Origin of the sequence: Geminocystis sp. CENA526, assembly GCF_050753365.1 — a bacterium.
Classification (GTDB): Bacteria; Cyanobacteriota; Cyanobacteriia; order Cyanobacteriales; family Cyanobacteriaceae; genus Geminocystis.
Genome location: NZ_JBLZFY010000006.1, coordinates 1 through 95,604, shown reverse-complemented (window position 1 = coordinate 95,604; position 95,604 = coordinate 1). Strand labels below are relative to the sequence as shown.

The 95,604-nt window shown below is 35.9% G+C and carries 71 protein-coding genes and 3 pseudogenes; 34 read left to right on the top strand and 40 right to left on the bottom strand.

Annotated elements, in window-relative coordinates:
• The first annotated feature begins 55 nt into the window (after window positions 1-55).
• Window positions 56-1,045: a response regulator gene (locus ACN4EE_RS03560; protein WP_431705020.1), complete on the top strand. Its 990-nt coding sequence runs from the start codon at window positions 56-58 to the stop codon at window positions 1,043-1,045.
• 53 nt (window positions 1,046-1,098) lie between these two features.
• Here ACN4EE_RS03560 and ACN4EE_RS03555 read toward each other — a convergent pair whose 3' ends face one another.
• Window positions 1,099-2,844: a diflavin flavoprotein gene (locus ACN4EE_RS03555; protein WP_431705019.1), complete on the bottom strand. Its 1,746-nt coding sequence runs from the start codon at window positions 2,842-2,844 to the stop codon at window positions 1,099-1,101.
• A gap of 413 nt (window positions 2,845-3,257) precedes the next feature.
• On the opposite strand from ACN4EE_RS03555, the gene psaA reads away from it, so the two are divergent.
• Both psaA and psaB read left to right on the top strand, forming a co-directional pair.
• The gene (gene psaA, locus ACN4EE_RS03550; RefSeq protein WP_431705018.1) at window positions 3,258-5,510 is read left to right on the top strand and encodes a photosystem I core protein PsaA; all 2,253 of its coding nucleotides are present in this window, start codon (window positions 3,258-3,260) and stop codon (window positions 5,508-5,510) included.
• A gap of 260 nt (window positions 5,511-5,770) precedes the next feature.
• The gene (psaB, locus tag ACN4EE_RS03545) at window positions 5,771-7,984 is read left to right on the top strand and encodes a photosystem I core protein PsaB (protein ID WP_431705017.1); all 2,214 of its coding nucleotides are present in this window, start codon (window positions 5,771-5,773) and stop codon (window positions 7,982-7,984) included.
• Between the two features lie 121 nt (window positions 7,985-8,105).
• On the opposite strand, the gene ACN4EE_RS03540 is transcribed toward psaB, so the two are convergent.
• A complete protein-coding gene (locus tag ACN4EE_RS03540; RefSeq protein ID WP_431705016.1) occupies window positions 8,106-9,299 on the bottom strand; it encodes an HhoA/HhoB/HtrA family serine endopeptidase in 1,194 nt (397 codons plus the stop codon).
• Window positions 9,300-9,586: 287 nt separating this feature from the next.
• On the opposite strand from ACN4EE_RS03540, the gene panB reads away from it, so the two are divergent.
• The 4 genes from panB to ACN4EE_RS03520 all read left to right on the top strand — a co-directional run bounded on the left by panB (window position 9,587) and on the right by ACN4EE_RS03520 (window position 17,197).
• A complete protein-coding gene (gene panB, locus ACN4EE_RS03535) occupies window positions 9,587-10,360 on the top strand; it encodes a 3-methyl-2-oxobutanoate hydroxymethyltransferase (RefSeq protein ID WP_431705015.1) in 774 nt (257 codons plus the stop codon).
• 176 nt (window positions 10,361-10,536) lie between these two features.
• Window positions 10,537-12,579 (top strand): FAD-dependent oxidoreductase, encoded by a 2,043-nt coding sequence (locus ACN4EE_RS03530; protein ID WP_431705014.1) that lies wholly within the window; start codon window positions 10,537-10,539, stop codon window positions 12,577-12,579.
• 337 nt (window positions 12,580-12,916) lie between these two features.
• Window positions 12,917-14,053, top strand: coding sequence for an ACR3 family arsenite efflux transporter (gene arsB / locus ACN4EE_RS03525; RefSeq protein ID WP_431705013.1), 1,137 nt, complete (start codon window positions 12,917-12,919; stop codon window positions 14,051-14,053).
• 351 nt (window positions 14,054-14,404) lie between these two features.
• Window positions 14,405-17,197 (top strand): efflux RND transporter permease subunit, encoded by a 2,793-nt coding sequence (locus ACN4EE_RS03520; RefSeq protein ID WP_431705012.1) that lies wholly within the window; start codon window positions 14,405-14,407, stop codon window positions 17,195-17,197.
• Between the two features lie 1,008 nt (window positions 17,198-18,205).
• Here ACN4EE_RS03520 and ACN4EE_RS03515 read toward each other — a convergent pair.
• From ACN4EE_RS03515 to ACN4EE_RS03500, 4 genes are all read right to left on the bottom strand, one after another.
• Complete coding sequence (locus ACN4EE_RS03515) at window positions 18,206-22,339, bottom strand: PAS domain S-box protein (RefSeq protein WP_431705011.1); 4,134 nt, start codon at window positions 22,337-22,339, stop codon at window positions 18,206-18,208.
• 278 nt (window positions 22,340-22,617) lie between these two features.
• The gene (locus ACN4EE_RS03510; RefSeq protein WP_431705010.1) at window positions 22,618-22,992 is read right to left on the bottom strand and encodes a hypothetical protein; all 375 of its coding nucleotides are present in this window, start codon (window positions 22,990-22,992) and stop codon (window positions 22,618-22,620) included.
• A 233-nt stretch (window positions 22,993-23,225) separates the two neighbouring features.
• Window positions 23,226-23,741, bottom strand: coding sequence for a cofactor assembly of complex C subunit B (locus tag ACN4EE_RS03505; protein ID WP_431705009.1), 516 nt, complete (start codon window positions 23,739-23,741; stop codon window positions 23,226-23,228).
• Between the two features lie 58 nt (window positions 23,742-23,799).
• Window positions 23,800-24,252 (bottom strand): DUF29 domain-containing protein, encoded by a 453-nt coding sequence (locus ACN4EE_RS03500; protein ID WP_431705008.1) that lies wholly within the window; start codon window positions 24,250-24,252, stop codon window positions 23,800-23,802.
• A gap of 178 nt (window positions 24,253-24,430) precedes the next feature.
• Here ACN4EE_RS03500 and ACN4EE_RS03495 point away from each other — a divergent pair, with 178 nt between their 5' ends.
• The gene (locus ACN4EE_RS03495; protein ID WP_431705007.1) at window positions 24,431-26,821 is read left to right on the top strand and encodes an FHA domain-containing protein; all 2,391 of its coding nucleotides are present in this window, start codon (window positions 24,431-24,433) and stop codon (window positions 26,819-26,821) included.
• Between the two features lie 62 nt (window positions 26,822-26,883).
• On the opposite strand, the gene ACN4EE_RS03490 is transcribed toward ACN4EE_RS03495, so the two are convergent.
• Together ACN4EE_RS03490 and ACN4EE_RS03485 are read right to left on the bottom strand one after the other, a co-directional pair.
• Entirely contained in the window at window positions 26,884-29,073 is a 2,190-nt protein-coding gene (locus ACN4EE_RS03490) for a GumC family protein (RefSeq protein WP_431705006.1), read from the bottom strand.
• Between the two features lie 282 nt (window positions 29,074-29,355).
• Window positions 29,356-31,236, bottom strand: a complete 1,881-nt coding sequence (locus tag ACN4EE_RS03485; protein WP_431705005.1) for a polysaccharide biosynthesis protein — start codon at window positions 31,234-31,236, stop codon at window positions 29,356-29,358.
• A 209-nt stretch (window positions 31,237-31,445) separates the two neighbouring features.
• Here ACN4EE_RS03485 and hflX point away from each other — a divergent pair, with 209 nt between their 5' ends.
• The 4 genes from hflX (at window position 31,446) to ACN4EE_RS03465 (ending at window position 35,806) form a co-directional block, all read left to right on the top strand.
• A complete protein-coding gene (gene hflX, locus ACN4EE_RS03480; protein ID WP_431705004.1) occupies window positions 31,446-33,125 on the top strand; it encodes a GTPase HflX in 1,680 nt (559 codons plus the stop codon).
• Between the two features lie 234 nt (window positions 33,126-33,359).
• The gene (isiD, locus tag ACN4EE_RS03475) at window positions 33,360-33,572 is read left to right on the top strand and encodes a protein IsiD (RefSeq protein WP_431705003.1); all 213 of its coding nucleotides are present in this window, start codon (window positions 33,360-33,362) and stop codon (window positions 33,570-33,572) included.
• Window positions 33,559-34,791: a bifunctional phosphopantothenoylcysteine decarboxylase/phosphopantothenate--cysteine ligase CoaBC gene (gene coaBC, locus ACN4EE_RS03470; protein ID WP_431705002.1), complete on the top strand. Its 1,233-nt coding sequence runs from the start codon at window positions 33,559-33,561 to the stop codon at window positions 34,789-34,791. Before isiD ends, coaBC begins: the two co-directional genes overlap by 14 nt.
• A 166-nt stretch (window positions 34,792-34,957) precedes the next feature.
• The gene (locus tag ACN4EE_RS03465; RefSeq protein ID WP_431705001.1) at window positions 34,958-35,806 is read left to right on the top strand and encodes a carbohydrate ABC transporter permease; all 849 of its coding nucleotides are present in this window, start codon (window positions 34,958-34,960) and stop codon (window positions 35,804-35,806) included.
• Between the two features lie 192 nt (window positions 35,807-35,998).
• Here the strand turns inward: ACN4EE_RS03465 and purN are convergent, their stop codons facing one another.
• A complete protein-coding gene (purN, locus tag ACN4EE_RS03460) occupies window positions 35,999-36,637 on the bottom strand; it encodes a phosphoribosylglycinamide formyltransferase (RefSeq protein WP_431705000.1) in 639 nt (212 codons plus the stop codon).
• A gap of 210 nt (window positions 36,638-36,847) precedes the next feature.
• Between purN and hcp the strand changes: the two genes are divergently transcribed.
• Together hcp and ACN4EE_RS03450 are read left to right on the top strand one after the other, a co-directional pair.
• Window positions 36,848-38,494 carry a hydroxylamine reductase gene (hcp, locus tag ACN4EE_RS03455; protein ID WP_431704999.1) on the top strand — a complete coding sequence of 549 codons (1,647 nt, stop codon included), beginning with the start codon at window positions 36,848-36,850 and terminating at the stop codon, window positions 38,492-38,494.
• 469 nt (window positions 38,495-38,963) lie between these two features.
• The gene (locus ACN4EE_RS03450) at window positions 38,964-39,230 is read left to right on the top strand and encodes a YggT family protein (protein WP_431704998.1); all 267 of its coding nucleotides are present in this window, start codon (window positions 38,964-38,966) and stop codon (window positions 39,228-39,230) included.
• A gap of 5 nt (window positions 39,231-39,235) precedes the next feature.
• Here the strand turns inward: ACN4EE_RS03450 and ACN4EE_RS03445 are convergent, their stop codons facing one another.
• The 5 genes and pseudogenes from ACN4EE_RS03445 to ACN4EE_RS03425 form a co-directional block, all read right to left on the bottom strand.
• A complete protein-coding gene (locus ACN4EE_RS03445) occupies window positions 39,236-39,676 on the bottom strand; it encodes a hypothetical protein (protein ID WP_431704997.1) in 441 nt (146 codons plus the stop codon).
• Between the two features lie 176 nt (window positions 39,677-39,852).
• Complete coding sequence (gene recQ / locus ACN4EE_RS03440) at window positions 39,853-41,979, bottom strand: DNA helicase RecQ (protein WP_431704996.1); 2,127 nt, start codon at window positions 41,977-41,979, stop codon at window positions 39,853-39,855.
• A gap of 136 nt (window positions 41,980-42,115) precedes the next feature.
• Window positions 42,116-42,265 (bottom strand): annotated as a pseudogene (locus ACN4EE_RS03435) (sulfate ABC transporter ATP-binding protein); the annotation flags it as partial.
• Window positions 42,266-42,275: 10 nt separating this feature from the next.
• Window positions 42,276-42,692 carry a YidH family protein gene (locus ACN4EE_RS03430; protein WP_431704995.1) on the bottom strand — a complete coding sequence of 139 codons (417 nt, stop codon included), beginning with the start codon at window positions 42,690-42,692 and terminating at the stop codon, window positions 42,276-42,278.
• A 12-nt stretch (window positions 42,693-42,704) separates the two neighbouring features.
• Complete coding sequence (locus tag ACN4EE_RS03425) at window positions 42,705-43,394, bottom strand: cadmium resistance transporter (protein ID WP_431704994.1); 690 nt, start codon at window positions 43,392-43,394, stop codon at window positions 42,705-42,707.
• Between the two features lie 264 nt (window positions 43,395-43,658).
• Here ACN4EE_RS03425 and ACN4EE_RS03420 point away from each other — a divergent pair, with 264 nt between their 5' ends.
• From ACN4EE_RS03420 to ACN4EE_RS03410, 3 genes are all read left to right on the top strand, one after another.
• Window positions 43,659-44,231: a Crp/Fnr family transcriptional regulator gene (locus ACN4EE_RS03420; protein ID WP_431704993.1), complete on the top strand. Its 573-nt coding sequence runs from the start codon at window positions 43,659-43,661 to the stop codon at window positions 44,229-44,231.
• An 86-nt stretch (window positions 44,232-44,317) separates the two neighbouring features.
• Window positions 44,318-44,935, top strand: coding sequence for a hypothetical protein (locus ACN4EE_RS03415; protein ID WP_431704992.1), 618 nt, complete (start codon window positions 44,318-44,320; stop codon window positions 44,933-44,935).
• 210 nt (window positions 44,936-45,145) lie between these two features.
• Entirely contained in the window at window positions 45,146-46,075 is a 930-nt protein-coding gene (locus ACN4EE_RS03410) for a LysR substrate-binding domain-containing protein (protein ID WP_431704991.1), read from the top strand.
• Window positions 46,076-46,256: 181 nt separating this feature from the next.
• Here ACN4EE_RS03410 and ACN4EE_RS03405 read toward each other — a convergent pair whose 3' ends face one another.
• The 3 genes from ACN4EE_RS03405 to ACN4EE_RS03395 form a co-directional block, all read right to left on the bottom strand.
• Window positions 46,257-46,445, bottom strand: a complete 189-nt coding sequence (locus ACN4EE_RS03405; RefSeq protein WP_431704990.1) for a hypothetical protein — start codon at window positions 46,443-46,445, stop codon at window positions 46,257-46,259.
• Complete coding sequence (locus ACN4EE_RS03400; RefSeq protein ID WP_431704989.1) at window positions 46,420-46,560, bottom strand: hypothetical protein; 141 nt, start codon at window positions 46,558-46,560, stop codon at window positions 46,420-46,422. Before ACN4EE_RS03400 ends, ACN4EE_RS03405 begins: the two co-directional genes overlap by 26 nt.
• Before the next feature lie 93 nt (window positions 46,561-46,653).
• Window positions 46,654-47,625, bottom strand: a complete 972-nt coding sequence (locus ACN4EE_RS03395) for a sulfate ABC transporter substrate-binding protein (RefSeq protein WP_431705023.1) — start codon at window positions 47,623-47,625, stop codon at window positions 46,654-46,656.
• 253 nt (window positions 47,626-47,878) lie between these two features.
• Between ACN4EE_RS03395 and ACN4EE_RS03390 the strand changes: the two genes are divergently transcribed.
• The 5 genes from ACN4EE_RS03390 to ACN4EE_RS03370 all read left to right on the top strand — a co-directional run bounded on the left by ACN4EE_RS03390 (window position 47,879) and on the right by ACN4EE_RS03370 (window position 55,729).
• A complete protein-coding gene (locus ACN4EE_RS03390; RefSeq protein ID WP_431705022.1) occupies window positions 47,879-48,241 on the top strand; it encodes a response regulator transcription factor in 363 nt (120 codons plus the stop codon).
• A 29-nt stretch (window positions 48,242-48,270) separates the two neighbouring features.
• Window positions 48,271-48,813, top strand: coding sequence for a chemotaxis protein CheW (locus tag ACN4EE_RS03385; protein ID WP_431704988.1), 543 nt, complete (start codon window positions 48,271-48,273; stop codon window positions 48,811-48,813).
• A 155-nt stretch (window positions 48,814-48,968) separates the two neighbouring features.
• Window positions 48,969-51,338, top strand: coding sequence for a methyl-accepting chemotaxis protein (locus ACN4EE_RS03380; RefSeq protein ID WP_431704987.1), 2,370 nt, complete (start codon window positions 48,969-48,971; stop codon window positions 51,336-51,338).
• 155 nt (window positions 51,339-51,493) lie between these two features.
• A complete protein-coding gene (locus tag ACN4EE_RS03375; protein ID WP_431704986.1) occupies window positions 51,494-54,325 on the top strand; it encodes a response regulator in 2,832 nt (943 codons plus the stop codon).
• Between the two features lie 210 nt (window positions 54,326-54,535).
• On the top strand, window positions 54,536-55,729 hold the full coding sequence (locus ACN4EE_RS03370; protein WP_431704985.1) for a response regulator: 1,194 nt from the start codon (window positions 54,536-54,538) through the stop codon (window positions 55,727-55,729).
• Between the two features lie 78 nt (window positions 55,730-55,807).
• Here the strand turns inward: ACN4EE_RS03370 and ACN4EE_RS03365 are convergent, their stop codons facing one another.
• Window positions 55,808-56,575 (bottom strand): class II glutamine amidotransferase, encoded by a 768-nt coding sequence (locus ACN4EE_RS03365; protein WP_431704984.1) that lies wholly within the window; start codon window positions 56,573-56,575, stop codon window positions 55,808-55,810.
• A gap of 263 nt (window positions 56,576-56,838) precedes the next feature.
• On the opposite strand from ACN4EE_RS03365, the gene ACN4EE_RS03360 reads away from it, so the two are divergent.
• Window positions 56,839-57,819 carry a sulfurtransferase gene (locus tag ACN4EE_RS03360; protein WP_431704983.1) on the top strand — a complete coding sequence of 327 codons (981 nt, stop codon included), beginning with the start codon at window positions 56,839-56,841 and terminating at the stop codon, window positions 57,817-57,819.
• Window positions 57,820-58,227: 408 nt separating this feature from the next.
• Here ACN4EE_RS03360 and ACN4EE_RS03355 read toward each other — a convergent pair.
• The 5 genes and pseudogenes from ACN4EE_RS03355 to ACN4EE_RS03335 form a co-directional block, all read right to left on the bottom strand.
• Window positions 58,228-58,908: pseudogene (locus ACN4EE_RS03355) on the bottom strand (MBL fold metallo-hydrolase); the annotation flags it as partial.
• A 963-nt stretch (window positions 58,909-59,871) separates the two neighbouring features.
• Window positions 59,872-60,372 (bottom strand): annotated as a pseudogene (locus tag ACN4EE_RS03350) (FAD/NAD(P)-binding protein); the annotation flags it as partial.
• Between the two features lie 381 nt (window positions 60,373-60,753).
• The gene (locus ACN4EE_RS03345) at window positions 60,754-62,211 is read right to left on the bottom strand and encodes an FAD/NAD(P)-binding protein (RefSeq protein WP_431704982.1); all 1,458 of its coding nucleotides are present in this window, start codon (window positions 62,209-62,211) and stop codon (window positions 60,754-60,756) included.
• 14 nt (window positions 62,212-62,225) lie between these two features.
• Complete coding sequence (locus ACN4EE_RS03340; RefSeq protein WP_431704981.1) at window positions 62,226-62,621, bottom strand: rhodanese-like domain-containing protein; 396 nt, start codon at window positions 62,619-62,621, stop codon at window positions 62,226-62,228.
• 84 nt (window positions 62,622-62,705) lie between these two features.
• Window positions 62,706-63,407 carry an MgtC/SapB family protein gene (locus ACN4EE_RS03335; RefSeq protein ID WP_431704980.1) on the bottom strand — a complete coding sequence of 234 codons (702 nt, stop codon included), beginning with the start codon at window positions 63,405-63,407 and terminating at the stop codon, window positions 62,706-62,708.
• 363 nt (window positions 63,408-63,770) lie between these two features.
• On the opposite strand from ACN4EE_RS03335, the gene cysK reads away from it, so the two are divergent.
• The 9 genes from cysK to ACN4EE_RS03290 all read left to right on the top strand — a co-directional run bounded on the left by cysK (window position 63,771) and on the right by ACN4EE_RS03290 (window position 73,690).
• The gene (gene cysK / locus ACN4EE_RS03330) at window positions 63,771-64,748 is read left to right on the top strand and encodes a cysteine synthase A (RefSeq protein ID WP_431704979.1); all 978 of its coding nucleotides are present in this window, start codon (window positions 63,771-63,773) and stop codon (window positions 64,746-64,748) included.
• Window positions 64,745-65,701 (top strand): serine O-acetyltransferase EpsC, encoded by a 957-nt coding sequence (epsC, locus tag ACN4EE_RS03325; protein ID WP_431704978.1) that lies wholly within the window; start codon window positions 64,745-64,747, stop codon window positions 65,699-65,701. The genes cysK and epsC overlap by 4 nt, the downstream gene beginning before the upstream one ends.
• 116 nt (window positions 65,702-65,817) lie before the next feature.
• Window positions 65,818-66,753, top strand: a complete 936-nt coding sequence (locus ACN4EE_RS03320) for a family 2A encapsulin nanocompartment shell protein (RefSeq protein WP_431704977.1) — start codon at window positions 65,818-65,820, stop codon at window positions 66,751-66,753.
• A gap of 156 nt (window positions 66,754-66,909) precedes the next feature.
• On the top strand, window positions 66,910-68,538 hold the full coding sequence (locus ACN4EE_RS03315) for a family 2A encapsulin nanocompartment cargo protein cysteine desulfurase (RefSeq protein ID WP_431704976.1): 1,629 nt from the start codon (window positions 66,910-66,912) through the stop codon (window positions 68,536-68,538).
• Window positions 68,539-68,656: 118 nt separating this feature from the next.
• Window positions 68,657-69,190: an OsmC family protein gene (locus ACN4EE_RS03310; protein ID WP_431704975.1), complete on the top strand. Its 534-nt coding sequence runs from the start codon at window positions 68,657-68,659 to the stop codon at window positions 69,188-69,190.
• A gap of 99 nt (window positions 69,191-69,289) precedes the next feature.
• Complete coding sequence (locus tag ACN4EE_RS03305) at window positions 69,290-70,426, top strand: acyl-CoA dehydrogenase family protein (RefSeq protein WP_431704974.1); 1,137 nt, start codon at window positions 69,290-69,292, stop codon at window positions 70,424-70,426.
• Window positions 70,427-70,720: 294 nt separating this feature from the next.
• A complete protein-coding gene (locus ACN4EE_RS03300; protein ID WP_431704973.1) occupies window positions 70,721-71,536 on the top strand; it encodes an ABC transporter ATP-binding protein in 816 nt (271 codons plus the stop codon).
• 44 nt (window positions 71,537-71,580) lie between these two features.
• Window positions 71,581-72,831 carry an ABC transporter substrate-binding protein gene (locus ACN4EE_RS03295; protein WP_431704972.1) on the top strand — a complete coding sequence of 417 codons (1,251 nt, stop codon included), beginning with the start codon at window positions 71,581-71,583 and terminating at the stop codon, window positions 72,829-72,831.
• A gap of 61 nt (window positions 72,832-72,892) precedes the next feature.
• On the top strand, window positions 72,893-73,690 hold the full coding sequence (locus tag ACN4EE_RS03290; protein WP_431704971.1) for an ABC transporter permease: 798 nt from the start codon (window positions 72,893-72,895) through the stop codon (window positions 73,688-73,690).
• A gap of 143 nt (window positions 73,691-73,833) precedes the next feature.
• Here ACN4EE_RS03290 and cysW (ACN4EE_RS03285) read toward each other — a convergent pair whose 3' ends face one another.
• The 5 genes from cysW (ACN4EE_RS03285) to ACN4EE_RS03265 all read right to left on the bottom strand — a co-directional run bounded on the left by cysW (ACN4EE_RS03285) (window position 73,834) and on the right by ACN4EE_RS03265 (window position 79,336).
• Window positions 73,834-74,685 (bottom strand): sulfate ABC transporter permease subunit CysW, encoded by an 852-nt coding sequence (gene cysW / locus ACN4EE_RS03285; RefSeq protein ID WP_431704970.1) that lies wholly within the window; start codon window positions 74,683-74,685, stop codon window positions 73,834-73,836.
• A gap of 374 nt (window positions 74,686-75,059) precedes the next feature.
• Entirely contained in the window at window positions 75,060-75,953 is an 894-nt protein-coding gene (gene cysT / locus ACN4EE_RS03280) for a sulfate ABC transporter permease subunit CysT (RefSeq protein ID WP_431704969.1), read from the bottom strand.
• A gap of 6 nt (window positions 75,954-75,959) precedes the next feature.
• Window positions 75,960-76,973 carry a sulfate ABC transporter substrate-binding protein gene (locus ACN4EE_RS03275; protein ID WP_431704968.1) on the bottom strand — a complete coding sequence of 338 codons (1,014 nt, stop codon included), beginning with the start codon at window positions 76,971-76,973 and terminating at the stop codon, window positions 75,960-75,962.
• Between the two features lie 249 nt (window positions 76,974-77,222).
• Window positions 77,223-77,924: an MgtC/SapB family protein gene (locus tag ACN4EE_RS03270; protein WP_431704967.1), complete on the bottom strand. Its 702-nt coding sequence runs from the start codon at window positions 77,922-77,924 to the stop codon at window positions 77,223-77,225.
• A 185-nt stretch (window positions 77,925-78,109) separates the two neighbouring features.
• A complete protein-coding gene (locus tag ACN4EE_RS03265) occupies window positions 78,110-79,336 on the bottom strand; it encodes an ABC transporter substrate-binding protein (protein WP_431704966.1) in 1,227 nt (408 codons plus the stop codon).
• A gap of 153 nt (window positions 79,337-79,489) precedes the next feature.
• On the opposite strand from ACN4EE_RS03265, the gene ACN4EE_RS03260 reads away from it, so the two are divergent.
• Window positions 79,490-80,158 carry a cadmium resistance transporter gene (locus ACN4EE_RS03260; RefSeq protein WP_431704965.1) on the top strand — a complete coding sequence of 223 codons (669 nt, stop codon included), beginning with the start codon at window positions 79,490-79,492 and terminating at the stop codon, window positions 80,156-80,158.
• 77 nt (window positions 80,159-80,235) lie between these two features.
• The gene (locus tag ACN4EE_RS03255) at window positions 80,236-80,511 is read left to right on the top strand and encodes a hypothetical protein (RefSeq protein WP_431705021.1); all 276 of its coding nucleotides are present in this window, start codon (window positions 80,236-80,238) and stop codon (window positions 80,509-80,511) included.
• A gap of 167 nt (window positions 80,512-80,678) precedes the next feature.
• Here ACN4EE_RS03255 and ACN4EE_RS03250 read toward each other — a convergent pair whose 3' ends face one another.
• The 12 genes from ACN4EE_RS03250 to ACN4EE_RS03195 form a co-directional block, all read right to left on the bottom strand.
• Complete coding sequence (locus tag ACN4EE_RS03250; protein WP_431704964.1) at window positions 80,679-81,497, bottom strand: prohibitin family protein; 819 nt, start codon at window positions 81,495-81,497, stop codon at window positions 80,679-80,681.
• 5 nt (window positions 81,498-81,502) lie between these two features.
• Complete coding sequence (locus tag ACN4EE_RS03245; protein WP_431704963.1) at window positions 81,503-82,186, bottom strand: phosphatase PAP2 family protein; 684 nt, start codon at window positions 82,184-82,186, stop codon at window positions 81,503-81,505.
• A 4-nt stretch (window positions 82,187-82,190) separates the two neighbouring features.
• Window positions 82,191-82,589 carry a hypothetical protein gene (locus ACN4EE_RS03240; protein WP_431704962.1) on the bottom strand — a complete coding sequence of 133 codons (399 nt, stop codon included), beginning with the start codon at window positions 82,587-82,589 and terminating at the stop codon, window positions 82,191-82,193.
• Window positions 82,590-82,663: 74 nt separating this feature from the next.
• Entirely contained in the window at window positions 82,664-83,689 is a 1,026-nt protein-coding gene (locus tag ACN4EE_RS03235; protein WP_431704961.1) for a sulfate ABC transporter substrate-binding protein, read from the bottom strand.
• Between the two features lie 280 nt (window positions 83,690-83,969).
• The gene (locus ACN4EE_RS03230; RefSeq protein WP_431704960.1) at window positions 83,970-84,626 is read right to left on the bottom strand and encodes a cadmium resistance transporter; all 657 of its coding nucleotides are present in this window, start codon (window positions 84,624-84,626) and stop codon (window positions 83,970-83,972) included.
• A gap of 94 nt (window positions 84,627-84,720) precedes the next feature.
• Window positions 84,721-85,731: a sulfate/molybdate ABC transporter ATP-binding protein gene (locus ACN4EE_RS03225; protein ID WP_431704959.1), complete on the bottom strand. Its 1,011-nt coding sequence runs from the start codon at window positions 85,729-85,731 to the stop codon at window positions 84,721-84,723.
• Window positions 85,732-85,907: 176 nt separating this feature from the next.
• Window positions 85,908-86,720 carry a sulfate ABC transporter permease subunit CysW gene (gene cysW, locus ACN4EE_RS03220; protein ID WP_431704958.1) on the bottom strand — a complete coding sequence of 271 codons (813 nt, stop codon included), beginning with the start codon at window positions 86,718-86,720 and terminating at the stop codon, window positions 85,908-85,910.
• Complete coding sequence (gene cysT, locus ACN4EE_RS03215; protein ID WP_431704957.1) at window positions 86,707-87,570, bottom strand: sulfate ABC transporter permease subunit CysT; 864 nt, start codon at window positions 87,568-87,570, stop codon at window positions 86,707-86,709. Before cysT (ACN4EE_RS03215) ends, cysW (ACN4EE_RS03220) begins: the two co-directional genes overlap by 14 nt.
• Window positions 87,571-87,814: 244 nt before the next feature.
• Window positions 87,815-88,132: an NIL domain-containing protein gene (locus ACN4EE_RS03210; protein WP_431704956.1), complete on the bottom strand. Its 318-nt coding sequence runs from the start codon at window positions 88,130-88,132 to the stop codon at window positions 87,815-87,817.
• A gap of 24 nt (window positions 88,133-88,156) precedes the next feature.
• Window positions 88,157-89,218 (bottom strand): sulfate ABC transporter substrate-binding protein, encoded by a 1,062-nt coding sequence (locus ACN4EE_RS03205; protein WP_431704955.1) that lies wholly within the window; start codon window positions 89,216-89,218, stop codon window positions 88,157-88,159.
• 414 nt (window positions 89,219-89,632) lie between these two features.
• Complete coding sequence (locus ACN4EE_RS03200) at window positions 89,633-92,335, bottom strand: hybrid sensor histidine kinase/response regulator (protein WP_431704954.1); 2,703 nt, start codon at window positions 92,333-92,335, stop codon at window positions 89,633-89,635.
• Between the two features lie 230 nt (window positions 92,336-92,565).
• Window positions 92,566-95,130, bottom strand: a complete 2,565-nt coding sequence (locus ACN4EE_RS03195) for a methyl-accepting chemotaxis protein (RefSeq protein WP_431704953.1) — start codon at window positions 95,128-95,130, stop codon at window positions 92,566-92,568.
• Window positions 95,131-95,604: the final 474 nt, after the last annotated feature.

Genomic DNA, 95,604 nt, shown 5'->3' with positions numbered 1-95,604 from the left:
GTTTAAATATTAACCTTTCTATTATCCTCATTTTTGGTATATTGGCAAAATTGGGATGCTCCCATTAATGGGAGGAAAAATTAAGGTGGAAAGTGAAGTTAACCAAGGCACAATGTTTTCTTTTACTCTTAATTATATTCCCGTTTGTTCTTTAACTAAATCTAAAATTTTATCCCATCAAAAAATAGTGAGTTTAGGAAAAAATACTCCTGTTTATCGCATTTTAATTGTAGATGATAATGAGGATAATCGTTTACTTTTATCTAAATTATTAAAACCTTTAGGTTTTGCGATTCAAGAAGCGGTTAATGGTAAAGAAGCTGTGGAAATTACCAAAGTTTGGCATCCTGATTTGATTTGGATGGATATAGGCATGGTAGAAATGGATGGTTATGAAGCGACTAAGTTAATTCGAGAATATAGTCAAAAAATTTCTTATTGTCCTGTGATAATAGCATTAACTGCCCATGCTTTTATGGAACAAAAAGAGGATATTTTAAAAGCAGGATGTGATGATATTGTCAGTAAACCTTTCCTTACCAGTATCATTTTTGATAAATTGCAACAATTTTTAAATCTTGAATATGTTTATGAGTCAACATCCCAAAATCCTGTGTTAGACGAGAAAACTTTAACAGCAACAACATCTGATGAAATGATGTCACCTCAACAACTAAAACCATTAAAAATTTTAGTGGCGGAAGATAATCGAGTTAATCAAAAGTTAATTTTAAATTTCCTCAAAAAACTTGGTTATTCTGCGGATATGGTGACAAATGGGCTAGAAGTTTTAAGTTCGATCGAACTCCAGTCCTATGATATTATTTTCATGGATGTAGAAATGCCCGAAATGGACGGATTAACCGCTACAAAAAAAATTCACGAAATATTACCTCCTGATAAGCTACCCGTAATTATTGCCATGACGGCGCACGATGACGAAGAAAATAAACAAACATTTCGAGAAGCGGGAATGATAGATTTTCTACCTAAACCCATAAAATTACCTACTTTACAGTCTATTTTAAATAAAATTGTTTCCTAGTAGTTAAAAAATGAAGCATTTACAGGCAAGATGCCTGTTTTACGGGATTTTTTTTAATAATGAGTACCAGATTTGCGATGATGTACCGCCGTTAAGCCAGTATCTGACAACAGTTTACCATTTTTGGCGATCGAATATAACACCCAATGATCACCACATTCAAGACGTTTGTTGACTTCACATTCAACATAAGCTAAAGCTGAAGATAAAATCGGGCATCCATTTTCAGCAGATTCCCATTCAATGTTAGCAAAACGATCTTCCCCTGGGGCAAAGGGTTTCAAAAATTGTTTCATTAAGTCGATGTGTTTGCCTTCTTCTAAAATATTTAAGACAAATTTACTACCGATAGGCAACAAAGATTCGATCGCCCTCTCCTTCGCCACTGCAATAGTTAAACCGGGAGGGTTAAAGGTTGCTTGAGATACCCAAGAAGCCACCATTGCGCCTTTTAATTCTTCTGTTTGAGTGGTGACAATACATAGAGAACCTACGAGACGACCTAAAGCCTGTTCGGTGCGTGCGCTTAAGGAATTATCGGCAGATTCTTTAGGTTTTAGGGCTTTTTTACGCTTTTTCAAGGCTTGGGCAAAATCTGTACCCGCTTCTTCACAGGTTTTTAAGATAGCTTCCGTTGGCTTAAATTTGACTCGAATTGTCTCGAATCCGAAGCGATAACCTCCATCTTTGAATTTTGATTCTAACAGATCGATCGCCTCTCCGCTCCAACCATAAGAACCAAAAACCCCCGTTAATTTATTGGTATCAGCATTGGCTAAAGCAATTCCTAAGGCACTTTGAATTTGAGTGGGAGCGTGTCCTCCCAATGTAGGAGAACCGAAAATAAATCCATCACATTCTTGAATAGCGGTTTTAATCTCGTCACTGGAGGCAAATTCGGCGTTAATGGATTCTACCCTTACCCCTGCTTTAGTTATACCTCTGGCGATGGCATTGGCTAAAACGGCAGTGTTACCGTAGGCGGAGGCGTAAATTAGGGCAACGTTTAAGGTTTGATTTTGTTGAGTCTCTAACCATTGACGATACAACCCTGTTAATTCTGTTAAACCATATCTTACCAAAGGACCGTGAGATGTGGCGTAAATGTGGGGATTTTTGGGAGAGATTTTTTCTAAGGCTTTTATGACTTGAGTGGCATAGGGTGCAATAACACAATCAAAATAGTATCGTCTATCTTCTTGATAAATTTTCCAGCCTTCATCTAATATTTGATCACCGCAAACGTGAGCAGAAAATAACTTATCAGTATAGAATATTTGGGAGGCTCGATCGAAGGTTAAAAGCTGATCAGGATAACGGGGATTAGGAGTAGTAATAAACTCTAAAATATGATTTTTTCCTAAGTCTAATTCATAATCATTTTTAACCGATATAATATTTAATGATTTTTCTGCAATGGTTTCTGGATAGGTATTTTCAAAAATAGTTTGTAAAGATTTAGCTCCCGTATTAGAAGTGATAAAAGTAATATTTGGGGCTTTTTCTACTAATTTATTTATGGTGTTTGATCGATTTGGATTAACATGACCTAAAATAACATAATCAATCGAATTTAAAGGTATTCTTTGATTTAAAGCCGAAAGAAAAATGTCCGTAAAAGATTCCCCAGGTGGATCAATTAAAGCGATTTTATCCCCTTCAATAACAAAAGAATTAGCCGTAGTACCACGACTTAAACCATATTCTACCTCGAATTTTAATCGATCCCATGTGCGAGAACGAAAAACCCTTGTATCTAAACCAATACTACCGATTTGAACATCTTTAGCCTTACTCATATTTATTCCCCTATATCTATATTTTAGGACTTACACACCAATAATGATATTCTGTCATTCCGAGCGAAAGCGAAGGAATCTCAATTCCTTGATTTTTGCTACAAGTGCGTAACTTCCATATTTATCCTTAGTCTAACTTATCAAAATTTGCGTCAGATTTAATTTTCGATCGACAGCACCGAGTATAGAAATTTATGTAGTTTATAGATTTTAAAATAGTATTCATTAATGAATATAAATAAACGTAACAAAATTTTGATGAAAATGAGAAAATCTTAACTTAAAACGTTGCTGATGAGAGAATATTAAGCAAATTTTAAATATTGTTAAGCAAATCCCACAAGTGAGTCAAAATACCATTATCATCTTGGTTAATGTAGTAGTTAAAGTATTTTGTCGAGAGAGGATACCTCATGACAGTAAGCCCTCAAAAAGAGGCGAAAGCTAAAGTTATTGTAGATAAGAATCCCGTTCCTACCTCCTTTGAAAAATGGGGTAAGCCCGGACACTTCGATCGGACTTTAGCTAGAGGACCCAAAACCACAACTTGGATTTGGAATCTTCACGCCGATGCCCACGATTTCGATAGTCAAACCAGTGATTTAGAAGATATTTCTCGTAAAATCTTCAGTGCTCACTTCGGTCATTTAGCAGTAGTATTTGTTTGGTTGAGTGGAATGTACTTCCACGGAGCTAAGTTTTCCAACTACTCCGCATGGTTAGCAGACCCCTTAAACATTAAACCAAGCGCCCAAGTTGTTTGGCCCATCGTTGGTCAAGACATCCTTAACGCCGATGTAGGCGGTGGTTTCCACGGTATTCAAATCACATCCGGTTTCTTCCAATTATGGAGAGCCTCTGGAATCACCAATGAGTTTCAGCTTTACTGTACCGCCATCGGTGGCTTAGTAATGGCTGGATTAATGCTCTTTGCTGGTTGGTTTCACTATCATAAAGCCGCTCCTAAGTTGGAATGGTTCCAAAATGTGGAATCCATGATGAACCACCATTTAGCAGGTTTACTCGGTTTAGGCTCTTTAGGATGGGCAGGACACCAAATCCATGTATCTTTACCTATTAATAAGTTATTAGATGCTGGTGTCGCTCCTGCGGATATTCCTTTACCCCATGAGTTTATTCTCGAACCTTCTAAAATGGCTGAGTTATATCCCAGCTTTGCTCAAGGTTTAACACCATTCTTTACCTTAAATTGGGGTGCATACTCCGATTTCTTAACCTTCAAAGGTGGTTTAAATCCTGTAACTGGTGGCTTATGGCTCTCTGATACCGCTCACCATCACTTGGCGATCGCAGTATTATTCATCATCGCAGGTCATATGTACCGCACCAACTGGGGAATCGGTCACAGCATGAAAGAAATCCTAGAAGGTCATAAAGGACCCTTCACTGGAGAAGGTCATAAAGGACTCTATGAAATCTTAACCACATCATGGCACGCACAATTAGCCATTAACCTCGCTTTATTAGGTTCTTTGACTATTATTGTTGCTCAACATATGTATTCCATGCCTCCTTATCCCTACTTGGCAACTGACTATGGTACTCAGTTATCATTGTTCACACACCATATGTGGATCGGTGCATTCTTGATTGTTGGTGCAGGAGCTCACGCTTCTATCTTCATGGTTCGTGACTACGATCCTGCTAAGAACGTTAATAACCTCTTAGACAGAGTACTTCGTCACCGTGACGCAATTATTTCTCACCTCAACTGGGTATGTATCTGGTTAGGCTTCCACAGCTTCGGGTTGTACATTCACAATGACACCATGAGAGCTTTAGGTCGTCCTCAAGATATGTTCTCTGACTCTGCAATCCAATTACAGCCTATCTTTGCTCAATGGATTCAAGGTCTTCACACCGCAGCAGCAGGTGCAACCGCTCCTTGGGCAGGTGCAACCGCTAGTTATGCTTTCGGTGGAGATGTTGTAGCGGTAGGCGGTAAAGTAGCAATGATGCCTATTACTTTAGGTACTGCTGATTTCATGGTTCACCATATCCATGCTTTCACCATTCACGTTACTGTATTAATCCTTCTCAAAGGTGTACTTTATGCTCGTAGCTCTCGCTTAGTCCCCGACAAAGCTGAGTTAGGCTTCCGCTTCCCTTGTGATGGACCCGGTCGTGGTGGTACTTGTCAAGTATCTGGATGGGATCATGTCTTCTTAGGTTTATTCTGGATGTATAACTCCATCTCTGTGGTAATCTTCCACTTTAGTTGGAAAATGCAATCCGATGTTTGGGGTACAGTTTTACCTGATGGTACTGTTTCTCACATCACTGGTGGTAATTTTGCCCAAAGTGCAATTACTATCAACGGCTGGTTAAGAGACTTCTTATGGGCGCAAGCCGCTAACGTAATTAACTCTTACGGTTCAGCTTTATCTGCTTATGGCATCATGTTCTTAGCCGGTCACTTTATCTTCGCTTTTAGCTTAATGTTCCTTTTCAGTGGACGTGGTTACTGGCAAGAATTAATTGAGTCCATTGTTTGGGCGCATAACAAACTCAAATTAGCCCCCGCCATCCAACCTCGCGCTTTGAGCATCGTTCAAGGTCGTGCAGTAGGTGTAGCTCACTATCTCTTAGGTGGTATCGTGACTACATGGGCATTCTTCCTCTGTCGAATGCTGTCGGTAGGCTAGAAATGTAAACTTTCACTAACAAGTGGGAGCTAATTCGGCAAAATAAGTTATAAAATAACCAATAAAGCCGTTTTCACAAAAACGAAGAGTTGATAGAACAGTTTAAATACTTGACTATTAACTTCTTAAAAAACAACTTTAAATCACTTGCCCAAGGAGCAAATATTAGTTTCTTTGGGCAAGAGCAAAAAAACAAAATAGAGCAGCGTTTTTGAATCGTTGACCCTCATTGTGTAACAGGAGAATTCCTTTAAAAAGCTATGGCAACTAAATTTCCTAAATTTAGCCAAGATTTAGCCCAAGATCCAACTACACGCCGCATCTGGTACGGAATTGCAACCGCTCATGACTTTGAAACTCATGACGGAATGACTGAGGAGAATCTCTACCAAAAGATTTTTGCTTCTCACTTTGGTCATTTAGCAATCATCTTCCTATGGACTTCCGGAACAGTATTCCATGTAGCTTGGCAAGGCAATTTTGAGCAGTGGATCAAAGATCCTTTAAACGTCCGTCCCATCGCCCATGCAATTTGGGATCCCCATTTCGGTCAAGGTGCGATCGATGCTTTCACCCAAGCAGGAGCTTCTAGTCCTGTTAACGTAGCCTACTCTGGTGTTTACCACTGGTTCTACACCATCGGGATGACCAATAATCAAGATTTATACTCTGGCGCAGTTTTCCTTTTAATTCTGTCTGCTTTATTCTTGTTTGCTGGTTGGTTACACTTACAACCTAAGTTCCGTCCTAGCCTTTCTTGGTTCAAGAATGCTGAATCTCGTTTAAATCACCATTTAGGCGGTTTATTCGGTGTTAGTTCTTTGGCATGGGCTGGTCACTTAGTACACGTTGCTATTCCTGAATCTCGTGGTGTTCACGTTGGTTGGGATAACTTCTTAAGTGTTAAACCTCACCCCGCTGGATTAGCTCCTTTCTTTACTGGTAACTGGGGAGTTTATGCTGAAAACCCTGATACAGCTAGTCAAGTTTTCGGAACTTCCGATGGTGCAGGAACTGCAATCTTAACCTTCTTAGGTGGTTTCCATCCTCAAACCGAATCTTTATGGTTGACTGACATTGCTCATCACCACTTGGCGATCGCTGTTATCTTCATTATTGCTGGTCATATGTACCGCACTAACTGGGGAATCGGTCACAGTATTAAAGAAATTTTGAATAATCACAGACCTCCTTCTGGTAAGTTGGGTGCAGGACACAAAGGACTTTATGACACCGTTAATAACTCTTTACACTTCCAGTTAGGTTTAGCCCTAGCTTGTTTAGGGGTTGTTACCTCCTTGGTGGCTCAACATATGTACTCTTTACCTTCCTATGTGTTCATTGCTAAAGACTATACCACCCAAGCTGCTCTTTACACTCATCACCAGTACATCGCTGGTTTCTTGATGGTAGGTGCTTTTGCTCACGGTGCTATCTTCTTCGTGCGTGATTACGATCCTGAAGCGAACAAAGATAACGTTTTAGCTCGTATGCTCGAACATAAGGAAGCGATTATTTCTCACTTAAGCTGGGTATCTTTATTCTTAGGTTTCCACACCCTCGGACTCTATGTTCACAATGACGTTGTGGTTGCTTTCGGTACTCCTGAGAAACAAATCTTAATTGAACCTGTGTTTGCTCAATGGATTCAAGCGGCTCATGGTAAAGCTCTCTACGGTTTTGATACTTTATTATCTAATCCTGATAGTATTGCCGCTACCGCTTATCCTAACTACGGTAATGTTTGGTTGCCCGGTTGGTTAGATGCTATTAACAGTGGTACTAACTCCTTATTCCTCACCATTGGACCTGGAGACTTCTTAGTACACCATGCCATCGCACTAGGTTTACACACCACCACTTTAATTCTTGTTAAAGGTGCGTTAGATGCTCGTGGTTCTAAATTAATGCCCGACAAAAAAGACTTCGGTTTCTCCTTCCCTTGTGATGGACCCGGTCGTGGCGGTACTTGTGACATCTCTGCTTGGGATGCTTTCTACCTCGCTATGTTCTGGATGCTCAACACTTTAGGTTGGTTAACCTTCTACTGGCATTGGAAACACCTCGGTATCTGGACTGGTAACGTTGCTCAGTTCAACGAAAACTCCACCTATTTAATGGGTTGGTTCAGAGATTATTTATGGGCAAACTCTGCTCAGTTAATCAATGGTTATAATCCTTACGGTGTAAATAACCTCTCTGTCTGGGCTTGGATGTTCTTATTCGGACACCTTGTTTGGGCAACCGGTTTCATGTTCTTAATTTCTTGGCGTGGATACTGGCAAGAGTTAATCGAAACCATCGTTTGGGCTCACGAGCGCACTCCTTTAGCGAACTTAGTTCGTTGGAAAGATAAGCCCGTTGCTCTTTCGATCGTTCAAGCTCGTTTAGTTGGTTTAGCTCACTTCACTGTAGGCTATATCTTAACTTACGCAGCGTTCTTAATTGCTTCTACTGCTGGTAAGTTCGGTTGATAACGGATTTAACTTCATTAGTTAGTAATTAAAATTTAAGCCCTCTACCTTCTTGGTGGGGGGTTTTTCTTTAGATTTGCAAAATACAGGCAAGATGCCTGTTTTACGGTAAGCACTTTAGTTAGGGATTTTGGGGAAATTCTTGAGGACGAACTGTCATTATCTGTGTTGTGCCTTGTCGATCGATCTCTACTTCTAAAGGTTCTCCTATAATACTTAAATCAACTTGCTCTTGAACATCCACAGAAGTTAAAACAGGCACATCTCCCACTTTGAAAATAACATCACCTGCCATAAAACCTGCTTCTTGGGCGGGGGAATTGGGAACTACTTGGACGATTAACACCCCTTGAGTTAGATTGATTGGAAATCCCAAATTTTGGGGAATATTGCCGTTTTTAATCATATCCTGATTAAGAGTAATCATTTGAATACCGAGATAGGGATGACTCGCTTTTCCTGTTTTTTCCAGTTGTTGAGCGATTCTTTTAGCGGTTTCAATAGGAATAGCAAAGCCTAAACCTTGCGCGTTGGCACGAATAGCGGTATTAATACCAATAACCTCCCCTTGAGCGTTTAAAAGAGGACCTCCAGAGTTACCCGGATTAATCGCCGCATCGGTTTGAATGAATTTGACTCGTTTGTCTGGCACTCCTACTTCGGCACTCGATCGACCTAAAGCGCTTATAATACCTACAGTGACGGTATTATCCAAGCCTAAAGGATTACCAATGGCGATCGCCCATTGCCCTGTCGTTAAATTATCGCCATTAGCAAGAGGAATGATCGGTAAATTTTGCCCTTCTATTTTGACTACGGCTACATCTGTCATGGTGTCCACCCCTAACACTTTACCTTCTACAGATTGACCATTTTTCATGACTACTGAGACAACTTTTGCTCCTTCCACCACATGGGCATTGGTCATAATTAAGCCTTCTTGGGATACAATAAAACCTGAGCCTGTACCTTCTTCTATACGATCGAGAGGTATTTGATCAGCGAAAAAATGACGAAAAAGAGGATGATCTAAATTAGGGGGAAGATTGAGCGTCACTTGACGACTAGCATCGATTCTGACAACAGCATCCCCGACTTTTTCTACTGCTGAGGAGATAAAATTAATATTTCTTTCTGTAGGAATAGCTTTTTTGATGCTCGAACTATCAGTAACAGGTACGATCGTGGTATCATCAGGGGAAGATTTAAGGGATGATGGAGCAGTGGTAAACTCTCGACTCCCCCAAATTCCAAGAGCAATACCAATAATAAAAAAGCCTGTGGAGAAAATAAGTTTTATTAAAAATTTGTTCATTTATTTAATTTACTCAACAGCAGTTTAAGTCTAATAATTGTGTTTAAGATCACTCTTTTTTAATCTAACATAACCTTTGTAAAGGATTGAAAGATATTATTGATTACAAAAATACAGGTGGACAGGTGAACAGGGGGAGATTAAAGTTGATTAATTCTAGGATTTATCCATCGATAAAGAAAAACTGTCATTCTGAGGAATAGCAAAGAATTTTCAAGTATTTACTTTTGCTATAAGTGCATTAATTCTTCATTCTTCATTCTTCATTCTTCATTCTTAATTAATTTATGCGCATTTCGATCGAAAAATTACAACAATGGAAACAAGAAAAACGCCCTATAGTTAGTTTAACGGCGTGGGATTATGCCATAGCCCAAATATTAGATTTAGCAGGAATTGACATAATTTTAGTGGGAGATTCTTTAGGAATGGTGGCTTTAGGTCATTCTAGCACTTTACCCGTCACCCTTGATGAAATGATCCATCATACCAAAGCAGTTTGTAGGGGAGTAAATCGTGCCTTAGTGGTGTGCGATTTGCCCTTTTTAACCTATCAAAGCAATATTACCCAAGCTATTGAATCCGCAGGAAGAATTATCAAGGAAACTGAAGCAGGGGCAGTAAAATTAGAAGGTGGCTATCCCTCCATGATTGAAACTATTAGCCGTTTGACAGAAATTGGTATCCCTGTTATGGCGCATATTGGTTTAACTCCTCAATCGGTGAAAATGTTGGGTTATAAAAAACAGGGGATTACTCAAGAAGCTCAAGAAAAAATATTTAATCAAGCCATAGCCTTGGAAAAAGCAGGTGCATTTTCGATCGTGCTAGAACATATTACCGAAGAATTAGGAACAAATATCACCAAAACCCTATCTATTCCGACTATTGGTATTGGTGCAGGAAATGGTTGCGATGGACAAGTATTAGTAACGGCAGATTTATTAGGGTTATCGGCAAAATTACCGCCTTTTGCGAAGTCTTATGCTAATTTAAAGGAGATTATCTTTGATAGTGTTACTCATTTTGCCCAAGATGTGAGAGAACAAAATTTTCCTTAAATTAATCTTATATACTTCTGGCAGAAATCGGGCTAGAAGCCCGAACTACGGAGAAAAATATAGATTTCTCATGGTAAAACTGTAAAACAGGCATCTTGCCTGTATTTTCATAAAAATCGATCGACAATTAACAATGAATAATGAACAATTAACTATTTTGATGGATTGAAAGATTAATGTATAGATTTATTAGTAAAGATTTTTGGCGTAAATTAATTGCTATTCCCTTGAGCCTAGTATCCGTTACTCCTGTCATGGCAAGTATTCCCCGTAATGCAGATCGAACGGAAGAATGTGAGATATTAGTAGTAGGAGGAGGTTTAGCAGGGGCTGCCACTGCTTATGAAGCCTTATTAATGGGCAAAACCGTCTGTTTAACGGATATTACCGATTGGGTTGGAGGACAAATTTCTTCTCAAGGAACTTCTGCGTTAGATGAACGTAGTACTCAAAGACAGGAGTTATTTTTCCCTCGTGGTTATTTGGAGTTAAGAAGTAATCTGGAAAAATTCTATGGTCGATCGAACCCCGGAGAATGTTGGGTAAGTAGTTCTTGTTTTTTGCCTAGGGATGCCCATACAATTCTCGAAAAACAGTTACAAGATGCCGCTAGAAAAGGCAAGGGGACTTTAAAATGGTTTCCTAATACCGTGATTAAAGACTTAAAAATTGAAACCGTTGCCAATGCTGGTACTGGACAACAAATTGTCGAGGCGATCGCCATTCAACATCAACCTCAACCCAATACTCCTCCTCTCAACACCGAAACATTATCGCAAATCATTGAAGATGCTTACACCTACGAAGATTCAGCAAGATTCAAGAAAAATATTATTAGGTTTACTCCTCCTCAAAAACCACGCAAAGAAGGTAAAGCCAATTGGTTTATTGTGGAAGCCACAGAAACAGGGGAGTTAATCGGCTTAACGGATGTACCTCATCGCCTTGGGATTGATCCTCGATCGGAATTAGAACCATCATCTTCAAGTGCTACACCTGATCCTTATTGTACTCAAGGATTTACTTATACCTTTGCGATGGAAAAAACCGCCGAACCTCAACCACAACCTGAACCGCCCTTTTATCAACAATACGCCCCTTACTATAGCTATGAATTGCCTAGATTAGCGGATTTTGATCTCGTTTTCACCTATAGACGAATTTGGAAAGAGCAACCCAGTGAGATGGTAAGTTTTCAAGGTATTAGCTTTACAAAACCTACTCCGGGTGATATTTCCATGCAAAACTGGACATGGGGAAATGATTATCGCCCGGGTACATCAAGAGACAATTTAATTTATACCAAAGAACAATTACAACAAACAGGACAATTTAACCCCGGCGGATGGATGGGGGGATTGCGCACAGAAACCCTCCGCAAAGGAGAAGAAAACGCCATTGGTTTTTATCATTGGTTAGTCGCAGGTACAACGGATTCTCAATTAGGGGATGGTGTCAAAAAACCTAATCCCAATCACATATTCTTAAAAGGTTTAGATTCTCCTATGGGTACAGTACATGGTTTATCCAAATATCCTTATATGAGGGAAGGTAGAAGAATTATTGGTCGTCCTAATTATGCTCATCCTAACGGATTTGTGGTCAATGAAATTGATATTTCTCGCCGTAACTATAAAGATGACTATTATCGTCAAACCCTCACCCCCGAACAATATCGCCGTTTACAAGCCTTATTGTCTGGTTTGGAGGGATTTTCGGTTTTAAGTGGTCAAACTGACCCAGATGACGTAAAAAATCGCACTCGATCGACAATTTACCCTGATGCTGTGGGTATTGGACACTATGCCATCGATTTTCACCCTTGCATGACAGAGTATCCCCACGAAAAACCGGGTAATACCGAGAGAGAAGGAGAAAGACGAGGACAAGGACAGGCATATCCCTTCCAAATCCCCTTATCGGCTATGATTCCCCAAAAAATCGATAATATGTTAGTAGCAGGAAAAAGCATTGCCACCAGTCACATCGCCGCCGCCGCTTATCGAGTCCATTCCTTTGAGTGGTCATCAGGAGCAGCCGCAGGTATTACAGCATCAATGGCTTTACAAAGGGGAATTTTACCGTATGAATTTACAGAGGGTTTTGCTTTCCGTAACAAAAACCTACAGGATTTAAAAGCGACTTTAGAGAAAAGTGGTAATCCCACTCAATTCCCTAACACTTCCATTTTTAATTCCGATTGGGATGATTGGAGATAATCTTGAGAATGGGTAATAGGTAATGGGTAATGGGTAATACCTAGATTTTTGATTTATTAAAACTATTCACTATTTATTTGTTAAATCAAGTTTTATTGTTTTAATGAATCGTGTTAAAATGTATCAAGACGAAAAAATAAGTTATCAAAATTTTAATCACCTTAAATCTTTTATTTAATAAACATTTCCATAAATACAGGCAAGATGCCTGTTTCACAGTGATAAAATATTAATTTTTGGAGAAGTTTAATCAGATTTTTTGGTTTTAATTCTAGTCTCAATATTATTTTTTCTACAAATACAAAAAGATTAAAACAATTTTTCTTGGTTAGTGTATATGGATAATCAAATAAATATTTCGGCTGTGAAAGCTGGAAGTAACTTGAGTTTCTTTGAAAAATACTTAACGGTATGGGTAGCACTTTGTATCGTATTAGGGATTGGATTCGGTCGTATTTTTCCCTCGATCGCACAAAATCTTGATGCCATGAGTATATATAATGTTTCTATCCCGATCGCTATTTGTTTATTTTTCATGATGTACCCTATCATGGTGAAAATTGACTTTTCACAGGCAGTAAAAGCGATACAAACTCCTAAACCTGTCGTTTTAACTCTCGTGGTGAATTGGTTAATTAAGCCTTTCACTATGGTAGTTTTTGCTCAATTTTTTCTGGGTTGGTTATTCTCTCCCTTACTCACTGAAACAGAAATTATTAGGGGGGAAGTGGTAACAATAGCACAATCTTATATCGCAGGTTGTATTTTATTAGGCATTGCTCCTTGTACTGCGATGGTGTTGATGTGGGGTTATCTTTCCTATGGTAATCAAGCTCATACATTAGTCATGGTAGCGGTAAATTCTTTAGCAATGTTGTTTTTATACGCACCTTTAGGCAAGTTATTATTATCAGCAAATAATGTCATTGTGCCTTGGGAAACGATCGTATTTTCGGTGTTAATTTATGTGGGATTGCCCTTAATTTGTGCTGTCTTTAGTCGTTATTGGATTTTTAAATATAAAGGTAGAAAATGGTTTGAAACTCAATTTTTACATTATCTTTCCCCTATTGCGATTAGTGCTTTATTATTAACTTTAATTCTTTTATTTGCTTTTAAAGGAGAATTAATTATTAACAATCCTTTGCATATTTTCTTGATAGCAATTCCCCTATTTATTCAAACTAATTTTATTTTTTTTATCAGTTATGTTATCGCTTTAAAACTGAATTTATCCTATGAAGATTCTGCCCCAGCCGCTTTGATTGGTGCGAGTAATCATTTTGAAGTTGCGATCGCAACGGCGGTGATGTTATTTGGTTTAAATTCAGGGGCGGCATTAGCTACTGTAGTAGGAGTTTTGATCGAAGTCCCCGTTATGTTAATGTTAGTAGAGATATGTAAAAAAACTGCTCCTTGGTTTAAAAGAGAGCCTGATAAAGCAACATTATTTGATCCTCGATTAATTCATTAAACTTAAATTATGTCTAAAAAAAGGTGTCAGGTATCAGGTTGCAGGTATTAGGTTAAATTCAAACTGTTAATTTATAACAATTGCATTTTTAAAATAATCAAAGTTATAGATGATAAAGTTTATAATAATTATTTTCTATTAATTTTACATAATTACTGTAGAATAACCATTTTATAAGTAGCTAAAATCCTATCTAATAATAGTTTTGATTTCTATTTTAATTAGGGTTTGCTAAATAAATCAAAAGATTAAGCTAGTTTGCATTGAAGTTTACTGGTGATGATAGGGAAAAGGAAAGAGGGAAAAGGAAAGAGTTAAGAGTTTCAGTCATTTTTTTATTCTTCATTTTCTATGAATTTCTCTTTACGTCAACGGTTAAATATCTCTCGGTTTGCGATACATCACCCTTGGTTAACTATTAATTTTTGGATAGCGGTTAGTGTGGCAGGGTTATTGGCTTTTTCTTCCCTCAAATATGCCTTGTTTCCTGATGTGACTTTTCCCGTTATCATCATTCGCGCTTCGGGTAACTTCGAGACGGTGGTAGAAACAGAAACTAATTTGACAAGTCCGATCGAGCAGTCTATACTTAACCTTGATTCGATCGAAAGTGTCGCTTCTTCAACCTTTCCTAATCAAACTGTTATCACCTCCCTGTTTTTTGCAGGAGATAGCCTCGATAATGCCGAAAATAGCATCAAAAAAGTACTTGAAACTGTAAAGTTACCACCATACAGCGAGATCGAGATACTCCCCTATAACTTGAATGAGTCATCAGCTATTAGTTATGTCTTGACTAGCGAAAACTTAACTGTAGAAGAAATAACGACTATCGCCACAGAAAAAATTATTCCCCCCTTAGAATCGATCGAAGGTATCCTTAAGATAAATATTCTCGGCTTAGAATCTCCTGATAATGAAGATATATCTCCCTCTTTGATTCGCTTTAATGGTGAAGAAGGATTAGGTATTCAAGTGATTAAACGAGGAGATGGCAATACCTTAGAGGTGGTTAGAGATGTAGAAATTGCCATGACAAAATTAACTCCCTCTTTAACTGATAGTGATATTGAGGTAAATATTGCGCAAACGGAGGCGACTTATATTAAAGAAGCCACCCAAGCCACGATCGATACTTTAGTTTTAGCTATCATTTTAGCCATAGTCATAATATTTCCTTTTCTGGGTGACATAAAAGCCACCCTTATCACCGCCTTAGCTATTCCTATATCTTTATTGGGTACATTTATTGTCATGGCGATAGGGAATTTTAACCTAGAAAGTATCACATTATTGGCTCTTGCGTTAGTTATCGGTATCGTGGTAGATGATGCCATTGTGGATGTAGAAAATATTAGCCGTCTGATACAAGCAGGAGAAACTCCTAAACAGGCGGCGTTAAAAGGTAGTGACGAAATCGGTTTGACTACCTCCGCCTCAACTTTAACTATTGTGGCAGTATTTCTTCCCGTTGCCTTAACTACGGGTAATGTGGGACAATTTTTTAAACCTTTTGGCTTGACGGTATCCGCCGCCGTCATCATTTCCTTGTTAGTGGCGCGCACTCTTTCTCCCGTTTTGGCTATGTTATGGTTAGGGAAGTCTCAGAGAGGGGAAAGCCTGAGAGAGGGAGGAGAGGAGGAAGAAAAGGGGAGGGGGAAGACAGGAAGACAGGAATACAGGCAGACAGGAAGACAGGCAGATAGGAAGACAGGCAGACAAGGGAGATTCATTCTTAATTTTGAATCTTTAGGCGATCGAGTTTTAGAGAAATATCGTAATCTGTTGATATGGTCATTATCTCATCGTAAAATTGTTTTAGTGATTGCCTTAACTAGCTTCATTGTCGGTATTGGTTTAATTCCGTTGATTCCCCAAGGTTTTATTCCTCAATTAGACAGAGGAGAATTTAACGTTATCTATACTAGCCAGTTACCGAATATTCCCATAGGTGGGAATGTTAATCAAAATTCTGAGGAGGAAACCCCCGTTAATGATGATAATTCTTCTAGTTTTGGCTGGTTAGGGGAAATTCGTCAAAATCCCGATGGTTTTCTGTTACGAAGAAGTCGCCGTGTTGGAGATAACATCGAAGCCTCTATTTTAGAAATTCCTGAAGTGGAGTCAACTTTTAATATTGTCGGTTTTCGTGGGCAACCTAATAAGGGTAAAATTTATGTCAAGTTAAGAAAGGATAGACAATTTTCCACTGCCCAAGTACAAAATAAAATAAGAGAAAATCTACCAATTATTAAAGGGGTAAGTATCAGTGTTGAGGATATAAAATTTGTTGACACGGGAGACGGGAAACCTTTTTCTTTTGCTTTACAGGGTGAAAATTTGACATCTCTTTTTGAAACGGCGATAGAAGTAAAGCCTTCTTTAGAAAATTCATCTGGTTTAACGGATTTAACGGTGTCTCCTGATTTACCTGATAATATCGATAATATCATTACTATAGAACGTTTTAACGGGGTTCGATCGATCACTTTTTCGGCAAACATAGCACCGGGTTACGTCTTAGGTGATTTAACCACCGAAGTTGTTAATACCATCTCTCCTTTACTCCCTTCGGATGTCAATATCTTTTTAGGAGGAGACTACGGCAGAATGAAGGAAGTTGCCCGACAGTTTACTATTATCTTTGTCCTCTCGATCGTGTTTATGCTATCGTTACTATGGTTGTTATTCGGTAGTTTAATTGAACCTTTAGTCGTAGGTTTTACTTTACCCTTATCCATTGTCGGCGCTATGGTGGCTTTACTTATCACTCAAAGCGACTTCGGTATGATTTCTCTCATCGGAGTTATTTTCTTGTTAGGGTTACTCGACAAAAATGCCTTACTTTTAATAGATTATGCCAAGCAACAACGTCAAAAAGGAATGTCAAGGGAAGATGCCATCATTTTAACAGGCGTAACAAGACTGCGCCCGATTTTAATGACAACTTTTTCTACCATCTTAGGAATGTTACCCATTGCCTTGGGGTGGGGTGTCGGTGCAGAATTAAGGCAACCTATGGCGGTAGCTATCATTGGCGGTTTAATCACTTCTACCCTTCTTAGTCTGATTATTGTACCTGTTTTCTACTGCTCGATCGAAGATTTTTGGTTAAAAATCAACATCTTTGGTAAGAAAATTTAAAGATTAGGTACTCAAAAATTATTTATAATAGATTTCAAGTAAAAAAGACTTTTGTGCAACCCTTACACAAACTTATGAAACAAAATAAGATACTTTCCACGCAATCAATAATTTCTGATACTGATAACAATGTGTTGAAAAATAAACTAAAGAGGATAGAAATAAGAGAAAATGAAGCACAATAAACCCTACTTAGATTAGGGTATCATCCCGAACATATAAATGAAGGTAACATTATTTATACAGAATTATTAAATGATAATTTAATTACTTTAGAGCAGTTTTTAGAAGATTCTTAAAATTTTTTTTATTTATGCTATGATAAATTTAGCATTTTCCTATCTCGATCGAACATGAACGAAAAAATAATGCTATGAAAAGAGGAATAATATTGTGATTCGAGGAATAGCGAAGGAATCTCGAAACATTTTTAAGCAAAATATTGTCATTCCTATAAACTCAAATATTGTCATTGCGAGGCAACGAAGCAATCTCAATTAATTGAAATGTTATCTGTCATTGTGAAGGATAGCAAAGGAATAATCTGGTGACGCAATAAATCTTTTTCATCACCAATAACCATTCATTCTTCTGGGAGTAAAATCATGTCTAAATATCTCAAAAACATTACTCTACTTACTCTTTTTCTCGTTATGGCTTATCCTAGTTATGATTTCGTAAGAGATTTTACTAATAATAGAATGACGAGAGTTCAAAATACAACCTACAATTTTTCTCGTTATTTGCGCTCGTGAAGTACCTAATACTAACCTTCGGTATAGTGTAGGCTTCTCGTCTCATCTGCCAATGCTTTACAATACTCCGAACCTAATCTAAGATAGGTATTAAATCATCATGAGTTTCAAAAGACACTTTGAAGGCTTCTCCCTCCTCAATAAAGTTGTAACCAGTAGCTAAGATGCTTTCTCTTTCTTCCTCCCCTACATAGATATATGTACCAAAACCAGTACTAGAATATCACTAATTCAAGTTTATGATCCACATTTCTTATGGTGTAAAAGTGATAATAAAACAAGTACCCTCATCACTACCATTCACTTCTATTTCTGCGTCTAACTGTTGACTTAATAATCTCACAAGGCGCAACCCAAGGGAGTTATTTCTTTCCCAGTCTAAATCAGGAGGCAATCCAATACCATTATCTCTTACTTCTAATCTTATAGGTTCTTGGTCTTTAGTAATCAAATTGATGGTGACTTCTCCTTCTCTTTGGGGAAAGGCGTGTTTAAAGGCGTTGGTAACTAATTCATTGATTAATAATCCTGCGGGGATAGCGGTTTCAATACTTAAATAGCATTCTTGCAGATGAGTAACGGGTTTGATGCCTGTGTGATAATGGTTATAGGAAAGGAAAAGATTTGATACCAGACGGTTAATATATTCAGCAAAGTTGATCTCAGAAAGGTCATTGGATTGGTATAATAATTCGTGAATAACCGCCATACTTTGAATACGATTTTGACTATCTTCAAAGAGATTTTTCACTGCTTCGTCTTCGATATAACTAGATTGTAGGTTAAGCAATCCTGAGATAACATAAAGGTTGTTTTTGACTCGATGATGGACTTCTTTCAGTAGAATTTCCTTTTCTTGTAAGGATTTAAAGAGTTTTTCTTCCGCTTCATGTCTTTCGGTGACATCGGTAGAGATACCATCGATACTAATTGCTCTACCATATTGATCATACACTATGTGCGATCGTTCTCGAATCCAGCGAGTATGTCCTGTGGATAACTCAATTTTATATTCCAATTCCCAATTTTTACCGTATTCGTTTTGTAAAACTCCTAATTGGTAGTCTTCCATAATATCTGCCCATGTTTCTTCTACTAATTGACGATATTCGGGTACTACCATATCTAATAAAATACCACGATTCACTAATATATCCGCAGGAGAATAGCCGTATAATATCTGACAAGCAGGGTTAATGTATCGTAAATTTAAGTCAGGTAAAGACATTGACCAAACTACATCCTGTAAAGAACTTAGCACACTATTTAATCTCGCTTCGCTTTGTTGTAGAGACTCCTCTGCTTTTTTTCGATCGCTAATATCGTTAATTACAGCGATAAAGTAAGAAGGATCGACAGACACCCATACCACAGACATAGTAAGATTAACCCATAAAAGTTTGTCATTAGCACATATTAACCTGATTTCCCGTTCAAAAGTAGCATTATTTCCTCCTAATAAACTAGATAAATCTGTCAGGGTAGGAGAAACATCATCGAGATGAATGAGGGAATGAAAATCTATATCCACTAACTCATCACGGGAATAACCGATTAATTGACTAAACTTGTCATTGACTAAAGCTAGTTTACCGGGGAGACTTACTTGGAGAATACCAACGGCAGCTTGATGAAAAATACTGCGAAAACGTTGTTCACTTAATTTTAAACGAAGTTGGGCTAATCTTACTTCTTCGATGTCTTGCCCACAGGCAATAATACCAATGCCTTCTCCATGATTATCGGTAAAACGGTTAACATTCCATAATATTGTTCTTTCGTTACCATCGGCAGTTAATACTTTGTTCTCTAAATTACGATGAACTTGTCCTTGGTGTAAAGTGAGATTTAATGTATTTTTAAAAGACTCTCTTTCAGATGGAGGAATAAACAATAGGAAATAGTCTTCTCCTAAAACTGAATCTCTACGCCAACCAAACACTTTTTCTGCTTCTTCGTTCCACTCTACTATACGATAATCTTGATTGAGTACCACTAAAACTGTACCAGTAGTCTGGACAAATGTTCTTAATTGAGTGGTAGTGTGTTCGAGTTCTTCTGTCCTATCTTTGACTCGACTTTCTAATTCTTCATTGAGGATGCGCAGTTGCGATTCGGCTTGTTTGGCTAAGGTTATGTCTCTGGCGGTGGCGTAAATAATACCTTCTTCGTAGGGGAGGCTTTTCCATGCTAACCATCGATATTGCCCATCACTGGTTAACCAACGGTTTTCAAAGTTAACGCTAGGGAAACCATTACTGAGTTTTTCTAATTCTTCTTTGGTAATTTCCACATCGTCAGGATGAACAAAAGATAGCATATTTTGATTGATCATCTCACTGGAATTATATCCTAGGGTAGTTAAAAAACTAGAGTTGACTCGTTTAAATGAACCATCTACCCCTGTGATACAAAACATATCTAGGGATAAGTTAAAAAAGTAATCTAGTTGTCGTTGCGATCGAGTCCTATCAATAGCAGTAGCTAAAACATTGGCAACGGTTTGTAAGAAGTTAATTTCTTCGGGAGTGAATTTACGGGGGGTTTTACTGTAGATACCCATAACCCCAAAACAATCCCATTTTCCGCCAATATTAACGGTAGCAGCGCTGATAATACCAGTATTGTGTAGAATGGGGGAAGGGCTAAAACGGGTTTCTATCATCAAGTCTTCTGTGATGACTGGATTCATGACTTTTAATGTATAACCCGGCATCCAACGAGGTGACGAACCAATTTGAGCTAACCCTATCCATTCTTTTGTCCAACCTATCCCTGCTCTTAACACAAAAGAGGCTCTATTTGGTTGTAATTGTAACAAATCGCAATATTCGACTTTGAGAGTTTCCCCCACAATCTTAACGGTGGTTTCCATTAGGGTTTCTAAGTCATTATTGATTAAGGCAGTGTTGCCTAAACTAGCAATGGCGGTTTGATATTGTGCCACTTGGAGGGCTTTTTGGGCGTATTCTGATTGTTGTATTGCGATCGCAACTTGTGCCGCTAATTTTTGCAGTAATTCTAATTCATCTTCTAACCAGTGACGGGGTTGACGGCAATTTTGGGCTGCGAGTAATCCCCATAAACCATCATGGAATATAATCGGCACCACTAGGTTAGCTTGTATTTCTATACCCAATAATAAATCTAAATGACAAGGGGAAAGATTAGCCTCGAAAACGTTGTTAACGGCTTGAATCCTCCCGTTGAGATAAGGTTGGATAAAGTCTTTGACAAAACAATGATCTTGTACTACTCTACCAACGATCGACATTACTCCCTTGACGACAGATTCGGCGATAATAACTCCGTCACCATCGGGGTATAATTGATAAACGATGACTCGATCGCAATCTAAAAACTGTCTTACTTCATTAACAGTACTGTTTAAAATTTCTTCTAAATGTAAAGATTTGCGAATGCGTTGACTAAGTTGTGATAGTAATTTTTCTTGCTCAACCTGTTTTTTTTCTACTTTAAAAGCGGTTTTTATTCTGTTTAATTCTTTTTGTTGTTGTCTTAAATATTCCTGTTGCCAAGAAGGGGTTAATACTTTGATTAAATGATGAGCGCTGATGATATTTAATCGATCGTATATTTTAAAATAATAATTATCAGAATTATCTTTATAGTCATTAGAATAATCAGTTACCAAACAAGAATTAATTTCTGAATGAGGAAAATCATGGTTAATTAATAGATAAGAATTTTCTACTATTAAGTTGCTAATTAGACTAATTTTTTCAGTATCTTCCCGACAGGGTAACTCATTAAGTTTTAATTCCGCAATAGTTTTGTTTTTCCAATCAGGAATAAGAAGATTATTTATTAATGTTTGATAAGTAAAGATTTTTAAACGACAATCATGCTCAAAAATAAATCCATCAATATTGTTATTACTACTTAGTTTTTTTATAATAGACAATATACTATTATTTTCATGGACAACAGTTAAATTAGGTTCAATTAACTCTGATATAGGAATACTTTGATAAAAAGATTCAGTATTAAAGTAACGACAAAGACTTTTAGCCGATATAATTCCTATGATATTATTATCTTCATTTAAACATCCATAAATGGGATATTTTTTATGATAAATATTTTCAGCAAGAATAAAGATATTAGGTAATTCTTTTTCTTGATAACAGGGAAAACTCTCACAAAAATTTTTTGCCCTAAAAGAATAAATATTCACATTAGAAGCAATTATTTTGAGGATGGTTTTCTGACAAATAACACCAATGGGAATTAAATTATTTACCACTATCAAATATTCATATCCCATCGCCATTTTTTTTACCACATCTGTAAAAGAAGTATCGGGTAAAATCAGAATAGGGTGATAGTCAATAATTGTCTGATTTAATTCCTCATGGAAAGCCATAGTTTAAATTAGGAATGAAGAATGAAGAATGAAGAATGAAGAATAAAGAATGAAGAAGTAAAAATAGTTTTAGTCGTTAATCAATAACCCATCATGTAATAAATCGCGCAGCGTTGCGAGGCAGGAAGCAATCTGATGGCTAATAGCTAACGTCTGCTAAAGCGACTCATGTAAAAATTACTAAAATTGTCATTGCGAGGTAACGAAGCAATCTCGAAACCTGATATTATTTATACTAACGTCTATTTTAATAACTATTCACTATTCATTATTCACTATCAACTATTCACTCTATAAGAAAGAGGCTCACAAAATTGCTCTATTCCTTGTTTAATAACATAAATAATAACAGGAGTTATTAATAGGGGAGGGCAAATTTTTTTCTCTAATAGGGCATTTACTGCGGTTTCAATGTAATTATCTTGTAAATCTGCTCTTAAATTTTCCTCACAAATGGCTACCCGACAGCGTTTCGCCCAACCATCTAACCAATCCACCCGATCGATCGATTGTCCTATGGCAAGTGCGATCGAGGTTGCACCATCTTCTAAATCACCTTCAGCATCTTCAATCATATCTAATGCCATCATAGCAGGTTCACATTCGGCTAATTGATCTCGATAGTAACTAATTTCTTGAGTGGTTAACTGCATAAATCTTTAATAGGGTGTGATAAAAAAGTCCAATGATGAAGAAAGGGAAAAGTAATGAGTAATGAGTAATGAGTAACGTAGGGGCTTAATATATTAAGCCCCCCCCCATCAGAAAATAATAACTATTTGTTAATTCCACCTGTCTTTTAGTCTCCTAATTCCAAATTCTCCTTACCTGTCTCTTATTTTTATTCTACATTCTGCATTCTCAATTCTGCATTCTTAATTCTCCATTATTCTTTGACGGAATAATTAAAAGGGAAATTTGTTTGTAATTGAATCAACTCATCTCGATGAGCTTGAATAGTAATTATAGTATCATTGGATTGATTATTTTCATCTAAACGAAAGGCTACTTTTTCGATTCTTTTTGCACCTTTCCAATAGAAAAAACCTGCTAATGGAGAAAGTATTAATAGCCAAATAAATAAGTAAGTTTCTGTGGAAAATAACATTGATAAAACTAGGGCAAAACAAAACAATCCACAACCTGCTAAAAAACTTAAAAAAACTGCTAAAAAAACACTAGGAGAGACTAAACCTTCTAAGGTAACTTTATTGGTATCAGGTTCGATCGAGCTTACTTTATAGGCTCTTTGTTGAAAATAATCCCTTAAATAACTTAATATATTATCTTGACTATCTTGACAAGATATTGTAACAATTTCAGTTCTATCTTTGATACTTCCTCGAATGAAAAAGAATAAACCAATCATCAATAAAAGAGTTAATAAAAATGTTGAAATCATGGTTAATAGTTAATAATGAATAATGAATAATGAATAATGAATAATGAATAAATTATAATTAGAAATAATTTTGATCTAAAACTTGTTCAAGACTATAAGGACAATTTTGAGGAAAATCAACAGAATGATTTGTTTTTTCCTGACTATATCTTAAAGCAGATTGATATATTTTAGATAATTTTTTTTCTAAAAAAATCTTTAAATTTGTTGTTAAATCAGCTTCTATTTGACTGCGAAAACTAACAATTTCTGAACGCCAATGACTAGCATTTCTGATAGATTCTTGTTGCCAGTATTGCAATAATAAAAGATACCTAATAATTTGTTCTGTTAGACTCCTTACTGCTGATTTATCTCGTCTTCCCAAACTTTCTAACTCCTCAATTAAATTGTCTAAATCTAAGTCATTAAATCTTTTTTGTTTTAATAACTCAATAGTTTTTTCTAACCATAAATTATCATCTTTTTCATATAATTTTTGTAAATATTTACTTTGATTTGTTATCATCATTATTTTTTATTTTACCATTTTGTGCAATGATTTTATCTATTTTTTATTATATAATAAAATTTATCCGTAAACTTGGATACCTCCCAGTTTATAATTAAACTTAAGAATTTTCTTGTTAATTTTTCAGTAAAATGATAAATAAATTGTAGGCAATACCCCCACTTCATTAAATTACTCTATGAATAGTTTTTCTAGTAGTTCCACTGTTTTGGCAACCTCTCCTTATATTATTGTTAATAATCAAGGTCAAATTTCTCCTTATTTTGAGTTAAGAAAACCTCAACATATTTTAGGAAGAGATCCCAGTTTAGCTGATTTTATTTTACCATCGGATTGGTCCGTAATTAGTCGTTGTCAAGCTACGATCGAAAAAATTAACAATGATTATTATATCTTTGATGGCGATCGAAATAATGCTAGTAGTAATAAATTATTTATCAATAACTCTTTAATTACTCCCACGGAAGGTTATCGATTAAATAACGGTGATACCATCAGAATAGGGCAAAATGTCAATGTTTTAGTCACCATTCAATTTTTTGATCCTAGTAAGGCTTTTTCTACTGAAAATATTAGCAAAAAATCTATTTCTTTAAAGCAAAAATCTACCGTTTTAGGCAGAGATGAAACTGCTAATTTACAATTAATTGCTCCTACAGTTTCTCGTAAACACGCCGTTATTGACTATCAAAAAGAAGGGGAATATGTTTTATATGATCATAGCAGTAATGGGGTATTTGTTGATGATGTCAAAGTTGATGGAAAAGTCAACTTAAAATCTGGTTCAGTTATCAAAATTGCTCCCTATACTTTAGTTATTCACGGGGATGAATTACTCATCGCTGATAGCGGTGAAAATATCCGTTTAGATGCAGAAAATATTTTACGGGTTGTTAAAGATAAAAACGGTAAATCTATTACGTTATTAAATGACATTTCTTTACCTATTGAACCGGGGCAATTAGTAGCTTTAGTGGGGGGAAGTGGGGCAGGAAAATCAACTTTTATGCGCACTTTATTGGGTATTGAACCGACAACTTCGGGTACTGTATATTTAAACGGTGAAAACTTAAGAAATAATTTTAATATTTATCGCAATCAAATAGGTTATGTACCTCAAGCTGATATTATTCATCGTGATTTGAGAGTAGAAGAAGTTTTACGCTATACAGCTAAATTAAGATTGCCTCCTGATACTGATATTGATGCCATTATCGAAAAAACTTTAGTGGATATTGAGATGGTAGAAAGGCGTGATGTTTTTGTGAAAAATTTGAGCGGTGGACAGTTAAAAAGGGTTTCGATCGGAGTAGAATTATTAGTTGATCCTAAGTTATTTTTCCTTGATGAACCTACTTCTGGATTAGATCCGGGGTTAGACAAAAAAATGATGCAATTATTGAGAAAATTAGCTGATCAAGGAAGAACAGTTATTCTTGTTACCCATGCAACTACTAATATCAACCTCTGCGATCGACTGGTATTTTTAGGGCAAGGGGGCAATTTATGTTATTTTGGAGATTATGAAGACGCTACTAAATTCTTTAATTTAACAACGGGAGATTTTGCTGATATTTATATACAATTAGATAGTAAAGAGGCGGTTTTTGATACATCCAATAAATTTAAAAAATCAGAATTTTACGATAAATATATAACAAAAAAATTAGGTACAGATCATCAAAATAAAGCCACTATTAAGCCTAAAAAAGTTAAGAGCAATTTATTAAAACAAATAGCAATTTTATCCCAAAGATATTATCAATTAATGATTAGAGATAAAACGAACTTAATTATCTCTTTATTAACAGCTCCTATTGGCATATTTTTAATTGATTTAGCTATCAGAGAAAGTGAACCTTTTATTTTACCAGAAGAAGCTGATCCTGCCTTAGCACCTTTAACTCAAACTGTCTTATTTGTCTTCACTTCGGCGGCGATTTGGGTTGGCTTATCCACCTCTTTACAAGAAATAGTAAAAGAGAACGATATTTATTTACGAGAAAGATTAGTAAACCTTAATTTATTTGCCTATTTAAAATCAAAAATAGGGGTATTAAGTGGGTTAGCATTTTTACAAACTATCTTGATGGTAGGGGTGATTTTATTTGCTTTTTCTCCTCCAGAATCGGAAACCATTTCATGGTTAGCAGGGGTTAGTATCACTACATTTTTAACTCTTTTTGCTTCCATGTGCCTAGGCTTAATGATTTCTGCTACAGTGAAAAATAGTACCCAAGCCAACAGCGCTTTACCCTTGCTTTTGTTACCTCAAATCATCTTTTCTGGCGTGTTATTCAAAATAGAGGGTATCGGTAAATATTTGTCATGGTCGATGATTAGTCGTTGGTCTGTAGGTGCTTATGGCTCATTGGTCAATATTAATAATCTTGTACCTGAAGTGAAGATATTACCAGATGGCACGGAAATTGAGCCTCCGTTCAAAATCACCGATGTTTATGATCCTGATTGGAGTAACCTTAGTTTAAACTGGCAAATTCTCCTTCTCCATAGTTTTATTTATATCTCGATCGCATGGTTTATGCAAAAAAGAAAAGATATACTTTAATAAGCTAAGACGTATTTAAGTTTACTGATTGGGAGAGGGAAGAATTTTAACTTTATTATCTATTATCCTTCTCCATTAATAATCATTCCTAATACAGATAATCTCGCTATTTGCAATTCACCTATTACTTTTTCTAAATTTGCATTGTTAGTTTTTCCTAAAGCAATGATAAATAACAATCCTTCCGTTAAGGGAGTCACAATTTTTGCATCAGAAAATTCCATTAATTGAGGGGTGTTATAAATAACAAAATCAAATTCATTTTTTAGTGTTTGAGTGACACTTTCCATCTTATCAGAAGATAAAATGCCCACAGGATTAGCGATTTGACTACCCGCCGTCAGTACAAATAGGTTATCTAATTTTGAGGTTTGAATGGCATCATTGACAGGAATATCATTCGTGATAACATCACTAATTCCTTTGGTGTTTTCTAACCCTAAATAATTATGCAACTTAGGCTCTCGCAAATTCATATCGACTAATAACACTTTTTTGCCTACTAAGGTTGCGGCTTTGGCTAAATAAATACTAATGATCGATTGTCCTTGATTAGCATCAACAGTAGCCATCGTAATGGATTTGATCGATCGAGTTGAACTCAGAGCATTAATATTATTATAAATAGAAAAATAATTATCCAGATTAAAACCCTTAGAATTATCAGTAAATAAACCTTTTAAAACCAGTAACTCTTTCTGAGCAAATTTTTGGGGATTCAGACTAAACAATTTTCTATTATTAGGAATTGTCCCTAACACGGGTAAACCCACAATCTTTTTAACGTCGATTGTACTATATAGTTTAGGGTCTAATTTATCTACCAGAAAACCAAGCATAATACCAACAAATAAACTCCCTATACCAATTAAAGCAAGTATCTTTGTCTTTCCAGAATCTTCAACAACAATACTTTCGTCGATTGGTGTTAATAATCGCCAAGGAGAAAACTGTCTTGCCACTTCAATTTCCAAGTTTTCTCTCAAGGCTAGTAATCGGGTTAAGTTTTCTGTGGCAATTCTTAATTCTCGTTGAAGACTAATAAATTCTTTATTGAGAGTAGATAAATTATTTATCTCTTGATTTAATGCTACTTGGGCTTGATTGATTCCTTGCCTTCTAGCTTCTAAAACTTGAATTTGATTATTAACATCAAAAAATTGTTGTGTTACGGTAGGAGTACTAGAGAAAGATGAAAAAGTATCTAAAGATAAATTTTTGTAGGGCATACCTAAAATTCTTTGACTTTCTTGATCGAGTAAAACAACTAATTCTTCTCTTTCTTTTTCCAATTGTTCAATAGTAGGATTTTCTGATCCTAATCTAATTCCTTCTGTCGCTATTTTTAATTCTAAATCTTTGATTTGGGTAAGAAGTTTGATATAGTAAGGTTCACGATTTAAACGAGTTACAATTACTCCGTCTTCAGGAGTTAATCTTAACTGTTGTTGTAGTCTGGCAGAAAGTTTTTTTGCACCTTCTAATTCTAACAATATTCTTTGTCTTTCTTGCCGTAGAAAGCCATTCTGTGCACTTATAGAAGCACCTCGTGACTCAGGGCTAATTAAAGTATTCTTGATCAAGAAATTTTCTACCTGTGACTCTAAATTAGCTACTCTTTGACGAGATCGATCGATTTGATTTCTTGTAAATTCCAGTTGTTGTGTAGGATTTTGAACTGATTCTTTTGCTTGAAATTGTAAATAACCATTTACCACCTCATTTAAAATATCTAAGATTTTTTTCTTTGACTGACTTTTATAGCTGATTTCCAACATTTTGTTCAACCCTGGTTGTCGAACATTAAAGTTTTCTGACAAGATTTCTTTTTCTTGTTCTTCTAAATTGGGATCAGGTAAGTAAATTATTGCTGGATATTTTTGTTGTATATCTTGAATGATGGAGTCCATCACAAAAGGACTTTTTAAAAGAGTAGTTAAACTTTCATAGTCCAAACCAGTACTTCGTAGCACAGAACCAGCTCCACTAGTGGCAGCTGCCATTCCGGCTAAACCACCTAAGTTTCCTAATCCAGAACCACCTGCATTTACTGATTCCACCTGCATTTTAACCGTACCAGTATAAACAGGAGGTTTACTCAAAACCCACGCTACCCCCAAGGATGTTAAAGTAATAGTTGTACCAATGATAATTAAACTTCTTCTTTGAAGAATTTTGAACAATTCACCAATATCAATCTCGTCATCCTCTACTATCTGATTATTGTTATTTAGATATACTGATTGATTCAATTCGGGGCTTTCGGAGATTACATTGTGAGAGTTATTGGAAGTATTTAAGAACATAATTTTAAAAATTAAAGTAAAAACATTAAAGTTAACAGGACTTAAGGCTCAGGCTAAAATCTTGTTTTTGGAGAGAATGACACAATCTATAATCGTTTTGTGGACGATCGAACTCAGGTTAGGTATTAGATTAAATAAACATTTTATACATTTTGAATAGATTATGTTGGAGATATTAGTATTGTTAACCATTGAAAGTTTTAATCATTATTAACATATTAGAGAAAGTTATGTTGTCTTTGATAAACTCTGAGGTTGATATTCTGGCACTAAAAATTTTAGTTTATCTAATACAGCTTCACTATTTTTCTCCAGACATTGACAAAGTAAATTTTCTAAATGTGGTTTAAGTTCTTCCCATGCTATCATTGGTTCATTGCCAAAAAATATTTGGGGATGTTGACTAGGGCGACTATTTTCTTCATCGATTAATAATTCTTCATAGAGTTTTTCTCCCGGTCTTAAACCTACTATATTAATGGGTATATCCTTATGGGGAATTAATCCGTTCAATTCTATCATTTTTACTGCTAAATCGTAGATTTTTACTGGTTTGCCCATATCTAATAAAAATATTTCCCCCCTCCTTGCCATCGCACCTGCTTGAATTACTAAACTCACCGCTTCGGGTATGGAAATAAAGTAACGGGTTATATCTTTATGGGTTAGGGTTATGGGTTTTCCTTCATTGATTTGTTGTCGGAAACGAGGAATAACAGAACCGCTACTGTTTAACACATTACCAAAACGAACGATGGCAAAGGTTGTTGGTATATTATTTTGAGAGGCTAAAGCCTGTATTAGTAATTCGGCAACTCTTTTACTAGCACCCATGACGTTGGTTGGTCTTACGGCTTTATCCGTAGAAATGAGAACAAAGTTTTTTACTCCACAGGCGATCGAACTTTGAGCGGTAATTAATGTTCCTGCTACATTATTATAGACACCAATAGCTGGATTCATTTCCACCAGAGGAACGTGTTTATAAGCTGCCGCATGATAAACTGTTTCAATGTGATGGTGTTTTAAAATATCTTCAAAATAGGATTGATCTGTTATATTTCCTAAATAAGGGTATATCGGAACATCTAATTTCTCCTCCTTTAGTTCCATTTCAATGGTATAAAGAGCAAATTCATTGAGTTCAAATAAGACTAAACATTTTGGACGTAGTTGAATGATTTGTCGGCATAATTCAGAACCGATCGAACCTCCAGCACCAGTAACTAAAACGGCTTTATGAGTAATATTGATTTTTAGCAAACTATCATCGGGAGTAATTTCTTCTCTACCTAATAGTTGTGCAATGTTGATGTTTCTAATTTGAGAAACTGAAACCTCTCCTGATAATAATTCTTGAAAAGTCGGTATGGTTTTAAATTCTAAGGGTAAATTTTCTAACTCTTTAATGATTTCTTTCTTTCGTGCCACGCTTAAATTGGGTATAGCAAAAATGAGGGTATTAAAACGATTTTTTTGATATAAAGATTCTAAAATGTGAGGGCTGTAAATAGGAAAGTTAAGAAGTTCTCTTCCTTGTAATTCTGGATTATCGTCCACAAAAGCTAATAATCTATATTCAGAATTTTCTTTTAAACTTTGAGCTAATTGGTATCCTGCCGCCCCTGCACCATAAATAACTAAATTTTCTTTCTTGCTTAAGTTTGATTGTAATTTTATGATCGATCGAAGGGTTAAACGTAAAGCAGTAATAAAAACAACACAAATTAAAGCATCTATGATAATTAATGATGATGTTAAATATTTTTGATGTAAAACATAGACTAGCATAATCCCCACAATAGTAGTCATGCTCAAAGATTTACTCAGAGAAAAAAGAAAGCTGACATCAGTATATTTAGTTACAGAACGATATAAGCCAAATAGGAAAAAAACAATAATTTTCAAAATTATATAACCAACAATAAATACCATTCCGCTCTCAAATAATGTCAGTGTTTCTTCAAAACCATACAAAAGGGTTGAAGCTAACAATATTGACACAATAGTCAAAAAAGTATCCAAAACACATAATATTATCCATCGGCTCGATCGAGATAAATCACTGTATTTAGGAATAAACAAAAACAAAAAATTCCAAACAAGCATTTTTAGTTATTTCAAAAATCAATTTGTAAATTATCCAATAGTAGCTTAATAAAATCAATATTGCCCTTTTTGAAGCAAACTAACATCAACTTATCTTTATGAAGAAAAGCTCATAATAGGTAAACTTAAGAAAAATTACCTAAAAGTAGTAAAGTATAGATCGATGAGTTCACTTTCTATCAATCTGACATCTCAAACTTTTCTGATGAATGACAACTGAAAATATTTACGGTAATCTTCAAGGTTTAAAACCTAGTCAACTTAAACAATTACAAAAACTATATCATCAACGTATTCCCATCGATCGAATCACCACCATCGAGTTAGCGGAGAGAGTTTCAGCGATAAGTACCGAACTCAAACAGCCCGTGTGTGTGTATTTAAACCGCCGTGGGCAAGTGATTCGGGTGGGGGTAGGTACTCCCCGTCAAACTCAAATTCCGCCCTTGGAATTACCCCGTTACGGTGCGGAAAGGTTATCGGGGATTCGTTGTTTAGCTACTTCTTTAAAATCTGTACCACCAAGCGAGGCTTGTTTAACGGCAATGGCAAGGCAACGATTAGACGCTCTAGTGATGTTTACCCTCACAGGAAGGGGGATAATTCGTAAAGGAGGGGGGGCGACGGGTTTTATTGAAGACGCTTATTTAGCCCATTTATTGCCTGTTTCTGAGGATGACTCCTACTGGGATGTTTCAGCACCACAAAATATTGAAGATATTGCCGAGCAAGATTTTCTGGATTTAGTCGATAGTTTAGAAAGGGAATTTAGTCGAGAATTTATCGCCCAAGATGTATCTTCTCAACAAGATAGGGTATTGTTAGTGGGTTTAATGACTTCGGGCATGACAGAACAAAAGTTTCAAGATAGTTTACAAGAATTAGCCTTATTGGTGGATAGTGCAGGGGGAAAGGTATTAGCTACCATTGAGCAAAAAAGGGCGAATCCTCATCCTCAAACTTTGGTGGGTGCAGGAAAAGTGGAAGAAATTGCTTTACAAGTGCAAACTCTAGGCGCTAATTTAGTAGCATTCGATCGAGATTTATCACCAGCTCAAGTGCGCAATTTAGAGTTACAATTTGGTGTGAGAGTAGTCGATCGAACTGAAGTAATTTTAGATATATTTGCCCAAAGAGCGCAATCAGGTGCTGGAAAATTACAAGTAGAATTAGCCCAATTAGAATATATGTTACCCCGTCTAACTGGTAGAGGTTTAGCCATGTCAAGATTAGGGGGCGGTATTGGTACAAGAGGCCCCGGAGAGACTAAACTAGAAACAGAAAGACGTGCTATCCAAAAACGCATTACTCGATTACAGCAAGAAGTGAATCAGTTACAAAGTCATCGATCGAGACTGCGACAGCAAAGACAACAACAGGAAATCCCCTCTGTCGCTATAGTTGGTTATACCAATGCAGGAAAATCCACCCTAATTAACGCCTTAACTAATTCCCAAGTTTATACAGCAGATCAACTATTTGCAACCTTAGACCCTACCACGAGACGACTAACTATTGTGGACAAAAATACCGGAGAATCTCGCACGATTTTATTAACGGATACCGTAGGTTTTATCCATGAATTGCCTCCTTCCTTAATGGATTCCTTTCGTGCCACTTTAGAAGAAGTCACAGAAGCGGATGCCATACTTCATGTGGTGGATTTATCTCATCCTGCTTGGGAAAGTCATATCAAATCGGTGAAAACAATTTTAGCAGATATGCCTTTAGCTCCTACTATAGAATTAATCGCATTTAATAAGATCGATCGAGCCGATAGTGAACATTTAGAAACTGCGAAGAAGAATTATCCCCAAGCAGTCTTTATTTGTGCTACCCAACGTTTAGGATTTGATACCTTGCGTAGTCGTTTAATTAGAGTCTGCTGAAAAAGTCTTGTGGTGAAGTTTGGTAATAAGTAATAGGTAATGGGTAATAGATAATAGTTTTCCAGTTATCTTAATGTGCCTAAACCCTTTGATTTTAATAGTTTTCTGAGTGATTCACCAAATACTAATTAATTACTTATTGTTAAGGATTCATTGTTAACAGAGCAAAAGTGGTTAAAATACAAAGAGGGGTAAAAATAACTATCTCCTATTTAGGGGGAGGAAGGTAAAGCTATGACAACTTTAACTTTAAAAGAAGAAGACTATTCCAACATCACTGCTGATGAAGTAGCCGAAATTGCGGCTAGACTTGAGCTTGATGATTATAAAACACCCTTTGAGGGTTTACAAGATTGGCATTTACTACGCGCCATCGCCTTTCATCGAGAAGATTTAGTCGAGCCTTATTTTTATCTTTTAGACATTGAGGCTTATGACGAATCATAATCATTCTTTAACTCAAAAGAATATTTTAGTTTGCGTGGGAGGAGGTATCGCCGCTTATAAAGTGTGTGAAGTCGTCTCCCATTTATTTCAACAAGGGGCAAATTTAGAGGTTATTTTGACAGAATCTGCTCAAAAATTTGTGACACCCTTAACTTTTTCTACTTTAGCTCGAAAACCAGCCTATCTCGATCGAGATTTTTGGCAACCCGTCTATTCTCGCCCGTTACATATTACTTTAGGAGAATGGGCAGATTTAATCCTCATTGCACCCTTAACCGCCAATACTTTAGGGAAATTAGTGCATGGTTTAGCAGATAATTTACTGACTAATACGGTATTAGCTTCTATTTGCCCTATTATAGTCGCTCCTGCCATGAATACCGAAATGTGGTTACAAAAATCTGTACAGGATAATTGGCAAAAGTTAGCTCAAGATAGTCGTTATCATCTTTTACATACTAACACGGGTTTATTGGCGTGCGATCGAGTTGGTAAAGGCAGAATGGCAGAAGCAAAAGAAATTATCAGTTCGATCAAATCTATTATATATAGTCAAGGAAAACGAGATTTAGTGGGCAAAAATATCTTAATTAGTGGCGGTAACACCAGAGAATATTTTGATCCTGTGCGCTTTATCGGCAATCCTGCTACTGGTAAAATGGGCATAGCCTTAGCCAACGCTTGTTATTATCGAGGCGGAAACGTTACTTTCGTTGCAGGTAATATTCACCCTGACTTATTAAAACTATTGCCTCCCATGCCCATTATTTCCGTTACCACAGCGCAAGAAATGGAAACAGCCATGATAAGTAACTTTTCCCAAGCGGATATAACCTATATGTCAGCCGCCGTTGCCGATGTTAAACCCCTTCATTACGCCCCTGAAAAATTAAGTAAAAATACCCTTCCCTCCAGCCTTCCCTTACAGCAAGTTAATGATATTGTGGCTAAATTAGGGGAAATAAAACAACCTCATCAGAAATTAATCGGATTTGCCGCGCAAACAGGAGATATTATCACCCCTGCTAAAGAAAAACTGCAACGCAAAAACTTAGATGCCATAGTTGCCAATCCCATTGATAAAGATAACGCAGGTTTTGCCACAGATACTAATGAAGCAGTATGGCTCGATCGAACTGGAAACATGAATATAATAAAACTAACAACAAAACTCTCCCTAGCTCATCAAATCATTGATTTTTCTCTATTGCAAATGTGATTTGTCATTGCGAGGCACGAAGCAATCTCCAAAACCTTAATTTGCCTAACAAATATCATACTATGTAAAACGGGCATCTTGCCCGTGTCTCCAAGAAATAAGTATCATACTATGTAAAACGGGCATCTTGCCCGTGTTTCCAAGAAATAAGTACCACAATTTAAAAATGTTCAAACAACCCAATCTTATAGCATGGATTTTTCTGACACCCGCCCTTATATTACTAACTATCTTCCTTTTCTTTCCCATTCTTTATCTGATTTATCTTAGCTTTACCGATGGTAATTTAATCTCTCAAAAATGGGTAGGTTCGTTGAATTATAAAAAACTTCTAATCGATCCAGACTTCCGACAGATAATCTTTAATACCTTTTATTTTTCGATCGTAACTATCATTCCCAGTATCATTATCCCATTACTATTAAGTATAATCCTCAACCAACAAATAATTCTCAAAGGATTTTTTCGCACCGCCTATTTTATTCCCAGTATCACATCCTTAGTCGCTATGGGCTTAGGATTTCGTTGGTTATTTCAAAACAACGGACCTGTTAACCAACTATTGTTATCATTAAATATTACTCCCATATCATGGTTAAACAGTACCTTTTGGGCGATGCCAGTAATTATTCTTTTCAGCACATGGCGACAAATTGGCTTTAACCTAGTCGTCTTTTTAGCAGGATTACAAGCGATTCCTCAAAATCGTTACGAAGCCGCCGAATTAGACGGAGCAAAATTTTGGGCGAAACTTTGGTATATAACCCTTCCCGCCTTAAAACCAACCCTAATATTTGCCACCATAACCACCGCTATTTTCACATTTCGATCGTTCGAGCAAATTTATATCATAACCAATGGAGGACCTTCCAACTCCACCAACATTTTATCCTACTATATATATGAACAAGCCTTTCGCCAATTCAACTTTGGTTATGCCGCCGCTAGTACAAGTATTTTATTAATTATTGCTCTAATTCTTGTCACTGTTCAACTAACTATCTGGAAAGATTAGGTTAGTTTGCATTAGACTTCTCCAATAATTGGTAAAACGAGGGCTGAAGCCTTTACTACTAGACAATAAAAAATCTTTTCTGGAGATGTCTAATGAAAATTTTAAAACATTTTCTTCCCCCTCTTCCCTCTCTTCCCCCTCTTCCCTCTCTTCCCCCTCTCTTATCTTCATCATCTTATATCGAACGCAGGTTTACTCCAGACTTTCTTGAACTGCGATCGAAATCCCTTCCACAATGATACGATGTTCTTGAACTTGGATTCGATCGTGCAGAGTATCCGAGGTATCATCAGGTAAAATAGGCACTACCGCTTGAATTAAAATTTTACCACTATCCACCTCCAAATCGACTAAATGCACTGTGCATCCCGTCACCTTGACTTTTGCCTCCAAAGCCTGTTCTACGGCGTTAATACCTTTGAAGCTAGGTAAAATACTAGGATGAATATTAATCACTTTTTGGGGATAGGCGTTTAACAATTCTTGGGTAATAATGCGCATCCATCCCGCCATAACAACCCATTCTACTTGGTTCGATCGAAATACCTCCACAATAGCTTGATCTAATGCTTCCCTCGTTTTATAGTGACGATGGTTAAGTAAAACACAAGGAATATTTAATCGAGAGGCTCTTTCTTTTACTTTAGCGTTAGGATTATTATAAATTAAGACCTCAATTTTAGCATTTAATCTTCCCTCATTTATAGCTTGAGCGATCGCTTCAAAATTACTGCCACTACCCGAAGCCATTACCCCCAACTTGACAGTTTTTGTTAATTCTAATTGTTCTTTGGTCAAACAAGGGGAAACTAAATAGGGAGAATTTGTCATAAAAATTATTATTTGATACCTTGACTTTTATACACTTTTAATTATTATTTTATTAAGTTTATTTGTAAAGTTAAAAGTCTAAAATAATTGTTAAATTTTGCCCTATAGTCCACAATTACCCCCTAAGATAAAAGAATAGAATTGCTTTTTTGACAAACTAAGATGCAATTATTGAATCCTCATCCATGAATTTAAAGGAGATTTTAGCTTATGTTTTGTGAACAATGCGAACAAACAGCTAGTGGTAATGGTTGTCATCAATTTGGGGCTTGTGGTAAAAGTCCAGAAGTCAACAGTATTCAAGATTTAACGGTTTATTGTCTTCGTGGTTTAGCACCAGTGGTTATCAAAGCTCGACAATTAGGTATAACCACTCATAAAGCGGATGTCTTTATCTGTGAAACCCTTTTTGCTACCATGACGAATGTTAATTTTAATCCTAAGCGCTTTACAACTTATTTACATCAATGTCTTGATTTACGGGAAAGCCTGAAAACCCAAATTCAAGAATTATCTCAAGGTTCGATCGAATGGTCAAAAATTAGTAACTTTGAACCTGATTTTAATGAAAGTTTAGCAGAACAAGGAGAAAATGCGAACCTACATTTTTTAAGTCAAGCCAGTGATGTGGACATTTTTTCCTTAAAATTAACAGTACTTTATGGCGTAAAAGGTTTAGCTAGTTATACATTCCATGCTTACGAATTAGGGCAGGAAGATACAGAGATTTATCATTTTATCGCACAAACTTTGACAGATTTAGATCGTAATGATTTAAGTTTATCAGAATGGGTTTCGATCGCGCTCAAAGTGGGAGCAATGAATTTAAGGGCGATGGAATTGTTAGATTTAGGACATACTAGCAGTTTTGGACATCCCACTCCAACCCCAGTACCCTTGAATCATATCAAAGGTAAAGCCATTTTAGTATCAGGGCATGACATAAAACAACTAGCCCATATTTTAGAACAAACTAAAGATAAAGGTATTATCGTTTATACCCACGGAGAATTATTACCAGCACACGGTTATCCTAAGTTAAAGGCAAAATATCCCCATCTTTATGGACATTATGGCACAGCATGGCAAAATCAAACCAAAGACTTCGCTAAATTTCCGGGTTCGATCGCAGTTACCACAAATTGTTTAATGCCTCCCCATGATAACTATGAAGATAAACTATTTACCGTAGGACCTGTAGGCTATCCTAATCTTAATGCCTTTAGTACAGAAGATCAAGTTACCCCTGACTATACCCCGTTAATCGACAAAGCTTTAGCCTTAGAAGGGTTTACCGAAGAAAGCGAATATCGTCAAGTGTTAACAGGATTTGCCCATAATGCCGTGATGACAGTCGCCGATAAAGTCATTGATGCCGTCAAAGAAGGCAAAATTCGCCATTTCTTCCTTGTAGGAGGTTGTGATGGTGCAAAACCGGGGCGCACTTACTATACTGAATTTGTGGAAAAAGTACCCGAAGATTGTGTAGTTTTAACCCTTGCCTGTGGAAAATTCCGCTTTTTTGACAAAAACTTAGGGCAAATAGGAGATTTACCTCGTTTAATGGATGTAGGGCAATGTAATGATGCTTATTCTGCCATTCAAATTGCCTTGGGATTAGCTAATGCCTTTAATGTGGAAGTGAATGAGTTACCCCTATCCATGATTATTTCATGGTATGAACAAAAAGCCGTGGCGGTTTTATTAACTTTACTCCATTTAGGTATCAAAGACATTCGTTTAGGTCCTACTTTACCTGCTTTTATCTCTCCCAATGTGTTTAAATTGTTATCAGATACTTATAATCTACAAGCGATTACCACTCCCGATCGAGATTTAGCAACTTGTTTAGCTTAAAATAAGGAATTGGGAATAGGATTAGAAAACTTTATAAATATCAATAATAAATCAAGATAAATACACTAGAAAATCCAAAAATTAAAAGTAAAGAATACTATTTAAAAAAAAGCACAAAAGAAAATAACAAAAAGAAATTCTGCAAAATTAAATATAGCAATTCTTATATTTATGAGGTACATAGAACAGACTAAAACCCATTATTATTAAGAAATAGGTGTACCTTACTATTTTGATAAACGCTATAATTTATTTGAATCATTAAATCGTGATTTACAATTCATTGCGAAAAAAAATAATATAACTGTTGATGAGTTAAGAGATTTATTGGATTTGAGTAAACCATTTCCCTATGATTCATTATAGTAAGCGTCAATAATTTGAAAATAGGGAAAACCCTAAGAACAATTTTTCCAAATTCAGTTAAGATGAAAAGAATATAATTACTATTATGGAGAAATTGTAGAGTATGGAAGGCATTACCTATTTAATTATTAGTACAGTCACTAATTTTATTCAATTATATTTAATTCTCATTTTCGTCAGAATCTTATTAAGTTGGTTTCAAACCACAGAATGGGCTGGTAATATCATCTCATTTTTAGCACCCGTTACCGATCCATATCTTAACATTTTTCGATCGATTATACCCCCGTTAGGAGGTATTGATTTTTCTGCAATTCTAGCTATTTTTGTTTTACAGCTTATCCCCGGAATTTTGGGTTTTATCCTTTGAGTAGTTTAGAAGGTAGGATAGACTTTACTGGAAAAACCAGTGGCTTTAAATTGTTTTAATTGTAAAGGAGTGGGTTGATTAGATGGTACGCTGATTCTTAACTCAAACTCACTCACCCCAGGGGGTACTTCCGCTAATGCACCTAATCGGCTACGATTTTGTAAAGCCGGTTCATTATTCGCATCATAAACTCTCCCAAAAACATCGGCATCATAGAGAGTTTTTCCAGAAGTATTGTTAGTTTTTCCCGTAATCAGATAACAAGTCGCAGGTAAAGCGCTACCGCCACTGGTGACGCTTCCTTCACCCACTCCAGCAGGACATTCTTTATAGGATATGTCAGTAATTTTAATAGGTACAAGGGCTTGGGCAGAAGGAATAAAAGCAGTATTTAAGAATATCAAAGATATTAGCAAACTGAAAAGAATCAAAAGACGACGCAACATAAATTTTTTGAATATACACTATTCTTATTCTAAGCACAAACGCATTTAGATTGTTATATAGAAACAAATTAAATGACATGATAATAGCTTGAGTTTGACATAAAATTATCGGTGAAGATGAGACTAGGAGACTAGGAGACTAGGAGACTAGAAGACGAGGAGTGAAATTTATTTTCCTAATTTTGATTGTTCATTTTTTGATACCATGCTTTCACTAACTTAATTTCATCATAACTATAATTATCTCCTAACTTTTCTTTGAGTATTTTTAAGGGTTGTTCTCCCATTTCTTTGATAGTCTTAAGAATAACCTCTTTTTTCTTTGATAACACGAATTTATCAATATCGATCGATTGATTAAGTTCAATTAATTCTGTGAGATGAGTAATAATAGTGCTGACAGCAAAATTTCTTTCTTTAGCAATTTGAGGAATAGTTAAACCCTGTTGATATAACTGTAAAGTTTTCATTTGAGTATTGCTAGGTAAGGCAACAGTTAAGTTTTCTTCGTTTAAAAAATAGACTATTTCTTCTATAAAATAATTGCCATATTTATTAACTTTATATTCAGTTACTCCCGATAATTTAGCTAAACTTTTTAAGTTTTGGGGTTGCATTTGTGCCATTATTTTAAGAGTTGAATCCCCAAAAATAACATAGGGTGCGATGTTTTCTTGATCTGCTAATTTTTTGCGTAATTTTTTTAATCTCTGTAATAAAAGTTCTACTTCTAAGGCTTTAGGATGGTAATTATCAATGATTTTACTAGAGTTGGTATTAACAACAGCAATTTTTACCTGTTTTTTTGACTTTAATATTTCCCAACTTTCTTTGTTTAATTTCAGGATTTTATAACTATCATTACTTTGATTCAAAAACCCTTGATAAATCAGAGATTTTCCTAAGTATTCCCACTCTTGAACTGTTTTATCTTTACCTATGCCATAAGTGGATAATAAATGATGTCCATATTTATAAACTTTATCACTTTTTGAACCTTTTAAAACCGCAATAATATGCTTAATACCAAACTTTTCTTGAGTGCGCGCGATGCAGGATAAAAATTTTTGTGCTTCTATTGTCCAATCTTCAATATCTTTAGGATTTAAGCAGTTATCACAACAGTCACAATCACCCTTAAATCTTTCCCCAAAATAACTTAATTGTACGATGCGCCGACAATAATTTGTTTGAGCATATTCTAAGACTTTTTCTAGTTGTTGATAGGCGATTTTTTGCTCTTGAATATTCTCTTTTTGCTTAATAAAATAATGAATCTTATACTCATCACTAGGATTATATAATAAAATACACTTTGCTGGATCACCATCTCGCCCTGCTCGTCCTGACTCTTGATAGTAACTTTCTATATTTCTAGGTAAGTCGTGATGAATGACAAATCTCACGTCTGGCTTGTTTATACCCATACCAAAGGCGAGGGTTGCTACCATCACCCTGACATCATCTCGAATAAAACTGTTTTGATATTTCGATCGAACCTCATCGGATAATCCAGCATGATAGGGTAAAGCAGAGATGCCGTCTTGATGGAGACGAGAGGCTAAATCTTCAGTTGTTTTACGAGAGAAACAATACACAATACCTGAGCCTTCTAAACGGTTAATGAGGTTAAAAACTTGTTGATAGTTGCGTTTTTGACGGGGTTGCACCTCATAATAAAGATTGCTACGATTAAAGCTAAAACGATGAATAGCAGGGGTTTTGAGGTTGAGTTGAGTAATTATATCTTTTTGTACTCTAGTGGTAGCAGTAGCCGTCAAAGCCATGATAGGGATATGGGGAAAGCGAAACCGCAGTTGTCGCAGTTGACGGTATTCTTGACGAAAATCATGCCCCCATTCTGAGATACAATGAGCTTCATCAATAGCAAAAAAGGATATAGTGACGGTAGAGGCGAGAATCTGTAAAAATTGTTGAAATTTCTCACTGACTAATCTTTCTGGGGCAAGATAGAGTAATTTGATTTTCCCTGCTAAAATATCTTCCTCTCGCTGACGAATTTCGTTAAAATTTACGGTACTATTGAGAAAAGTGGCATTAATGCCATTATCCTGTAATGCCATGACTTGATCTTGCATTAAGGATATAAGAGGAGATACTACGATCGAAACTCCCTTTTTCAGTAGCGCTGGAAGTTGAAAGCAGAGAGATTTTCCTCCTCCTGTAGGCATGATAACTAATAAATCTCGATCGAGGAGGGCTTGGTTTATAATTTCTTCTTGTCCATCACGAAAACTATCATAACCGAAATATTGTTTTAGTGATTGTTGTAACGAAACCATTGAGAATTAAGAATGAGGAATGAGGAATGAGGAATTAAAAAGTAATGTATTTATAATAATCGATGTCTGCCGATTAAAGCTATTGATTTCTTTGTCAATTTATTGTAAGATGAATAAACACTATTCCTTATTCTCTACCATCATCCTCTAATAATATATCTAACTCATGGGGACGCGCAAAAACCTCGTCACTAGAATGATGATTATTTAGTTCCCCGATGAATTTCATCACAAAAGATGACGCAGGATTATCATAAATTTCTGCTGGAGTGCCGATTTGCTCAATAGTCAACATCTTACATAATTAATATATCATTGGGATCAGCAGGGGTAGTAAACACAAAATAAATAATCCCTGAACCTAAAAGGGCGATCGCCAGACTGAACAAAATTACCCATCGATCGGGTGGTTCATAAGTATCTTCTTCTATATCTCGCCGGACAACAAAATATTGCATAGTGGAAAGTAAAACTGTTAATAAACCTACTAAAGAAAAAACTAACCCCATTTTCCACCCTAAACCGGGGCGGGGTAATTCGGGGGGATGAAAAGCACGAAGTCTTAATATTACTACTCCAAATCCCATTAAACTAACGGCGGTACGCATCCACGCCAAATAAGTACGTTCGTTCGCTAAATGATCTCTGGTACGAGAAGGATTTAGTTTTTTGGCATTAGTGGAGGTTTCTTTGCTTGGTTTACTAAAAAACATAGTGCAGATAAATTATTCTTCTTCAGAAAGTCTATTTTGTTCGAGATTGACTGCCCATAAGTAACTGATAATAAGTGCTAATGATGATAACCAGAAATTTTCTTGTACTATATATACTCCTAAACCAATTAAAACACAAGGTACTAAAGTGTTACCGTAATTATTTAGTAATTGTTCGATCGAACCTATATTAGTTAATTTATAGGCGATAAAACACCACACTGCTACTAATAATAAAAATATAACTAAGGTTATTAATAATCCTTGTACTGTACTACTGGCAAATAAGGGTAAATACACACTAATATTATCACTACCGTTGGCGATCGTTACTGCCGCTACTCCATAAGTTTGGGGTGACAAAATTCGGGTTAACCAATTTGAGTTATCTTTCCTAATTACTATTTCTTCCCCTTCTTTCTCTTCTTCTTCCTCTTTTAACAAATAGCTAATCCCCAAAATCACGGGAATAATGCCTAAATACTTTAAAAGATGAGTAGGAATCAAAAAATTGCCGAAAAATCCAGGTAAACTAGCTAAAACCAACAAGAGAAACCCTAAATATTGACCAATTACAATTTGGCGACGACGAAATAAAACATTCACCTGAGCAAAAAATAACGTCAAAATCATAATGTCATCTAAGTTAGTGACAGTAAAAGTGGCGATCGCCTTAATCATAGCACTCACAACATCAGTCATATTTATTTCCTCTGTAGAAATCAAGAATTTTTTTTCTTATCTCCACTTTAGAAGCCATGACTCATAAAAATCAAACGCTTTTTTTTGTTCTATTCATAAATAAAATTGATAACTAAATAAGTTCAATTGCATATTCTGAGTATTCATGGGCAAAAATCTTACTCAAAATAATGCAATCATAAAAATAATAAAAATGAAATTAGATACATTTTAAAATAAAATGTGGCAAAATGGAAGTCCTAGATTAAAAAAAAGTGTAATACGATGACAACTAACGCACTGCGAAAATTAATTCCCTTATCAGGTTTAAAACCATTGCCTTCTCCTCAAACTTTCTATGAGAAACGTTCTTTTTTGCCTATGCGTCGAGATTGTTATTGGCAAATTAACTCAGGAGTAGTACGCACTTACAGTTGGTTAGATGATTCGATCGTTGTTTATGGTTTATGGACACAAGGAGACATTATTTCCCCTTTACTCTCTAAATCTGACTTACAGATGGAATGTCTTACAGATGTTAGAGTATCTACGCTGTCTCTCGATCGTCTGATAGAAGTTAATCAAGCCCTTATTAATCAAACAAGAGAAATACAAGAATTAATTAATATTAAACAATATCGCCCCGTCAACACCGCCTTGATGGAATTATTAAAATGGCTTGGTAATAAATTTGGTCAGCCCACCAAAAATGGTATTTCTATAGAACTACGCTTAACCCATCAACAAATAGCTGAAACTCTCGGTACAACTAGAGTTACCGTTACTCGTCTTCTCACCATTTTTGAACAAGAAGGTAAGATCGATCGAATCTCCAATGCTAAAATTACTTTAAAATAAAATTGAAAAATATTTAAAAAACAATTACAATTAATATTTAATCACTCTAAAAATCAAATAGAGTCTATTTTCATCAGGAGAATACCATGAAAAAAGTCAAACATTGGCTAATCAGTCTGCTTTGCATTGCAACCCTTTTCATCGCTACCCCTGCTTTAGCAGATAGAATCGCCAAAAAAAGTCCCGATTATCCCGTCATCGTGGAAAACCTCAACGCTCTGTTAACTATCAAGGCTGATCCACAACAAACAGAATACACACCTGAAATTTTAACTCAAGAGATTAGTCGATTAGAGTTTCAAAAATACGTTTTAGAAACCTCAGAAGATTGGGGTATTTGCCGTAACGAAACAGGAAAAAATCTCGCCATTTATGCGCGTAACCCGAAAAAAGGTACTCCCACCAGTATTTTTTATCTAGGAAATGGACAGGAAACCGATGATAACTGGGATTGCGAAGGAGTTTATATTCCTAATGATGCTAAGGTAGCTTCTTTAGAACTTCCTAGTGGACAACCCTCCGTTGTCAGAATTCTTGATGGTGCAAATTTAACCATTAATGCTAATCCAGACACAGGAGAATTATCTTTAGATGTGCCTTCAGCTTTACTAGAAGTAGTAGATCCTACAGACACAACTTTAACTATTCCTAATGTGACTCAGGCAGATGTAGATGCTCAAACACCTAATGCACCCATTGATTAAATCATATTAGTAGGGTGGGCATTGCCCACCACTTCTCTATAAGTAATTTTACAAATCTGGATTTATGTAAATTCCCTTGCTTAAATTTTCATCTCAAAACCCTTTTTAATCTTTGCGTCTTTGCGAGAGGAAAATTAACTATAAAAATAAACAATTAAGAGAAGGGATTTTATCCCTTTTTTTTTACGAAATTTTTTGATATAAAAAACTATGGCACAAATGACATTGGATCAGTTACGAGTATTTTTAACCGTTGCCGAATACTTACATTTTACTCGTGCCGCCGATGCTTTATATCTTACACAACCCGCCGTTAGTGCGGCTATTCAGAATTTAGAATTAGAATATGGGGTTAAATTATTTCATCGTTTAGGTAGAAGAATTGAACTCACAGAAGCGGGGAAATTATTATGTATAGAAGCACCTAAAATTTTAGCCCAAGTAACATTAACTGAACGAGCATTAAAAGAATTAAGTAATTTACAAAGAGGGGAATTAAAATTAGGCTCTAGTTTAACTATTGGTAATTATTGGTTGCCCGAAAAAATTAGTCAATTTCAGCGTAATTATCCTCAAATTAATATTAATTGTACCTTAGCAAATAGTGAAGAAATTTGTTTAGGAACTGAAGCCGGAAAATTCGATTTAGGTTTAATTGAAGGGGAATTAAAATCGGGTTTAGAAGATACTTTATATCAAGAAGAAATCGGGCACGATCGATTATTAATTATCTTAGGGAAACAACATCCTTGGTTTAAATTAGACAGTGTAAAATTAACTGATTTATACAGTACTGATTGGATTATGAGAGAATCAGGATCTGGAACACAACAACGATTAGAAGAAGCCTTAATTAATTGGGGAATTAATCCAAAAAATTTTAAAACAACTTTAATTTTGAATACGGGTGAAATGATTAAAGCTATTTTAGAAGATTCTCAATGTGTAGCTGGAATATCAGAATTAATGGTAAAAAAAGAGATTAAATTAGGTACTTTTAAAGCGATTAAAATTATAGACGATCGACGCAAAAAGAATAAAGAATTAGAAATAATTCGACCTTTTTTGAAAATTAAACATAAAGAGAGATTTCAAACAAAAGTATCCCAAGTTTTTGAACAAATCTTATCTTTAATATAATAAAAGTTGCATTTTTTTATATGAGTAAAAATTGATACAACTTTTATCAATTCGACCTTTTTAATTACGCTTTCTTACGAATGACAACGCCGTGTAAGTCGCTATGTTCTTTTCCAGTATAATCATGACCACCTGCAATTTTGGCGATCGCACTATCTTCAGTATTAGAACTGCGTAAAACCTAGACTAAATGCCCAGATGCACCATTTTCTTTAACCTCGATGACACCAACTCCGGGGCAACTACCTTGACCAGAATGTGCTACAGATACAGGAATTGCACCCCGTAAAGCTACAAATACATATTTACCATCAGGACTAGCTTCCATTAAATCGGGAGCTGGATCATTTTTTGGTAAATGTAGGATCATCAGTGATAGATGCAGAAGCACAAGCTCCTACTCCTTGATAGATAATTAATAACGTGGTAACAATGGCGATCGAAATTAAACCGATAAATTTTCTTAAATATTTTAATGGATTCATGATCTCCTATTTTTTGATGTTTATTTATGGTGAGGGGTGTGAGGTAATTATAGATAATTTTTACTTGTTGTCAAAATAAATTAGAATACAAGTCTATCCTTTAGCGGTAATTTGATCAAAAACTGCTTTATCGGCAAAAAATTTAGTTTGAATGTTGCCCCAACCACCAAAATCTTTAATGGTGACTAATTTTTTTACTGCTGGATATTGTGAAGAAAATTCCTTGACGACTTGGGCATTAACGGGGCGAAAACCAACTTTGGCAAATTCTCGTTGAGCCTCAGGAGTAAAGACAAATTGAACAAAGGCTTCCGCTATTTTTCTTGTCCCGTGTTTGTCAACGTTTTTATCGACTAATGCTACAGGATTATCGATCGACATATTATAATCAGTGGGTATATAATAGGGAACTTTTGATCCTTTTTGCTTCGCTAAAATCGCTTCGTTTTCATAGTTTAATAAAACGTTACCTCTACCCCGTTTATAGAAAACGTCACTAGCTTCTCTAGCATCCTTCGGTAGTTGAGGTACAGGAATATTACTATAAATTTTTTGCACAAAAGTTCGTGCTTGAGCTTCTGTGCCTCCATTGAGAGCTACCGAGCCCCATAAACCTAAGAAATTCCATTGTGCACCTCCTGAAGTTTTAGGATTAGCAGTAATTACTTTCACATTATCATTGGCTAAATCTGACCATTTGGTGGGTTTAACACCTTTGTCACGGGTAATAAAAGTAATAACTGATCTAGTGACGATGGCATCATTAGGTGCTCTTTTTTCCCAGCCCGGTTTAATTAATCCCGCATTTTCTAATTTTTTGGTATCTCCTGCTAAGGCTAAAGCGGTAATATCTGCTTCTAAGCCATTAATAATAGCTTTAGTTTGACTTCCTGAACCTGCATAACTTTGACGAAAAACGATGGTTTCTCCTGTTTTCTTTTTCCAATCAGCGATGAATTTAGGAATAATTTTTGAATAAGCACTTTGAGTTACGGCATAAGAGACAAAGGTAATGGTTTTGGCTTGTTGCGCTTGAACGGAAAAGGAAAATAAAAGCGCCACCATTAATCCTGCTAATCCTAAACCAATGAAGCGGATATATTTAGAAAGCATCACTTTTTACTATTTATTGATTTTCCTTCTAATTATAAATAAATCAAAAAAAGTTTTCAATACATTTATAAAATTTTTCAAATGTAATTTATAAGATTTTTTTTAATAACATTGACTAAATAAAGATTTTAGTGATTACTATTTTTACTAATGTTAAACAAAATAAGCTACAATGTATCTTAATTAAATTTAAAATGAATTGTATATCATGCAGATTTTAGTTGTGGATGACCTCAAATCAGAATTAGACCTCATAACTGAGTATTTAAGCTCTAATGGTTATTCTGTCATTACTGCTGTTAATGGTAAGGAAGCACTAACAAAAATTACCGAAAGTAAACCTGATGCCATTATTACCGATTGGATGATGCCAGAAATGGGAGGGTTGGATTTGTGTCGTCAATTAAGAAGAAACCCTGAAACTGCTGATATTCCAGTGATTGCCTGTACGGCTAAAGATCAAGATGTCGATCGACTTTGGGCGAGAAAACAAGGAGTGAAGGCTTATTTAGTCAAACCTTGCTCCAAAGAAGAATTAATTAGTGCTGTTCGATCGATTCATGAATAAATTGTTTTATGGTTTTAGGAAGTAATAATATGTCTAGCGTTTCAACTCTTTCTCGACTACAAGAACTGTTACCTCAATTATTTCAAACACCCGTCATTAAGGGCGATCGTTATCTTCGTTTTGGAATCAATAAATTATCTGCCCTTATTCCCATGACGAATATTCAAGAATCATTATTAATACAAAGGAGTCGAATTACTCCAATTCCCCAAATGCCTACGGCGGTTATGGGTTTAGCAAATTCAAGAAATGCCGTATTTTGTATTTTTGACTTAGGGCAATTAATGGGTTTAGCCCCTTTATCATCATATTTAAGACAATATCACGTCATCGTTTTAAAAGAATCCACCTCAGATTTATTAATTGGTATTGCAGTACATCAAATACAAGGAGTGACAAGGGTTATTTCGGAGGAAATTTTTACTGATGAAAATATCTATGATTTATTACCACAAAAAGAGCTTCCGATGTCGTTAAAAACTTATTTTAAAGGAAGTTTTCAAGATGATGAAGAACAATTATTAATTTTAGATTTACCAACTTTATTTGCCGACATCAAACAATCTAAATAATGGAGAATTGAGAATGGAGAATTGAGAATTGAAAATTGAAAATGTCATTGCGAGTGATAAAGAAGTAATCCCCTCACTCCTAAAACTTAATGAACTATTCACTATCAATTATGAATTATTAACTATCAATTATCAACTATTTACTATTAATTATCATGACAATATTTAATCAAACATCTGATAATTTAATTCAAAATCAAAGTTTATCTCATTCTTTGATGAAGAAAAAAATTATTAGGGATTTATTCTCTGATTTAAAACAAAAATTTTCCCCTGATAATCCTTCTTTATCCTCTCGTTGCACTTTACGCACTCAGCTATTAATTACTGTTTTACCTACCGTTATTGTACCATTGGCCATCGCCAGTAGTGTTGCCATTAATTTTACTCAACGCCAAGCAAAAGAGAGGTTAGAAGTTGATACCATTCAAACCCTAAGATTAGGTGCGGAAGCTACTCGTCAATCTATGGAAGATATTTTTCGGGTGACTGATATATTAGAAATTAATCCAGATGTGACAAGTGCCTTAAAAACTGCTTCAGAAGACAGTAAAGCGAATAAAGTACCCCAACAATATCCCCTCGTTAATCAATATTTAACATTTTTAGAACAAAGAGAACTCTTAAACAACATTATCTTAATTGAAGAAAAAGGTAACGGTATCGCCTACAGTAATAATCCTACAGACATTGTCGAAAATACTTCTGGGTGGTGGGAGGAGGTTTCTTTTGAAAATAGGAGAGTGATTCAGCCTGAATTTGATGAGGTTTCTGGTACAGCGTTTGTAACTTTAATTCGATCGATCAAAGACCCTGTTTCTACCAGTTTCTTAGGTATTACTAAAGTTACTAAATCCATCGAAGACTTAAACGAGCGTATTTTTGACTCTTTGAAGGTAAAAATTTCTGAATCTCAAGAAGTGCAAGTAATTAGTGCTAGTGCTGGGGAGGCTTTAAGTACTTTTACCGTCAATGAGGCTACGGCTTTAGGAGATGTGAGGGGGGGAGAGCCTTTAATTGAAGCTATAAGGTTGTTTCAAAGTTCCGTCACCGATGCTCCAGAAGAACCTGAAGTGGTTATTGCCAAGTTACAGGGGAAAAATGGCATTTCTAACGTCAACATCACTAATACTGTTACCGATGAGTTAATTTTGTCTTTAGAATTGGGCGATCGAATTTATAATATTCTCAATGTACCAGAAAGTGATCTGGTAGTAGTAGCTTCCGTTGCTAAAGCTGAAATCGCTAAAGCAGGGCAGGAATTAGCTCTTAACTTGATTATAATTGCCGTTGCCCTAGCTGCGATCGCCACTGTGGTTGTGGTATTATTAGCCCGTCAATTATCAAATCCTTTAACTAATTTAACCAACAAAGCGAAACAAGTAGCCGAAGGTGATTTAAGCATACAGGTAGAATTACAAGGCACGTTAGAAACCTATACTTTAGGAGATAATTTTAATAACCTTGTCAAACAAGTCAATAACTTAATTCAAGAACAAACTATTGTAGCACAAGATCGACAAAAACAGAAAGAGGCGTTACAAGGAGCAATTTTAACTCTCTTAGAAGAAGTGCAAGACGCATTAGACGGAGATTTGACGGTAAAAGCTAGTTTAGATTCTATGGAAATGAGTACCGTTGCTGACTTAATTAACGCTATTATCGATAACTTACGGCACATTGCCATTGAGGTAAAAAAATCCACTACCCAAGTAACCTCGTCTTTAACTACTAATGAGGAATCTATCCAAGAATTAACTCAACAGGCAATTAAAGAAGCCGAAGCAACCAATATTACCCTTGAATCGGTGCAGGAAATGTCGAAATCCATCGAGATTGTTACTCAAAATGCTAACCAAGCGGCAACTTTAGCCGATGATGCGTTTAAGGAAACTCAAGAAGGAACAAAAGTTATGGATGATACCGTTAATAGTATTGTCAGCTTAAGAACTACTGTGGGAGAAACGGCTAAAAAAATGAAGCGTTTAGGGGAATCCTCCCAGAAAATTTCTCAAGTGGTGTCATTAATCGAAGAAATCGCTCTGAAAACCAATCTTTTGGCTATTAATGCCAGTGTAGAGGCAAGTAGAGCAGGAGAACAAGGACAAGGTTTTACGGTTGTAGCAGAACAAGTTGGAGCATTAGCGGAACAATCCGCAACGGCGACAAAGGAAATTGCCAAAATTGTGGCAAATATTCAGTTAGAGACTCAGGAAGTAACCCAAGCGATGGAAGTTGGTACATCTCAAGTAGTTGATAGTACTCGTTTAGTGGAGGCGACTAAAAAACGCCTCGAAAATGTGTTGGCTCGATCGAAGTCTATTAACGAACTAATGTATTCTATTTCTCAGGCAACCGTAACCCAAACCGATACTTCTACTCTTGTAACGGAGTTAATGCAACAAATCGCTAGTTATTCGGAAGAAAGACTGAAATCCTCTCAACAGGTATCAGCCTCAATGCGTAATACAGCACAAGTAGCTCAAAAGTTACAGTCTGCTGTTGAGCAATTCAAGGTGGAGTAATAGGTAGGTTGGGTTAAACGAAAGTGAAACCCAACACCACAAATCAATTAATTTCATCGTTAAAAGTTTTTCACACATTAAATCTGATCATTAGTAATTTTATACTTAATTTTTTGGGTTTCGTACCTCAACCCAACCTACATGGAGTTAATATTATGGATAGAGAAACGCAAATTAAGTTCAATTTTCTGGATGAAGCTCATAGTTATTTAGATCAACTTGAGGATGTCTTTTTAAAAATACACGATCGAGCCACGGATGTCTATAGTCTTGACTTGGCTTTGCGATCGGCACATTCCTTGAAAGGGGGTGCTGGAATGATGGGGTTTACGGATTTAAGTAATACCGCTCATCGTTTCGAGGATTTTCTCAAAATTCTACGGCTTCGTTTTGACTCTATTACTATCACCGATGATTTACAAACCCTCTTTTTGCAAGGAGTTGATAATTTACGTCATATTGTGCATTTCCACCAGAATCGAGGAGATTTTAATAATACAACCTTAGAAATACAAAATATCGCCGTATTTGACGGTTTAAAACAATTTTTAGGGGATTTACAAGAAAAGGACGAAAATGACCTTTTTGCCCTCAATCAAGGTTCTGGTAGTGAATTAGAGCTATTTCAAGAAGAAGTCGATCGACTATTAGATGAGTTTGCCCAACAAATCCCCCATCTGTCAGGAAATGAGTTACAACAAGGTTTAATTCTCCTTACGGAAGAATTGATGGTGTTTAGTCAAATGGCAGATATTGCACCTTTTACCGAATTATCTCAGGCAATACAACAACAGGCGATGATTACAGATATTGATAATTTGTCGAATCTTGCCGAAGAAGCTGTTAATATTTGGAAACGATCGCACTCTCTCGCCCTTCGTGGTAGTTTAGAGAAAATACCCACAACCTTTGATTTTATTCCTTTTACCCTTGATACAGAAATTAATTTTGGAGAAACTGAGGGTTTAGATATTGATTTAGTTGCCTTAGAAGGGGAATTAAATAACCTTGATGAAGAATTTTTAGCACAAGAATTACAGTCTTTTCCATTGGAAGAAATTACCATTACGAAGACAAAAGAGGTTAAAACTTCTCCTCCAGTCATCAGTGAAACAGTGCAAATGGTGAGGATTCCTGCGAAACAGTTAACCCAGTTTAACACCCTGTTTGGTAAGTTGATTCTTGAGCGTAATATTATCAATTCCCAATTGGAGGAGTTGAAAAATTTTGCTTCTTTAATGTATGAAAGAATGATGAAACTGGAAGAATCTCAAGAGCAGTTGAAAAAGTGGTACGATCGAGCTTCTATTGAAGGCTTAATCAATACACCTCAAACAACATTAGTCACCACTACTAATAATAATGGCTCATCTTCCCAATTAAACAGCGATTTTGACATCTTAGAAATGGATCGTTATACCGATTTACACCTTGTAACTCAAGAGCAAATTGAAACCATTGTGCAACTCAAGGAAGTTAGTACCGATATTCAGCTAGGGTTAGTAGATATGCAAGGTTCGATCAGTGAATTAAATCAAACTACCAGTGCATTGCAGAAAAATGTGACTCGCACTCAAATGACACCCTTTGCCGATGTCGTCAAACAATTTCCCCGCATGATGAGGGATTTGTCAATACAATTTCAGAAAAAAGTAAAACTACAAATCAAAGGAGAAGGTACTCTCATCGATCGATCGGTGTTAGACAAACTTAATTCACCCCTCAATCACTTATTACGCAATGCTTTTGATCATGGGATCGAGCCTAGCGACATTCGTATTGCGAACTGGAAACCTCCCGAAGGTAAAATCATTATTTCTGCAGTTAATCGAGCTAATCAAACTATAATTACGATTGAAGATGATGGAGGCGGTATCCCCTTAAAGCAAATTAAAAACCGTCTTTTAAGTAAAGGTATTCCACCGCAAATTGTTGAGGAAATGTCTGAAGCCCAAATTTTGGACTATATTTTTGAGCCTGGTTTTAGTACAAAAGAACAAGTTACCGAACTTTCAGGGCGTGGCGTTGGTATGGATGTAGTCCGCACTAACCTAAAAGAAATTCGGGGGGATATTCAAGTTAAAACCCAAGAAGGCAAGGGTACAACCTTTACGATTAATATTCCTTTTTCTCTCTCAGTATTAAAGGTAATGTTACTAGAAAGAAGTGGATTTGTGTTTGCTATTCCCCTTAACAGTATTCGGGAGTTAAAAGCCTTTCTCCCTCAAGAAATTACCACTGATGAAACTACAGAATATATCCATTGGAATAGTCAAAAAATCCCCTTAATTAAAATAGAAGACTACCTAATTTTTAACCGTGCCTATAAAGCCAATCCCCTTAAAGGTAATCCTCTGCTCGATCGTACTACTGTTTTAGTGGTGGGTGAAAGCAGTACATTAAGCAGTGTTTACATTGATAAAGTTTGGGGTGAGCAAGAAGTTACGGTATATCCCATTCAAACTCCAATTGATTTACCTAGTGGCTTTAATAGCTCCATTATATTAGGGGATGGTCGAGTTATTCCCCTAGTTGATCCAGTGGATATGATACAAGGATGTTTTAGTAATAATTTTGAGAGTAAAAATATCTCTAAACATACCATTTATCAAGAAGAAATTAAGCGAATTTTGATAGTGGATGACTCTATTAACGTGCGGAACTATTTAGCCTTAACCCTTGAAAAAGCTGGGTATCAAGTAGAAGAAGCTAAAGACGGCAGGGAAGGGGTGGATAAATTATTCAATGGTTTATCGGTGAAAGCTGTAATTTCCGATGTGGAGATGCCTCGTTTAGATGGTTATGGTTTATTAGAGGAAGTGAAAAGTAAAAAAGAATTTAAAGATTTACCAATTATTATGTTAACTTCTCGCAGTAATGAAAAGCATCGAAAAATCGCTTTAAAATTAGGAGCAATTGATTACTTTTCTAAACCTTTTAATGAACAAGAATTATTAAATAAATTAAAACTATTAACTAATAAATAATTATGATAAAAATAAGATTTTTAATTAAACAGAATAAGCAGTCTTCTCGATGTAAAACTATTATTTTTATTTAATAATTTTGGTGTGAGAAATAAAATTTATTTATCGTTAGTTTAGTCAATAAAATCCTTCTTGGTGGGCAATGCCCACCCTCCTAACTGTACAATATCCACCCTAATAACTACTATTAAAATTGAGGAAATATCAATTATGAATACCACTTTAAAACCCGTTAATTTATTTGAAGATATTAACATATCTGCTACTACTGGTCAAATTGAAATTAATAAGAATGATATTTTATGGCAACTCTCTTTATTAGATGGAAAACTCGAATTTGCTACTCATTCTTTACAATCAGGAAACACTTTAAAATATTATTTACACAGTATTGGAAATGTCAATGTCTCAAAATTTACGTTTTTAGAACATAATAAAACTGATATTAAACATCAAATTTCTTTGCTAGAAAGAGGGGGTTTTATTAATAGTAAACAAAGAGAACTTTTAAAAAGAAAAATTACCGAAGATGCGATCGAATCCTTATATTGGCTTACTAAACATCAAAATGAAGCAATATTAAATCATGAAATAAAACCCTTAAAATTACTAGAAAATGAGAGGGTTAATAATGCAGATTTATTAGAAGTTAAACCTTTGATTAAAAATATTCATCATCGTTGGGAATTATGGCAAAAATTAAGCCCAACTATCACTTCTCCCCATCAGAGACCAACTTGTAATAATCCTAGTTTATTAGATAAATATACCAATTCTGGCTCTCTTTCCGTTAAAGTACTAAAACAATTAGTCCGTTTAATGAATGGTTTAAGTATCAGAGAATTAGCAGTTTTTATCAAACAAGATGAACTAAAATTAGCTCAATTATTATCCACTTATATTCAACATAAAGTTTTACATTTACACCCCCCAAAAGCTCCCCTAGATTTACTGCCCCAAATTCCCCTATATATTCCTCAAAAATTATCAGTTGATTCTGAAAAAATTGATTCAATTGAACCGCCAAAAACTAAAGAAAGTCAGAAAAAATATTCGATCGTTTGTATTGATGATAGCCCAGCAATGTTAGAAATAATTAGCGCTTATTTAGACGAAAATAAATATAATTTAAGTACTATTTCAGATCCGATGAAATCTTTATCTTATCTATTTAAAAGTAATCCTGATTTAATTATTATGGATATTTCTATGCCCGGTATTAATGGTAATAGATTATGCAAAATTCTCAAAAGTAGTCCTGTTTTTAAATCAATTCCTATTATTTTAATTAGTGGGGAAAAAAATATTAGTAACGATATTTTAACTACTACTGGAGCGAGGGATTTTTTACCAAAACCCTTTGAAAAAGAAACCTTAATTAATTTAATTCATAAATATTGTTAAAGAAAATTTAAAGATATTTATAATAGTTAAATGGTGGGTATTACCCACCCTACTTATCTTTGCGTCATGAGTGAGAGTTTATAGCAATAGTTTACCGTCTTGAAAAACCAGCAATTCACCCTCTTTAATCGGTGTCCATATTTCGTTATCTGTTAATGGTAAAGTAGCTATAATCGCCACTCGATCGTCATTAGTCGTTAAAGCCCGAAAGTCAACAGTAACATCTTCATCGATTAAGTGGGCGGGAGCGAAGGGTGCTTGACGAATGATATAGTGTAATTTAGTCGAACAATGGGCAAAAAGATATTCTCCATTGGAGAGTAAATAATTGAAAATGCCGTATTTAGATAGACTATCCGTCACATTTTGGAGAATAGGATAAAGTTGCTCTAAAGTGGGCTTACCATCAGGAAAATGTTGGCGGAGGCTTTCGAGTAAGAAACAAAAGGCTTTTTCACTGTCCGTTGTGCCGACAGGTTGATATAATCCTGTTAGTGTAGGCTCAAAGTTATCTAAGTTGCCGTTATGGGCGAAAACCCAGTAATTTCCCCATAATTCACGCTGAAAGGGATGACAATTTTCTAAGCCGATTTTGCCGTGAGTGGCTTTACGAATATGGGCGATAACGTTTTTTGATTTAATGGGGTATTGTTTGACTAATTGAGCAACAGGAGATTCGATCGAAGGGTTATCATCTAAGAAGATACGACAGCCCAAATCTTCAAAAAAAGCGATACCCCAACCATCACGATGTTCATCTGTTTTACCACCTCTAGCACAGAAACCTTCAAAAGAAAAACAAATATCCGTTGGCACGTTGCAATTCATGCCTAAAAGTTGACACATGGGAAAATTAGGGTAAATAATAACATTTTGCTTATTCTATAACAGATTCTTTGATCAAACTTAGTCTTATCAAGTTTCAATGAGTATTTATTCTTCCATTGCCACATTTTTTCTCTCTCCTTTAAAAATGTTAAAGCAAATAAGGTTTTTTTGATTATAAACTAACTTAAATATTTTCTTAAATGTTTTTCATTGCAATTAAAAATAAATTAGATTATAATGAAAAATGTCAATATTAATCAGAACCAAAGACAATTATAATCATGCAAACATTTTGGAATATATCTCAAAAGTGGTTTTCCCCTAAACTTTTTCGTCATTTCGTCATTTTTTTTGGAGTATTGTTTACTATTTTTTGGTTATCTTTCTCCCCGATGATGGCGAATCCTTCCTCTACCATTCAATTTGTTTCTCCTAGTTGGATAGAACAAAATAGTAATAATCCTAAGCTGAAAATTTTAGATGTGCGCATCAATCCTTTAGAATACATAGACGGTCATTTACCGAAGGCTGTCAACATTGCCGATAATAACTTTCGTGGACCTAATGGTTTTTTACCTGTACAATATTGGGAAGAACAAAAAATTGCTCAATTATTTGGTAAAGCAGGAATCAGCAATGACGATACTGTAGTAGTTTATTCCGATGGTAATAATGTTTTAGGTGCGACAATGGTTGCTTATTTATTAGAACGATCGGGTGCTAAAAATATTGCGGTATTAGACGGGGGATACAAGGGCTATAAAGATGCTCAAAAAGACGTTACCAAAGAATTTCCTCGCTATGAACAAGGTAAATTTAGCTTAAAAGATAACCCTTCTATTCGGATTAATTTAAAAGAATTAGAACCTCTTATCGGTAAGAAAGATGTCGTAATCATTGATCCTCGTCCGGCGGATCTTTTTGAAGGTAAAACCAATCTTTGGGTTAGAAATGGACATATTCCAGGGGCGAAAAATATACCTTGGCCTACTTTTACCGAAGCCAATAATTCCAATGAAGCCTTGAAAAATCCTCATCAATTAAAATCTTTGGAGGAAATTAAGCAGATATTAGCTAGTCGTAACATTAAGCCTAGTGATACTATCATCGTTTCTTGCAGTACGGGGAGAGAAGCTACTCTACAATATGTTGTCTTAAAACACTTGCTAGGTTATCCGAACGTAAGAATTTATGAGGGTTCATGGACAGAATATAGCACAACGGATCTTCCAGTAGAAACTGGGCCTGAAAAAAGTGTTTAAATGAGGGGAGGTGTTAGGTTTTAGGTGTTAGATTGTTAAATAATCAAAAATCAAGATTTTGAAACTTTGTATAATTTTAATGAGTATTTTTAATAACCGAAATTAATAGAATTATTACTAATTATCATCAAAATTAATAATATATAGCAGTCAGTTATGAGTTGTGAGAATTATCTTATCATAGAAGGCAACAGGCAAGATTAGTCGTATCTTCGATATTTTTTTCTAATCATTTATTTCTCATAAATAATTCGTGATTGCTATCATTCGACCTTCGACCTTAAATTATATGTACATGGCAAAATAATCGTTATAAATTTCGGTATTTTTATCTACAGTTTCCGCTATTTTTTCTTTTTCTTCCTGTGCCAAATTAATGTTATTAATAATGCTATCTTGAGAAATAAAGTCCCCACAATATTCGTTGGCAGGTACAGCAGAATCCATCTTTTTGGGATAGCTTAAATTGAGGTTACTCATAATGGTAATAAATTCTTCACGGGTTCGATCGACAAAACGAGGATTAAGGCGTTTTTCTTCCCCAATAGTGGAAACGGTACGACCTTTGTAATCGTGGGCAGGATAAACTAAGGTTTCGTCGGGAAGGGTGAATAATTTTTCTGTCACAACATCATATAATGTACCTGCGTCACCCCCTTGAAAGTCTGTTCTACCACAACCTCGAATAAATAAGGCATCTCCCGTTAAAAGGTGGGTTTTGTTGACTAAATAAGCAATGTGACTAGCTGTATGTCCGGGAGTGGTGATAGTTTTGATGGAGACTGAACCTAGTTGTAATGTTTCGCCACCACTTAAAGAGCGATCGGCTTTGGTAACGGAAGGGTTATAGGGTACAATAACTTTGCATCCCTTAATTTGTCGCAGTTTTCCTGCCCCCGTGATATGATCAGCGTGAAGATGGGTTTCTAAACAGTAAACCAATTTTAACCCTAATTCGTCTAATACTTCTAAATCTCGATCGACTTGTTCTAATACCGAATCCACTAACACAGCTTCTTTAGTGACATTGTCAGCGATAAGATAAGTATAACTGCTGGTTTCAGGATCAAAAAATTGACGGAATAAGAGAGTATTTGCCTTAACCTCATTGCTTTGGGTAAAAACGGGAGTAGATTGACTGGGTAATGGGCGCACTTGTAAGGGAAGATCTGCTAAGATTTTCTCAGCTAAAGATTGGGCTTGATGTCTCAATTCTGGCACGGCGATAGTTTCCCATAAATCCCCTTTACGAGGTGTACCAATTAGGTAGAGAAACGAAGAAATTTCGCCATTAGCAGAGATAATTTGACCATTAGCATTACTATCGAGTCCTAATCCTAAAATATTTGCCCTAATTAATCCTTGTGCTTGTAAATCCTTAATTAAGGGATGGTTAGAGTTACGATAATCCGCAGGAATGCCTGTACAATTAATCACTCGATCGACTAAAATAACTTTATCTTGATTTTGACGGCGAGGGCGAATCGTTACCGCTATTTTATCTCCTTGATGCTCATAACCTTTGATTCTTCCTGCGTTGATACTTAATTGTGCATTGTTTAACTTTTCTGAGATAATCTCTGCAATACTAGGGGCAATGCGATGACGGTGAATATCCCAATAGGGGGTAACATGACGTAAAAACCGTTTTTGCTCAATTTTTGATAATTTTTGCCATATTTTCTGAGTTATAGGGCGTAAGGAATCGATGATCGATCGCCAATTATAGCCTTCTTGCTGTGCTTTTTCAATCTCTTGACGAATACGTCTTACTAATTTTCTGGTGGTATTTGGGGCATTTTCCACCGTCAAAAAAGAGGGATAAGCCTTAGCTTTCTCATGACTTTGGGGATATAATCCTCGACGAGAAAGGGCGTAAAGTTTGCCTTGATGGTTTCTTTCACGAAGTGCCACAACTATATCTACCATAGTTAAACCAGTGCCTACTAATAATATATCTGCATGGGTATCGAGATTCTCTAAGGCTGAATTTAACCAAGCATTGTAAGAATAAGTTGTGTGAGAGGGGAGAGAGGGAGAATTACCAATGGCTAAAATTACTTTATCGGCTGTAAAACATCTACCGCTACGCAAGGATATTAAACCACCCTTTTCTGTTTTTTCTACTCCCACTACTTCATCCTTTAAGGTTTCCAAACGAATATCATGGGGGCTAGTGGCTTGGGCTTCTGCTAAAATTGATTGAATGTATAAACCGTAAACTTTACGAGGGATAAAACTACTAGGATTGATCGAACTTGGTAGAATACTTTTTAATTGATCCTGATTATAGTTAAGCCATCGTAAAAAATGCCCTGCATCTTGAGGAAAAGCGCTCATATTTCCTGCGGAAACATTTAATAAATGACCTTTTTCTTGAGTGCCGTAAGCGATACCTTTACCAATTTCTTGATTTCGCTCAATAAGTTTAATAATCAGAGGTTGAGTCGCATTTTTCAAGAGGTGTACTGCTATTAATGAACCACTAAAACCACCGCCAACAATAGCAATAGTGATGGGATTTGAAATGTCAAAAAAACCGTTATTAAACATAAATTACACCCCTGAGAAAAATTGTTTTCATCTTAGAATAGATTATTGAATTGAGTAATTATTTTTCCTTGAAATTATTTTTTATGATGAGTAAAGGAGATTTGATAAAAATAATTGATGACTGTTTTTTGTCAAACTTACTAAAATTAAGCAGACTGATAAATAGGCGAACAAAACTTAATTTATTACCCTTATACATTAGTCAATTATTATTAATTGAATTTTTCTGAGTCTCTTAGCCTTTGAGTATCCGAGTTTAAGTCATTGAGTCTTTTAGCCTTTAAGTATTCGAGTTTTTTTTATCTCCGATTCTTCTAGCCTTTTCGTCTTTATGTTTTAAAATCTCCGATTCTTTTAGCCTTCTAGCCTTCGATTTTATCTCTAGGCAATTTTAGGCAATACATTTCGTAAAGATGGAGTCGTTACTAACTCTATTTTTTGCACTTCTAAATCTGCTAAAATATTTTCTGCTAAGGTTTGAGCTTGTTTTCTTAATTCTGGTACAGCCGTTGTTTCCCATAAATCACCCCGGCATGGAGTGCCGATCGTATATAATAATCCTGAAATTTTACCATTACCATTGAGGATTCTTCCTTTGCCATCGGTATCGATGCCTAAACCTAAACTATTGAGGCGAATTAATCCTTGTACTTGTAGGTTGGTAATCAGAGGATGAGATATACTACGATAATCGTTGGCAATACCCTGACAATGAATCACTCGATCGACTAAAATAACGGTATTTTGCTTTTGATAACGTGGACGAATTATGACTTTTGTTTTATCTTCTTGAACTTGATAACTTTTAATTCTTCCAGCATTGATAGTCAATTGTCCTGATTTTAATTTAGCGTGGATAATCTCACCCACATTGGGGGCAATGCGATGACGGTGAATATCCCAATAGGGGGTAAGATGACGTAAAAACCGTTTTTGCTCAGTTTTCGGTAATTTTTGCCATAATTGTTGAGTTATAGGGCGCAATGAATCAATGATCGATCTCCAATTGTAACCTAAAGCGTGACCTTTTCTCACCTCATGACGAATTAGTTTAAATAATTTTAAGATATTTAAAGGAGCATTCTCTACCGTCAAAAAAAGCGGATAAGGAGTGGTTTTTTTATGACTTTGGGGGGATAATCCCCGACGAGAAAGAGCATATATTTTTCCTTGATGATTGCGACTATGTAAAGATGTAACTATATCTACCATCGTTAAACCCGTACCCACTAATAATATATCTGCATTAGAATCAATATTGTCTAACGCTGAACTTGACCACGCATTATAAGAGTAATTATTGTGACTTTGCGAAGGATTAGAGGGAGAATTACCAATGGCTAAAATAACTTTATCCGCTGGAAAATGTTGGTTATTATCAAGAGAAATCAAAACCCCTTGGTTAGTCTTTTCGATCGAAATAGCTTCATGATTTAACTTTTCTAAATAAACATGATTAGTGCAACTATTTTGTGCTTCCGTGAGAACTGATTGAATATATAAACCGTACACCTGACGGGGGATAAAAGTGCGATGGGATATTCGGGAAGGAAGTAAAGACTGGAGGGTGGTAGAGTTAGACTCTAGCCAACGTAATAAATGATCTGCATCATCAGGAAAAGCACTCATCTTACCTGCTGGAACATTGAGTAAATCAGTATTTTCCTTCGTGGAGTAAGCAATACCTTTACCAAATTCACCATTGCGATCGATCAATTTAATCTTTAAAGGTTGAGTAGCATTTCTGAGTAAATGAGTAGCAATTAATGAACCACTAAAACCACCACCAATAATAGCAACTGTGGGGATATTAGAAATAGAAACAACGTTATTAATCATAAGTTTTAATTGATTTAATGTGAGGTATTTGGACTGAAATCTTTATTGATGACGGCTTTTCCTTCGGTTTTCCATGCTGTAATTCCTCCAGCTAAAGATACAGCATTTTCATAACCCAATTTATTTAAAGTATCGGTGGCTAAGGCACTACGATTTCCACTTTGGCAATAAGATACGATCGTCGCTGATTTATCTGTAATAATGTGGTTAATTTTCTCCTCTATTTCGATGTAGGGAAGATTGATTGCTGTGGCTAAATGTCCTGTTTCATACTCCGAGTCTTCTCTCACATCTAAAATTACAATTTTACGATCGAGATTTTCGATAATGTTTACAACATCATCGGGGGAAACCTGTTGAATCCTTGTTTTTATTTCTGCGATTCTTTGCGTTAAATCGGGATGTGCCATTTTCCTTATTCTGTTTTAATTTTAATTGTATTGAAAAACATTTTAAGTTAATTTGATAATTTTTGCCACCCCACAGCTATCAAATTAACCAAATTCTTCTTCTAATACTCGCCAACTCACGGAAATAACGCCTTTTTGCAAACTTAATCTACTGGCAATTTGTTCTAAAAGTTGATCATCCCTAGTTTGAGTCATCATTTCTGCTTCTACTTCCACCTTATCCGTTGTATCTCTAAAATCTTCACTGTGTAACGAGCGAAGGGTTATATTACTAGAGTTTAAAGATTGTAATAATAATGCTCTGACGTGAATTTCCTGTTTTCGTTGACAGACTAAAGAAAATTGATAAGCCAACTGTCTTTCTGTACCTTGTAAGGATTGTTGATTAATACGATGGGCAATAGGGCGTAAAACCGTATTGGAAAGTAAAACTGCGATCGCACCCATAAAAGCCTGATAGATGAACCCACCACCAGCTAAAGAGCCAATCGCCGCCGAACACCAAATCGTAGCCGCCGTATTCAACCCCCTAACGGTGATACCTTCTCTTAAAATAACACCCCCTGCTAAAAATCCAATTCCTGAAACCACTTGAGCCGCTATACGAGTCGGACTAGCATCATTAGGAGTTAATACAGATAATAATACAAATAAGGCAGAGCCTGTAGAAACTAAAGTACTGGTGCGTAAACCTGCCATTCTTTGTCGCCATTGACGTTCAAACCCCAATACTGAACCTAACAAAAACGCTACAGTGATTCTGAGGGCAAAATCTGTCCAACTCATTATTACTTATCCTCTCTTTAGCAAAAGTTGCTCAGTATTTTTTTCTTAATGACTTTTGTCACAACATAAAGGTTAAGAAAAGGTTAACATTTTATCTTAGAATAGGATCAGTATTCATGTCAATATGTTTTTGACATAGATATAAATTCCGATAAAGATTGTTTTAAGACGTATTTGGTAAAAGAGTAAGTAGTAATAGACCTCTTGCAAAATTAAAATCATTTTTTTTCACTGTTGCTTGTTGCTTACCCTCATCAAAATACTTTTTTAAACCCTAATTTAATTGTAAAATTATTTTAATATATTTGCTTTTGCAATGAGAATGTTTTAAAATTTAATTAAATATCGCAAGGAGTAACTTTGATGGCTAATTGGTATAAAGATAATAGTCTTTCCATTGGGAAAACTCCTCTGGTACGTTTAAATCGTTTAGCCGGGGATAGTAATGCGACTATATTGGCGAAAATTGAAGGGCGTAACCCCGCTTACTCGGTGAAATGCCGTCTTGGTTCGGCTTTAATTTGGGATGCCGAGGAACGAGGTTTACTAGGGGAGGGGAAGGAAATTGTTGAACCCACTAGCGGAAATACGGGTATCGCTTTAGCTTTTGTTGCAGCATCGAAGGGGATTCCCGTTACCTTAACCATGCCCGAAACCATGAGTTTAGAAAGACGCAAACTTTTACGAGCTTATGGTGCTAATTTGGTACTGACAGAAGGTTCTAAAGGGATGATTGGGGCGATCGCCAAAGCAGAAGAAATCGTGGCTTCCAACCCTGATAAATACGTTTTACTGCAACAATTCTGTAATCCTGCCAATCCTCGTATTCATGAAACCACTACAGGTCCTGAAATTTGGGACGATACGGAAGGCTCGATCGACGTTTTAGTATCGGGAGTCGGCACTGGTGGCACAATTACGGGAGTTTCTCGGTATATCAAAAAAACTAAAGGTAAAGCAATACAAAGTATCGCCGTTGAGCCAGAAAATAGCCCCGTGATTACTCAAACTATCACAGGAGAAACCGTCAAATCTGGTCCTCATAAAATCCAAGGTATCGGTGCTGGGTTTGTGCCAAAAGTACTCGACTTATCATTAGTTGATACCGTAGAGAGAGTAACTAACGAAGAAGCTATTTTATACGCCCAAAAACTAGCCAAAGAAGAAGGTATTTTATCAGGAATTTCTAGTGGTGCAGCGGCGGCAGTTGCCGTGAGACTAGCCCAAAAACCAGAATATCAAGGGAAAACCATAGTCGTTATTTTACCTGACTCTGGTGAGCGTTATCTCAGTTCTGTATTATTTGAGGGAGTCTTTAATGAACAAGGGTTAGCAGCATGACAATCGATGATAATGTCACAAAAATTAGCCCTCAAGTCATAGAGAATACTTCCGACAGGGGAAATTTAGATGAGATTATCGATTTGTTATCTCAACCCCTTTCTCCTCAATTTCTCAAAAAAAATCCTGTACCCTTGCCTTCAAGGGATGCTCTATTTCGCATTGTTGATCAAATTCGAGCGGTTTTGTTTCCTTTTCATTTAGGCAATCCCGAATTAGGACAAAATTCCCTCCGTTATTTCATCGGACATAATCTTAGTGAAGCCCTTGATTTACTGCAAAATCAGATCGAACGAGAGCGTTGGTTATTAGGTAATGAATTACACTTAGATTCCAATTTAATTAAAAGCCAAGCCCAAGAAACGATTAAAGGTTTTATCGCCCAGTTACCCCAAATCAAATCTCTATTAGAAAGTGATGTCATCGCCGCTTATCATGGTGATCCTGCCGCTAAGAACCTTGATGAAATACTATTCTGCTATCCGGGGGTAACAGCCATTAGTTATCATCGCATCGCCCATGCCCTTTTTCTGCTTAATTCCCCTTTATTAGCCCGAATTATCGCTGAAATTGGTCATTCTCTTACGGGCATTGACATTCATCCGGGGGCTTCCATTGGTAACAGTTTCTTCATTGATCATGGTACGGGAGTAGTAATTGGTGAAACTACTATTATCGGCGATCGAGTTCGCATCTATCAAGCTGTAACTTTAGGGGCAAAAAGTTTCCCTAGAGACAATACAGGCAGTGTAATCAAAGGAAATGCTCGTCATCCTATCATCGAAGATGATGTCGTAATTTATTCAGGGGCAACCATTTTAGGCAGAATCACCGTTGGTAAAGGGGCAACCATTGGCGGTAACGTTTGGTTAACTCGCAGTGTGCCACCTGGTAGTTTTGTTAGCCAAGCCAAAGTTAGACAAGAAATTTTCGATGAAGGGGCTGGAATTTGAATTGTGCCTATTGCCAATTTTTTTGTGAAGGTGTTGGGGTGTTGGGGTGTTAGAGAGATTTTTTCTAATCATGAAAATAAAAACGGTAAACACAAATCAATAAGGACTATTTATTCATGACAGTTAATGAAAATTTGAATATACAACAATTATCTTTAGGGGATGTTGCCGCTAGACAGTTAGCAAATGCGACAAAAACCCCTCCTCAACTAGCGAGTATTACTCCCCGTTGGTTTCTTCGTTTATTACATTGGACTTCTGTAGAGGCTGGTATTTACCGCTTAAACAAGGTAAAAGATGCTTCTCATGTTAAGGTTGTAGCTTCGGAACGAGATGAGCGTGAATTACCCGAAACATTTGTAGATTATGAAGATCATCCGAGGGAGTATTTTTTAAGTGCGGTGAATACGGTTTTAGATATTCATACTCGTATTTCTGACCTTTACAATAGTCCTCAAGATCAAATTCATGAGCAATTAAGAGTAACTATTGAAATTTTAAAGGAACGTCAAGAGAGCGAGTTAATCAATAACCATGAATACGGATTACTCCATAATATCGTCTCTAGTCAACGGATTCAACCTCGTAATAATGCTCCTACTCCTGATGATTTGGATGAATTATTGGTGAAGGTATGGAAAGAACCAGCCTTCTTTTTAGCTCATCCTCGTGCGATCGCAGCTTTTGGGAGAGAAGCCACCCGTCGGGGAGTGCCACCTGCTACGGTTTCTTTATTTGGATCTCAATTCATCACATGGCGTGGTGTACCCCTTATTCCTTCGGATAAATTAGCGGTGAGTGAAGAAGGGAAAAGCAATATAGTATTATTGCGTGTGGGAGAAAATCGTCAAGGGGTAATAGGTTTATATCAACCTAATTTACCCGGACAACAAGGTTTAGGCTTATCCGTCAGATTTATGGGTATCAGTCGGAAGGCGATCGCATCTTACTTAATTTCCTTGTATTCATCCCTCGCCATTTTAACGGATGATGCTGTAGCCGTCTTAGAAAATGTCGATGTCAACCATTATCACACCTATAACTATAGCTAAAAAGTAGGGTGGGCAATGCCCACCAACATCATCAGTAAACAGAAGTATTGTAGGGGTTGAACAATGTTCAACCCACCTCAACCGAGAAATAAAATTGATAAATTGTTGGGTTTCGTTATCTCAATCCAACCTACTTATATAAATAAAATTAAATATATGACAAAATCAGAAATTAATACAGTTAAATCGATCGAAGTGCCAGAGTTACAGCAAAATGGACATAACCCCTTTTTTCACCCCGAAATATTGGAAAACTTAGCCACTGCATTATTCCAACAAATTAATCAAGATAATTCTCCAACCATCCCAGAAGATACCGTGAATATTTTAATTCCCGATGTCAACACCAATAGCATTACGAATAAATATTGTTCATCCCCAGAAGATTTATCCCCTATTTCCTTACCCTCAGAAATTACCCCGTCAGGGATTCCTACTCCCGACAAATTCATTCCCCAATATTATTTTTTAGAAACTTTAACCTATCCTTCCGATGGAAATTTACCCCTTGAGAATAATACTTCCTTTTATGTACCTCATTTAGTAGATCAAGGCAAGATAGAAGGCTTTGACGTGGAAACCATCCGCCATGACTTTCCTATCCTAAAAGAAACGGTAAACGGTAAACCCTTAATTTGGTTTGATAATGCCGCTACCACTCATAAACCCCAAGTAGTGATCGATCGACTTGCTTACTTTTATAGCCACGAAAACTCTAATATCCACCGTGCCGCTCACGAATTAGCCTCCAGAGCTACGGATGCTTACGAGGAAGCTAGAGCTACAGTAGCAAACTTTATCAATGCTTCTTCTGTGAATGAAATTATCTTTGTTAGAGGCACAACGGAAGGAATTAACCTCGTGGCAAAAACTTGGGGTGTACAAAACCTTAAGTCGGGAGATGAAATTATTTTAAGCCATTTAGAACACCACGCTAATATTGTACCTTGGCAACAGTTAGCCTCTCAAACGGGAGCAAAATTAAGGGTAATTCCTGTGGATGACAGTGGGCAAATTATTTTGTCGGAGTATCAACAATTACTCAATTCTCGCACCAAATTAGTGGCTTTCTCCCATGTTTCCAATGCTTTAGGTACGATTACCCCCGCCCGTGAAATCATCGATTTAGCCCATCGTTTCGGGGCTAAAGTCTTATTAGATTCTGCTCAATCTGTGCCTCATATTCCCCTTGATGTACAAAGTTTAGATGTGGATTGGTTGGTGTTTTCTGGGCATAAAATCTTCGCTCCCACGGGCATCGGTGTTGTTTATGGTAAGGAAGATTTACTCAATGCTTCTCCTCCTTGGCAGGGAGGCGGTAATATGATTGTGGATGTAACTTTCGATCGAACCATTTATCGTAATACTCCCACTCGTTTTGAAGCAGGTACAGGAAACATTGCCGATGCGGTAGGATTAGCTACGGCGTTAAAATATGTGCAACGCATAGGCTTACAGAATATTGCCCGTTATGAACATGAATTACTGGAATATGCTACCGAAGGGCTTAAAACCATCAATGGTTTACATTTTATCGGTACGGCAACGGAAAAAGCCTCCGTTATCTCCTTTATTTTAGACGGAATTAATCCCACAACTATCGGCGAAGCCTTGAATAAAGAAGGTATAGCGGTTCGTGCCGGGCATCATTGCGCCCAACCTATTTTAAGACGTTTTGGCTTAGAAGCAACGGTGCGCCCTTCTTTTGCTTTTTATAATACCAAAGAGGAAATTGATGTATTAGTAAATGCACTCGATCGAATCCGCCATCAAGCATTAAGTTAATTTCCTTATTTTGTTGGGTTTCCTTTTTTCAACCCAACCTACCAATCAATCCTTGTTTCTTTTTTAAATGTTTTAGGATATAATTAAAAAACAATTTAATTATATTTTTTGAAAAATTATGTCCCAAACATCACATCAAGAAGATATTATTACCCCTATTAGTAAAGAAGGATTGCAACAGTTAGCCAATAAAGCTCGGAATAATCCTAGTGCGATCGCCACTGTAAAAACGAAAACAGTTTTAGAGCGAAAATTCCGTAATTTGAACTATGTGAGAGATTTACCGGCCCATGTCATTGATGAACCTCTCACCTTACTAGGAGAAGACACTGCTCCTAATCCTTCGGAAGCGGTGTTAGCTGCTTTAGGTTCATGCTTATCTGTGGGTATTCACGCCAACGCTATCACCAGGGGCATTAATTTAAGGAAATTGGAATTGAATTTGGAAGGAGATATTAATATTACTGGAGTCTGGGGAATTGGGGATTTATCCGAAAAAAGATTAGGTTTTACAGATATTCGGGTGAAGGTAAACGTTGAAGGAGATGCCACCAGAGAGGAGTTAGAAGATTTAATTAGTCATTCTAATAATTGGTCTCCTGTGGCTAATACGTTAAGATTCCCCGTGAATATTGATGTGGCTTTAGCCTAATTTATTTATTTTGTTATTATCTCCATAAAAAAATTCCCCTAATTTACCTTTAATAACAGGTATTGAGGGGAGGTTTAAAATTCAACATAAATTCATTCTATGCAATCTACCTTAGAATATCCAGTCGAAAATCATCACCAAAACCTTTCTTTCTTGGATGGGGTGAAAAGTACCATCAAACTTAATCTATCTCCTAAAGTTAGTAAAATCGATCGAGAGGGTTACTATCCCCGTGATTTTATGCACACATTAGGGGAAGTGGGTGGTTTTCAACAGACAATTACCCCCGTCTTTGGTGGTAGTGGGAGAGGATTTAGAAATGCTTTACAGGTGATTGAAACAGTCTCCGAAACCTGTTTGTGTACAGGTTTTATTACTTGGTGTCATATTGCCTGTGTTTGGTACATTCAAAATAGTGAAAATACCTATCTCAAGAAAAATATTTTACCTCAAATTGCTATGGGTAAAGTCTTGGCAGGTACGGGATTATCTAACCCCATGAAGCATTTTGCAGATATTGAAAAAATCGCCTTAATCGCTAAACCTTGTGAGGGAGGATACATCATTGATGGTTTATTACCTTGGGTGTCTAATTTGGGCAAAGGTCATTATTTTGCTGTAGTAGCACAAATTATTAATAGTAATGACTATTTAATGGCGATCGTATCTGATGATTTCAAAGGATTAAACCTCAAATCCACCGCCCATTTTATCGCCCTCGAAGGCAGTCAAACTTTTAGTTGTCAATTTCGAGAGGTATTTGTGCCAGATGAATATATCCTTGCTTCACCTTGTGATGAATATATCAAAAATATTAAAGCAGGATTTATTTTAGCTCAAGTAGGCATGGGTTTAGGGGTGACACAAGCCAGTGTTAATGCCATGAAAAAATTTAACCTTCGATATGCCCATATTAACGGTTTTCTCGATGATACCTTAGAAGCGATTGAGGAAGATTTAGAAGGATTACGGTTAAAAAGTTACACCCTTGCCGACAAATTAAATAACCGAGAGACTCCTGATGATACTTCCTTTTTTCAAGAAGTTGTCAAATGTCGTATTCAAGCCTCAGAATTGGCATTGCGATCGTCTCAATCCGCTATTTTATATGCTGGTGCAAGGGGTTACTTACAAGGTAGTGATTTAGATAGACGTTTACGAGAATCTTACTTTGTGGCGATCGTCACTCCTGCGTTAAAGCATCTGAAAAAGATTTTACATGATTTAGGCTCGTAGTGAGGTCTTTAGCCCTTATTTGCGGAGATGCCTAATAACTCATCCTGTGATTTTCCCTAACTCACTTTAGTAGAGTTGAGCTATTAGCAAAAAAATTTATTTCTTTGCGGGATATGGCTTTTCATCAATAACTCGCCTAGCAGTCTGACAAAGTTAACATCACTCGCTTTGCAATAAATTGACAAAGCTAATAGCTAAAGTCTGCTAAAGCGACTTTTAAAAATCCTCTCGAATTTAAAAATCCCCTGCTTAATAAGGAGGGGTTGAATCTCTAACCCAAGATGATTATTAATCATGAACATTCAAACGGATTTTTTTCCATCTTCTACGATTCAAAACCAGAATAATATTGTACTTGCAGTTCGGGATTTAAGTAAACAGTATCATAGTCGTAATGGCTCAATGACGGTGTTTACGGACATCAATTTGCAGGTGAGACAACGGGAAATTATTTGTTTATTAGGGGCGAGTGGTTGCGGTAAATCGTCTCTATTAAATACGATCGCAGGACTACAAAAAGCCGATGAGGGGGCAATTTATCTTAATGGGGAAAAAATCCATAACCCTCATCCCCATATCGGTTTAATGTTTCAACAAGCCTCTTTATTACCTTGGTTAACCGTCAGGCAAAATGTTGAGTTAGGCTTAAAACTGAAAAATATGTCTTCTCTCACTGCTTCGCAGATTCAGCAACGAGTTAATCATGCCCTGTCTGAAGTGGGTTTAGATCATTGTCATCGCACCTATCCCCATCATCTTTCGGGAGGTATGGCTCAAAGGGTTGCGATCGCCCGTACCATTGCCCGTTCTCCCCAACTATTGTTAATGGATGAGCCTTTTAGTGCTTTAGATGCCATTACTCGCTTAGAAATGCAACAACTGTTACTGAATGTTATTGCTGAGGAAAAATGTACGGCAGTAATTGTCACCCATGATATTGATGAGGCTTTACTGCTAGGCGATCGCATTTTCTTAATGAGTCGTCACCCCGGCAGAATTTATCGAGAATGGATTATTAATGCTCCTCAACCAAGAATTAATCATATCCACGATTTAATCGAAGTGCGATCGGAAATTATGGAAACTCTTGCCGAAGTAATGGCTAATTAACGGGCTAAAGCCCTAACTACGAACTTTAACAACTATATATAAATATGATTAATCAAATTTGTAACTGCTGTGGCATCAATCGCCGAGACTTTCTCAAACTAACCTCTCTTTTTACCGCTTCGGCTGGTTTAAGTCTTGCCGTCAATGGTTGTACTCGTGAGAATCCAAATCCTCCACCTCCTGAAGAAAATACAACCACTACACCTAGCACGGGGGGAGGTTTAGATCAACCCGTAAAAATCGGTTATTTGCCCATTTTAGACGCATCTCCCTTACTTATCGCCCACGCTAGGAAGGAGTACGAGACTCAAGGATTAACCACAGAAGAACCAGTTTTATTTCGCTCTTGGGCTTCCATTGTGGAAGCTTTTTTAGCAAAACAAATTAACGTAGTACACTTATTAAGCCCTATTACTGTGTGGCTACGTTACGGACAAAAATTTCCGGGTAAAATTGTGGCATGGAATCACCTTGACGGTTCAGCCTTGACGGTTTTGCCTGAAATCAATACAGTGCAAGACTTAGGCGGTAAGACGATCGCCGTTCCTTTTTGGTATTCTATCCATAATCTAGTTTTACAACAACTGTTAAAACAGGCTAATTTAAAAGTTGTGACAAAATCGGGAGATGTTAAATTAAAACCTGATGAAGTGGGGTTAGTAGTTATGCCTCCTCCTGAAATGGTGTCCGCTTTAGCTAATAAAAGCATCGCTGGTTACATCGTTGCTGAACCTTTTAACGCCGCCGCCGAAACTAAAAACACTGGTAAATTACTCCGTTTAACGGGGGATGTGTGGAAAAATCATGCTTGTTGTGTGGTATTTCTCCATGAGGATGATATTAATAATCGTCCTGATTGGACTCAAGGGGTGGTAAGCTCGATCGTCAAGAGTCAATCATGGATGCGTCAAAATCGAGGAGAAGTTGCCAAAATTCTAGCTACAGAAAATGGTAAATATACTCCTCATCCCGAAGCGGTTTTACAGAAAGTTTTAACGGGATTTGATCCTCAATTTTACGCTAAAGAAGGGGCAATTAAACATTTAGATTGGGAAAGTCAACGCATTGATTTTCAACCCTATCCTTTTCCTTCCTATACGGAAAACCTTGTCACTTTGTTGAAAGATACTCAAGTGGAAGGGGAAGTAACATTTTTGCAAGATTTAGATCCGAAATTTGTCGCTACGGATTTAGTAGATGATACTTTTGTGAAAAAGGCGATCGAACAAGCAGGAGGAGTTCAAGCCTTTAACATCCCTGAATCCCTGACCAGAGAAGAAAACTTTGCTGTTTAAAAGTATGTAGTGAGGGCTTTAGCCCTTTGATCAATCCTTGAAGGCATAATGAAAATCAAAAATGACAGCACAAATAAGACAAAAATCAATCGTTAATTCCTTAATTCTTTTAGTTAGAAAAATTCCAATCTCTTTATGGGGTATTATAATTAGTGCTTTTATTTGGTGGATTTTTACTTCTGCTTTATGGCATTCTAGTCAAATTTTAAATCAATTTTCTCCTGAAGAAACCCTATCTTCTTTGACAAAATTAATCATTTCGGGAAATATTTTTCCCCATATTATTGATAGTTTAAGACGAGTTTTTGTCGGTTTAATTTTAGCGACAATTATCGGTATCCCTTTAGGAATTTTAATTGGTGTTTCCAAATTATTAGATCAGGCAACTTCGGTTTTATTTCAATTTTTGCGGATGATTTCCCCTTTATCGTGGATGCCTATAGCAGTTATGATTTTTGGTATCGGGGATTTTCCTGTCTATTTTCTCTTAACTGTAGCGGCAATTTGGCCTTTAATGCTCAATGCTTCGGCAGGTGTAGCTTCTATCGATAAACGTTGGTTGTTATTATCCCGTAGTTTGTGTGCTAATCGTTGGGAAACCTTAACGAAAATTATTTTTCCTGCTATTTTATCTCATCTTTTTACAGGTTTACGGTTAGCTATTGGTATTATTTGGATTGTGTTAGTACCTGCGGAGATGTTAGGAGTTCGGGCTGGTTTAGGTTACTATATTCTTGATACCCGAGATCGACTTGCCTATTCTGAATTATTAGCCGTCATTTTGATTATAGGTGCGATCGGCTATATCCTTGATTTAGGCTTTCGTTATGCAGATCAATATTGGCGCCATGAAAAATAACGATAGCAATCCTAAATCATTTACTCATTTAGCAAAGCTATAGAACTTACCCAGAATAAGTATTTTTATTAGTAGTTGATGGGCAATACCTATATTTAGCCTCTTTGCGCCTTTGCGTCTTTGCGAGAATATTTTAAACCTTCTTAGTACCGATAAAAACGACGTAAAATTTCTTGACAGACGATTGTCAATAGAGTAACTAAAGCAAGTAAAGAAGCCCCACCAAAAGCGGCTATACTTTCATAATTACTATAAGTTTCCTCGATATGTAAAGTTAAAGTATTAGTTGTGCCGATAATCTTGCCCGATACCACCGCCACCGCCCCAAATTCCCCTAAAGCTCTTGCAGTACATAAAACAACACCATAAAATACAGCCCAGTTAATATTAGGTAAAATGACTCTCCAGAAAACTTGCCAAGGGGAAGCCCCTAAGATAATAGCACTTTCTTCTTGATCTACTTCCAAATTTTCGAGGGCTGGTAAAACCTCTCTGACAACAAAAGGAACTGTGATAGTGGTAGTTACTAAAATCATACTAGGTAAAGCAAAAAGGATTTTGAGATTTAACCCTACCACCAAAGACTTAAAAACACTATCGAGGGGATTGAATAATAAGACGAACATTAAGCCAATGATGACGGGAGAGATAGTTAAGGGTAAATCAATGATTCCCAATAGTAGTTGTTTCCCTTGAAAGTTTTGTCTTGCTAATACCCAAGCCGCTACTAAACCAAAAATGGTATTGAGAGGAACGGCTATTGCTGTAATAATAAGGCTTAACATGATGGCGTGTCGAGCTTGTGGGCTGGTAATTCCTTGCCAATAACTTTGGATACCTTCCCTAAATGCTTCGTAGAATATATTTAGCAGTGGCAATAATACTACTAATCCTAAAAAACCTAAACCGATAGTAATTAGTAGATATTGTTCCCAATTCAATGATTTTTGTTTTACCACAGACATAAAAATATCAATATAGGTTCGTAGGGGCATAATATATTATGCGTGTACAGGGTTTTAGCCCTTTAAATAGTTATTTCAATTAAATTGAGACAAATTTAAACATTTTGTAGGGGAAACATTGCCCACCTCAGGGCTGTTTCAAAGTATCTTCTGAAAAAGTGTTAGGGTATTAGGGTATTGGGGTATTAGGGGGATTTTTTACCTTCAAATTTCAAGTAATAATAATAAATCTTGAAATAATCAATTTTTGATAGTAAATTATCAAAACTCATTACTTATTAGTCATTACTCATTACTTTGCCCTAACCCAAATTTTTTAAATGAAACAGTCCTGCATTGCCCACCTACACAAGAGGAAGTTCAAAATTAACTACAAATAAATTACAAAAACAATAATTTTTGTGTTAAAAAATTTCTAGTGAATTGTGATTATAACGATTACTCCACTTTTGTAACATTCCCGCAATAACAAGAAGTAATAGAGCAAGAATCAGTAAGACGATCGCCACTGCGGTAGCCCCAGCAAAGTCAAATTGTTCTAAACGTTGATAGATATAAACCGTTGCCATTAAGGTTTCATTGGGAATATTGCCAGAAATGAGAAACACAACCCCAAATTCTCCTATACCTCTAGCTAAGGCAAGGCTAAAACCCGTTAACACTGCTGGTAATATCTGAGGAAAAATTACTTTCCAAAAACGTTGCCACGAATTTGCCCCTAAAATGATGGCGGATTCTTCTACTTCTCGATCGAACTGTGCTAGTACAGGTTGAACCGTTCTTACTACAAAAGGGAGAGTAACAAAAATTTGAGCTAACAAAATACCGATTAAGGAAGCGGTTAAATTAACTTCTTCAATGCCGAATTGTTGTAAAAATTGTCCCAAAAAACTCTCAGGTTCAAATAATCCACCGATAACTCCCCCCGGAGAATAAAGAGACATTAAAGTAATACCCACTACTACACCCGGCATCGCTAAAGGAATATCAATTAATCCATCAGCAAATTTTTTGGCCGGAAAGTCATAACGGACTAAAATCCAAGCCAAAATTATGCCAAATATACTATTAATAAAAGCCGCTAATAAGGCACTACCAAAAGTTAATTTATAAGCATCAACGGCAATGTTAGAGGTAATTAAGGGGAAAAGTTCGGGTAATGGTTGTTGAGTAACTTTCCAGAATAAAGCACTCAAAGGCAAAATAATAATTAAGCCAACATAGATAAAAACTAATCCTCTCAAAAAAAGTTGATAACGAATTAGGGATTGTAACCTAGTAATGAAATTGATGATCATTATTGATTATTTAGCTGCTTGTAATGCTCGATCGAATAACGTACCATCATTAAACAATCTTTGGTTAACAGCACTCCAGCCTCCGAAATCATTAATATTAAAAATTTTTGCCACCTTCAAAAAGTCTTTTTCGTTAGCTTTTCTAACTTGCTCATTAATGGGGCGATACCCTGCTTGTGCGTAAATTGTTTGAGCTTTAGGAGTAAATAAAAACTGAGTGAAGGCTTCAGCTACTTGACGTGTACCTCGTTTATCCACAATGGCATCGATAACAGTGACGGGAAAATCGACTCTTAAATTAGGAGAAGGAGCAACATAGGGGAAGTCTCTGGGAATAGCATCATTAGTAACAATAATTTCATTTTCAAAATTAATAACTACATCTCCGATACGATTTTTGATAAAAGTATCCGTTGCTTCCCTACCTGAGTTAACTAAATTCTTGATATTTTTCACGAAGGCAAAAAAGTATTTATTAGCTTCCGCTTCCCCCTCGGTTTTGAGAATCGCTCCATAACCTGCCAATGCACCCCAACGAGCATTACCCGATGTTTTAGGGTTGATGGCGACAATACTCACATCAGGACGGGTTAAATCTTTCCATGTTTTGATATTTTTCGGATTACCGGGGCGAGTGATTAATACCATCACGGTACTAGCTGGACTTGCACCATTGGGTAAACGTTGACTCCAATTAGCCCTTACCAGTTTTTTCTCTACCAGAGGAGTAATAAATTCTTGTAAATTTTGAGCTAAAATATCGGCTTCTAATCCCCCTAACACTGCTCTAGTTTGGGCGGCTGATGCACCGTAGGATTCTTTAAAAACCACATCTTGCCCTGTTTTTGCCTTCCATTCTTTTTGAAATTCTGGAATTAATTTAGCAAATACGGGCTTCGCTACTGCGTAACTAACAAGGGTTAACTCTACTTTTTTCGGTCTTTGTTGTGCAACGGCAGGAAGAACTAACTGACTACCTAATCCAGCCAAACCAAGCAATACATGACGGCGTTTTATCATCTTTTTGATTACTCCATTTTATTTTTTTGTCTTAGCTTTAGTCGTAAGGGTTAAATATTATTCAACCCTCACAGGGTTCAATTTTTTTATGAGAGACGATATTGCTCAGATAATAAGAACTAAAGTCCTCACTACGAGCCAATGTAAATATTTTCTACCTAATGTCTAAGGAAAACACTCAGTAACAATCAATTTTAATCTTAAAACATTTTAAATTAATTTGCAAAAAAAAATAAAATCTCATTTGTATCAACCAAATTCTTCTTCTAAAATACGCCAACTTACGGATATTACCCCTTTTTGTAAACTTAGACGACTCGCAATCTGCTCTAAAAGTTGATCATCTCTGATTTGAGTGATCATTTCAGCTTCTACATTGACTTTTTCTGGATTATGATCATAATCTTCACTATGTAATGATCTCAGAGTTATATTACTGGCATTGAGAGACTGTAACAACAAAGCCCGAACATGAATCTCTTGCTTTCTTTGGCAGATAAGAGAAAATTGATAGCCTAACTGTCTTTCTGTACCTTGTAAGGATTGGGCGTTGATACGATGGGCGATCGGTCTTAAAACTGTATTAGAGATTAATACTGCGATCGCACCGAAAAAGGCTTGATAAATAAAACCTCCTCCTGCCAAAGTACCAATGGCGGAAGCACACCAAATAGTTGCCGCCGTATTTAATCCCTTAACGGTTAAACCTTCCCGCAGAATTACTCCTCCTGCTAAAAATCCAATACCGGATACCACTTGCGCCGCTATACGGGTGGGACTAGCATCATTAGGAGTTAATACAGAGAGAGTTACGAACAAAGCCGATCCAGTCGCTACTAAAGTACTGGTGCGTAATCCGGCCATTCTTTGTCGCCATTGACGTTCAAAACCCAACATTGAACCTAGTAAAAAAGCAATGGTAATTCTGACGGTAAAGTCTGTCCATGTCATAGTTTTGTTCTCTTATTTCTATATAAATTTTATGAAGCAATAAACCCTGTACCAGTTGAATAAGTTCTCGTGCATAATTATATAGAGCAAGGAGTTTAAACCCCTTGTTATCAAAGGCTTAGAGTAAATCAAATTCAGAATTAATTTTACTTACCTAATTATTATTCAACTTCAACCGATTTGCTTTACCAGTAAGTCCAATTTTGCTTGGTAATAAGGCTATAAGTGCCATCTCTGACGTTAATGCGCTCAGGTATTAGTTTTAAGTCTCGAAAGATATTTGCCTGATGTTGCAAGGCTTTGAGGGTTGGTTCGTCTAAGGGAATTATGGCTCTTTCGATGCTTCTTTGTTGTAATTCCGTTAAAATAATCGGATCGAGTTGGTGATGATTGACTAATCTTTGGGCGGTTTCTAATTCCTGTTTTTTCGCCCATGCCCCTGCTTCGTTGACTTCTTCTAAAATAATTTTTAGGATGTCGGGATAGTCTCGCACTAATTCGGGAATAGCATAATATAAAGTAGGTACTTCAATAGAAGCTCGATCGCCGAAAACCGTTTCTAAATCTGCGATACATCGTCCGGGGTAAGCACTACGCATCTCGGTTAAGGTGTAAGGAACCCATACTACCCAGGCATCGATTTCTCCCCGTCTAAATAGGGGCAAGGCTTCGGGTTGGGTGAGATAGATTGCCTCAATATCACTATATTGTAATCCTACTTTTTCTAAGGCTCGAATGATAATGTAGTGCGCACTTGAACCTTGATCGAAGGCGATTTTTTTTCCTTTTAAATCTGCTAAAGTTTGAATGGGGGAATCTTCTGGTACTAAAATAGCTTGTCCTTTGGCAATAGTATATTTGTCTCGTGCCACTCTCACAAAACAATGTTCAGCGGCTTGGGAAAAAATACTGGCTGTACCTCCCCCACCACAAAAGTCGATCGAACCGTTACTAAGGGCTTCAATTAAGGAGGAGGCGGAAAGAAAACTTGACCAAGTAACAGTAACGCCTAAAGGTTCAAAGTATCTTTCAAGGTAGCCTTGTTGTTTCAAGGTTTCCAAATTAATCATGCCTTCGGGATAGCCGATTTTAAGGTGTTTCAATTTTTTGGCTTCTTTTTTGGCGTAAATATTCGTGTCACCATTAGAGCGTTTATAGAATATTCGATCGAGCAATATAGCAAAGAGAATACCACCGATAAACAAGCCTACGGTTTCCCAAATACGGCGATTAGTGTTTTCTGGGAGGGTAAAATTATTGGAAGAAGTACTTTGAGCTAATATTACTTCAGAGTTAATCAATCCTATTCCCACACTCAACAGCAATCCTAAGCCCATGAATAAGATCGATCGACTTTTTTTAGACAGACTACAATAATATTTTTTCACCCCTAGCCCAGAAAGAAGAATCATAACAATACGGTTTCAGAAAAAAATAAAGATAATTTGAATATTTATCACATTTTCATTATAATTGAATTGAAAATAAATCTCAATATAAAATAAGGGATTTTATTGTCACCCCATCACCTTGTTTAGCAAAATCGAGAAAGGAAATTATTGATAATGGATTGGTTATTGGCAACCTTAAAAATAGCCTTCGCTACAGCGATCGCCACTACTTTTGACGATAACATTTATTTAACGGGTTTTTTCAGTAAAGTAAATCGTACTTTTCGACCGAAACATATTATTGTAGGAGAGTTAATCGGTTTTTCGGTGTTAGTAGGGGTGAGTTTAATTGGTTTTGTCATTGGCTTAGTGGTGCAATCCAATATTATTGGTTTATTAGGCATTCTACCTATTTTGATTGGCTTAAATAACCTACGGGAAATTTTACTAAATCGAGACGACACAGAAATAGATATATCCATCAATCAACGAAAAAATGCTAAATTTAAGGGTTTTGAATCCCGTCGTTTATCTTTAAGACAAGTATTGAGGGATAAACAAACCTATCAAGTCTCGGCGGTGACAATTTCTAACGGTGGTAATAATTTGGGGATTTATATTCCTCTTTTTGCTAATAGCAGTTTCCCAAGTCTGATAATAATAATTCTCGTTTGTTATGTTTTTATTTGCACATGGCTATTTTTATCCTATAACCTAACTCGACAACCCGGTATAGCAGTAGTTTTGAGTCGTTATGCTAGTAAACTATTTCCCTTTGTGCTGATGTGGTTAGGATTGCGCATTATTATTGATAACGAATCCTATAAATTATTTCTTTCCTAAGTTTGTAGTAACGGCTTTAAGTTCGATCGTCTCTTTGAGTTAAGATAATATTGATCCTTCTCAATGGCACATGGTTAATTCAAATGAAACATCCCCTCTACGATAAAGAAGAATTTGCTCGACTCGGAGACGAAATCTATGAAAATAAACTACGTCAACACATAGAAAAAGATAATTACGGCAAGATTGTCGCTATTGATATTCAAACTGGCGAATTTGAGATTGCCACAGACACAATAAGTGCAACTAGACAACTATATAATAGATTACCCGATGCCCAACCTTGGGTAGTGCGTATTGGTTATCGTGCAGTTCATCGATTTGGGGCAAGGAGCTTGAAAGACGTTGTATGATGCGGGGATATGTAAACAGAAATTATGAAGGGATGATTTCTTTGGTAATTAAAAACAGTAATAACATAAAGTATATTCAAGCTGTCATTATTCTAATTCTGTCATTCCGAGAGTAGCGAAGGAATCTCAACCCCTTAATTTTTGGTATAAGTGCGTAACTTCTATTATTATTTTTGTTTGTTTAACTTTTGTAAATCATCCAAATCCAAATTTAAAAATCTCACATCATCTTTTCCCATAATTAAAGGTAAATTACCATTCCATTGTTTAATACTTTGATACTGGAGAATTTCAGGGGTTAAAGACTCTTGTAAAATACGATGGGCTTCTGCGTCACCTTTGGCTAAATTAACGTTTACTTGGGCAGTTTTTTGGGCTTTTATCACTTGAAAACCTGCTTTTTTTGCTTCTTGTTCTGCAATTTGTTTCGCTTCTACAGCTTGACTAAATAAAGGAGAAAATTCAATGTGAACAAGGGAAATATCGTCAATTTCTAAATTATATTTGCTTAGTTTTTCTGTTAATAAAGTATCAATTTCTGACTTTAATTCTTCTCTTTTGATAATAATTTCTTCGGCAGTATATCTCGCTAAAACTGCCTTAACAATCTCCTCGATCGAAGGATTAATAATATTATCAATAATGTCTTTTTCCGTGCCAATTTGTTGATAAATATAGTTAACTTGATCGGGCTTTAAGTGCCAATTAAGGGCAATTTCGTTAAAAACATCTTGTAAATCTTTCGTGGATGCTTCCGCTCGAATATCTTGTTTTTGAATCCTAACACTTAACTTTTTCACTGTATTAATAAAAGGAATAGTAAAATGTATTCCCTCCCCTAAAACCTGTTCTTGTACCTCTCCAAAACGCATTAAAACACCCCTTTCACCAGCATTAACAATCAAAAAGGGGTTAAATAAAATCAAGAAAATAATAGAGAGAAAAACTAGGTTAATGGGTTTAGATAAAAATTTCTTTTTCCCCATAAATTTTAATTAGTATTTTTGTTTGATTGTGGTAAATTAAATAAGAATGTCATTAAAGCAGTCCATGCAATTCCTAATAACCAACCTCCAATTATATCACTAGGGAAGTGTACCCCTAAATATAAACGAGTCCAAGCGATCGAACCGACATAAATTCCTGCTAAAATCCATAGTAAGAATTGATAACGACTGCCCCAAAATACCACTAAAAGAGCTAAAGCTAAAGTGATACTTCCCATAGCGTGCCCACTAGGAAAAGAAAAATCAGAGGGGAAAGGATAATCAGATTGCCACAATTGAGGGCGCGATCGATGAATGATAATTTTAATGATAAGATTAACGATGGCACTGCTAAAAATAGTAACAATTAAATAGGTTAATAACCTTCTTTTAGTTTGGGAAAAAAGTAATAAAATAATAGGACTGAGAAATAATAAAATAACTTTAAAACCGCCCAAATTTGTTGAAAAAGAAGCCAAACTATAGAAAGATTCTCTAAAAGTTTGATGAATCGTTAATAATAAACTAATATCCCAAGAAAAACCACTGTCTTCTAAGGATAAAATATTAAAAGTTAAAATAGAAAAAGTTACCAATGGTAAAAGTACAGCCCAAAGAATTAATTGATGATGCCGTTTAAATCTTTGATAAGTTTTTTCAAGATATTTATTAACAGTTAATTCACTCATATTTTTACAAAATTGAACCTGTTAAAAATGATGGTAAAGCAAAATCTAATAAATTATTTTGCCATAAAATAACGGCAACAATAGTAAAAGCAGTAGAAGTACCGATTCCCACCCAAATATTTTTACTTAAATTGGATTCTTCCTCAGATTTATCCTTGATAAAATTAACTGCACCTAACTGCATTAAAATTATGCCCACAATATTCGATAACCAATAACCCACAATACTAGCAGGAATTAATAAATCAGCAGAAAAAAGACTAATAAGTTTACCAAAACCGTAAGCAATAGGTAAATTAAAAATTAAATCATTCCACCAACATAAAGGAGAAAGCAAAAAACCAAAGACAAAAAGAAAACCATTTTTTAACTTGTTCCAAGTAATTAAATTCTGTAAATTCATCTTAAATAATTATTAAAAAAATTTGTATTTAATTGTTAAATGTCTATTATTAATTATACAAAATTTAAAGCAATTTATTTACGCTTAATAATTTGATCAAAGATGCCGTTATCTTTAAAAAACTTATTATCAATGTTAGTCCAACCTCCAAAATCATTAATAGTAACTAACTTATTGATTTTAGGATATTGTTTAGCAAATTCGTTGGTAACTTGAGCATTAACAGGACGAAAACCAACTTTAGCATACTCTCTTTGAGCTTGAGGAGTAAAAGTATAGGCAACAAATGCTTCTGCCACTTTTCTCGTACCTCTTTTATCAACTACTTTATCAACTACAGCGATAGGATTATCGATCGAAATGTTAACATCTGTGGGTACAAAATAAGGGTCTTTTGCTCCTTTTTGTCGGGCTAAAATTGCCTCATTTTCATAGTTCAATAATACATCTCCTTGCCCTTGTTTAATAAATACGTCTGTGGCCTCCCTCGCATCCTTAGGTAATACGGGAACGGAATTATATACTTTATCAACAAAAGTTTTAGCTTGAGCTTCTGTACCACCTTTGGCTGTAACGGATGCCCAAAGTCCTAAAAAGTTCCATTTTGCACCTCCAGAGGTTTTGGGGTTAGCGGTAATTACTTTAATTTTAGGATCTGCTAATTCACTCCATGACTTAATTTGAGGTTTACCCGGACGAGTAATAAAAGCCACTACTGATTTAGTTACGATCGCATTATTAGGGGCTCTTTTTTCCCAACCCGGTTTAATCAATCCTGCTTCTTCAATTTTTTTAGTATCTCCTGCTAAAGCTAAGGCTACTATATCCGCTTCTAAACCATCAATAACTGCACGGGTTTGAGTGCCTGAACCTGCGTAACTTTGTTTGAACACAACATCTTGCCCAGTTTTTTTCTTCCAATCTGCTGCGAATTGAGGAATGATTTTCGAGTAAGCTCCTTGTGTTACTGCATAAGAAACAAGGGTGAGTTCAACAGGTTTAGGTTTTTGGGCATTAGCAATAGTATCGGGAAGTAAAACCGATGTGGACAAACCTGCTAAACCTGCAGCAATTAAACCAAGACTTTTTCTACGAAACATGAATAAACCCTCTTTAAATAGTACAAAATATTGTGATTGAATGTCGCAATTGTTTTATTTTTCATCCCTTCAATAAAGTATTTATTTTTAAAAACAATTTACATTCTTTGTTAAAAGAATTATAACAAAATCTCATTTTTTTTTCAATACATTTTCAAAGAAATCTTACTATAAAATCAAGGTTTATAAAAAAAATAGGGGTTGAACACTATTCACCCCTTACAAAATATATGATTGTTATATTATTGTTATTTTTCAAACTGAGAGTAGAGATAAAATGCTAAAAATTAATCAAGGTAAAAGTACCATTTTTCCAGAAGATGAATAAGCCTAATGCAATTAAAATATACGGGACAAATTGCTGACAATAGTTAGTAATTACATGAGCAAATTTTTGATTATTAATTAAGCGATAAGCCAGATAACACCAGACTCCTTTTAAAATTAAAAAGACAGCGATAATAATTAATAAACTCAGTAAATTACTACCTGCAAATAAAGGCACATAAACCCCGATATTATCACCACCGTTGGCAAAAGTAATCAGAGCAACCTTATAGGTTTGAGGATGTAAAAGTTGATAGAAAAAATTTAAAATAGCTCGATCGTGTTTAGGTTGCACATATTCGCTACTGATGGTTTGTAATTCGGTTTCGTCACTGTCATTATTAAACAATTGTTGAATGCCGATAATAATAGGTAAAATACCTAATAAACCAATCCATTTTGAGGAGATAATTAAGCCTCCAAAATAACCAACTAAACTTAATAAAATTAGAATTATTAAACCTAAATAAGTCCCAATAATGACATGATTTTTGGCGATTTTTTCTTCTTTAACTTGACCAAAAAAAATTAATAAAATTAATAAATCATCAATATTGGTGGCTACAAAGGCAGTAATTCCCTCCAAAATGGCAATAAAAACCTGATTCACAGTATTTTCCTATAGTGACACTTTCTTTATTTTACCGAAGAATGAATGTCGATCGAACTGAAAAATTCATCATCATTTCCCCTTCTTGGGAAAATTAAACTGCTACAGAAGTATTGGGGAAACTCTTAACACGACTAGGTTTAATATATACAGTTTGATTATGACGTAAGCCTAATCGATCGAACTTTTCTCGATTCAAATGTGCCGTCAACTCCCAATTATCAATTAGTAACTCTGCTTGGATTTCCCAACCTAAGTGAATAATACGTTTAACCACCGCACGACTACTATTACCATCATCTTCGAGTAATATCTCTAATTCATGGGGACGCACAAAAACCTCATCACTAGAATGATGATTATTTGTAAACAAAGGTGCATGACTGGGTAAGATATTGACTTCCCCGATAAACTTCATCACAAAAGGAGAAGCAGGATTATCGTAAATTTGAGCGGGTGTGCCGATTTGCTCGATTTTACCATGACTCATAACCACAATTTCATCCGCTACTTCCATCGCCTCCTCTTGATCATGGGTTACAAATACGCTGGTAATATGAACATCATCGTGTAATCGTCTTAACCATGCCCTTAACTCCTTACGCACTTTGGCATCCAACGCTCCAAAAGGTTCATCTAAAAGTAACACTTCGGGTTGTACTGCTAATGCTCTCGCTAAGGCTACCCTTTGCCGTTGCCCACCTGATAGCTGAGAGGGGTAACGATTACCTAAACCTTCTAATTGAATTAAATCTAGTAATTCCGAAACTCTTTCCTTAATATGGGCTTCGGAAGACTTACGAATTCTTAAACCAAAAGCAATATTTTCTCTAATAGTTAAGTGTTTAAATAAAGCATAATGTTGGAAAACAAAACCAATATTTCTCTTACGAATATCTACTTTTGTTGTGTCTTTTCCATTGATAATAATTTTACCATCATCGGGAGTTTCTAACCCTGCGATCGTCCTTAAAAGAGTTGATTTACCAGAACCTGAAGGACCTAATAAAGCCACTAAAGTATTAGGTTTTACTTCCAAATTAATATCTTTTAGAGCTTGGAAAGAACCGAAATTTTTAGATACATTATCAACAATAATACTCATTTTTTTACCTTTTTATTATTTTATAAATAACTTTCAATTTTTAAACATGAATTGTCATTCCGAGCGATAGCGAAGGAATCTCCTCATAGACTTAATTGATTAAATCAGTCAGAGTATAGAGTCGAAAAAAAAGAAAATATATAAGATTGCTTCGTGCCTCGCAATGACATAGAGAGTTAAACGTCCTTGATTTTCGTCTTTCTTTCGAGAATTTCCTTGAAAATCAAAGTTAAAGCACCTAATAAACCCAAAACCACCGCCGCACTAAATGCCGCTTCCGTTTGGTAGTTTTTATAGGCTAATTCTACAAAAATTGGTAAGGTTGCGGTTTGTCCGATAATACTACCAGACACTACCGCCACCGCCCCAAATTCTCCCATAGCACGAGCGTTAGTAAGTAATACCCCATAGAGTAAGCCCCAACGAATACTTGGCAATGTCACACGCCAAAATACTTGCCAGTCATTCGCCCCTAAAGTCCGTGCCGATTGTTCTTGCTCAGTTCCCACTTCCTCTAATACGGGGATAACTTCCCTTGCCACAAAAGGAAATGTTACAAAAATTGTCGCTAATGTCATGCCGGGTAAAGCAAAAATAATTTTAACGTCAAAATATTGCAATAAAGGAAAAAACCAACCGTTACGCCCGTATAACAAGACAATCATCAACCCTGCTACCACTGGAGAGATGGAGAAAGGTAAGTCAATTAAACTGACTAAAAATGTTTTGCCACGAAAATTATTTCTAGCAATTACCCACGCTGCACACAAACCAAATATCGTATTCAACGGCACAGCAATTAAGGCGATAACTACCGTTAATTGTACGGCTACGATAAATTCTCTTTGTTGCAAAGCCTCTAAAAAGGGTTGTACTCCCTTATGGAAAGCCTCATAAAATACCGAAACGGCTGGAATGATTAAGATTAAGGCTAAATAAACCAAAGCGACAATAATTAGCCATATTTCTACGGATTTAATTTTTTGCATAGCTATTTCCCCATTTTTGCAAGAAGTTAATTAAAAGCAAAAGTATCAATGAAACTAACAGCAACACCGTACCGATTACTGTTGCCCCTACATAGTCGTATTCTTCTAGTCGTTGAAACACTAATACAGGGGCGATTAAGTCTTGAAAGGGGATGTTAGAGGCAATAACTACGATCGAACCATACTCTCCTACAGCTCTGGAAAAACCCAAAGCCACTCCCGTTAAAATAGGAGGGATTAGGGGCGGTAAAATGACGTGGCGAAAAGTTTGCCAATCTGTCGCACCTAAAGCCCAAGCCGCTTCTTCGGTTTCCTTTTCCATTTCCTGTAAAACGGGTTGCAAAGTGCGCACGACAAAAGGCAAGGAGATAAATAGCATTGCCACGAATACCCCTAGACGAGAAAAGGCGATTTGGATGTCAAAAGGAGTGAAAAACTGCCCAATCCAACCATTGCGACTATAAACGGTAGCTAATACTAAACCAGCCACCGCCGTTGGTAAAGCGAAAGGAATATCAATCATGGCATCAAAAATTTTACGCCCTGGAAAGTCGTATCTAACTAATACCCATGCTAATAATGTACCCATTAAACCATTAATAAAACCCGCAAAAAGAGCGGTAATAAAGGTTACTTGATAGGCGGATACAGCAACATCAGAAGTAGCAATTTCCCAAAAATTAGTAAATCCTAAAGTAGAAGATTTTAAGATTAAAGCTACCATGGGAACTATTAAAATAATAGTTAAATAACCGATGGTAATTGTCCAAGGAATCGAAATTTTTGATAATATTTTTGATATTTGATTTGTGTCCACCTCAAGAGGAGGCTCATAAAATAAATTAGTCATATTAATAAATATAAAAAGTTTAATATTTTCCTAATAATCCGCCTTGCAATAAATTGACAAGGCTTACAGCTAAAGTAAGCTAAAGCAACTAAAAATATTTTTTGTTTAAAAAACTAGATATTGTTGATATTTATCTAACTCACTTTAGTAGAGTTATGCTATTAGCAATGAAATTTATTTCTTTGCGAGATCATTTGTGAATCCATTAAATGTATGTTAGTTGCCATAAATTGAGGAAGTTAAATTAACCTTCTAATAACCATCCTTCAAAATCCCATTGATTGAAAGGTTTTTGCCCTTTTTGATCGCTTTCCCACACTTCAATACCTAAATCTAATAAGTATTTAATTCCCTCTTTTATGCTGTCTTCTGTGCCTTTTAAAAGTAGGTTAAACCAACCATCTCTATCTCCTTCCTCTCCTAATAAAGCGGAGGTAATATTTACTTCCAAATTATATTGGGATGCGAGATCAAATATAATTGGTTTTTGTAAATATTTTGGCGGAATATGTAAGGATATTTTGATAATTTTTTCTGGCTTATCAATTAATTGTGTGTTCATAATTCTGATTATTTTTAAGGTTTATTATTTGCGAAGATTGGCAAAAATTCGATCGAACACTGTACCATCATCAAAGAAGTCTTTTTGTACTTGATCCCAACCGCCAAAAGCCTCTACGGTAAATAAATTATCGACTTTGGGATATTGCTCGTTAAATTCTTCAAATACCGTCTCATCCACAGGGCGAAAACCTACTTCTGCAAAGGCTCTTTGAGCTTCGGGAGTGTATAAAAATTGCACAAAGGCTTCGGCTACTTCCCTTGTGCCTCGTTTATCCACATATTTATCGACAACGGCAACGGGTCCTTCGATCGAAATGTTATAATCAGTAGGAATAACGTAAGGCTGATTTTCACCTTTCAACTTCGCTAAGAGAATTTCATTTTCGTAGTTCATTAATATATCTCCTTGTCTTTGTTTATAAAATACGTCTGTTGCTTCCCTTGCATCTTTCGGCAAAACTGGCACATTTCGATAAACATTGGTGACAAATTCCTCCGCTTTGGTGGCATCTCCTCCTGATTGGGTAATCGCACCCCATAATACTAAAAAGTTCCATCTCGCACCCCCAGAAGTCTTAGGATTAGCGGTGATAACTTTAATATCAGGATTCGCTAAATCTGCCCATGTTTGTGCTTGTTTCCCCCCTTCCCTACTAACCAAAGCCACTACCGATCGAGTTACAATGCCATTATGAGGTGCTTCTTTTTCCCACCCCGCATCGATTAATCCAGCCTGTTGAATTTTGAGGGTATCCGCCGATAAAGCCAACGCCACCACATCCGCCTCTAATCCGTCAATAACTGCTCTTGTTTGCGAACCTGAACCACCGTAACTTTGTTCTACTACCACCGTTTGCCCTGTTTTATTCTTCCATTCTTCCGCAAATTGAGGAATAATTTTTTCGTAGGCACTTTGAGTTACAGCATAAGAGACTAAGGTGAGTTTTACTTCTTGATTAGCTGTCGCCTGATTATTATTAGTAGGAGTTTCCGTTTGATTTTGACTATTACCACAGCCACTTATGATACCAGTCATGGTTAACCCAATGATCAATCCGCTTAGAAACTTTCTTCTTTTTTTCATCTTTATCGTTTTTAGATTTTTATTAAACAGTATCTTAACCTAAAGTCAAAATATTTTCAATACATTTTCAATTTATTTTTCTGGCAATGGTAAGTCATCGTTATTTTATCTATAGAATGAATAGACATCGATCGATAGGGAAGTAAAAGGATATTTTTATGATAGAAAGAGATTTAGATATAAAAAAATCCCTAAAATAAAAGGTTTTAGAGATTGTGTAATATATAATTTTGAAAAATGTGTTAAAAAAATAAGGTAAATCAATAAAAATTTCGATCGAACTCCATAGAGATAAAGTATGGAAAGGAGAATTTTAATTGTTAATAGAAGTTACGCACTTGTACCAAAAATCAAGGGATTGAGATTCCTTCGCTACTCTCGGAATGACAGAATGTCGTTAGAGGTGCGTCAGTCTTAGTTAATTAACTGCTCGATCGAATCTATAATTTTAAGAGGATTAAAAGGCTTCGTCATATAACCATTAGCGCCTAAATCGAAGGCTTTTTGACGGTGTAAATCATTATCCCGTGAAGTGAGGATAATAATAGGGAGATGTTGCCAATGTTGGGAAGCCCTTACCATTTGTAAAAACTTATAACCATCAACCCCCGGCATCTCCAAATCACAGATAGCAATATTAAAAGAAAGGGTACTACTCTGCAACGTATTCCATGCGTCTTTCCCATCACGGCATTGGGTGACATCATAACCAACTTGAGTCAAAATACGATTTAAACTGCGTCTGACAGTTACAGAATCATCAATCACCATGACAGAGATTTTGTCTTTCGCCATAGTTGTATCTATTTTTTGACGGTGTTGAGTTGTCAAAAGGGGAGTGAGATAATCGGGAATCAGAATAGGTACAAATTTACCATTTCCTAAGACAGTGCCACCGCCAATGTAGGGAGGAATAGCCACAGTATCATCAAAACTTTTAGCCACGAGGGGTTTTTCTTCCACAATAGCATCCACTCTCATAATTATTTTTTCTCCTGCAATGTTTAATAATAAGCCGATATAACCTTGAGAAATATCCATTTTATAAAGTTGATTATAGGGGAGAATTTGAGATAGGTTGTAAACGGGAATTTTTACACCTTTCCATAGTAGTTGATTATCCTTAATTTTCTCAGAAGCAAGGGAAATTACTCGCAAAACATTTTCTGAAGGAATAGCAATAACCTGTTGAGAAATTTTTACTAATAAAAGAGAGATAACATTTAAGCCTAAAGGTATTTTGAGTTTAAATTCTGTACCTTTATTAATATTAGTATCAACCTGAATTGTACCCCTTAATTTTTCAATTTCTGCTTTCACAATATCCATTCCCATACCTCTCCCTGATAAGTCAGTTACTTGAGAAGCAGTAGAGAATCCGGGTGAAAAAATTGTCCTCAAAATTTCTTCTTTGGTTAAGTCATTAAAAAATACATTACTAGGGAATAAACCGAGAGAGGAGGCTTTTTCATATACCTTATTTATATCGATTCCTCCTCCATCATCTTGTATGGTTAAAATAACGCTATTTCCTTCTATTTTGGCAGTTAATTTAATGATAGCAGGTAAAGATTTACCTTGTTTTTGCCTTATTTCTGTCGATTCTATACCATGATCAAAGGCATTTCTGATAAGATGATTAAAGGGTGTTCTCAAAATCTCAATGATATTTTGATCTATTAATATATCTTTTCCTTCTATAACTAATTCGACAGATTTATCATAAGTTTTACACAATTTTTCTAAAGGCTTAATAAAACTTCCCGCCAAACTAATAAACGGCACAAGACGCACTTTTCTTAATTCTTGATCTAAAATATTTAAAGACTTTTGCATCTCAATTAAAGTTTCCTGAAAATCTCGATTAACTAAGTCGAAATCTTCCCTTACTTCTTGGACTTGAATAATTAATTCTGTCAAGTTTTGCAATGCTGTATGGACTTGATTATATTCATCAAATTCAAGACTGTCAAATTCTGCTAAGTCTTTTTTTATCTCTTTGAGGTTATTATTTAAAAGGTTAGTTTGAGTAATAGTTAATTGATCATACATTGATTCGATTTGTTCTTTAACAGGGGCAAGAGATTTTGTCTTTTTCTTTAAGTTAATACTTGCCTGTTTTAATTGATTTTCATACAGTTTTAAACTTTCATAGTTTGTTAAAAGTTGCCCGACTACGTTGCTTAAGTTGGTAATTTTGTCAAGGGGGATTCTTAAGTTTCTACTATTAACGGAAGATGATGTTATTTCCTGTGTCTGTGTTTTCAGGGTTTCTATTTTTTTATCTTCTGTTTTCTTGTTAACTAAATTTTTTTCGGGGGTTTCTCTTTGAAAATAGCTAGAAAAAGTCGGTGTTTTATTCCCTTCTAAAAATTGTTTCTGATGACTTTCGATTTCTTCGATCGATCTTCGGATAAAATGTTCGATCGAATCCTGATTATTTTGCTGTAAACTGCGAATAACTGTGGTAAGTTGCACTAACCAATCACAATTTAAAGCCTGACCTAATAATTGACATTCTTCCAGTAAAATATTGAGACTATTAGTAATATTATCATCAGTAGCTAAAGAGGGATTATCAAGAGTTTCTTTAACCCTATCAATACAAGCAGATAAATCTTGAGTTAAAGCCATAGTAATAAAACTATCATCGGCAAAACCAATATCGATAACCTCGTCTTGGGGGTTTAAATTAGTTAAAAACTCATCTAAAATTCCCATTAACTCATCACTATTATCATCAGAAATTGAGCCAGTCTTTTCTAAATTTACTAAATTTTCTAAACTTTCGATCGATAAAGTTAATAACTGAAAAGTCGTCTCAAAATCGCTAATTCTATCCTGCTGTAAAGCCTCAAAAATATCCTCTACTTTATGGGCTAACTTACTGACAGTGTGCATTTCCGCCATCCCCGCCCCTCCTTTTATGGAATGGGCTGCCCTTCCTAATTCTTTGTATAAAAACTCTAATTTTTGATTATTTTTATCTTGTTGAAAGGAAAGTTTTAAGTCATCAATACCTTTGGTTAAAGTATCTAAATATTCTGGAGCATCTTCTTCTAAGAAACAAATTCTGGCTTCTTCGGCAATAGCGGCTAAACTAACGGCATCTAACATAATTAATCATTGAAAGTGAGTGGATAGGGGGAGGAAGGGGAGGAAGGGAGAAAGAGGAGGAAGGGGAAGAGAAGGAGTTAATTAGTATTTGTGATTTTTTGGTGGGGGGTGGGTTTAATATATTAAACCCCTACGTTATTCTTCATTACTTCTTGTTTCTTAATTTTTAATTTCTCATTCTTAATTCTTGATTCTTAATTCTTAATTCTTAATTCTTAATTCTTAATTCCTTATTGGCTGACTTGGAAGCGAGAGGCGGATTTCTGCATTTCCATCGCAACGGTTACTAATTCCTGCAATGATTGAGAAACAGTGTTTGATTCTTTGGCAATTTCTTTGGTGACAATGGCGACTTCTTCCATTTTTTTATTTACTTTCTGAGAGATTAATTTTTGATTGACTGTACTTTCTGAAATAGACTGTAAAAGAGTGTCAATTTCATTACTTATTTCTGATAGTTTTTTCAATGTCTCTTTTGTATTTTGCACTAATTTAGTTCCTATCACTACTTGTGTCGTACTTTGCTCCATTATCGTCATCATTTCGCTGGTTTCGTCTTGGATACCTTCTACTAATTGCTCGATTTCTTGGGTAGAAAATGTAACCTGTTCTGCTAATCTTCGTACCTCGTCAGCAACAACTCGGAAACCTTGTCCGTTTTCTCCTGCCCGTGCGGCTTCGATAGAAGCGTTAAAGGCAAGGAGGTTAGTTTTTTCGGAGATTCCTGAGATAATATGGACGATTTTGGATATTTCTTGGGAAGAATCGGCTAGTCTTTTCGCTTTTTTTGCGGTATCAGCTACCGTATGACGAATTTGATAAATATTGTTAACGGTGTCTTCGATGATGCTTTCCCCTTCTTGCGCAGTGAAACGAGATTTACTGGCAATGACGGCGGCGTTTTGCGCTGATTCACTGATTTGCTCGATCGAACTGGTGATTTCCTGCACGGAAGCGGTGATAATCTGAATAGAGTTGTCTTGCTTGTAGGAATTTTGAGCAAGGTAATTAACGGATTCTCGATTACTGACGGCGGTGTCGTTAAGTTGGTTGGTGGAGGTGATGACTTGCTTGACTAACCCTTCTAAACTCCTCATGGTAGCATTAAAAGCATCGGCGATCGAACCTACTTCTCCAGATACCACTTCCGCTTGAATACTTAAATTTCCTTTACTGGCTTTTTCGATGTCTAAAAGAAGGTTAATTACGTTTTCTTGTAAGTTTTCTCTTTGTTGTCGCTGAATTTGGGCTTCTTTCTCCCTTTCTTGAGCGATAGCTTCCATTTCCTGAGTATAGGTATCAATTTTTTCTGCCATAGCATTGAAAGTTTGTGCTAATTTTCCTACTTCATCTTTAGATGTAACTTTAGCCCTTACATTTCGATCGCCCCTACCAATTTTTTCTGCCAAAAGTTGTAATTTTTCGATGGGTTGAGTGAGAATTTTACTGAAATAACTAGCTAAAATTAAAGCTATAATTAAACTTAAAAAGCCGACAATAATTTGATAAGAAACACTGCGATTAAAAATTTGTTGTAGATTAGCTTCAGGAGTACCTCTCACTAAAAAAGCAATGTTGTCTCCATCAGAATCAGGGAGAGTTTTAATAGCAATAGTATGCCATTTATTTTCTATCAACATTCTTCCCGTAACTATGTCATTATCCTCTTTACTTATTTCTTCTAAAAGACTCGTATCGGGTAAAGGTATATTAGTTGTAAATTCTTCACTATCGACAGGTTGAAAAATTGAAGTAACGAGATGAAAGGTTTTATCTTTAAACATATAAATTGCACTATAACCGCCCCCCATAGCTGACATAATATCCTGCAATAATAGACTATTATCATTAACTAATTCCCCTGCCATTAATACTGCTATCATTTGAGATGATTGAAAATCATTAACAGGAGTTAAAGTTATATTCATTAAGACATTTTCACCTTCAATTTTTTCAGCAAAACTAGGGTTTTCGGCAATGATTTCTTTTTGAGGAATAATCACATTAGTTTCTAATACTTCCCTTGACTTAATCACTCTACTTACTAAGTTTTCAAGAATAAAACTTTGTCCAAATCTATCTTGATTGGCATTAACAATAATGCGTCCGTTTAATCCCACTAAAGTAGCGTATTCAATCCCCCTAGCCTCAATTTCGTTATTTAAAATTGTCCTTACTGTGTTTTTTAAATTGGGTTCAATTTTTCCCTCATTTTTATAACTTTGTGCTGTTTGAATAATGGCAATATTATCCGCTTTTCCTCTAAATCCTGACGTGATATTTTCTAGGTTAGCATTATAGTCGATCGAGATGATATTCAATTCAGAAATAGCCCTATTTTTTAATTCACTTCTACCTAAACTATCAGCAATTAACTTTCCTGCAATAACAACTCCGAAGGTAGAAACCAAACTGGCAATTAATAAAGCAATAAATTGTTTATAGACTATAGGCAAGTCTTTAAATTTTTGCAATAAATTAATATTTTGAAGAGAAATAGTAGTGTCTTTCTCCTCCTTTAAATTTTCACTGTTAGTATCTTCTGAGAGTAAATATTTTTTAGTAATATCCTCAATGGCTTTATTGGCAGTATCCGCAAAAACTTTGTCGGTATCTTGAGCAATAATAGATTGATAGACTTCGATCGCTTCGTGATAAAATTTTTCTTGTTCTAATGCCGTAGCTAAACTCAATTTTGCTGTCAAATCTTGGGGATTAGCAGTGACATTATTTTGTAAAAATCTAATCTCATCGGAGAAATTAGAATTAAAAGTTTCTTGCTGTAATTGATTCATGGTAGTGATTGGTTTTAGGTAATAAATTTAGTTAGATATTCAAAGAGAGAGGAGGAGAAATTGACAAACATTTAGGTAATATGTCGTAAATAACAATGAAATTTATTTCTTGGCTAATAGCATAAGTCGGCTAAAGCGAGTAAATTGAATAGACAACAACATATTGCTAATATATTGAAGTTTAAGAAACAATATTTATGAAATCGCTTTAGCAGATTTTCGCTGTTAGCTTCGTCAATTTATTGCGAAGCGGGTGATGTTAACCCTCTCAGGCTACTGGAGATTCTATTCTGTATAATACCTAGCGAGTCACAACAGTAGTCTTTCAGAATTTGTTTTTGAAATACCTAGCGAATCACAATAGTACTCTAAAGAGATTGTTTGTTATATTAAGGAGGCAAGTTGTGAGAGAATAAAATCATTGTGATTAATCCTTTTGATAGATGAAGAAGTATTTAACAGACTATTTTTATT

What these genes read in the sequence shown, in the direction of transcription:
- ACN4EE_RS03560 (WP_431705020.1), top strand. Translation starts at nt 56, where the DNA reads ATGCTCCCATTAATGGGAGGAAAAATTAAGGTGGAAAGTGAAGTTAAC.
- ACN4EE_RS03555 (WP_431705019.1), bottom strand. Translation starts at nt 2,844, where the DNA reads ATGAGTAAGGCTAAAGATGTTCAAATCGGTAGTATTGGTTTAGATACA.
- psaA (WP_431705018.1), top strand. Translation starts at nt 3,258, where the DNA reads ATGACAGTAAGCCCTCAAAAAGAGGCGAAAGCTAAAGTTATTGTAGAT.
- psaB (WP_431705017.1), top strand. Translation starts at nt 5,771, where the DNA reads ATGGCAACTAAATTTCCTAAATTTAGCCAAGATTTAGCCCAAGATCCA.
- ACN4EE_RS03540 (WP_431705016.1), bottom strand. Translation starts at nt 9,299, where the DNA reads ATGAACAAATTTTTAATAAAACTTATTTTCTCCACAGGCTTTTTTATT.
- panB (WP_431705015.1), top strand. Translation starts at nt 9,587, where the DNA reads ATGCGCATTTCGATCGAAAAATTACAACAATGGAAACAAGAAAAACGC.
- ACN4EE_RS03530 (WP_431705014.1), top strand. Translation starts at nt 10,537, where the DNA reads ATGTATAGATTTATTAGTAAAGATTTTTGGCGTAAATTAATTGCTATT.
- arsB (WP_431705013.1), top strand. Translation starts at nt 12,917, where the DNA reads ATGGATAATCAAATAAATATTTCGGCTGTGAAAGCTGGAAGTAACTTG.
- ACN4EE_RS03520 (WP_431705012.1), top strand. Translation starts at nt 14,405, where the DNA reads ATGAATTTCTCTTTACGTCAACGGTTAAATATCTCTCGGTTTGCGATA.
- ACN4EE_RS03515 (WP_431705011.1), bottom strand. Translation starts at nt 22,339, where the DNA reads ATGGCTTTCCATGAGGAATTAAATCAGACAATTATTGACTATCACCCT.
- ACN4EE_RS03510 (WP_431705010.1), bottom strand. Translation starts at nt 22,992, where the DNA reads ATGCAGTTAACCACTCAAGAAATTAGTTACTATCGAGATCAATTAGCC.
- ACN4EE_RS03505 (WP_431705009.1), bottom strand. Translation starts at nt 23,741, where the DNA reads ATGATTTCAACATTTTTATTAACTCTTTTATTGATGATTGGTTTATTC.
- ACN4EE_RS03500 (WP_431705008.1), bottom strand. Translation starts at nt 24,252, where the DNA reads ATGATGATAACAAATCAAAGTAAATATTTACAAAAATTATATGAAAAA.
- ACN4EE_RS03495 (WP_431705007.1), top strand. Translation starts at nt 24,431, where the DNA reads ATGAATAGTTTTTCTAGTAGTTCCACTGTTTTGGCAACCTCTCCTTAT.
- ACN4EE_RS03485 (WP_431705005.1), bottom strand. Translation starts at nt 31,236, where the DNA reads ATGCTTGTTTGGAATTTTTTGTTTTTGTTTATTCCTAAATACAGTGAT.
- hflX (WP_431705004.1), top strand. Translation starts at nt 31,446, where the DNA reads ATGACAACTGAAAATATTTACGGTAATCTTCAAGGTTTAAAACCTAGT.
- isiD (WP_431705003.1), top strand. Translation starts at nt 33,360, where the DNA reads ATGACAACTTTAACTTTAAAAGAAGAAGACTATTCCAACATCACTGCT.
- coaBC (WP_431705002.1), top strand. Translation starts at nt 33,559, where the DNA reads ATGACGAATCATAATCATTCTTTAACTCAAAAGAATATTTTAGTTTGC.
- ACN4EE_RS03465 (WP_431705001.1), top strand. Translation starts at nt 34,958, where the DNA reads ATGTTCAAACAACCCAATCTTATAGCATGGATTTTTCTGACACCCGCC.
- purN (WP_431705000.1), bottom strand. Translation starts at nt 36,637, where the DNA reads ATGACAAATTCTCCCTATTTAGTTTCCCCTTGTTTGACCAAAGAACAA.
- hcp (WP_431704999.1), top strand. Translation starts at nt 36,848, where the DNA reads ATGTTTTGTGAACAATGCGAACAAACAGCTAGTGGTAATGGTTGTCAT.
- ACN4EE_RS03450 (WP_431704998.1), top strand. Translation starts at nt 38,964, where the DNA reads ATGGAAGGCATTACCTATTTAATTATTAGTACAGTCACTAATTTTATT.
- ACN4EE_RS03445 (WP_431704997.1), bottom strand. Translation starts at nt 39,676, where the DNA reads ATGTTGCGTCGTCTTTTGATTCTTTTCAGTTTGCTAATATCTTTGATA.
- recQ (WP_431704996.1), bottom strand. Translation starts at nt 41,979, where the DNA reads ATGGTTTCGTTACAACAATCACTAAAACAATATTTCGGTTATGATAGT.
- ACN4EE_RS03430 (WP_431704995.1), bottom strand. Translation starts at nt 42,692, where the DNA reads ATGTTTTTTAGTAAACCAAGCAAAGAAACCTCCACTAATGCCAAAAAA.
- ACN4EE_RS03425 (WP_431704994.1), bottom strand. Translation starts at nt 43,394, where the DNA reads ATGACTGATGTTGTGAGTGCTATGATTAAGGCGATCGCCACTTTTACT.
- ACN4EE_RS03420 (WP_431704993.1), top strand. Translation starts at nt 43,659, where the DNA reads ATGACAACTAACGCACTGCGAAAATTAATTCCCTTATCAGGTTTAAAA.
- ACN4EE_RS03415 (WP_431704992.1), top strand. Translation starts at nt 44,318, where the DNA reads ATGAAAAAAGTCAAACATTGGCTAATCAGTCTGCTTTGCATTGCAACC.
- ACN4EE_RS03410 (WP_431704991.1), top strand. Translation starts at nt 45,146, where the DNA reads ATGGCACAAATGACATTGGATCAGTTACGAGTATTTTTAACCGTTGCC.
- ACN4EE_RS03405 (WP_431704990.1), bottom strand. Translation starts at nt 46,445, where the DNA reads ATGATCCTACATTTACCAAAAAATGATCCAGCTCCCGATTTAATGGAA.
- ACN4EE_RS03400 (WP_431704989.1), bottom strand. Translation starts at nt 46,560, where the DNA reads ATGAATCCATTAAAATATTTAAGAAAATTTATCGGTTTAATTTCGATC.
- ACN4EE_RS03395 (WP_431705023.1), bottom strand. Translation starts at nt 47,625, where the DNA reads ATGGTGGCGCTTTTATTTTCCTTTTCCGTTCAAGCGCAACAAGCCAAA.
- ACN4EE_RS03385 (WP_431704988.1), top strand. Translation starts at nt 48,271, where the DNA reads ATGTCTAGCGTTTCAACTCTTTCTCGACTACAAGAACTGTTACCTCAA.
- ACN4EE_RS03380 (WP_431704987.1), top strand. Translation starts at nt 48,969, where the DNA reads ATGACAATATTTAATCAAACATCTGATAATTTAATTCAAAATCAAAGT.
- ACN4EE_RS03375 (WP_431704986.1), top strand. Translation starts at nt 51,494, where the DNA reads ATGGATAGAGAAACGCAAATTAAGTTCAATTTTCTGGATGAAGCTCAT.
- ACN4EE_RS03370 (WP_431704985.1), top strand. Translation starts at nt 54,536, where the DNA reads ATGAATACCACTTTAAAACCCGTTAATTTATTTGAAGATATTAACATA.
- ACN4EE_RS03365 (WP_431704984.1), bottom strand. Translation starts at nt 56,575, where the DNA reads ATGTGTCAACTTTTAGGCATGAATTGCAACGTGCCAACGGATATTTGT.
- ACN4EE_RS03360 (WP_431704983.1), top strand. Translation starts at nt 56,839, where the DNA reads ATGCAAACATTTTGGAATATATCTCAAAAGTGGTTTTCCCCTAAACTT.
- ACN4EE_RS03345 (WP_431704982.1), bottom strand. Translation starts at nt 62,211, where the DNA reads ATGATTAATAACGTTGTTTCTATTTCTAATATCCCCACAGTTGCTATT.
- ACN4EE_RS03340 (WP_431704981.1), bottom strand. Translation starts at nt 62,621, where the DNA reads ATGGCACATCCCGATTTAACGCAAAGAATCGCAGAAATAAAAACAAGG.
- ACN4EE_RS03335 (WP_431704980.1), bottom strand. Translation starts at nt 63,407, where the DNA reads ATGAGTTGGACAGATTTTGCCCTCAGAATCACTGTAGCGTTTTTGTTA.
- cysK (WP_431704979.1), top strand. Translation starts at nt 63,771, where the DNA reads ATGGCTAATTGGTATAAAGATAATAGTCTTTCCATTGGGAAAACTCCT.
- epsC (WP_431704978.1), top strand. Translation starts at nt 64,745, where the DNA reads ATGACAATCGATGATAATGTCACAAAAATTAGCCCTCAAGTCATAGAG.
- ACN4EE_RS03320 (WP_431704977.1), top strand. Translation starts at nt 65,818, where the DNA reads ATGACAGTTAATGAAAATTTGAATATACAACAATTATCTTTAGGGGAT.
- ACN4EE_RS03315 (WP_431704976.1), top strand. Translation starts at nt 66,910, where the DNA reads ATGACAAAATCAGAAATTAATACAGTTAAATCGATCGAAGTGCCAGAG.
- ACN4EE_RS03310 (WP_431704975.1), top strand. Translation starts at nt 68,657, where the DNA reads ATGTCCCAAACATCACATCAAGAAGATATTATTACCCCTATTAGTAAA.
- ACN4EE_RS03305 (WP_431704974.1), top strand. Translation starts at nt 69,290, where the DNA reads ATGCAATCTACCTTAGAATATCCAGTCGAAAATCATCACCAAAACCTT.
- ACN4EE_RS03300 (WP_431704973.1), top strand. Translation starts at nt 70,721, where the DNA reads ATGAACATTCAAACGGATTTTTTTCCATCTTCTACGATTCAAAACCAG.
- ACN4EE_RS03295 (WP_431704972.1), top strand. Translation starts at nt 71,581, where the DNA reads ATGATTAATCAAATTTGTAACTGCTGTGGCATCAATCGCCGAGACTTT.
- ACN4EE_RS03290 (WP_431704971.1), top strand. Translation starts at nt 72,893, where the DNA reads ATGACAGCACAAATAAGACAAAAATCAATCGTTAATTCCTTAATTCTT.
- cysW (WP_431704970.1), bottom strand. Translation starts at nt 74,685, where the DNA reads ATGCCCCTACGAACCTATATTGATATTTTTATGTCTGTGGTAAAACAA.
- cysT (WP_431704969.1), bottom strand. Translation starts at nt 75,953, where the DNA reads ATGATCATCAATTTCATTACTAGGTTACAATCCCTAATTCGTTATCAA.
- ACN4EE_RS03275 (WP_431704968.1), bottom strand. Translation starts at nt 76,973, where the DNA reads ATGATAAAACGCCGTCATGTATTGCTTGGTTTGGCTGGATTAGGTAGT.
- ACN4EE_RS03270 (WP_431704967.1), bottom strand. Translation starts at nt 77,924, where the DNA reads ATGACATGGACAGACTTTACCGTCAGAATTACCATTGCTTTTTTACTA.
- ACN4EE_RS03265 (WP_431704966.1), bottom strand. Translation starts at nt 79,336, where the DNA reads ATGATTCTTCTTTCTGGGCTAGGGGTGAAAAAATATTATTGTAGTCTG.
- ACN4EE_RS03260 (WP_431704965.1), top strand. Translation starts at nt 79,490, where the DNA reads ATGGATTGGTTATTGGCAACCTTAAAAATAGCCTTCGCTACAGCGATC.
- ACN4EE_RS03250 (WP_431704964.1), bottom strand. Translation starts at nt 81,497, where the DNA reads ATGGGGAAAAAGAAATTTTTATCTAAACCCATTAACCTAGTTTTTCTC.
- ACN4EE_RS03245 (WP_431704963.1), bottom strand. Translation starts at nt 82,186, where the DNA reads ATGAGTGAATTAACTGTTAATAAATATCTTGAAAAAACTTATCAAAGA.
- ACN4EE_RS03240 (WP_431704962.1), bottom strand. Translation starts at nt 82,589, where the DNA reads ATGAATTTACAGAATTTAATTACTTGGAACAAGTTAAAAAATGGTTTT.
- ACN4EE_RS03235 (WP_431704961.1), bottom strand. Translation starts at nt 83,689, where the DNA reads ATGTTTCGTAGAAAAAGTCTTGGTTTAATTGCTGCAGGTTTAGCAGGT.
- ACN4EE_RS03225 (WP_431704959.1), bottom strand. Translation starts at nt 85,731, where the DNA reads ATGAGTATTATTGTTGATAATGTATCTAAAAATTTCGGTTCTTTCCAA.
- cysW (WP_431704958.1), bottom strand. Translation starts at nt 86,720, where the DNA reads ATGCAAAAAATTAAATCCGTAGAAATATGGCTAATTATTGTCGCTTTG.
- cysT (WP_431704957.1), bottom strand. Translation starts at nt 87,570, where the DNA reads ATGACTAATTTATTTTATGAGCCTCCTCTTGAGGTGGACACAAATCAA.
- ACN4EE_RS03210 (WP_431704956.1), bottom strand. Translation starts at nt 88,132, where the DNA reads ATGAACACACAATTAATTGATAAGCCAGAAAAAATTATCAAAATATCC.
- ACN4EE_RS03205 (WP_431704955.1), bottom strand. Translation starts at nt 89,218, where the DNA reads ATGAAAAAAAGAAGAAAGTTTCTAAGCGGATTGATCATTGGGTTAACC.
- ACN4EE_RS03200 (WP_431704954.1), bottom strand. Translation starts at nt 92,335, where the DNA reads ATGTTAGATGCCGTTAGTTTAGCCGCTATTGCCGAAGAAGCCAGAATT.
- ACN4EE_RS03195 (WP_431704953.1), bottom strand. Translation starts at nt 95,130, where the DNA reads ATGAATCAATTACAGCAAGAAACTTTTAATTCTAATTTCTCCGATGAG.